91 protein-coding genes, 1 tRNA gene and 1 riboswitch (1 of these 93 only partly in view) are annotated in these 95,276 nt (G+C 71.5%); of the genes, 42 read left to right on the forward strand and 50 right to left on the reverse strand.

Annotated elements, in window-relative coordinates:
- From ABT008_RS19320 to ABT008_RS19335, 4 genes are all read left to right on the forward strand, one after another.
- Window positions 1-332 carry the 3' portion of a protein kinase family protein gene (locus tag ABT008_RS19320; protein WP_350697589.1) on the forward strand. 643 nt of this gene lie to the left of the window's left edge, so 332 of the gene's 975 nt are visible here — the last part of the coding sequence; the start codon falls outside the window, past its left edge; the stop codon is at window positions 330-332.
- 10 nt (window positions 333-342) lie between these two features.
- Window positions 343-1,302, forward strand: a complete 960-nt coding sequence (locus tag ABT008_RS19325; protein ID WP_350697590.1) for a hypothetical protein — start codon at window positions 343-345, stop codon at window positions 1,300-1,302.
- Window positions 1,303-1,463: 161 nt separating this feature from the next.
- Window positions 1,464-2,732 (forward strand): adenylosuccinate synthetase, encoded by a 1,269-nt coding sequence (locus ABT008_RS19330; protein ID WP_350697680.1) that lies wholly within the window; start codon window positions 1,464-1,466, stop codon window positions 2,730-2,732.
- A 25-nt stretch (window positions 2,733-2,757) separates the two neighbouring features.
- A complete protein-coding gene (locus tag ABT008_RS19335) occupies window positions 2,758-3,387 on the forward strand; it encodes a DedA family protein (RefSeq protein ID WP_350697591.1) in 630 nt (209 codons plus the stop codon).
- 45 nt (window positions 3,388-3,432) lie between these two features.
- Here ABT008_RS19335 and ABT008_RS19340 read toward each other — a convergent pair whose 3' ends face one another.
- Window positions 3,433-4,071 carry a TetR/AcrR family transcriptional regulator gene (locus tag ABT008_RS19340; protein ID WP_350697592.1) on the reverse strand — a complete coding sequence of 213 codons (639 nt, stop codon included), beginning with the start codon at window positions 4,069-4,071 and terminating at the stop codon, window positions 3,433-3,435.
- 66 nt (window positions 4,072-4,137) lie between these two features.
- On the opposite strand from ABT008_RS19340, the gene ABT008_RS19345 reads away from it, so the two are divergent.
- The 3 genes from ABT008_RS19345 to ABT008_RS19355 all read left to right on the forward strand — a co-directional run bounded on the left by ABT008_RS19345 (window position 4,138) and on the right by ABT008_RS19355 (window position 7,043).
- Window positions 4,138-4,590 carry an SCP2 sterol-binding domain-containing protein gene (locus ABT008_RS19345; RefSeq protein WP_350697593.1) on the forward strand — a complete coding sequence of 151 codons (453 nt, stop codon included), beginning with the start codon at window positions 4,138-4,140 and terminating at the stop codon, window positions 4,588-4,590.
- Between the two features lies 1 nt (window position 4,591).
- Window positions 4,592-5,806 carry an acyl-CoA dehydrogenase family protein gene (locus ABT008_RS19350; RefSeq protein ID WP_350697594.1) on the forward strand — a complete coding sequence of 405 codons (1,215 nt, stop codon included), beginning with the start codon at window positions 4,592-4,594 and terminating at the stop codon, window positions 5,804-5,806.
- 91 nt (window positions 5,807-5,897) lie between these two features.
- Complete coding sequence (locus ABT008_RS19355) at window positions 5,898-7,043, forward strand: serine hydrolase domain-containing protein (RefSeq protein ID WP_350697595.1); 1,146 nt, start codon at window positions 5,898-5,900, stop codon at window positions 7,041-7,043.
- An 84-nt stretch (window positions 7,044-7,127) separates the two neighbouring features.
- Here ABT008_RS19355 and ABT008_RS19360 read toward each other — a convergent pair whose 3' ends face one another.
- The 8 genes from ABT008_RS19360 to ABT008_RS19395 all read right to left on the reverse strand — a co-directional run bounded on the left by ABT008_RS19360 (window position 7,128) and on the right by ABT008_RS19395 (window position 20,492).
- Window positions 7,128-12,203 (reverse strand): DNA repair ATPase, encoded by a 5,076-nt coding sequence (locus ABT008_RS19360; RefSeq protein ID WP_350697596.1) that lies wholly within the window; start codon window positions 12,201-12,203, stop codon window positions 7,128-7,130.
- Window positions 12,196-14,217, reverse strand: coding sequence for a flotillin family protein (locus tag ABT008_RS19365; RefSeq protein ID WP_350697597.1), 2,022 nt, complete (start codon window positions 14,215-14,217; stop codon window positions 12,196-12,198). The genes ABT008_RS19360 and ABT008_RS19365 overlap by 8 nt, the downstream gene beginning before the upstream one ends.
- Before the next feature lie 175 nt (window positions 14,218-14,392).
- Window positions 14,393-15,025, reverse strand: a complete 633-nt coding sequence (locus tag ABT008_RS19370) for a hypothetical protein (protein ID WP_350697598.1) — start codon at window positions 15,023-15,025, stop codon at window positions 14,393-14,395.
- A 120-nt stretch (window positions 15,026-15,145) separates the two neighbouring features.
- Window positions 15,146-15,745, reverse strand: coding sequence for a hypothetical protein (locus ABT008_RS19375; RefSeq protein WP_350697599.1), 600 nt, complete (start codon window positions 15,743-15,745; stop codon window positions 15,146-15,148).
- The gene (locus tag ABT008_RS19380; RefSeq protein WP_350697600.1) at window positions 15,742-16,353 is read right to left on the reverse strand and encodes an RNA polymerase sigma factor; all 612 of its coding nucleotides are present in this window, start codon (window positions 16,351-16,353) and stop codon (window positions 15,742-15,744) included. The genes ABT008_RS19375 and ABT008_RS19380 overlap by 4 nt, the downstream gene beginning before the upstream one ends.
- Window positions 16,354-16,727: 374 nt before the next feature.
- Window positions 16,728-17,978, reverse strand: coding sequence for a phosphoribosylamine--glycine ligase (gene purD / locus ABT008_RS19385; RefSeq protein WP_350697601.1), 1,251 nt, complete (start codon window positions 17,976-17,978; stop codon window positions 16,728-16,730).
- Window positions 17,979-18,115: 137 nt separating this feature from the next.
- Window positions 18,116-19,024: a type IV toxin-antitoxin system AbiEi family antitoxin domain-containing protein gene (locus ABT008_RS19390; protein ID WP_350697602.1), complete on the reverse strand. Its 909-nt coding sequence runs from the start codon at window positions 19,022-19,024 to the stop codon at window positions 18,116-18,118.
- A gap of 178 nt (window positions 19,025-19,202) precedes the next feature.
- A complete protein-coding gene (locus ABT008_RS19395) occupies window positions 19,203-20,492 on the reverse strand; it encodes an adenylosuccinate synthase (protein ID WP_350697603.1) in 1,290 nt (429 codons plus the stop codon).
- A 124-nt stretch (window positions 20,493-20,616) separates the two neighbouring features.
- Between ABT008_RS19395 and ABT008_RS19400 the strand changes: the two genes are divergently transcribed.
- Together ABT008_RS19400 and ABT008_RS19405 are read left to right on the forward strand one after the other, a co-directional pair.
- A complete protein-coding gene (locus tag ABT008_RS19400) occupies window positions 20,617-21,615 on the forward strand; it encodes a diacylglycerol kinase family protein (RefSeq protein ID WP_350697604.1) in 999 nt (332 codons plus the stop codon).
- A 412-nt stretch (window positions 21,616-22,027) separates the two neighbouring features.
- The gene (locus tag ABT008_RS19405) at window positions 22,028-24,049 is read left to right on the forward strand and encodes a MinD/ParA family ATP-binding protein (protein ID WP_502890463.1); all 2,022 of its coding nucleotides are present in this window, start codon (window positions 22,028-22,030) and stop codon (window positions 24,047-24,049) included.
- A 98-nt stretch (window positions 24,050-24,147) separates the two neighbouring features.
- Here the strand turns inward: ABT008_RS19405 and ABT008_RS19410 are convergent, their stop codons facing one another.
- Window positions 24,148-24,576 (reverse strand): DUF3151 domain-containing protein, encoded by a 429-nt coding sequence (locus ABT008_RS19410; RefSeq protein ID WP_350697605.1) that lies wholly within the window; start codon window positions 24,574-24,576, stop codon window positions 24,148-24,150.
- A gap of 252 nt (window positions 24,577-24,828) precedes the next feature.
- Between ABT008_RS19410 and ABT008_RS19415 the strand changes: the two genes are divergently transcribed.
- Window positions 24,829-26,085, forward strand: coding sequence for an LOG family protein (locus ABT008_RS19415; protein WP_350697606.1), 1,257 nt, complete (start codon window positions 24,829-24,831; stop codon window positions 26,083-26,085).
- Window positions 26,086-26,229: 144 nt separating this feature from the next.
- Here ABT008_RS19415 and fbaA read toward each other — a convergent pair whose 3' ends face one another.
- Both fbaA and ABT008_RS19425 read right to left on the reverse strand, forming a co-directional pair.
- Window positions 26,230-27,255, reverse strand: coding sequence for a class II fructose-bisphosphate aldolase (gene fbaA / locus ABT008_RS19420; protein WP_350697607.1), 1,026 nt, complete (start codon window positions 27,253-27,255; stop codon window positions 26,230-26,232).
- 224 nt (window positions 27,256-27,479) lie between these two features.
- Window positions 27,480-27,863, reverse strand: coding sequence for a phage holin family protein (locus ABT008_RS19425; RefSeq protein ID WP_350697608.1), 384 nt, complete (start codon window positions 27,861-27,863; stop codon window positions 27,480-27,482).
- A gap of 169 nt (window positions 27,864-28,032) precedes the next feature.
- On the opposite strand from ABT008_RS19425, the gene ABT008_RS19430 reads away from it, so the two are divergent.
- The 4 genes from ABT008_RS19430 (at window position 28,033) to ABT008_RS19445 (ending at window position 33,579) form a co-directional block, all read left to right on the forward strand.
- Window positions 28,033-28,245, forward strand: a complete 213-nt coding sequence (locus ABT008_RS19430) for a hypothetical protein (RefSeq protein WP_350697609.1) — start codon at window positions 28,033-28,035, stop codon at window positions 28,243-28,245.
- A gap of 278 nt (window positions 28,246-28,523) precedes the next feature.
- A complete protein-coding gene (locus ABT008_RS19435) occupies window positions 28,524-29,948 on the forward strand; it encodes a 3' terminal RNA ribose 2'-O-methyltransferase Hen1 (protein ID WP_350697682.1) in 1,425 nt (474 codons plus the stop codon).
- Between the two features lie 76 nt (window positions 29,949-30,024).
- Window positions 30,025-32,550 carry a polynucleotide kinase-phosphatase gene (locus tag ABT008_RS19440; RefSeq protein ID WP_350697610.1) on the forward strand — a complete coding sequence of 842 codons (2,526 nt, stop codon included), beginning with the start codon at window positions 30,025-30,027 and terminating at the stop codon, window positions 32,548-32,550.
- A 96-nt stretch (window positions 32,551-32,646) separates the two neighbouring features.
- A complete protein-coding gene (locus ABT008_RS19445; RefSeq protein ID WP_350697611.1) occupies window positions 32,647-33,579 on the forward strand; it encodes a DUF368 domain-containing protein in 933 nt (310 codons plus the stop codon).
- A gap of 51 nt (window positions 33,580-33,630) precedes the next feature.
- On the opposite strand, the gene ABT008_RS19450 is transcribed toward ABT008_RS19445, so the two are convergent.
- From ABT008_RS19450 to clpB, 9 genes are all read right to left on the reverse strand, one after another.
- Entirely contained in the window at window positions 33,631-34,008 is a 378-nt protein-coding gene (locus ABT008_RS19450; protein ID WP_007454255.1) for an ArsR/SmtB family transcription factor, read from the reverse strand.
- 57 nt (window positions 34,009-34,065) lie between these two features.
- The gene (locus ABT008_RS19455; RefSeq protein ID WP_350697612.1) at window positions 34,066-34,596 is read right to left on the reverse strand and encodes an orotate phosphoribosyltransferase; all 531 of its coding nucleotides are present in this window, start codon (window positions 34,594-34,596) and stop codon (window positions 34,066-34,068) included.
- 169 nt (window positions 34,597-34,765) lie between these two features.
- The gene (locus ABT008_RS19460; protein WP_350697683.1) at window positions 34,766-35,575 is read right to left on the reverse strand and encodes an SDR family NAD(P)-dependent oxidoreductase; all 810 of its coding nucleotides are present in this window, start codon (window positions 35,573-35,575) and stop codon (window positions 34,766-34,768) included.
- Between the two features lie 8 nt (window positions 35,576-35,583).
- On the reverse strand, window positions 35,584-36,198 hold the full coding sequence (locus tag ABT008_RS19465) for a hypothetical protein (RefSeq protein ID WP_350697613.1): 615 nt from the start codon (window positions 36,196-36,198) through the stop codon (window positions 35,584-35,586).
- A 77-nt stretch (window positions 36,199-36,275) separates the two neighbouring features.
- Window positions 36,276-37,061, reverse strand: a complete 786-nt coding sequence (locus ABT008_RS19470; RefSeq protein WP_350697614.1) for a hypothetical protein — start codon at window positions 37,059-37,061, stop codon at window positions 36,276-36,278.
- Between the two features lie 160 nt (window positions 37,062-37,221).
- On the reverse strand, window positions 37,222-37,821 hold the full coding sequence (locus tag ABT008_RS19475; protein WP_350697615.1) for a DUF4178 domain-containing protein: 600 nt from the start codon (window positions 37,819-37,821) through the stop codon (window positions 37,222-37,224).
- A gap of 71 nt (window positions 37,822-37,892) precedes the next feature.
- On the reverse strand, window positions 37,893-39,047 hold the full coding sequence (locus ABT008_RS19480) for a hypothetical protein (RefSeq protein ID WP_350697616.1): 1,155 nt from the start codon (window positions 39,045-39,047) through the stop codon (window positions 37,893-37,895).
- Between the two features lie 69 nt (window positions 39,048-39,116).
- On the reverse strand, window positions 39,117-39,497 hold the full coding sequence (locus ABT008_RS19485) for a hypothetical protein (RefSeq protein WP_350697617.1): 381 nt from the start codon (window positions 39,495-39,497) through the stop codon (window positions 39,117-39,119).
- A 78-nt stretch (window positions 39,498-39,575) separates the two neighbouring features.
- Window positions 39,576-42,167, reverse strand: coding sequence for an ATP-dependent chaperone ClpB (gene clpB, locus ABT008_RS19490; protein ID WP_350697618.1), 2,592 nt, complete (start codon window positions 42,165-42,167; stop codon window positions 39,576-39,578).
- A 166-nt stretch (window positions 42,168-42,333) separates the two neighbouring features.
- Here clpB and ABT008_RS19495 point away from each other — a divergent pair, with 166 nt between their 5' ends.
- Complete coding sequence (locus tag ABT008_RS19495) at window positions 42,334-42,633, forward strand: Fic family protein (protein WP_350697619.1); 300 nt, start codon at window positions 42,334-42,336, stop codon at window positions 42,631-42,633.
- A gap of 58 nt (window positions 42,634-42,691) precedes the next feature.
- Here ABT008_RS19495 and ABT008_RS19500 read toward each other — a convergent pair whose 3' ends face one another.
- A complete protein-coding gene (locus tag ABT008_RS19500) occupies window positions 42,692-42,943 on the reverse strand; it encodes a hypothetical protein (protein WP_350697620.1) in 252 nt (83 codons plus the stop codon).
- On the reverse strand, window positions 42,940-43,275 hold the full coding sequence (locus ABT008_RS19505) for a DivIVA domain-containing protein (RefSeq protein WP_350697621.1): 336 nt from the start codon (window positions 43,273-43,275) through the stop codon (window positions 42,940-42,942). The genes ABT008_RS19500 and ABT008_RS19505 overlap by 4 nt, the downstream gene beginning before the upstream one ends.
- A gap of 304 nt (window positions 43,276-43,579) precedes the next feature.
- Between ABT008_RS19505 and ABT008_RS19510 the strand changes: the two genes are divergently transcribed.
- Together ABT008_RS19510 and ABT008_RS19515 are read left to right on the forward strand one after the other, a co-directional pair.
- On the forward strand, window positions 43,580-43,798 hold the full coding sequence (locus ABT008_RS19510) for a winged helix-turn-helix domain-containing protein (RefSeq protein WP_350697622.1): 219 nt from the start codon (window positions 43,580-43,582) through the stop codon (window positions 43,796-43,798).
- Between the two features lie 53 nt (window positions 43,799-43,851).
- Window positions 43,852-44,076 (forward strand): winged helix-turn-helix domain-containing protein, encoded by a 225-nt coding sequence (locus ABT008_RS19515; protein ID WP_350697623.1) that lies wholly within the window; start codon window positions 43,852-43,854, stop codon window positions 44,074-44,076.
- 24 nt (window positions 44,077-44,100) lie between these two features.
- Here the strand turns inward: ABT008_RS19515 and ABT008_RS19520 are convergent, their stop codons facing one another.
- Window positions 44,101-45,222 (reverse strand): hypothetical protein, encoded by a 1,122-nt coding sequence (locus ABT008_RS19520; RefSeq protein WP_350697624.1) that lies wholly within the window; start codon window positions 45,220-45,222, stop codon window positions 44,101-44,103.
- Window positions 45,223-45,253: 31 nt separating this feature from the next.
- Here ABT008_RS19520 and ABT008_RS19525 point away from each other — a divergent pair, with 31 nt between their 5' ends.
- From ABT008_RS19525 to ABT008_RS19535, 3 genes are all read left to right on the forward strand, one after another.
- Entirely contained in the window at window positions 45,254-45,406 is a 153-nt protein-coding gene (locus ABT008_RS19525) for a hypothetical protein (protein WP_350697625.1), read from the forward strand.
- A 7-nt stretch (window positions 45,407-45,413) separates the two neighbouring features.
- Window positions 45,414-46,622, forward strand: coding sequence for a cation:proton antiporter (locus ABT008_RS19530; RefSeq protein ID WP_350697626.1), 1,209 nt, complete (start codon window positions 45,414-45,416; stop codon window positions 46,620-46,622).
- Between the two features lie 187 nt (window positions 46,623-46,809).
- Entirely contained in the window at window positions 46,810-47,238 is a 429-nt protein-coding gene (locus ABT008_RS19535; protein WP_350697627.1) for a hypothetical protein, read from the forward strand.
- Window positions 47,239-47,484: 246 nt separating this feature from the next.
- Here ABT008_RS19535 and ABT008_RS19540 read toward each other — a convergent pair whose 3' ends face one another.
- From ABT008_RS19540 to dnaK, 5 genes are all read right to left on the reverse strand, one after another.
- Window positions 47,485-47,757, reverse strand: coding sequence for a hypothetical protein (locus ABT008_RS19540; protein WP_350697628.1), 273 nt, complete (start codon window positions 47,755-47,757; stop codon window positions 47,485-47,487).
- A 181-nt stretch (window positions 47,758-47,938) separates the two neighbouring features.
- On the reverse strand, window positions 47,939-48,376 hold the full coding sequence (locus ABT008_RS19545; protein ID WP_350697629.1) for a heat shock protein transcriptional repressor HspR: 438 nt from the start codon (window positions 48,374-48,376) through the stop codon (window positions 47,939-47,941).
- Between the two features lie 28 nt (window positions 48,377-48,404).
- Window positions 48,405-49,583, reverse strand: coding sequence for a molecular chaperone DnaJ (dnaJ, locus tag ABT008_RS19550; RefSeq protein ID WP_350697630.1), 1,179 nt, complete (start codon window positions 49,581-49,583; stop codon window positions 48,405-48,407).
- Between the two features lie 85 nt (window positions 49,584-49,668).
- Entirely contained in the window at window positions 49,669-50,430 is a 762-nt protein-coding gene (gene grpE / locus ABT008_RS19555) for a nucleotide exchange factor GrpE (protein WP_350697631.1), read from the reverse strand.
- 48 nt (window positions 50,431-50,478) lie between these two features.
- Complete coding sequence (gene dnaK / locus ABT008_RS19560; protein WP_350697632.1) at window positions 50,479-52,374, reverse strand: molecular chaperone DnaK; 1,896 nt, start codon at window positions 52,372-52,374, stop codon at window positions 50,479-50,481.
- A 219-nt stretch (window positions 52,375-52,593) separates the two neighbouring features.
- Here dnaK and ABT008_RS19565 point away from each other — a divergent pair, with 219 nt between their 5' ends.
- The 3 genes from ABT008_RS19565 to ABT008_RS19575 all read left to right on the forward strand — a co-directional run bounded on the left by ABT008_RS19565 (window position 52,594) and on the right by ABT008_RS19575 (window position 57,391).
- The gene (locus ABT008_RS19565) at window positions 52,594-54,414 is read left to right on the forward strand and encodes a GTPase domain-containing protein (RefSeq protein ID WP_350697633.1); all 1,821 of its coding nucleotides are present in this window, start codon (window positions 52,594-52,596) and stop codon (window positions 54,412-54,414) included.
- Between the two features lie 5 nt (window positions 54,415-54,419).
- A complete protein-coding gene (locus tag ABT008_RS19570) occupies window positions 54,420-56,099 on the forward strand; it encodes a GTPase (RefSeq protein ID WP_350697634.1) in 1,680 nt (559 codons plus the stop codon).
- A gap of 71 nt (window positions 56,100-56,170) precedes the next feature.
- Entirely contained in the window at window positions 56,171-57,391 is a 1,221-nt protein-coding gene (locus ABT008_RS19575) for a hypothetical protein (protein ID WP_350697635.1), read from the forward strand.
- A gap of 5 nt (window positions 57,392-57,396) precedes the next feature.
- Here ABT008_RS19575 and ABT008_RS19580 read toward each other — a convergent pair whose 3' ends face one another.
- Together ABT008_RS19580 and ABT008_RS19585 are read right to left on the reverse strand one after the other, a co-directional pair.
- Window positions 57,397-58,329, reverse strand: coding sequence for an NAD(+)/NADH kinase (locus tag ABT008_RS19580; protein WP_350697636.1), 933 nt, complete (start codon window positions 58,327-58,329; stop codon window positions 57,397-57,399).
- Window positions 58,326-59,387 carry an SPFH domain-containing protein gene (locus tag ABT008_RS19585; protein WP_350697637.1) on the reverse strand — a complete coding sequence of 354 codons (1,062 nt, stop codon included), beginning with the start codon at window positions 59,385-59,387 and terminating at the stop codon, window positions 58,326-58,328. Before ABT008_RS19585 ends, ABT008_RS19580 begins: the two co-directional genes overlap by 4 nt.
- Before the next feature lie 74 nt (window positions 59,388-59,461).
- Here ABT008_RS19585 and ABT008_RS19590 point away from each other — a divergent pair, with 74 nt between their 5' ends.
- From ABT008_RS19590 to ABT008_RS19625, 8 genes are all read left to right on the forward strand, one after another.
- Complete coding sequence (locus ABT008_RS19590) at window positions 59,462-60,166, forward strand: NUDIX hydrolase (protein ID WP_350697638.1); 705 nt, start codon at window positions 59,462-59,464, stop codon at window positions 60,164-60,166.
- An 85-nt stretch (window positions 60,167-60,251) separates the two neighbouring features.
- Complete coding sequence (locus ABT008_RS19595; RefSeq protein WP_350697639.1) at window positions 60,252-60,983, forward strand: hypothetical protein; 732 nt, start codon at window positions 60,252-60,254, stop codon at window positions 60,981-60,983.
- A 638-nt stretch (window positions 60,984-61,621) separates the two neighbouring features.
- Window positions 61,622-62,797 carry a pyruvate dehydrogenase (acetyl-transferring) E1 component subunit alpha gene (gene pdhA / locus ABT008_RS19600; RefSeq protein ID WP_350697640.1) on the forward strand — a complete coding sequence of 392 codons (1,176 nt, stop codon included), beginning with the start codon at window positions 61,622-61,624 and terminating at the stop codon, window positions 62,795-62,797.
- Entirely contained in the window at window positions 62,797-63,786 is a 990-nt protein-coding gene (locus tag ABT008_RS19605; protein ID WP_350697641.1) for an alpha-ketoacid dehydrogenase subunit beta, read from the forward strand. Before pdhA ends, ABT008_RS19605 begins: the two co-directional genes overlap by 1 nt.
- A gap of 5 nt (window positions 63,787-63,791) precedes the next feature.
- Window positions 63,792-65,243 (forward strand): dihydrolipoamide acetyltransferase family protein, encoded by a 1,452-nt coding sequence (locus ABT008_RS19610; protein ID WP_350697684.1) that lies wholly within the window; start codon window positions 63,792-63,794, stop codon window positions 65,241-65,243.
- Window positions 65,244-65,454: 211 nt separating this feature from the next.
- Window positions 65,455-65,592 carry a hypothetical protein gene (locus tag ABT008_RS19615; RefSeq protein ID WP_162854370.1) on the forward strand — a complete coding sequence of 46 codons (138 nt, stop codon included), beginning with the start codon at window positions 65,455-65,457 and terminating at the stop codon, window positions 65,590-65,592.
- 341 nt (window positions 65,593-65,933) lie between these two features.
- Complete coding sequence (locus tag ABT008_RS19620) at window positions 65,934-68,612, forward strand: hypothetical protein (protein WP_350697642.1); 2,679 nt, start codon at window positions 65,934-65,936, stop codon at window positions 68,610-68,612.
- Window positions 68,613-68,717: 105 nt separating this feature from the next.
- Window positions 68,718-70,553, forward strand: coding sequence for an NHL domain-containing thioredoxin family protein (locus tag ABT008_RS19625; RefSeq protein ID WP_350697643.1), 1,836 nt, complete (start codon window positions 68,718-68,720; stop codon window positions 70,551-70,553).
- A 74-nt stretch (window positions 70,554-70,627) separates the two neighbouring features.
- On the opposite strand, the gene ABT008_RS19630 is transcribed toward ABT008_RS19625, so the two are convergent.
- The 3 genes from ABT008_RS19630 to ABT008_RS30485 are packed head-to-tail and all read right to left on the reverse strand — an operon-like array spanning window position 70,628 to window position 73,066.
- Complete coding sequence (locus ABT008_RS19630; protein ID WP_350697644.1) at window positions 70,628-71,377, reverse strand: LamB/YcsF family protein; 750 nt, start codon at window positions 71,375-71,377, stop codon at window positions 70,628-70,630.
- A complete protein-coding gene (locus ABT008_RS19635) occupies window positions 71,361-72,254 on the reverse strand; it encodes a 5-oxoprolinase subunit C family protein (protein ID WP_350697645.1) in 894 nt (297 codons plus the stop codon). The genes ABT008_RS19630 and ABT008_RS19635 overlap by 17 nt, the downstream gene beginning before the upstream one ends.
- Window positions 72,251-73,066, reverse strand: coding sequence for a 5-oxoprolinase subunit B family protein (locus ABT008_RS30485; protein WP_502890464.1), 816 nt, complete (start codon window positions 73,064-73,066; stop codon window positions 72,251-72,253). The genes ABT008_RS19635 and ABT008_RS30485 overlap by 4 nt, the downstream gene beginning before the upstream one ends.
- A 469-nt stretch (window positions 73,067-73,535) precedes the next feature.
- On the opposite strand from ABT008_RS30485, the gene trhA reads away from it, so the two are divergent.
- The gene (trhA, locus tag ABT008_RS19650) at window positions 73,536-74,213 is read left to right on the forward strand and encodes a PAQR family membrane homeostasis protein TrhA (RefSeq protein ID WP_350697646.1); all 678 of its coding nucleotides are present in this window, start codon (window positions 73,536-73,538) and stop codon (window positions 74,211-74,213) included.
- A 121-nt stretch (window positions 74,214-74,334) separates the two neighbouring features.
- Here trhA and ABT008_RS19655 read toward each other — a convergent pair whose 3' ends face one another.
- The gene (locus ABT008_RS19655) at window positions 74,335-74,619 is read right to left on the reverse strand and encodes a DUF6458 family protein (RefSeq protein WP_131051719.1); all 285 of its coding nucleotides are present in this window, start codon (window positions 74,617-74,619) and stop codon (window positions 74,335-74,337) included.
- Window positions 74,620-74,733: 114 nt separating this feature from the next.
- Here ABT008_RS19655 and ABT008_RS19660 point away from each other — a divergent pair, with 114 nt between their 5' ends.
- On the forward strand, window positions 74,734-75,273 hold the full coding sequence (locus tag ABT008_RS19660; protein ID WP_350697647.1) for a SixA phosphatase family protein: 540 nt from the start codon (window positions 74,734-74,736) through the stop codon (window positions 75,271-75,273).
- Between the two features lie 220 nt (window positions 75,274-75,493).
- Here ABT008_RS19660 and ABT008_RS19665 read toward each other — a convergent pair whose 3' ends face one another.
- From ABT008_RS19665 to ABT008_RS19680, 4 genes are all read right to left on the reverse strand, one after another.
- Window positions 75,494-75,763 (reverse strand): DUF6458 family protein, encoded by a 270-nt coding sequence (locus tag ABT008_RS19665; protein ID WP_221086904.1) that lies wholly within the window; start codon window positions 75,761-75,763, stop codon window positions 75,494-75,496.
- 547 nt (window positions 75,764-76,310) lie between these two features.
- Complete coding sequence (locus tag ABT008_RS19670) at window positions 76,311-78,167, reverse strand: acyl-CoA dehydrogenase (protein WP_350697648.1); 1,857 nt, start codon at window positions 78,165-78,167, stop codon at window positions 76,311-76,313.
- Between the two features lie 162 nt (window positions 78,168-78,329).
- Window positions 78,330-79,457, reverse strand: coding sequence for a PP2C family protein-serine/threonine phosphatase (locus ABT008_RS19675; protein ID WP_350697649.1), 1,128 nt, complete (start codon window positions 79,455-79,457; stop codon window positions 78,330-78,332).
- Window positions 79,458-79,555: 98 nt separating this feature from the next.
- The gene (locus ABT008_RS19680; RefSeq protein ID WP_350697650.1) at window positions 79,556-80,209 is read right to left on the reverse strand and encodes a septal ring lytic transglycosylase RlpA family protein; all 654 of its coding nucleotides are present in this window, start codon (window positions 80,207-80,209) and stop codon (window positions 79,556-79,558) included.
- A 274-nt stretch (window positions 80,210-80,483) separates the two neighbouring features.
- Here ABT008_RS19680 and ABT008_RS19685 point away from each other — a divergent pair, with 274 nt between their 5' ends.
- Window positions 80,484-81,029, forward strand: a complete 546-nt coding sequence (locus ABT008_RS19685) for a phosphoribosyltransferase family protein (RefSeq protein WP_350697651.1) — start codon at window positions 80,484-80,486, stop codon at window positions 81,027-81,029.
- A 173-nt stretch (window positions 81,030-81,202) separates the two neighbouring features.
- On the opposite strand, the gene ABT008_RS19690 is transcribed toward ABT008_RS19685, so the two are convergent.
- The gene (locus ABT008_RS19690; RefSeq protein ID WP_117228054.1) at window positions 81,203-81,718 is read right to left on the reverse strand and encodes an alpha/beta hydrolase; all 516 of its coding nucleotides are present in this window, start codon (window positions 81,716-81,718) and stop codon (window positions 81,203-81,205) included.
- 105 nt (window positions 81,719-81,823) lie between these two features.
- Between ABT008_RS19690 and ABT008_RS19695 the strand changes: the two genes are divergently transcribed.
- Window positions 81,824-82,243 carry an ASCH domain-containing protein gene (locus ABT008_RS19695; protein WP_350697652.1) on the forward strand — a complete coding sequence of 140 codons (420 nt, stop codon included), beginning with the start codon at window positions 81,824-81,826 and terminating at the stop codon, window positions 82,241-82,243.
- 6 nt (window positions 82,244-82,249) lie between these two features.
- Here ABT008_RS19695 and ABT008_RS19700 read toward each other — a convergent pair whose 3' ends face one another.
- From ABT008_RS19700 to ABT008_RS19710, 3 genes are all read right to left on the reverse strand, one after another.
- Window positions 82,250-83,128 carry an LLM class flavin-dependent oxidoreductase gene (locus ABT008_RS19700; RefSeq protein WP_350697653.1) on the reverse strand — a complete coding sequence of 293 codons (879 nt, stop codon included), beginning with the start codon at window positions 83,126-83,128 and terminating at the stop codon, window positions 82,250-82,252.
- 58 nt (window positions 83,129-83,186) lie between these two features.
- A complete protein-coding gene (locus ABT008_RS19705) occupies window positions 83,187-83,750 on the reverse strand; it encodes a dienelactone hydrolase family protein (RefSeq protein WP_350697654.1) in 564 nt (187 codons plus the stop codon).
- Between the two features lie 157 nt (window positions 83,751-83,907).
- Entirely contained in the window at window positions 83,908-84,225 is a 318-nt protein-coding gene (locus ABT008_RS19710; protein ID WP_350697655.1) for an antibiotic biosynthesis monooxygenase family protein, read from the reverse strand.
- A 272-nt stretch (window positions 84,226-84,497) separates the two neighbouring features.
- Between ABT008_RS19710 and ABT008_RS19715 the strand changes: the two genes are divergently transcribed.
- The 3 genes from ABT008_RS19715 (at window position 84,498) to ABT008_RS19725 (ending at window position 85,492) form a co-directional block, all read left to right on the forward strand.
- On the forward strand, window positions 84,498-84,695 hold the full coding sequence (locus ABT008_RS19715) for a hypothetical protein (protein ID WP_117227978.1): 198 nt from the start codon (window positions 84,498-84,500) through the stop codon (window positions 84,693-84,695).
- Window positions 84,692-85,096 carry a type II toxin-antitoxin system VapC family toxin gene (locus ABT008_RS19720; protein ID WP_350697656.1) on the forward strand — a complete coding sequence of 135 codons (405 nt, stop codon included), beginning with the start codon at window positions 84,692-84,694 and terminating at the stop codon, window positions 85,094-85,096. The genes ABT008_RS19715 and ABT008_RS19720 overlap by 4 nt, the downstream gene beginning before the upstream one ends.
- A 201-nt stretch (window positions 85,097-85,297) precedes the next feature.
- Window positions 85,298-85,492 carry a hypothetical protein gene (locus ABT008_RS19725; protein ID WP_350697657.1) on the forward strand — a complete coding sequence of 65 codons (195 nt, stop codon included), beginning with the start codon at window positions 85,298-85,300 and terminating at the stop codon, window positions 85,490-85,492.
- Between the two features lie 55 nt (window positions 85,493-85,547).
- On the opposite strand, the gene ABT008_RS19730 is transcribed toward ABT008_RS19725, so the two are convergent.
- Complete coding sequence (locus ABT008_RS19730; RefSeq protein ID WP_350697658.1) at window positions 85,548-85,688, reverse strand: hypothetical protein; 141 nt, start codon at window positions 85,686-85,688, stop codon at window positions 85,548-85,550.
- 576 nt (window positions 85,689-86,264) lie between these two features.
- On the opposite strand from ABT008_RS19730, the gene ABT008_RS19735 reads away from it, so the two are divergent.
- Window positions 86,265-87,563, forward strand: a complete 1,299-nt coding sequence (locus tag ABT008_RS19735) for a hypothetical protein (RefSeq protein ID WP_350697659.1) — start codon at window positions 86,265-86,267, stop codon at window positions 87,561-87,563.
- A 138-nt stretch (window positions 87,564-87,701) separates the two neighbouring features.
- Here ABT008_RS19735 and ABT008_RS19740 read toward each other — a convergent pair whose 3' ends face one another.
- Both ABT008_RS19740 and ABT008_RS19745 read right to left on the reverse strand, forming a co-directional pair.
- Window positions 87,702-88,397: an HAD family hydrolase gene (locus ABT008_RS19740; RefSeq protein WP_350697660.1), complete on the reverse strand. Its 696-nt coding sequence runs from the start codon at window positions 88,395-88,397 to the stop codon at window positions 87,702-87,704.
- On the reverse strand, window positions 88,394-89,260 hold the full coding sequence (locus ABT008_RS19745; protein ID WP_350697685.1) for a GntR family transcriptional regulator: 867 nt from the start codon (window positions 89,258-89,260) through the stop codon (window positions 88,394-88,396). The genes ABT008_RS19740 and ABT008_RS19745 overlap by 4 nt, the downstream gene beginning before the upstream one ends.
- 227 nt (window positions 89,261-89,487) lie before the next feature.
- Between ABT008_RS19745 and ABT008_RS19750 the strand changes: the two genes are divergently transcribed.
- On the forward strand, window positions 89,488-89,952 hold the full coding sequence (locus ABT008_RS19750) for a hypothetical protein (protein WP_350697661.1): 465 nt from the start codon (window positions 89,488-89,490) through the stop codon (window positions 89,950-89,952).
- 43 nt (window positions 89,953-89,995) lie between these two features.
- Here the strand turns inward: ABT008_RS19750 and ABT008_RS19755 are convergent.
- Window positions 89,996-90,069: transfer RNA gene (locus ABT008_RS19755), tRNA-Gly, on the reverse strand.
- A 213-nt stretch (window positions 90,070-90,282) separates the two neighbouring features.
- Between ABT008_RS19755 and ABT008_RS19760 the strand changes: the two genes are divergently transcribed.
- A complete protein-coding gene (locus tag ABT008_RS19760) occupies window positions 90,283-91,284 on the forward strand; it encodes a zinc metalloprotease (protein ID WP_350697662.1) in 1,002 nt (333 codons plus the stop codon).
- Between the two features lie 67 nt (window positions 91,285-91,351).
- Here ABT008_RS19760 and ABT008_RS19765 read toward each other — a convergent pair whose 3' ends face one another.
- Window positions 91,352-91,885: a pyridoxamine 5'-phosphate oxidase family protein gene (locus ABT008_RS19765; protein ID WP_350697663.1), complete on the reverse strand. Its 534-nt coding sequence runs from the start codon at window positions 91,883-91,885 to the stop codon at window positions 91,352-91,354.
- 79 nt (window positions 91,886-91,964) lie between these two features.
- Between ABT008_RS19765 and dcd the strand changes: the two genes are divergently transcribed.
- On the forward strand, window positions 91,965-92,543 hold the full coding sequence (gene dcd / locus ABT008_RS19770; protein ID WP_350697664.1) for a dCTP deaminase: 579 nt from the start codon (window positions 91,965-91,967) through the stop codon (window positions 92,541-92,543).
- Between the two features lie 51 nt (window positions 92,544-92,594).
- Here the strand turns inward: dcd and ABT008_RS19775 are convergent, their stop codons facing one another.
- Window positions 92,595-93,635 carry an NlpC/P60 family protein gene (locus ABT008_RS19775; protein ID WP_350697665.1) on the reverse strand — a complete coding sequence of 347 codons (1,041 nt, stop codon included), beginning with the start codon at window positions 93,633-93,635 and terminating at the stop codon, window positions 92,595-92,597.
- A 12-nt stretch (window positions 93,636-93,647) separates the two neighbouring features.
- Window positions 93,648-93,784, reverse strand: a riboswitch (cyclic di-AMP (ydaO/yuaA leader).
- A gap of 179 nt (window positions 93,785-93,963) precedes the next feature.
- Window positions 93,964-94,977, reverse strand: coding sequence for a C40 family peptidase (locus ABT008_RS19780; RefSeq protein ID WP_502890460.1), 1,014 nt, complete (start codon window positions 94,975-94,977; stop codon window positions 93,964-93,966).
- Window positions 94,978-95,276 lie beyond the last annotated feature (299 nt).

The raw sequence follows: 95,276 nt of genomic DNA on the forward strand, positions 1-95,276 counted from the left end.
ACGGCGTGGTGCTGGTCGACTGGTGCTTCGCCACCGAGCCCGGCGGCGTCGTGCCCGCGCTGGTCCCCGACCACCAGGAGTGGTATCCGGCCGAGGTCACCGCGCGTCGACCGTGCGGGCCGGGCACCGACATCGACATGGCCACCCGGTGCATGACCTGGCTGATGGGCCACCACGCCCCGGACGAACTGCTCGCCTTCGCAGCGGGCTGTCGGCAGCGGTCGCTGTCGAACCGCCCCGACGACGCCTGGCGACTGCTCGGCGAATTCGACGAGGTGCTGCACCGGCTCTACGGGCCGCGCACCTTCCGACCCTTCACCCTCAACCCCTAAGGAGGCTGCCATGGGCAGCGGAATGTGGTCCACCGACGTGTACACCGCCGCCGACCGGTACCGCCGGGCCACCGGCAAGAGCGCGTTCTCGTACAGCGACAGCGGCGCCAAGGTGGTGCACCCGCAACTGGACCCGCGCGGCGCGACGCGGGAGAGCCGCGACTCGGCCGAGCACCCGCGGTCGACCCCGGTCACGGTGCTGTTCGACGTGACCGGCTCGATGGGGCACGTGCCCCGCACCCTCCAGGCCAAGCTGCCGCAACTGCTGGGGCTGCTGCTGCGCCAGGGGTACGCCCGCGACCCGCAGATCATGTTCGGCGCGATCGGCGACGCCACCTGCGACCGGGTGCCGTTGCAGGTCGGCCAGTTCGAGTCCGACAACCGGATGGACGAGGACCTCGGGCGGATCGTGCTGGAGGGCGGCGGTGGCGGCCAGATGAAGGAGTCCTACGAGCTGGCGCTCTACTACATGGCCCGACGGACGGTCACCGACAGCTGGGAGAAGCGGGGCCGACGCGGCTACCTCTTCATCATCGGCGACGAGCTGGCGTACCCGGCGGTCAAGGCCGCCGAGGTGGCCCGCCTGATCGGCGACGACCCGCGCGAGGACGTGCCGGTGCGGCAGATCGTCGACGAGGTGACGCGCCGCTGGGACACGTACTACCTGCTCCCGGCCGGCAGCCACTACTCGGGCAACCGCAAGGTGCTCGACTTCTGGCGCGGCCTGCTCGGCCAGAACGCCCTAGAGTTGGACGACCTCGACGCGGTCTGCGAGACGATCGCGCTCACCGTCGGCCTCGGTGAGCAGGCCATCGACCTCGACACCGGCCTGCGGGACCTGGACCGCACCGGCTCGACGGCCACCCGCACGGTGTCGAAGGCGCTGGCCCGGCTGAACGGGGCACGGCGCGCCGAGGTGGCCGATCTGCCGGCCACCCGGACCACCGGCGGCGGGGTCGTCCGGCTGTGAACGAACTGGTGACCGCTGCGCGCCCGGGTGTCCCGGCACCCGGGCGCGACCCGGCGGGGGGTGTCCCGGGCCCCAGGCGCGACCCGGCGGGCAATGCGGCGGGCGGCCCGGCGTGCGGTGCGGCGGGCGGCCCGGTCGGCGGGTCGGGTCCGGAGCACGCGATCGTGGTCGACCTCGGGTACGGCGACGCCGGCAAGGGCACGGTGGTCGACTGGCTCTGCGCCACCCGGCCGGTGCACACCGTGGTCCGGTTCAACGGGGGTGCGCAGGCGGCGCACAACGTCGTCCGGCCCGACGGCCGGCACCACACGTTCGCGCAGTTCGGGGCCGGCACCTTCCACCCCGGCGTACGCACCCACCTGTCCCGGCACGTCGTGGTGGACCCGTTGGCGCTCGCCGCCGAGGCCGACCACCTCGCCGCCGTCGGGGTGCCCGACGCGTTCGACCGGTTGACCGTGGACGGGGCGGCGCTGCTCGCCACCCCGTACCACCGGGCCGCCAACCGGGCCCGGGAGACGGCCCGGGGAGCCGACCGGCACGGTTCCTGCGGGCAGGGGGTGGGCGAGACCGTCGCGTACGGGCTCGCCTACCCCGACGAGGCACCCCGGGTCGCGGACTGCCGCAGCCCGGAGGTGCTGCGCCGCCGCTTGACCGCACTCCGGGACCGGCTCACCGCCGAACTCGGCCCGCTGGACGCCCCACCGGTCGCGGACTGCCTGCCGGCCTACCAGGCGTTCGCCGAGCGGGTGGCGATCGTCGACGGCTCCTGGCTGGCCGGGGCGCTGCGGGCCGGCCCGTGCGTGTTCGAGGGCGCCCAGGGGGTGCTGCTGGACGAGTGGCACGGCTTCCACCCGTACACCACGTGGAGCACCACCACCTTCGCCAACGCCGAGGCCCTGCTGGCCGAGGCCGGGCTGGGCGGTTCGGCGCTGCGGATCGGGGTACTGCGTACCGTCACCACCCGGCACGGTCCCGGGCCGCTGGTCACCGAGGACCCGTCGCTGCCGCTGGCCGACCCGCACAACCCGACGAACCCCTGGCAGGGCCGCTTCCGGTTCGGCCACTTCGACGCCGTCGCGCACGCGTACGCCCTGGCGGTCGCGGGCGGGGTGGACGGCCTGGCGCTGACCCACCTGGACCTCGCCGAACGCGGGCTCGACCTGCGATTCTGTCGCCGCTACGACGGCCTGGACCGGCTGGTCCCGGGCCCGGCCGGCGACCTCGACCGGCAGGCCGCCCTCACCGCCCGCCTGCTGCGGGCGCGCCCGCACTACGACGACGTCGCTGCGGCCGACTGGCCTGAGGCGGTCGGCGAGGCGCTGGGCGCTCCGGTGCTCCTCACCTCGCACGGCCCCACCTCCGACGAGAAGGAGGTTCGTAAGGAAGGGCACCTTATTAACGCCTGGTGTAGAGGAAGGGCCCCTTCTTAACAGCCCGTGCCCTGAGCATGGAGGCATGGAGGCCGCGCTCGACCTGCTCCGGCAGACACTCACCTCACCCTGGGTGTATCTGCTGATCTTCGGGCTCACCGCGGTCGACGCGTTCTTCCCGCTGGTGCCCTCGGAGGCGGCGGTCATCAGCGTCACCGTGCTCGCCACCGGTGGACAGCCGAACCTGGCGCTGATCGTCGTGGTGGCCACGCTCGGCGCGACCGCCGGCGACCACATCTCGTACGGGATCGGACGCGGCGGCGGATCGCGCCGGCTGGACGACTCACCGGTGGACAGCCGGCGCCGGGCCGGATCGGAGTGGGCCCGGCGGGCGGTCGACCTGCGTGGCGGCGTCATCCTCATCGCCGCCCGTTACGTCCCCGGCGGGCGGACGGCGGTCACCCTGGCCATGGGCGCCGTCCGCTATCCGCTGCGCAGGTTCCTCCTCTTCGACCTGATCGGCTGCGGCTCGTGGGCGCTGTACGGCGTCCTGCTCGGCATCTTCGGCGGGCTCGCCTTCGAAGAGCACCCGCTGCACGGCATCCTGGCCGGCATCGGGCTCTCGATCTCGGTGACGCTGCTGGTCGAGTTGATCCGCTGGCTCCGGCACCGGGCGCACCGGCGGGCTACGAGCGGTGCCGAGCCCGGTTGTTAGCAGGGGACCCCTGCTCTACCGCAGGCGTTAGCAGGGGGCCCTTCCTTACACCTCGGGCGGGTGCCAGCTCGCGCCGTGCAGGAGTTGCCCGGCCCCCAGCCAGGCGGCGTTCATCATCCGGGTCGCGGTCTTCTCCGGGTCGGCCTCGGGGTGGTCGGCGAGCCAGTCGCCCAGCGACTCGGTCGCCCCGACCAGCGCGTACGCGACCACTTCCAACTCGGTCTCGGCAGCCGTACGTCCCTCGGCGCGCAGTGCGTGGTCCAACATTCCGGCGACCACCTCGACCATCCTGGCCCGCATCTGGGCCAGTTCCCGAGCGAACGGCTGCTCGGCGCGGGCCTGCCGATAGAGCACCGACCAGCCGTCGCGGTGTGCGCCGACGAAGCCGAAGAACGCCCGCAGGCCACGCCAGAGTCGCTCGTCGGCGGGCAGGTCGGGGACGGCCGCCCCGGCGATGGCCTCCATCATCCGGGTGCCCTCGCGGTGTAGGCAGGCGACGAAGAGTTCCTCCTTGGTGCCCAGGTACGCGTACACCATGGGTTTGGAGATGCTCGCGTCCTCGGCGATCTCGTCCATGCTGGCGCCGTGGTAGCCGCGCCGGGAGAAGACCCGCACGGCGGCGTCGAGCATCTGCTGCTCGCGTACGGCCCGGGGGAGGCGCTTGAAGGCGGGTGTCGCGGACACCTTGCGAGCATACCTACCGGTGCGTAGGGTTACGCCTGAGTAACCACTGTTCGAGAGGTGCGTTCCATGACTGACTTCGACCCGGCCGCCTTCGCCAACATGGGCCCGAAGGAGTTCGCCCAGCTCGTCAAGAGCACCCCGGATAGCAAGCTCGCCGAGATCATGTCGGGTGAACTGCGCGGCAAGATCCTCGGCGAGGTCTTCGGGCGGATGCCCCAGATCTTCCGCGCGGATCGGGCCGGTTCCACCAACGCGGTGATCCACTGGAACATCACCGGCGCCCCCGACGGCGGCACCGACACGTACGAGGTGGTCGTCGCCGACGGCACCTGCACTGTCAACGAGACCCCGCAGCACGAGCCGCGGCTGGCCCTGACGCTCGGCCCGGTCGAGTTCCTGAAGATCGTCTCGGGCGGCGCCAACCCGGTCATGATGTTCATGACCGGCAAGCTCAAGGCAAAGGGTGACCTGGGGCTGGCCGCCAACATCGCCAACCTCTTCGACATCCCCAAGGCCTGAGATGGTCGAATTCTCGCTCGACCTGAACGAGGAACAGCGGGATCTGCGCGACTGGGTGCACGGCTTCGCCAGCGAGGTCGTGCGCCCGGCCGCCGCCGAGTGGGACGCCCGGGAGGAGACTCCCTGGCCGATCATCGGCGAGGCGGCCAAGGTCGGCCTGTACGGCTTCGAGTTCCTCGCCACCTGCTGGGCCGACCCCACCGGGCTCTCCCTGCCGATCGCCAGCGAGGAGTTGTTCTGGGGCGACGCCGGAATCGGGCTGAGCATCTTCGGCACCTCGCTCGCGGTCGCCGCCATCTACGGCAGCGGCACGCCCGACCAGCTCGTCGAGTGGGTGCCGCAGTGCTTCGGTGACGTCGACTCACCGGCGGTCGCCGCGTTCTGCTCGTCCGAGCCGGAGGCCGGTTCGGACGTCTCCGCGATGCGTACCCGGGCCGAGTACGACGAGGCGACCGACGAGTGGGTGCTGCGCGGCCAGAAGGCGTACGCCACCAACGGTGGGATCGCCGCCGTGCACGTGGTCACCGCCTCGGTCGACCCCGAGCTGGGCTCGCGAGGTCAGGCCGCATTCGTCGTACCCCCTGGCACCGCCGGCCTCTCCGCCACCCGCAAGCTGCGCAAACTCGGCCTGCGGGCGTCGCACACGGCGGACGTCTTCCTCGACGACGTCCGGGTGCCCGGACGGTGCCTGCTCGGCGGCCGGGAGGCGCTTCAGGAGCGACTGGCCCGGGCCCGGTCCGGGCAGCGCGCCTCCGGCCAGGCCGCGATGCGGACGTTCGAGCTGTCCCGACCCACCGTCGGCGCCCAGGCGCTCGGCGTGGCCCGGGCCGCCTACGAGTACGCCCTGGACTACGCCCGGGACCGGGTCCAGTTCGGCCGCCCGATCATCACCAACCAGGCGGTCGCCTTCGCGCTCGCCGACATGAAGACGGAGATCGACGCCGCCCGGCTGCTGGTCTGGCGGGCCTCCTGGATGGGCCGCAACAACCGGCCGTTCACTGCGGGCGAGGGGTCGATGTCCAAGCTCAAGGCGGGTGAGGTGGCCGTGTCGGTCACCGAGAAGGCGGTCCAGTTACTCGGCGGGGCCGGCTTCCTCCGTGACCACCCGGTCGAGCGGTGGTATCGGGACGCCAAGATCTACACCATTTTCGAGGGCACCTCCGAGATCCAGCGCCTGGTCATCTCCCGGGCGATCTCCGGGATGCAGATCCGCTGACGGCCGACACGGACCCTAAGGGACTGTCCTCAGGGGAGCTTCGGGCCGATCCCGGATATCCTCCGCCCCACCGGCTCGGCAGGCTCGCTCCATGAAACTCACCAGACGCAGTCTCGTCGCCGGAGTCACCGTCGGCGCGCTGCTGGCCGGTGCCCTGGCGGCACCCGCCGGCGCCGCCCACCGCGACTGCCCGGCCGGCACCCTCGATCCCACGAGCCTGATCACGGCCGTCGGCGAGCTCCCCGACGCCGAACTCACCACCACCAGCGCCCAACTGCGGGTCACCACGCCGACCGGCTGCTTCAAGGGCACCTTCGGCGTACGCGATCTGCGCTCCTCTGCTCCGGTACCGGCGGACGCCCGGATCCGGATCGGCAGCGTCACCAAGGTCTTCACCGCCGTCGTGGTCTACCAACTGGTGGCGGAGGGCCAGTTGCGCCTCGACGAGCCGGTACGCCCGTACCTGCCGGACCTGATCCCGGCCGACTGGCCGACGGTGACCGTGCGGCAGTTGCTCGCCCACACCAGCGGCCTGCCCAGCCCGGTCCTGCCCGACGGACTGGACTGGCAGATCGAGCACCGCTTCGACCGCTGGACGCCTGAGCAGATCGTCCGCACGGCACTGACGAACCCGACCGAGTACGCCCCCGGCACGGCCCAGCGCTACACCAACATGGGTTACGTCGTCGCCGGCATCCTGATCGAACGGGTGACCGGCAGGTCGTACGCGGAGCAGATGCGGCAACGGATCTTCCGGCCGCTCGGCATGCGTGACACGTACGCCCCGGGCGTCGCCACCGGGATCCGTGGCCCGCACGTACGGGGCTACCAGCAGGTGAGCCGCGACGGGCGCACGGAACTCGTGGACGCGACGCGCTGGAGTCAGACCTTCACGCCCGCCTCGGGCGACCTGATCTCGACCGTCGCCGACCTGGACCGGTTCGCCGCCGCCCTGTTCGGTGGCCGGCTGCTCGCCCCCGCGCAGCAACGTGAGCTGTTCACCCACCCGTGGGCGGGTGCGGGGTACAGCAACGGTGGCCTCTCCTCGATCCGCCTTCCCGACGGCCGGGTGTTCTGGGGCAAGTCCGGCGCCCGGTACGGCTACCAGGCGGCCGTCGGCGCCCTGGACGACGGTGGCGTGCGGTTCGTGTTCGGCGCCAGCCCGACCGACGCCAAGTCCGAGGGGCAGTCGGCGCTCGTCCAGCGGGTGTTGGGCGCCGCCCTGGCGCTCGCCTGAGCGCAGCCGCAACCCTGAATGTTAGGAGGGGTCCCCTGCTATACCGGAGGCGTTAGCAGGGGACCCTTCCTTACACATCAGGCCTCAGCGCTCGCTGGCACGACCTATCGCGGCGGTGACTCCGCTGACCCGGTCGGCGAGCAGGCCGAGCGCGCCCACCGCGCGATCGACCGGATCGTCGCCGCCCCCGCCCAGGGCCTTCGAGCGCTGGAAGGCGTCCTTCACCTCGACCCACCGGGCGGCCTGCTCGGGAGTGAGCCGGCCGCGCAGCTCGGCGAGCTTGAGCAGGTTCGCCTCCGCACCCGCTGCGAGCGTCTGCGCCTCGCCCAGGTAGTGGTCGTCGATCACCGCCTCCAGCTCCTCGTCGGTGAGCACCGGCACGATCCGCTCGGCGAGCTTGTTCATGTTCCGGTACGAGCCCTGTAGCTGGAACTGCGGCTCGGTGCGGGCGTCGTCGGACTGGGCCGCCGAGGCGATGTACGCCTGGTTGTTGGCCAGCACCACCTGCTGCACCCGCAGCATCTTGCGCAGCACCGAGACCATCTGTTCCAACTCCACCGGCTGGTACGGGTGGGAGAGCTGGTCGGCGCGGACCGAGTCGTCCCCGCGTGCCATCCGGACCAGCAGTTCCAGGTCGCCCCGGTCCCTCCCGGAAAGCGGCGCCAGCACCGCGTTGGCGGTGAGCGCGTTCTCGATGTAGCTGAGCGCGAACGCCTCCTCCCGCCCGGAGAGCACGTCACCGAGGTTCCACACGTCGGCCCGGTTGGCCAGCATGTCCGGAATCCGGAACCGCTTCCCCGACTCGGTGTACGGGTTACCGGCCATGCAGACCGCGAACCGCTTGCCGCGCAGGTCGTACGTGCGGGTGCGGCCCTCCCAGACGCCCTCCATCCGGCGCTGCCCGTCACAGAGCGAGATGAACTTCTGCAACAGCTCCGGGTTGGTGTGCTGGATGTCGTCCAGATAGAGCAGCACGTTGTTGCCCAGCTCCAGCGCGAAGGAGATCTTCTCGACCTCCTGTCGGGCGGTGGCGTCGGGTGCCTCGGCCGGGTCCAGCGAGGTGACCTTGGTGCCCAGGGCCGGCCCGTTGACCTTGACGAAGACGAGTCCGAGCCGGCTGGCCACGTACTCCATCAGGGTCGTCTTGCCGTACCCGGGCGGTGAGATCAGCAGCAACAGGCCGGACTGGTCGACCCGCTTGCCGTCCCCGGTGGCACCGAGCTGCCGGGCCAGGTTGTCGCCGATCAGCGGCAGGTAGACCTCGTCGAGCAGCCGGTTGCGGACGAAGGCGTTCATCACCTTCGGCCGGTACTCCTCCAGCCGCAGGCGGTCCCGCTCGGCGTCCACCAGCGCGTTGCGTCGCCGCTGGTAGTCCCGATATGCGGGGACCAGGTCGGTGCGGAACGTCCGGGTCCGGGCCAGCATCTCGTCCAGCCGTACGTCGAGCGTGGAGCCCTCGATGCGCGGGTGCGCGCCGAGCAGCCCGCCGACCGACTCGGTCATCGTCGCGGTGCTGTCCTGCCGGGCCGGTTCGGCACCGCACAGCTCGACGGCGACCGCCTCCGGCAGGTCGTACCCGGAGAGGTTGCCGTCGTCGGTGGCCAGGAACGCGGTCAGCCACGCCTCCACCAACTGGTGACGGCCGGCGAGGTCGTCACCGAGGGCCCGCAGGTCGTCGTCGAACTCGCGGGACGAGCGCGACTGCGGGCCGCCGAGTGCCCGGCGGAACCGGTCCAGCAGTGCGCGGGCCCCACCGCCGGTGACGAACCGCACCGGCGGCGAGGACAACTCCTCGAACAGGTACTCGCCGGCCACCGCCGTCCCACCGGGCGGCACCGGAAGTCCGGCGGACCGCAGGAACGTCTCGGCCGCCTCGGCGAGCTGTGCGCCGAGCCGGTCGGCGGCGTCCTCGCCCTCGGGGCGGCCGAACCGCTGCCGGGCGCGGGCCAGCGAGGCGGCCCGGGCGGTCCAGGCGGACCGGGTCGGCTCGTCGGTGCCGTACCGCCAGAACACCTGCGCGGCGGCCCGGTCGGCCGGCGGGTAGCGCAGCAGCCCTGCACCGGCGTGCAGGCGCAGCAAAACCCGCAGGATCTCGGCGGCGTCGTGGTCGTGCACGCCCCGCTCGTACCCCTCGTCGTAGCGGGTCTCGGCGATCCGCCGCACCAGGTCCCGCAGCCCGTTGGCGTCCACCGCCGCGCTGTGCAGCGCGTCCAGGGTGAGCCCGTCGCGGCCCGCCTCGGCGGCGGCCAGGATCGCGGTGGCCAGGTACTCGGCCCGGTACACCTGCGCCGACTCGGAGACCAGCAGTTGGTCCCAGAACCGCCGGGTCTGCTGGAACTCCTCGTCACGCACCGGTGCGCGGTAGTCGGTGCCGGTCACCGCCACCACCATGCGGCCCTCGGCCGGCACCACCGCCACGTCCACCGGTTGGGTGTTCACCGCGAAGCGGTGCCGGCCCAGCCGGATCGTCTCGCCGCCGTCGGCGTACAGGTCGAGGCGGTCGCGCAGACCGCGTCCGGACTCCTGGCGAGCGGCCCGGATCCGGCCGTCGAGCTCCTCGGCCCGCACCGCGTCGCCGAGGGTACGCAGCTCCTCCACCACCGAGCGGAGCTTGCCCACCATCGGGTCGGCCGCGAAGTAGGTGTTGATCTCGTCGAGCGAACCGAGCGTGCCGGCCCGCCGCTGCACGCTGACCAGGATCCGCTCGGCCGACCCGACCAGCCGGTCGGCCCGCCGGGACCGCTCGTCCAGCAACGCCTGCTTGCGTGCCGAGAACGCCTCGTAGATGTCGGTACGCCGGGTCGACAGCTCGGTGAGGAAGTCGTCGAACTCCCCGAACCGGGACTCCAGCTCCTCCACCCGCAGCAGCAGCCGGCCGAGTTGCTCGTCGCAGCGTTCGGCGGTGTCCGCCGCCGCCAGCGCCCCGGTGACCGCCTGCCCGAGCAGGGCGAACTCGGCGGCGAAACCGGCCCGGCCCTCGACCGCGGCCAGCTCCTGGCGCCGCTTGTCGAGCACCGCCCGGGCCCGGTTGACCGCGCCCAGGACCTCGCCGACCCGGCCCAGGATGCCGGTCCGCACGGTCGCGTCGGCGATGTCCAGCCCGCCCACCACGTCGGTGATGGTCTGGAGACCGTCGGTACGGGCGGCCAGCTCGTCGCGGACGGTGCCGGCCTCGGCCACCGTGCCGATCTCGGCGGCCCGCGCGGCGAGTCGGTCCACCTCCTGCTGGTAACCGGTGAACGCCTCGTCGCGACGGAGGAACTCCACCGCGCGCCGGCCGGCCACCGACAGTTCCTCGTCCAGCCGGGCGGCCAGCTCGTCGATCCGGTCGTGGTCGACGTACCGCAGTTCGCGCAGCGACTCCAGGTGTCCGCGCGCCCGACGCAACCCACCGAGCTGGGTGACCCAGTCGTCGGCGGTCAGCGGTGCCTCGCCCCGGGCCCGGCGGGCCAGCGAGGCGATCTGCTCGGCGCTCTCGTCCAGCTCCGCGCGGGCCTGCTCGGTGAGCGTACGGACCTTCTCGTGCTCCTCCAGCACGGAGCTGGCGGTACGCCGCAAGCCGCTCAGCGGGGTGGCCAGGTCACCCAGCTCGTCCTCGCCGAGCCAGTGGTAGTGGTCGGTGATCCGGGCACAGGCCGCGATCAGCGCCTCGTACACCCCGGCGGTGGCGCTGCCCTGCACCATCCGCGCCGCCGAGAGGCAGTCCGAGATGCCGCGTACCAGGTCGGCGTTGCCGATCCGCTCCAGCGGACCGGTGCCGGCCGGCTGCGCCGCCGCGTACGCGTCGGAGACGTACGGCGTCTGCCAGATCTGCATCGGGTGGACCCGGGTCGGCTCCTCGGAGACGGCCCGGAACACCACGAGCGTGCCGTCGTCGAACAGGGAGAAGCCGTGGCACGGGATCGGCGCGGCCACCTCCTTGCGGATCGCGTTGTACGGCAGCAGCAGCGAGCGGCCCTCGGCCCGGGCGTGGAAGACGTAGAGCACGTCCTCACCGTTCGGCGACCGCACCGCCCGCTCGAACTCCAGGTCGGCGACCTCGGTGTCGAAGGTCCGGGTGACGCCGGTGGCCAGGTGGTAGCCGCCCGGGAAGATGATGCCGTGGTCCTCGGGCAGCCGCTGGCAGGCCACCCCGATGCCGTCGAGGCGGACCACCTCCCGGCTGAGCGTGTTGAAGACCAGGTGCCGCCACTGCGTCTCCTTGTACGGCAGGATCCGCAGCAGGATCAGCGGCCCCACCCGCGCCCACTGCACGTCGGCGTCGGCCAGGCTCTGCAACGGCTCGTCCACCGGCTCGCTGTAGATGCCCTCGCCGTCTTCGGTGTTGTTCTCCACCTTGACGGTCAGCGTGCCGCCCACCGTCTCGACGAAGATCTCGCCGTCGATGTCGATGTGCGGGTGCCGGCCGAGGACGTGGTCCTGCCGGGTCGTCTCGATCCACTCGAAGTCGTGGCTCGGCGGGAAGACGTGGTCCCGCTCCCCCCGGCTGTCCAGGTACTCCGGGATGCCGTCCACGCCGACCTGCCAGCGCAGCACCCGGATGTCCTCGGTACGCGGCCCGGTCTGGAACACCGCCAGCAGCCGGGCGTCGACCCGGCGCAGTTGCAGCAGGCGCGCCTGCCGGTAGTAGCGGTACAGCTCGCTGAAGTCCCGGACGAACTGCGGGTGACGCAGCAGGCCGGGTAGCTCGTCCTGACCGGCCTCGTCGAACCGGAAGGCGACCTCCTCCGATTCTCCCTCGCGCTGTTCGCGGGTGAATCGGTGCAGCGAGAAGACGTCGTCGACGGTCGTCTCCGGCTTCAGGCCGATGAAGACGTTGTAGCCGAACAGCATCAGCCCGCCGACCGGGACGATGTCCCGGGGCACGCAGTTGTGCTCGGTACGGATCCGCTCGGTGCTCAGCAGCCGCAGCTCGGTGCTGCCGAAGACCTCCAAGCGGCGGGCGTTGAGCGACTCGGCCCGCCGGGCCAGCTCGGCGGCCTGTCCGGCGAGGCGCTTGCGCAGCACCTCGTAGCTGCCGTCGTCCAACCCGGGCCGGGTACCGCCGTCCGACACGACCTCGGCCGGATCGGGTCCGTCGCCGGACCGGCCCGCCGGGGCCGGCCCGGCGGCACCGGGCATACGCCCGGTGGTCGCCGGACCGGCGGTCGGCTCACTCACCGGCGGACTGCCGCGAACCGGTCAGGGCGGCGACCGGGGTGTCCGCCACACCCAGGCGCTGCGCGGCCTTCAGCAGTTCCTGGAGCTTGCCCTTGTCGGCGCCGCCGGAGCGCATCTGCTGCGCCAGGAACGCCGAGAGCGTGAGGTTCTGCACGTCGGCGGTGTTCAGCGAACCGATCATCCGGGTCAGGTCGTCGGTGAAGCTGGCGCTGCCGTCCAGCCACGGCTGGGTGAGGTTCTTCGCCACGTCCGAGTGGGCCACGAAGCTGTCCACGCTCTTGCCGAACGAGATCGAGCTGAGCAGCCGGTCGAAGAAGACGCTGTCCCCACCGACGATGTCGATGTTCGCCTTCTCCAACCCGGTGGCCACCAGCGTGGCCTGCGCCTCGGCGACCTGCCGCTGGGTGTCCAGCCCGGCGAGCCGGACCTCCTTCTCCAGCTCCAGACGCAGCCGGTACTCCTCGTGCTCGCGGGTCGCGTCGTCCAGCGCGGCCATCGCGGCGGCCTTCTCGGTGAGACCCTCGGCCTCGCCCTTCAGCTTCTCGCGCACCGCCTCGGCGGCGGCCACCGCCTTCTCGCGCTCCACGGCGGCCTCGGCCCGACCGACCTTCTCGATCGCCTCGGCGCTGCGCTCCTGCACCTGCACCTCGGCCAGGCCGGCGGCTGCCGACTCGGCCTGGATGCCCTCGGCCAGCCGGATCTTCGCCCGGGTGTCCAGCTCCGCTGCCTGCTGCCGGGCCTCGGCCAGCACCAGTTCCTCGCGGGCCTTGTGCTTCGCCGCCGCCTCGGCGGCCTCCGCCGCCTTGATGTCCTTGACCAGGCTCTCCTGCGCCTCGGCCTCGGCCTGGATGACCAGCGCCTGGCGGGTCCGCTCGGCCTCCTCGACCACGCGCAGCCGCTTGATGTTCTCTTCCTGCTCGGCCACGGTCTTCTCCACCGCGATCCGCTCCCGGACGACCTCGGCGATGGCCCGCTTCTCGGCCTCCACCTCCTTGTCCTTGGCGATCGTGCTCAGCTCGGTCTCCCGCTCCCGGCCGATCACCTCCAGCATGCGGTCCTTCTCGATCCGCTCGGTCTCGATGGCGATGACCCGCTCGCGGTTCTTCTCCGCGACCGCGATCTCCCGAGCCCGGTTCTCGTGCTGGATGCCCAACTGCTCGTCGGTGCGGATGTTCGCCGTCTCGGCCCGCAGCCGCTCCTCGGCGCGTACCCGGGTGGTCTCGGCCTGCTCGCGGGCCCGCACGGTCTCGATCTCGCGCTGCTGCTTGGCCTCGGCGTCGGCCTGCCGCCGCTCCAGTTCGAGGATCGCCTCCTTGGCGTCCACGTTCTGGCGGGTGATCTCCTTCTCCTCGCTGCGCCGGAACTCGTTGGTCCGGACGTGCTCCTGCGTGGTCAGCTCGGTGATCTTCCGGATGCCCTGCGCGTCGAGGATGTTCTTCGGGTCGAGCTGCGACATCGGCGTCTGCTCGAGGAAGTCGATCGCCGCGTCCTCCAGGCTGTAGCCGTTGAGGTCGGTGCCGATGACCCGGATGATCTGGTCGCGGAACTCGTCACGCTTGGTGTAGAGGTCGACGAAGTCGAGCTGCTTGCCGACCGTCTTCAGCGCCTCGGAGAACTTCGCGTTGAACAGCTCCTGGAGGGTCTCCCGGTCGCTGGCCCGCGCGGTGCCGATCGCCTGCGCCACCTTGATGACGTCCTCGTTCGTCTTGTTCACGCGAACGAAGAAGGTGATCCGGATGTCGGCCCGGATGTTGTCGCGGCAGATCAGACCCTCGTTACCGGTCCGTTCGATGTCGATCGTCTTGACCGAGATGTCCATGACCTCGGCCTTGTGCAGTACGGGCATCACCACCGCGCCGGTGAAGGTCACGTCGACCCGCCGGATCTTGGAGATGATCAGTGCCTTGCCCTGCTCGACCTTGCGGAACAGCCGACTGACCATGAACACCACGCCGAGCGCGACGAGCAGGACGACGGCGAGGAGTACACCGATTCCGGTGGTGATCACTTCCATGATTGGGCGCGCGGACGGCGGCAGCCGGCGGCGGGGCCGGGGCGGGACGCCGCGCATCCTCCTTTCGAGGGATGTCAGGGGCAGCATGGCGGACGGGCCGGACGAAGGGGGTTCGCACCGGCCGCCTCGGATGAGGTCGGGGTGATCCGCGCGGAAGCGGACTCACCAGGGGCGATTACTCGGGGGCATGTCTCAGGGGGTCGAAGGTGGGCCCGGCGGGCATCACCCAGAAGAACTCACCCTCGGTGTCGTAGTCGTAGATCAACGCGGAACTGCCGGCCGTCATCTTCTCGTCGCCCGGCTGCCGGACCTGCACCACCGCCGACGAGCCGTCCGCCGCCGTCACCTCGGCCTGACCGAAGTCGGCGGTGACCGTACCGGTCCGCACCACGCAGAGGCGGCCGACGAAGGTGTTCCGGCTGGCGTCCGAGTCGGTCGGGAAGAGACGTCCCAACGGCACCGCGATCAGCCGGGTCACCGCGTACGCGCAGAACGCCGCGGCCAGCAGCACGCCGACCGAGACCGCGATCCGGGTGCCGGCGCCGAGCCCGATGCCGTCGAGCAGCGCGGTACCGGCCAGGCTGACGAACCAGGCCACCGCGACGAGCAGGGAGAAGATGATCGCACTGGGTACGCCACCGAGCCCGAGCCCGGCGAGGAACGTACCGGGTCCGCCGTCGACGTCCAGGTCGTCGCCCAGATCCAGCACCCCGGTCAGCACCAGCAGCCAGTAGCCGACGACGACCACGAGCAGGAAGCTGAACAGCACGGTGGGGAAACTGAGTGCCGTGGCCAGAAAGCCGGTCACCTTGTCCTCCTCCCCGCACCCGGCGGCCCGACCAGGCCACCGGCACGATGATCGTGACACGGGATGTCAACCGCACGGTCAGGGCCGATCGGCCGGTCCACCCGGTCTGACCGGCCAAGATCAGCCCAGGTTGGCCTCGACGAGCGCATCCAGCGTCGCCGCACGGACCTGCGGCGTGTCCCCGGTCACGGAGACGAACAGGGTACGCCCGTCGGGAAGCCACGCCGACAGGTACGCCGTCGAGGTCGCCACGTCGTCCGTGGCCAACACCTGCGCCACAGTCGCCACGGTCACCTCGCGGGGCACCCCGGGCAGTCCCAGCGCCGCCTCGAAGTCGAAGACCGCGACCACCCGGATCACCGGGCCGGCACCCTCGTACGCCACCCGGTCGCCGCTCGGCACCGCCTGCGGGCGGGCCATCCGCAGCACCGCCTCGGCAGGGTCGGCCGGTCGCAGATAGGCCGGCAGGCCACGCAGTTCGGGCACGGCGGGGCCGGCGGGTGCCGCGACCTGCGGCGCGGGTGCCGGTCGGCCGGCGGTCACCACGGTGAAGACCCCCAAGCCGACCACCGTGCACAAGGCCAGCGCCACGGCGACGGCCTGGAGACGGCGACGACGACGCAGGCGGGCCCGCACCGCCGGCAGCGGATCCGGACCGGACGGGTACCGGTCGGGCTCGTCGTCCCAGACCTCGCGGAGCGCGTCCCGGACGTCGGTCATCCCGCCACCTTCCGACCGGCTTCGGCACGGACGCTCGACAGACCCGGGCGGATCGCGTCGAGCGCCCGGTGCCGCAGCGACCGGACGGTCGCCGGGCGTCGCCCGATCGCCTCGGCAATCGCCGCGTCGTCCAGATCGTCGAGGTACGCCATGACGAGCACCGCCCGTTGCGCGGGCGGCAACCCCGCCAGCAGTCGACGCAGCAGGTCGCCGTCCTCGACGCCGTCGCCGGACCAGCCGTCCTCGACGCCGTCGCCGGACCAGCCGTCGTCGACGCGATCGGACCCATGCCCGGTGACGCGACCGAGACCGACCTCGGTGCTGCTGCCGGTCCCACCGTCGGCGGCCAGCGGTGACGCTGCCGGGGTGAGCCGGATGCGGCGGACCAGCGTCCGGAGCCGACCGATGTGCAGTCGGATCATCGTGATCTTGGCGTATTCGAACGGGTTGCCGTCGGCGAACACGCGATGCCACACCCCGGCCACCCGGACGTAGGTCTCCTGGAGGAGATCCTCCGCCTGGTCCGGGTCGGCGGCGACCGCACGTGCGTACCGGCGCAACGCCGGAGTGGACCGGCGAACGAACGTCTCGAACTCGTCGGCTTCCATCCCACCTCCCTCGCCACTAAACACGCTGCGGGGAGGTCGTTGCGTTGCGGCCCGTCGACCAGAACCGCCGACCGTTCGGCCACCGACGTCCGGCGCGGCGGCTCGCCCGACGGCACCATCAGGGCGGCCGGACAGCCGACCGACCGGTCGGGCCGCCAGTCCGGTCGAAGCCGCCGAGCCCAGCCGACGCCACCGGACTGGGCGAGGCCGCCGGACAGGGCGAGGCCGCCGAGCCCGATCGACACACCGCCGGACCCGTCGACACCGCCGAGCCCGGCCGACGCCGCCGGACTGGGCGACGCCGCCAGGGCCGGTCGACACACCGCCGGGCCGGTCGACACACCGCCGGAGCTGCCGGGGCCGGTTCGGTGGGATCAGGCGGGGAGCGTGATCCTGCCGTCGATCGCGGACGACGCGATGTCACCACGGTGGTGCGACCCGGCGAGCGTGATGCCGCGTACCAGTTGGTAGGCGGCGTCGCGCGCGGCGGCCAGGTCGGGGCCGGTGGCCGTACCGCAGAGGACGCGGCCGCCGGCGGAGAGCAGGGCACCGTCGGCGGCCCGGCGGGCGGTGCCGGCGTGGATGACGCCCGGGCGGTCCGCGCCGGTGATCACGTCACCGGTACGCGGCGGGGCCGGGTAACCCTCGGCGGCCACCACGACGGTGACCGCCGCGCCGTCGTGCCAGCGCAGCGGCGGGTGCTCGGCCAGCATGCCGGTGGCGGCGGCGTGCAGCAGACCGGCCAGTGGCGTCTCCAGCAGGGCGAGCACCACCTGGGTCTCCGGGTCACCGAAGCGGGCGTTGAACTCGATCACCCGGGGACCGTCGGCGGTGATCGCCAGCCCGACGTAGAGCAGGCCGGCGAAGGGCTTGCCCCGACGCCGCATCTCGGCCAGCGTGGGGTGCACGACGTCGCGCATCACGTCGTCGACCAGGTCGGACGGCGCCCAGGGCAGCGGCGCATAGGCACCCATGCCGCCGGTGTTCGGGCCGGTGTCACCGTCACCGACCCGCTTGAAGTCCTGCGCGGGCAGCAGCGGCACCGCGGCCTCGCCGTCGGTCACCACGAACAGCGAGACCTCCGGCCCGGCCAGGTACTCCTCGACGACCACCCGACCGCACTCGGCGGCGTGCCGCAGCGCGGCGTCGCGGTCCTCGGTCACCACCACGCCCTTGCCGGCGGCGAGCCCGTCGTTCTTCACCACGTACGGCGGCCCGAACTCGTCCAGGGCAGCGGCCGTACCCGCCTCGCCGGTGCAGGTGTGGGCGCGGGCCGTGGGCACCCCGGCGGCCGTCATCACGTCCTTGGCGAACGTCTTGGAGCCCTCCAACTGCGCCGCCTCGGCCGACGGACCGAACACCGCGATGCCCTTGGCCCGCAGCGCGTCGGCGACTCCGGCGACCAGCGGCGCCTCCGGCCCGATCACGACCAGGTCGGCAGCCACCTCGACCGCCAGCCCCGCCACGGATTCGGGATCCGTCGCCACGACCTCCCGCAGCTCGGCCACGCCTGCGATCCCGGGATTCCCCGGTGCCGCGATCACCTGCTCGACGGTCGGATCCTCGGCGAGCCGCAGCGCAAGCGCGTGCTCCCGTCCACCACTACCCAGCAACAGAACACGCACAGCCGGCATCCTACCCACCGCCCCCGCCGCCCCTGTTGATCAAGAAGTTCGCGTCTCAATTTCGGCGTCTCGACGCTCAAACTTCTTGATCAACCGGGTGGCGAGGGTGGGGTGGGGGTGGGGGTGGGCAGCCGGGGTTAGTGGGGGGTGCGGAGGGCTTGTTTGACGGTTTGCGGGATGTAGTCGGGGTGGAGGGTGTCGGACCAGGTGAAACGGAGGATGCGCCAGCCGGCGTTGACCAGGCGGTTCTGTCGCATCCGGTCCGCGTAGATCGCCTGTGGTCCGTCGTGCGGCACTCTGCCGTCCGCCTCGGCGATCAGGCGGGCCCGGCGCCAGCCCAGGTCACCGACGCCCAGGAGCCAGTCGTCCTCGTCTCGAACCTCGACCTGGAGTACGTCCGGCGGGACACCGCCGTCGACGCACCGCAGCCGGGCACGCGTCTCCAGCGGCGACTGGGCCCGGCCGTCCGTCTCGGTGAGGTGCCGCCGGGCGGCGACAGCACCGCGCCGTCCGGCGATCAGAGCGGGGATCGACGCCAGGTCCGCCTCGGTGAGCAGCCGCCGGTTGAGCGCCGAGTCCAGGACGCAGACGGCGGGGTACCGGTCCGCGCGCAGGATGACGTCGGCGACGGTACGCACAGCGGTGGTGACCGGCACACCGGCCAGCACGTCGACATCGTCCGGACCCAACGTCAACTGGTGTACGACGAGTTCCGGATCGGTACGCCGCTGCGGGCGCGGGCACTGCACCGGCACCGAGACGTGGATCTCGGACGCGGCACGCAGCCCGGCGATCCCGTGCAACTCGGCGGCGGTCCCCATTACGGCCACCGCCCCCGGCCCCAGACTGTCCACCGCCGCCCGGATCCGGGCCCGTCGTAGCGCCAACGGGTCAGATTCGGGGGACGGTGCGAAGCGCCCTCGGGCCAGCCTGACCCACCGCCCCGACCGGACCAGATGGCGGATCTGCCCCCGGGTGAACCCCGCCGACAGCGCCTGTTCCACCGTCACCACACCGCTTCGCGCCCCGAATCCCGTCTCCCCCATCCCCCCACCCCACCGCCCACACCCCCCACTCCTCCACCCCTGTGGATAACCCGCCGCCCTCTGTGGACAACCTCCGCCGCCAGCGGGGTTGATCAAGGGATTTGGGTCACGCGGGGCCCCTCACCGCGACCAAAACTTCTTGATCAACACGGAGAGGGGTGGGTGGGGTGGGGAGCGGTTAGGGGAGGAGGGGGTGGCGGGTTACGTTTTCCTCGCGGCCGGGGCCTACGCCTACGACGCTGACGCGGGTGTTGCAGAGCTGCTCGATGCGGGCGATGTAGCGCCGGGCGTTCTCGGGGAGGTCGTCCTCGGTCCGCGCCTTGGTGATGTCCTCCCACCAGCCGTCGTGCTCTTCGTAGATCGGCGTGGCGTGGTGGAAGTCGGTCTGGGTCATCGGCATGTCGTCGACGCGCTTGCCGTTGATCTCGTAGCCGACGCAGATCGGCACGGTGGCCAGGCCGGTGAGCACGTCCAGCTTCGTGACGACCAGGTCGGTGACGCCGTTGAGGCGGCAGGCGTACCGGGCCACCACCGCGTCGAACCAGCCGCAGCGGCGCTCCCGGCCGGTGGTGGTGCCGTACTCGTGGCCGACCTTGCGCAGGTGCGCGCCGTTGTCGTCGAACAGCTCGGTCGGGAACGGACCCGAACCGACCCGGGTGGTGTACGCCTTGCTCACCGCGATCACCTTCGTGATCGCGGTCGGCGGGATGCCCGCACCCACGCACGCGCCGCCGGCCGTCGGGTTCGACGAGGTGACGAAGGGGTACGTGCCGTGGTCCATGTCGAGCATGGTGGCCTGGGCGCCTTCGAGGAGTACGGTGTCGCCACGGTCCAGGGCGTCCCAGAGCATCGAGCGGGTCTCCGCGATGTACGGCCGCAGCCGCTCCGCGTACTCCAGGTACTCCTCGATGGTGGCGTCGACGTCCCCCGCCTTGCGGTTGTAGACCTTGAACAGCACCTGGTTCTTCTCGCGCAGCGCGAGTTCCAGCTTCTTGCGGAAGATGCCCGGGTCGAGCAGGTCCTGCACCCGGATGCCCATCCGGGCGACCTTGTCGCCGTACGCGGGGCCGATGCCCCGGCCGGTGGTGCCGATGCGGGAGCTGCCGAGGTAGCGCTCGACCACCCGGTCCAGCGCCCGGTGGTGCGGCATGATCAGGTGCGCGTCGCCGGAGATGCGCAGCCGGGAGACGTCCACGCCGCGCTCGGCGAGCCCGTCGATCTCGGTCAGCAGCACCTTGGGGTCGACCACCACGCCGTTGCCGATGACGATCACGGCGTTCGGGGAGAGTGCGCCCGAGGGCATGAGGTGCAGCGCGTACTTCTGGCCGTCAGGGGTGATCACGGTGTGCCCGGCGTTGTTGCCGCCGGAGTAGCGCACGACGTAGTCGACCCGCTCACCCAGTTGGTCGGTAACCTTGCCCTTGCCCTCGTCACCCCACTGAGCGCCGATGAGCACGATCGCTGGCATCTCTTCGCCTCCAGAAGGCTCGGGTGCCAGATGGCGACCGGTCAGCGAGCCCGGGGTGTCAGGTTAACAAGTAGTGACGGCACGACCGGCAGGGGTCGCGCCGAGAGGCAGGAGGGGCCTACCCGTGTACGACGTGGTGCTGCTCACCCTCGGCTCGGAGCGGGACGCTCCCGGGGCCGGGTGTGGCAGCGGCGGAGCCTGTTGTGGCGGAGCGCCCGAGGCTGCCCCGGACCGCCCGGAACGCTGCGAGACTCCGCGCGTACCGGTGCTGGCCTGCGCGGACGCACTGACCGCCCGAGGCGCGCGAGTCGAGACGGTGACCGCCCGCTCGGACGCGGAGATCGACGAGGTGCTGGCCCGACTGGACGCGCCGCCGCGTCCGGACGGGCTCACCTGGCCCGACCCGGACTCCAAGATCCGTCTCGTGGTGGCAGTCGCCGGTGACGCACAGTTGCGGGCCGTGATACGCCGGTTGGTCCGGCGGTACGCCCCACCGCCGAGTCGTCGTCCGGCCGACCTGGCCGACGGCCGGACCGTGCCGGACCTGCCGCCGGTCGGCGTACTCCCGCTGGATCCGGCCCGCAGCACGACGCACCGGGACCTCGCCGCGCAGCTCGGCCTCCCCCGTGATCCGGCGGCGGTGGCCGCCGCCGTGCTCGACGGCACGCCCCGCCGACTGGACCTGCTGCGCAACGACGGCGGCTCGGTGACGCTGGACGGGGCGCTGCTCGGTGCCGCCGCCGAGGACGGACGCCCGTTGCACTGGCGTGGTCGGGTGGAGGTGGACGACGCGGTGCTCTCCCACGGCGACGACCCGCTGCTGGCCTGCGCGATCGGCAACGCCGCCGGGTACGCCCGGCTCGACGACGTCACCCTGCTCGCCGCGCCCGACCCCACGGACGGGCTGGTCGAGGTGGCGGTGGCGGTCCCGGTGGTGACCCGGTCGCGGCTGGGTCGCCGACGGGTACGCCTGGAGGTGCGCCGGGCCCGGGGCCGGGCGGTGTCCGTGTTGCCCCGGGACGAGGGTGCGCTGCCGTATCTGGACGACGGCGTGGAGGGGCAGTTGACCCGTAAGCGGTCCTGGTGGACCGAGTCGGGTGCCTGGGCGGTCTGGGCCGTCTGACCCCACCCCGCGTCGGCGGCCGAGGTCGGCCGGTGGGCCTATCCTCGGCAGAGGGAATGGGGGAGGAACCGTGGTGGACGAGAACGCCGACCGGGCGCACGTGCCCGGCCAGCAAGGGGCACCGGAACGGGACATCGAACCACTCTGGCCGCCGGATCAGGTCGAGGGCTTCGGCACGCCCGCATGGGCGACCCCGCCGACGCCGCCCACCGCGCCGTCCGCTCCTGACCGGTCGGCCTACCCGGTGCCGCCGACCGCCGGTCAGCCGGGTCATCCGTCATCGACCGGCCAGCCGGGCGGCCCGCCCTCGCCCGCCGACTACCCGTCGCTGACCGCCGGTGTCGGCGGCGAGGCGGGGACGACGGGTCCCGGATGGGCGCCCGCGCCGCCGCCCGTCGGTGGCCAGCCGAGTGTGCCGCCGCCCGTCGGCGGACAGCCGAGTGTGCCGCCGCCCGTGGCCAGCGGGCAGGCGAGTGTGCCACCGCCCGTGGTCGGCGGACGGGCGAGTGTGCCGCCGCCCACCGGCTGGGCACCCGCGCCGACGCCGCAGCCGGAGCACGGCCGGGTCGACCTGGACCTGCCGTTCACTCTCGACCGGCCGACCTCGCTCGCGCCTCCGCGCGACGACACGCCCGGCAACGCTGGTGCGGCGGCCGTTCCCGGCCCGCGTCCCGCCACCGACTCCGACCCGGCCGCCGCCGGTGGGCCGGACCCGGACGGCGGACCCGAGGCGGCGACGGCGGAGACCTCGGCGAGCGGTGGCGACCACCTCGACGGCGACGGCGACGGCCCGCCGCCGGTTCGGCCGTCGACGAAGTCGCCCTGGGCGCAACCACCGCAGCGCCCCACCGCAGGCTCGCCGGAGGGCAGCGACCCGTCCGGGACCGTTGACCGTGCGCCACGTCCCGGTTGGGCCACCGGCGTGCAGCCGCTCCCGCCGGTGCCGTCGGCAGCCGGGCCCGGTCGGCCGGTGCCGCCGCAGGCCGGGACGTACCCCGTGCCGGCACCGCAGCACGGCACCCCGGTGCCGCCGCCGCACCGTGACTCGATCCCGATGCCGCATGTCGGCCCGCTCCCCGAGCACCAGGGCGCGGCGGTGCCGCCCGTGCCGCAGCACGGCGTGCCCATGCCGCCGCCCCAGCCCGGCATGTTCCCGCCCCAGCCCGGAGCAGTGCCGCCCCAGCCCGGTGCAGTGCCGCCCCAGCCCGGAGCAGTGCCACCGCAGGCTGGTTCGCTGCCGCCCCAGCCTGGCGCGGTCCCGCCACAGCCGGACGGCTCGGCGTACCCGCCTCCGCACCAGCCGGACGGCCCGGGGTACCCGGCGCCGCACCAGGCGGACTCTCCGCCCGGCCCGTTCCCGCCGCAGCCGGCCTGGAACCCGGCGCCCTGGCAGCAGGGCGCGCCACCGCCGACGGCGGCACCCCCGGCACCGCAACTGCCCCACCCGGCCGCGAACCCGACGCCCGTCGGCTACCCGGATCCGGCCTGGAACCCGGCCGAGCCGGGCGTCCCGCCCACCGCCGAGGACTTCGCCCGACGGCGGCAGGTCCGTCCCGCCGACCCGGTCGCCACGATGGGCGTACGGGCGGTGGTGAACCGCACCGGCCTGGTGAAACTGCCGCCCGGCCGGCAGGAACTGGAACTCAAGCGGGACATCGAGACGGTCCGCCGCAACTTCGGCGGACTCCGGCAGGTGACCGTGGTCAACCCGAAGGGTGGGGCGGGCAAGACCGTCGCCATCCTGCTGCTCGCGATGACGTTCGGTCAGAAGCGCGGCGGGTACGTGCTGGCCTGGGACAACAACGAGACCCAGGGCACCCTCGGCATGCGTGCCCAGCAGGACTTCCACTCGCGTACGGTGCGGGACCTGCTACGCGACCTGGGGCAGTTCCACGGAGCGCACGGGCGGGTCGGTGACCTGTCGCAGTACGTCCGTTCGCAGGGCGAGGGGATGTTCGACGTCCTCGCCTCCGACGAGTCGGCCACCGGCGGCGAGATGCTCACCGCCTCGGCCTTCGGCGAGATCCGAGAGGTGGTCAGCCGGTTCTACAAGCTGATCTTCGTGGATACCGGCAACAACGTACGGGCGCAGAACTGGCAGGCCGCGATGGACGCGACCGACCAACTGGTGGTCACCATGTCGGCCCGTAACGACTCGGCCGAGACCGCCGCCCGGATGCTCGACCACCTGGAGCAGAGCGGTCGGCAACGGCTGGTCCGGCAGGCGGTCACAGTGGTCTCCATGCCGCCGTCCCGCAAGGAGATCGACCTGCCCGCGATCCAGGAGCACTTCGCCGCGCGTACCCGGGGCGTGCTGCTGGCTCCGTACGAGCGGCTCATCGACACCGGCGAGCCGATCCGGTACGCCCAGCTCTCGTCGGCGACCCGGGACGCCTGGCTCAAGATCGCCGCCTCGGTCGCCGAGGGGCTCTAGACCGCTCCAGACCCCGGCCGCGCAGTCTCGGCGGTGGGCGTCACGTCGAACCGCCGGCCCACGGAGCACCTGCTCCGAGCCGGCGGCTCGGCGGACGGTCAGTTACTGGCCAGCGCGTCGGCGGCAGCCGGGTCACAGTCGCGGAGGAACTGGGCACAACGGGCGGCCTCGTCCGCCTCACCGATCGCGTCGGCGGCGCGGGACAGCACATAGAGGCAGCGCAGGAAGCCCCGGTTCGGCTCGTGCGACCAGGGCACCGGCCCGTGCCCCTTCCAGCCGCTGCGGCGCAACTGGTCGAGTCCCCGGTGGTAACCGGTGCGGGCGTACGCGTACGCGGCGACGACCTGGCCCTCGGCGAGAGCGCGGGCGGCCAACGCGGCCCAGGCGGCGCTGTGCGTCGGGAACCGGGCGGCCACCGCGGCCAACGCCTCGTCGCCGCCGTCCTGCTCGGCCGTGGCCAGCGTGGAGTCGGCCTCGTCGTGTGCGGGCAGGAGCGTGGCCGGGGGCTCCGGCAAGAGGTTCTGCATCGTCCCATTCAACCCGCTTCCGTCCAGGGCCCGCGAGGGGGTCCGGCGAGCCGACTGGCTGAACGGCCGAGAGGTCCGTCACGCCTGCGGCCCATGCCGCCGCCGGGTCCTTTCCACTACAACTAAAAGTCCGGAGCCTCCCCAGGAACCGGAGTTGCGGGAGCTCGGCCAGGCCGCCGGGCTCCCGCCCCCTTTTCTCACCGGATCGGGGCCAGCTCGGGCACGGTTGCGGCAACCGGGCAGGATGGCCGGGTGCCGACCCCACCCCCTGCGGACGTCATCGAGCCGCACACCTGGTTGAACGAGATCCAGACCCGGGCCGAACTCGATCGGCGGCTCGCCGACGGAACCCTGGTCGGGCTGACCGTCCAGGGGCTCCGGCTGGACCTGGACCCGGTCCCCGACCTGCGCGACATCGAGGTCGCCGGAACCCTCTTCGTCGGCTGCCGCTTCGCCTCCCGGCAGGTCGGCGCCGATCTGGTCCGACGGGGCGCGAACGTGGTGCCGCCCTTCTCCGGCCTGCCGTACCCGACCCAGCCGCCGCACCTCTACACCCCCGAGGAACTGGCCGCCGGCTTCACCGAGGGCGGCTTCGAGGCGATGTACGACAGCCGCGTGTACGCGCACTTCCGGGCGCACGGCGGGGCGCTGCCCGACGTACGCGAGGCGCTCGGCCAGCGGCTGCACGACCACGGCGTGGACAACGCGCTGGCCGACGCCACCCGGGCCTGGCTGACCACGCACGGGCCGCAGTCCGTGGTCGGGGTGATGGGCGGGCACGCGGTACGCCGGGGCAGCGCGCCGTACCGGACGGCCGCAGTCCTGGGCTGGGAGCTGGCGCGGGCCCACCGCCTGGTGGTGACCGGCGGCGGCCCGGGTGTGATGGAGGCCGCCAACCTGGGCGCGTACCTGTCGACCCGACCGGCCGAGGACCTGACCGCCGCCATCGACCTGCTCGCCACCGCACCAGACTTCACCGACCACGACCGCTACACGGCGGCGGCGCTGCGGGTCCGGGAGTTGTTCGGTCGCTCGGTCACGCCACCGGAGGACGGCGCGGAGCCGGCCGTCGCGTACCGGGCCGACTCGGCCGCGCTGACCACCGGCGACCTGGACTGGGCCAACTGTGGCGGGCTGGCCGTGCCGACCTGGCTCTACGGCCACGAACCGGCGAACCTGTTCGCCGGCCGGATCGCCAAGTACTTCTCGAACGCCATCCGCGAGGACACCATCCTGCGGCTGGCCCGGGGCGGGATCGTCTTCGCGCCCGGTCGGGCAGGCACCGTGCAGGAGGTGTTCCAGGCGGCCACCAAGACCTACTACGGCACGGACGGGGCCAGCGGGGCGTACGTGTTCCTGGACCGCGAGTACTGGACGACCGAACTGCCGGTGGAGTCGCTGCTGAGGCCGCTGCTGGCCACGTCACCCTTCGGCGACCTGTCCGGCACCGTGCACCTCACCGACGACGTGCACGAGGCGGTCCGCCTGCTCCTGCGCTCGTCGTCCTGAGCGACCTCCTGTGGTGAAAGGAGGGGACCCCTGCTATACACCAGGCGTTAGTAGGGGTCCCCTCCTTACACGCGAAGCCCAGAAACACGACGGCGGCCGGCTCCGTGGGAGGAACCGGCCGCCGTCGGCGGCGACGTCAGGACGTCACTTGGTCATCGTGGTGCCGGTCGAGCGCAGGTGCTCGCAGGCCTCCGCGACCCGGGCGGCCATGCCGGCCTCGGCGGCCTTGCCCCACACCCGGGGGTCGTACAGCTTCTTGTTGCCGACCTCGCCGTCGACCTTGAGTACGCCGTCGTAGTTGCGGAACATGTGGTCCGCCACCGGACGGGAGAAGGTGTACTGGGTGTCGGTGTCGATGTTCATCTTCACCACGCCGTAGTCCAGCGACTCGCGGATCTCGGAGAGCAGCGATCCGGATCCACCGTGGAAGACCAGGCTGAGCGGCTTGTCCTTGCCGTACTTGGCACCGACGGCGTCCTGGATCTGCTTCAGCACCTCGGGCCGCAGCTTGACGTTGCCCGGCTTGTAGACACCGTGCACGTTGCCGAAGGTCAGGGCGGCCATGTAGCGGCCCTTCTCACCCAGGCCGAGCGCCTCGACCATGGCGAGACCGTCCTCGACCGTGGTGTAGAGCTTGTCGTTGATCGCGTTCTCGACGCCGTCCTCTTCACCGCCGACGACGCCGACCTCGATCTCCAGGACGATCTTGCCCTTGGCGGCCTCGGCGAGAAGCTGCTCGGCGATCTCCAGGTTCTCCGCGACCGGCACGGCCGAGCCGTCCCACATGTGCGACTGGAAGAGCGGCTCCTGGCCGTTCTTGACCCGCTCCTGCGAGATGGCCATGAGCGGCCGGACGAACTTGTCCAGCTTGTCCTTCGGGCAGTGGTCGGTGTGCAGCGCGATGTTGACCGGGTACTTCTTGGCCACCTCGTGCGCGTACGCGGCGAACGCCACCGCGCCGGTGACCATGTCCTTCACCGACGGGCCGGAGAGGTACTCGGCGCCACCGGTGGAGACCTGGATGATGCCGTCGCTCTCCGCGTCGGCGAAGCCCTTGAGCGCCGCGTTGAGCGTCTGCGACGACGTCACGTTGATCGCCGGGTACGCGTACCGGCCGGCCTTGGCGCGGTCCAGCATCTCGGCGTAAGCCTCGGGGGAAGCGATGGGCATGTCGAACGCTCCTTACTTGCCGCTGACGGCCGTGCGGCCGCCGCTCTTCTTGCGCCGGCCGATCGGCCGCCTGTCGACGGTCGGCCGGGCAGCCGCGCGAAACTCCGTTGGCGGTCGGCCGGATGGCCGCCTGATCTCCATTGGTGCGCCGGACCGCGCTGTCCTACGCGGGAAGTATCCCGTAGCTGGACCGGCCCGGCACAACCGGCCCGGTGCCGGGCGACTCACCGACGGTCCGCGCGGTCCGGCACCACGACACTGATCAGCCAGGTGGCCACCGCCATCACGATGGCTCCCCAGAAGGCGGGCCAGAAGCCGTCCACGTGGAACGGCAGGCGGAGGGTGCCGGCGATCCAGTCCGTCAGCAGGAACAACAGCGCGTTGACCACCAGCGCGAACAGGCCCAGGGTCAACAGATAGAAGACGCAGCCCACCACCTTGATCAACGGCTTGAGCACCGCGTTGACCACGCCGAAGATCAGCGCCACGATCAGCAGGGTGAACACGGTGTCGTAGCCGGTCCGCCCGGTCACCTCGACCCCGGGCACGATCAGAGTGGTGATCCACAGCGCGACGGCGGTCGTCACCAGCCGGATGAGGAAGCCCACGGGACCATCCTGGCACCGGGGCGAGCCGCCGGTGGGGCGATTCGCCCGACTGGGCCGCACCTCCGGCGTACCCTTCGCCCCGCCGGGTGGCGTGCCGGTTCCCAGCGCGACACCGGCACAGCCCGTACCGTGGAGCGGGTACCGTCCACCGACATCCCGGAGGCACCGAATGGGCCAGCCCGGCGAGGACTTCGCCCCCGGCGACCACCTCAGCGCTGACGAACGCGACCTGGAGGCCGAGCCGGCCGACGCGGTCGAGCAGGCCACGGTGGTCAACCCCGCAGAGGTCGAGGACGAACCGCACCGCGGCCTGGAGGTCGACGACTGGGACGCCATGGAGCAGGCCCGGGTAGTAGCCCCCGACGAAGACGACTACCGCTGACCCTCCCGCACCTCCCCTCCCCCGAGACTTCCCGCTGAGCAGCAGCCCACCCTGCAAGCTCCCACCGAGCAGCAGCCCGCCTGCAAGCTCCCACTGAGCAGCACGCCCCCCTCTCGTCCTCCGACGGCGCGTGCGCACGTCAGGTTTCCGGGGAGCCCCACCTGCGCAGGGATCAAGCCTGACCGCCCGGAGCGGGTGGGGCTCCCCGGAAACCCCCACCGCAACCACCCCCAAAAACCAAACAGCGCAAGATCGACGAACCTGGCACGATGAACCGCGTGCTGCTCACCCTGACCACCACGCACCACCCCGCGACCGACCTGGGGCACCTGCTGGTCAAGCACCCCGACCGGACGCACGCCTTCGACGTGCCCGTCGGCACCGCGCACGTCTTCTATCCCGAGGCCGACGAGCGGCGCTGCACCGCCGCGCTGCTGCTCGACGTCGACCCGGCGAAGCTGGCCGCGCAGGGTCGGGGTCGGGGTCGGCACTCGGCCACCGCGCCGGAGACCTTCACCCTCGGGCGGTACGTCAACGACCGGCAGTACGCCGCGTCCAGCCTGCTCGCCTCGGCGCTGTCGCGGGTGTTCCGGTCGGCGCTGCGCGGCGAGTCGCGGGACCGCCCGGAGTTGGCGGGTACGGCCATCCCGCTGGAGGTACGGGTGCCGGTGCTGCGCTGCCGGGGCGGTGCCGACGTGGCCGTACGCCTCTTCTCTCCACTCGGGTGGGCCGTCACCGCGACCGCCGTCCCGCTCGACGAGGAGTTCCCGGAGTGGGGCGACAGCCGGTACGTCGATCTGACCCTCACCGGCACGCTGCGGGTGGCCGACGCGCTCAACCACCTGTACGTCCTGCTGCCCGTGCTGGACGACGCGAAGCACTACTGGGTGGCCCCGGACGAGGTCGACAAGCTGCTGCGGGCGGGTGCGGGCTGGCTCGGTGAGCACCCGGAGCGGGCGCTGATCGTCCGCCGCTATCTGGCGCACCAGCGGGCGCTGGCCGGTGCGGCGTTGGAGCGGCTGGCCGCCCTGCGGCCCGCCGACGAGCCGGCGGTGGAGGACGACGCGGATGACGTGTCTGCCCACCGGGCCGGAAACCGGGCGTCGTTGGCCGCGCGACGCCGGACGGCGGTGCACGCGGCGCTGGTGGAGTCCGGGGCGCATCGGGTGCTGGACCTGGGCTGCGGCGGCGGCGCGTTGCTGGCCACGCTGATCGGGGACCGCCGGTTCACCGAGATCGTCGGCACCGACGTCTCCGCCCAGGCGCTCGCGTCGGCCGTCCGGCGGCTGCGGCTGGACCGGCTGCCGGAGCGTCAGCGTGACCGGGTGGCGTTGCGGCAGTCCGCGTTGACCTACCGGGACGACCGGCTGCGCGGGTACGACGCGGCGGTGCTGATGGAGGTGGTCGAGCACGTCGATCCGCCTCGGTTGCCGGCGCTGGAGGACAGCGTGTTCGGGTACGCCCGACCGGCGACGGTCGTGGTGACCACGCCGAACGTCGAGCACAACGTGCGGTACGAGGGGTTGCCGCCGGGTGCCTTCCGGCATCCCGACCACCGCTTCGAGTGGTCCCGCGCCGAGTTCGCCGACTGGGTACGCCGGATCTGCGCGACGTACGGCTACACGGCTGCCTCGTCCGGTGTCGGCGACGACGACCCGGAGGTGGGCGCACCCACTCAACTCGCCGTGTTCACCCGGATCTGACTGTTAATAAGGGGCCCTTGCTCTACCGGAGGCGTTAATAAGGTGCCCTTCCTTACTCCAATGAGCAGGAGTGGTGATGAGCGTCCTGGACATTCCCGAGCTGGCCCTGGTGGCGCTCGTCGGAGTCTCGGGCTCCGGCAAGTCGACGTTCGCCGGTCGGCACTTCGCGCCCAGCCAGGTGCTCTCCTCCGACGCGTTCCGGGCGATGGTCGCCGACGACGAGAACGACCAGTCGGCCTCCGCCGACGCCTTCGACGCGCTGCACTACGTGGCCGCCAAGCGACTGCGCGCCGGCCGGCTCACCGTGGTCGACGCCACCAACCTTCAGCCGCACGCCCGGGCCGCCCTGGTCCGGGTCGCCCGGGAACACGACGTGCTGCCGGTCGCGATCGTGCTCGACGTGCCGGAGGCGCTGGCCTGGGAGCGTACCGAGGCGCGCAGCGACCGCACCTTCGGTCGGCAGGTGCTCGCCCGGATGTCCCGCGACCTGCGTCGCGGCTACGGCCAGTTGGCCCGGGAGGGCTTCCGCAAGGTGCACGTCCTGCGCGGGACCGACGAGATCGACCGCGCCGAGATCCGGTACGAGCGGATGTTCAACGACCGGCGCGAGCTGACCGGGCCGTTCGACATCGTCGGTGACGTGCACGGCTGTCGGGCCGAACTGGAGACGCTGCTGCTCCGGCTGGGCTGGCGACTGCACCACGACGAGGCGGGCCGCGCGGTGGACGCGACCCACCCGTCGGGGCGTACCGCCGTGTTCGTCGGTGACCTGGTGGACCGCGGCCCGGACTCGCCCGGGGTACTCCGTCTGGTGATGGGGATGGTCGCGGCCGGGCACGCGCTCTGCGTACCCGGCAACCACGAGCAGAAGCTGCTGCGCAAGCTGCGCGGGCGCAACGTGAAGGTGGCGCACGGCCTGGCCGAGACGCTGGACCAGTTGGCGGCCGAGCCGGCCGAGTTCACCGCCGAGGTGGCCACCTTCGTCGACGGGCTGGTCAGCCACTACCTGCTCGACGGCGGCCGGCTGGTGGTCGCGCACGCCGGGCTCAAGGAGGAGTACCAGGGCCGGGCCTCCGGCCGGGTACGCGCCTTCGCGCTGTACGGCGAGACGACCGGCGAGACCGACGAGTACGGCCTGCCGGTGCGCTACCCGTGGGCCCGCGAGTACCGGGGTGCGGCCACCGTCGTCTACGGCCACACCCCCACGCCCGAGCCGGAGTGGATCAACAACACCATCTGCATCGACACCGGGTGCGTCTTCGGAGGGCGGCTGACCGCGCTGCGCTACCCGGAGCGCGAGCTGGTCTCGGTGCCGGCAGAACGCGAGTGGTACGCCCCGGTGCGCCCGCTCGTCGCCGCCCCGTCCCGCCCGGACGCGGTGCTGGAGCTGACCGACGTGACCGGGCGGCGGCACGTGGAGCACACGTACGGCTCGTTGACGGTGCCGGCGGAGAACGCCGCGGCCGCGTTGGAGGTGATGAGCCGCTTCGCGGTCGACCCGCGCTGGCTGGCCTGGTTGCCGCCGACCATGGCACCGTGCTCGACGTCCCGCGTCGACGGCTACCTGGAACACCCGACGGAGGCGTTCGCCGACTACCGGGCGGCCGGGGTGGACCGGGTGGTCTGCGAGGAGAAGCACATGGGCTCCCGCGCGGTGGTGCTGGTCTGCCGGGAGCCGGACGGCGGCCCGTTCGGGCCGGGCGGCGGGATCGTCCACACCCGCACCGGACGGCCGTTCTTCGGCGGTCCGCTGGACACCGAACTGCTCGACCGGGTCCGCGCAGCGGTGACCGCCGCCGGGCTGTGGGCGGAGTTGGAGACCGACTGGCTGTTGCTCGACTGTGAGCTGCTGCCCTGGTCGGCCAAGGCCGGTGGCCTGATCCGGGAGCAGTACGCCGGGGTGGGTGCCGCCGGCCGGGCCGCCCTGCCGGCGACACTGGCCGCGGTGGACGCCGCCGCCGCGCGTGGGCTGGACGTGACCGCGCTGCGCGACCGGACCGCCCGTCGCCTGGACGACGTGCTCGCCTACACGTCCGCCTACCGGGCGTACGTGGGGCCGACCGACGGACTGCGCGGGGTGACGCTGGCCCCGTTCGCGGTGCTGGCCGGTGGTTCTGCCGGGTACGCCGACCGCGACCACGGCTGGCACCTGGCCCAGGCCGACCGACTCTGCGCGGCGGACCCGGAGTTCTTCACCCCGACCCGACGCCAGGTGGTCGACCTCGGCGACGCGGACGCGGTGCAGGCCGCGACCCGCTGGTGGCTGGAGCTGACCGAGGCCGGTGGCGAGGGCATGGTGGTCAAGCCGTACGCCGGTCCGGCGGCCCGCAGCGAGCGGGGCTCGCTGCTCCAGCCGGGCATCAAGTGCCGGGGACGGGAGTACCTGCGGATCATCTACGGTCCCGGCTACACCGAGCCGGCGGAGTTGGCCGCGCTGCGCAAGCGGTCCCTGGGACGCAAACGCGGGATGGCGCTGCGGGAGCACGGGCTCGGACTGGCCGCGTTGGACGCGTTGGTCGACGGCGCTCCGCTGTGGCGTCGGCACGAGTTGGTGTTCGCGATCCTGGCGTGCGAGTCCGAGCCGGTGGACCCCCGCCTCTGACGCCACCAGGGCGCCGCTCGCGGCCCCGGTAACCTGGGCGGCCGTGGCGGGCGCCACCCAGGCGACCGGGCGAGCGAGGCAGGAGACCGATTCTTAATGGCATTGGGCGAACGGGTAGGCCATGTCCTGCGCGGTGGGGCCATCGGCGTGGCGGAGGCCGTGCCGGGGGTCAGCGGTGGCACCATCGCGCTGGTCACCGGGGTGTACGAACGGCTGATCGTGTCCGCCGGCCACGTGGTGAACGCCGTCCGGTACGCAGCGTCGGACGTACCTCGGGGGCGTGGCTGGACGCGGGCGGGACACCAGATGCGGCAGGCCCACTGGGACGTGGTGATCCCGTTGATGATCGGGATGGTGCCCGGCCTGCTGCTCGCCGCGAAGCTGCTGGAGCCGTTACTGACCGGCTACCCCGAACACACCCGTGGCCTCTTCCTCGGCCTGGTGCTCGCCTCGGTGCTGGTGCCGGTCTCGATGGTCGGCAAGCCGTGGCGGCGGCGCGAGGTGGTCGGCCTGGTGATCGCCGCGGCGGCCGCGTTCGCGCTCACCGGCCTGCCACAGGCCACCCTCGAACCACGCCCGATGATCCTGCTGATCGCGGCGGCGGTGGCGGTCTGCGCGCTGGTGATGCCCGGCGTCTCCGGATCGTTCCTGCTGCTGACCGTCGGTCTCTACGAACCGACCATCGCCGCCCTCAACGACCGAGACTGGGGCTACCTCGCGATCTTCGCCACCGGCATGGTCATCGGCCTGTCGCTCTTCGTCAAGCTGCTCCAGTGGCTGCTGGACAAGCATCGCCGGATGACTCTGGCGGTGATGTCCGGCGCGCTAATCGGCAGCCTGCGCTCGCTGTGGCCATGGCAGTCCGAGGACCGGACCCTGCAGGCGCCCGGCGACGGCATCCTGGCCATCACCGCGCTGTTCCTGCTGGGCTTCGCCGTGGTCCTGGCCATGGTGATCGCCGAGCGGCGCCGGGTGAACCGGGCCGCCCAGGCGCTCACCGAGGCGTACGAGCCGACGCAGGTGCGCTGACGTCCACCGCTTGGTGGCTGCCCGGCTGGGCGGCCACCAAGCGGTTTCGGTTCAGCGAGCCTTCTTGGTGGCCCGCTTCCGCGGCGGAGTCAGCAGGTCGGCGATCGTCGCGATCGCGCTCGGGACCAGCCGGTAGTAGGCCCACACACCGCGCTTCTCCCGCTCCAGCAAGCCGGCCTCGGTGAGGATACGCAGGTGGTGGCTGACGGTCGGCTGGGAGAGTCCGAGCGGTGCGGTCAAGTCGCACACGCACGCCTCACCCTCGGGCGCCGACTGGATCAGGCTGAGCAGCCGCAGCCGGGCGGGGTCGGCAAGGGCCTTGAGGACCCCTGCCAGCCGCTCGGCGTCGGCGCGTTCGATCGGCTCGCCGGCAAGCGGCGAGATCTGAGGCATAGTCATTTCGGCCAACGCAGTTCCCACGTATTCCATCCTTCCACCAGCAGCATCGATCCGGCTGCATATCAGCAGATCCGAATCGGCAGACTTTTACGCCACAAGGCCGAGGTCAGCCAACGTATAGGCCGCCCGATAGGGCAGTCCGGCGGCTCGCACCGCGTCGCCGGCGCCACGATCAACGATAACCGCCACCCCCACCACGTCGGCCCCGGCCTCGCGAAGGGCCTCGACGGCGGTCATCACACTTCCGCCGGTGGTGGAGGTGTCCTCCACCGCCAGCACCCGACGTCCGGACACGTCGGGACCTTCGATTCGGCGTTGCAACCCGTGCGCCTTGCCCGCTTTCCGCACCACGAACGCGTCCAACGGACGGCCGGTCGCGTGCAGCATCGACATGGCGATCGGGTCGGCGCCCAATGTCAGGCCACCGACTGCGTCGTACGACCAGTCGGCGGTCAACTCTCGCATCACCCGACCGACCAAAGGGGCCGCCCGGTTATGGAGCGTGATGCGACGCAGATCGACGTACCAGTCGGCCTCCTGCCCGGAGGAGAGCACTACCCGACCGTGGACCACAGCCAGGTCGGAGATGAATTTACGCAGGTCGTCGTGGTCCCCCATGGCGATAGAGGGTACTGCGCAAGTCTGTGTGCCGGGTGGACGGGCCACCCGGGGCAACCCTTCCGGGGGACAGATGAGTGGCGATGTCCGACTACGCTACGTCGATCGGCGGTTCGGATCGGGTGATGTCGCGCTCGCCGCCGCCGTACCGGTCGACGACGTGCGGCGGTCAACCGCGATCGCGGCCGATGCGCCCACGGGTGTCCCGGGCGACCCGGTCCAGCAATCCGCGTGGGGCGTGCCGCAGACCGGCTACGGCAAGTTTGTATTTCCACGATGGAACGCTGACCAACTTGCCTTTTCGCAGGTCACGCAAGGCTTCCGCGACCACGTCGGGCGCGCTGAGCCACAACCACTCGGGAGTTTTCGACATGTCGATGCCGGCTCGCTGGTGGAATTCGGTCCGCGTGTAGCCGGGACAGAGCGCCATCACGCGTACGCCGAAGGGGCGGGCGGACTGGCCGACGGACTCGCTGAAGTTCGTGACCCACGCCTTGCTGGCGGAGTACGTCGATCCCGGCATGATCGCACCGAAACCAGCGACGGAAGAGACATTAATCACTGCCCCATCCCGTCGTTCGGTCATCGTACGCAGCGCAGCGAGTGTCAATCGCATCACCGCGTGCACGTTGAGCCGGAGCAGTCGGGTCTCGTCCTCAAGGCTCGACCTGAGGAACGGCTTGTTCAGACTGATCCCCGCGTTGTTGACCAGAAGCCCCACCGGCGGGGCGGCGGCGAGCCGTCGCTCCACCTCGGCACAGCCGTCGTCGGTGGACAGGTCGGCCGGCACGGTCTCGGTCTCGACGCCGTACCGGCCGGTCAGCTCGGCGGCCTGCGCGGCGAGTCGCTCAGCGTCCCGGGCGACCAGCACCAGGTGCCATCCGTCGGAAGCGAGCCGATCGGCGAAGGCCGCCCCGATCCCCGCCGTCGCCCCGGTGACCAACGCCCACCGCTTGCTGCTCGACTGGTCGGGCGTCACTGGTCTGCTCACCTCGGCGGGTACGGGTACGACGGTGGCTGGGGGTGGTGCGGGGGCACCGGGCGGCGACGGAACCAGGCGTGGGCGGACGGCATCGCCAGCAGTACGGCTACCACAAGGTAACCGAGCACCTGCGCGACCGAAAGAGTCGTGGTGATCGGAATCCACCACGACGGGTAGGCGTCCGCCACCAGGGCGACGAGTTCGGCGGCGGCCTGGTCGTCGCCGAAGTCCAGGGGGGTGGCGCGTTGGACCAGGAGGGTTCCGATGCCGCAGCAACCGAGGAGCATCCCGAGCCCGGCGACCACCCAGGTGGAGACCCGGGCGGCGGGCCGACCGCCGATCAGGCCCACCGCGAGACCGGCGAGGAGCAGAGCCGCGAGCACGCTCAGCACGGCGGCCCCGACCACCACCCCCCGCAGCAGGGTCACCATCGCGTCGACCTGGGCGGAGTCGGCCGACGTACCCACGGCCGCCGCGCGGAACCGGGACCCGGTGCCGCCGACGATGCTCAGGCCGGCCACGGCGTACCCGAGCGCACCCACCGCCATCACCGCCAGCACCACCACGGCCGTCACGACCACGGCCGGCCGACGCGGCGGCGCCTGTTCGGGGTACGACACGACAAGTCCCTCCGGTAGGTGTTCGGGTTGCAACCTACTCGGAGGGACCGTCGCAGTCGTGCCTAACTCACCGGCGGTCAGTTCGGCCGGTCGGTCGGCGGCTGATCGCCGGGGTGTCCCGGACCGCCGGCCTGCGGAGGCTGCGCACCAGGGCCACCGGCGGGCGGCTGACCGGGAGTGGGCGGGTAGCCCGGCTCGGCCGACTGCGGCGAGGCACCCGGGTAGCCGGGCGCCTGCGGGTAACCGGGCTGGCTCGGGTAGTTGCCGCCGGGCATCGGGGGCTCCCACTGCTGGGTCGGCTTGCGGAAGAACTCGTTCGCCTTCGGCAGCGCCAGCAGGATCAGCGCGGCCAGCAGCGCGAGCAGGCTGATCACACCGAGCAGGAGACTGACCGGGGTGACCCAGCCGGGCAGCGCCTCCTCCAGCCGGCGCTGGACCTCGTCAGCGCTCGGCATGTCGCCGGTGGTTTCGCCACCGGGCATGCTCATGCCGCCGGCCAGCCCACTGAGCAGGCTGAAACCGGTGCAGCAGAGCATGATGCCGCCGACGACCCAGGTGGCGATCCGGGCACCGTTCTTTCCGCGCAGGTTCAGCAGGCCGAGGCCGAACAACGCGAGCGCCACGACGAGCAGGAAGATGGCGGTGGCGACGCCGAAGACGACGGCGACGTCGGCGAGGTTCTCCGCTCCTTCGACACTCGTGCCGCGGTACGCCTCGTCCATCACGTCACGGACCGTGCCGATCGTGGCCAGCGTGACGACCACACTGATCAGTTGGCAGATCGCGAAGAGCAACAGCAAGTAGGTGGATATCGTCACCACACCCGGCCGCTGCCGGACCGGGGTGTTCTGCGGGTCGACCATCTTTCTCCCTCCGTGGAACGCGACTCACCGTATCGGCTGCTGGCCAACCCGGCACGGCACGACGCCGTCTGGGCGGGCGCGTCGGCTCAGGAGCGGTGTACCCAGATCCGTCCTCGGTGATGTCGTCGTAGGTCGCTGTCGAGCTGAACCGGATCTGCTCTCACGAGCCGCGCCCCTGCGGGTACACGGTCACGTCGCCCGGATCCAACCGGTGGCCGAGGGCGACCTCCCAGCCCGACTCGCCGTACGCCTCGAAGGTGAGCCGCGCTCCGCCCGGTGCCCGATAGTCGTGGTAGCGCACGGTCCCGCTCGGGGCGAGTCCGGTCACACCGGTCGCGGTGTACCGGGCCTGGCCGGACTCGTGCCAGACGTACCGTCGCCCGGCGGCGTCGACCGCCGGGGCTCCGACGGTCCGCACCCTCCCCGGCTGGGGTTCCCAGAGCACCAGCTCGAACTCCGGGTTCTCGGCCACCGACAGCCGGTACCGCCCGCTGTCGTCGTCGAGCAGGTGCTCGGCCCAGCTCCACTCGCCCTCGACCAACCGGATCGATCCGCGCACCGCGTACGACAGGTCACCGATCTCGACGATGTCGCCGACCCCGATGCGACGCGGATCGGTCCTCGGCCCGCTGGTGGCACGCCGGCCGGGCTCGGCCGTCGGCCGACGCCGGCCCCGCCGCCGGGCCACGACCGCGACGACGGCCAGCGCGGCCAGCAGACACCCGAGCGCGATCACCAGGTACGCCGTCACGTCGTCCACCCGTCACCTCCCCAGGTACGTCGGTGACGACGGTAGCCGTGACCGGCGCGGGTGGAGTCGTCGCCGGCCGACTATCGCCCGTTCCCGCCCGAATCCGGAGCCGATCGGTCGCCCCGGTCACCGTCGCCCGGGTCAGCGGCGCCCGGGTCAGCGGCCGAGGGTGCGGCCTGCTCACCCGACGGCGCAGGTTGTCCGTCCGACAACGCGGCCTGCTCGCCTGCCGGTGCGGACTGACCGGGCTGACCGGGCTGACCGGGCGGCGACGGGTAGCCCGGCGGGACCGGATGGCCAGTGGGCACGGGATAGCCCGGCGGGACCGGATAGCCCGGAGGCACGGGAAAGCCGGGAGGCACGGGAAAGCCCGGGGGCACCGGATAGCCGGGGGGCACGACGTAGCCGGTCGGGACGGGACCGCCGAACGGCGCGGGCTGGCCGGGCGGGACCGGGAAGCCGGGCGGCATCGGATAACCAGGTGCGGGATAGCCGGGTACGGGATAGCCGGGTGCGGGATAGGGCGTCGGGAGAGGGTAGGTGGCGAGGTAGGCGTTCGGGATGTCGCCTCCGGCGGTCAGTGGCACGGCCGCCTCGGGCTTCGGCACGAACCAACGGTTGGCCGGCGGAATCGCCAACAGCAGCACGACCACCACGGTGAGGGCCAGCACCGTCAGCACACCGAGACCGGCCAGCGGGAAGAACACCATCTCGAAGGTGCGCGGCTCGCCGTACAGCACCTCGAAGAACTCCGACTCCTGCCAGAACTCGTCGTCCGGCGGTGGGGCCTCCCCGACATCGACCGCCCCGCTGGCGGCGAACGCGATGAACGGGACGAAGAAGAAGCCGGCGCACGCCTGGAAGAAGCAGAGCAGCAGCTCGGCACCGCTGGCCGCGAAGACCATGACCCGGGCGACGTTGCTGCCCCGGCGGACGCCGACTGCGGTCAGCGCCATCCAGAGCCCCAGGGCCAGGGCGGGGATGCCGAAGACCAGCGACATGGTCACGCTGCTGACCCGCTCGGCGCGTACCTCGTCGGGGTCGGCGTTCGGCACCTGGCGTGCCGCCCGGTCGATCGCGGCGTCCCACTGGAACGCCTCGACGACGATCAGCGCGACGAGTCCGAAGAGGATCAGCGCGATGGTGAGCTGCAACCAGAAGGCCGCGGTGACGGTCCCGGGGCGGGGCGGGCGAGGCGGAGGTACGGCGGCCGGATCTTCGGCGGTCGCAGTCATGGCACGGAGCGTAGGAGGACCGGACAAGATTCGGCAGCACCGATCGGACGGAGCCGACCGGCCGTCAGATCATGAATCGTCGAGTCGTCGGGCGGCGTACTCGCCGACCGTGGTGCGGTCCAGCACGCAACCGACGGCGGTGTCCACCTCCGCCGGGTCGGAACGCAGCCTGGTCCAGGCCGTCCGGCCGGCCGCCGGGTCGAGCTGTTCCAGCAGCGTGGCGGCGTACACCCGGGCCGCCGGGGAGCCGGTGGTGAGCAGGCGGTCGAGCTGCCCGCGTACCTCGTCGGGGTGATCCGCCGCGATCGCCGCGACGCGCTGGTAGGCCTCGGTCTCCGGCAGCGTCGCGCCCGCGATCCCGACCCCGCCGAACGCGACGCGGTCGGCGGCGGCGAGCGCCGTGACGGCAGCGGTCAGCTCCGGGTCCTTCTTGCGCCCGATCCCGAACATGTCTCCATCCTCACCCGGCCGGCCCGCCGCCGCCCGCTGAGACGGGGCGGCGGCGGGGTCCGGCGTCGTGGGTACGGGTCAGGCGGCGCTCACCGACAGGCCGTCCTTGGCGTCGGCGAGCTCCACCCGCACCGTGTCGCCGTCGCGGATCTGGCCGGCGAGCAGCGCCTTTGCTAGCTGGTCGCCGATCGCCGACTGGACCAGTCGACGCAGCGGCCGGGCACCGTAGATCGGGTCGTACCCGTGCTCGGCGAGCCAGCTCCGCGCGGCGTCGGTGACGTCCAGCGAGAGCCGACGGTCGGCCAGTCGCTTGCGCAGGCGGGCCAACTGGATGTCCACGATGGAGCGCAGGTCGTCGCCCTGGAGCGCGGCGAAGACCACGATGTCATCGAGCCGGTTGAGGAACTCCGGCTTGAAGTGCGACCGGACCACCGCGAGGACGCCCTCCCGGCGCTGCTCCTCGGCGAGGGTCAGATCGCTGATCACCGCCGAACCGAGGTTCGAGGTGAGGATCAGGATCGCGTTGCGGAAGTCGACGGTACGACCCTGGCCGTCGGTGAGCCGACCGTCGTCGAGCACCTGGAGCAGGATGTCGAAGACGTCCGGGTGGGCCTTCTCCACCTCGTCGAGCAGGATCACCGAGTACGGCCGGCGGCGCACCGCCTCGGTGAGCTGGCCGCCCTCCTCGTAGCCGACGTAGCCGGGCGGAGCGCCGACCAGACGGGCCACCGAGTGCTTCTCGCCGTACTCGCTCATGTCGATGCGGACCATCGCCCGCTCGTCGTCGAAGAGGAACTCGGCGAGCGCCTTGGCCAGCTCGGTCTTGCCCACACCCGTCGGGCCGAGGAAGAGGAAGCTGCCGGTCGGGCGGTCCGGGTCGGCGACACCGGCACGGGCCCGGCGTACCGCGTCGGAGACCGCGCCGACCGCCTCGGCCTGGCCGACGACGCGCTCGCGCAGCGAATCCTCCATCCGGAGCAGCTTGGCGGTCTCCCCCTCCAGCAGTCGACCGGCGGGGATGCCGGTCCAGGAGGCGACGACCGCGGCGATGTCGTCCGCGCCGACCTCCTCCTTGAGCATCGCGCCTGCGGACTGCAACCGGGCGAGTTCCTCCTCGGCCTTCGTCAGCTCGGCCTGAAGGGAAGGGATGCGCCCGTAACGCAGCTCGGCGGCGCGTTCCAGCTCGCCGTCACGCTCGGCCCGCTCGGCTTCGCCACCCAACCGCTCCAACTCCTCCTTGGCGGTGGAGAGCTTGGTGATGTGACTCTTCTCCAGGTGCCACCGCTCGGAGAGCGCGGTGAGCTGCTCGCGCTTGTCGGCCAGCTCCTTGCGCAGCCGTTCCAGGCGCTCGGCGGAGGCGGCGTCCGGCTCCTTGGCCAGCGCCATCTCCTCGATCTCCAGCCGGCGGACCGCCCGCTCGATCTCGTCCACCTCGACCGGCCGGGAGTCGATCTCCATCCGGAGCCGGGACGCGGACTCGTCGACCAGGTCGATCGCCTTGTCCGGCAGGAAGCGGTCGGTGATGTACCGGTCGGAGAGCGCGGCGGCGGCGACCAGGGCGGCGTCGGTGATGCGTACACCGTGGTGGACCTCGTAGCGCTCCTTGAGCCCACGCAGGATGCCGATGGTGTCCTCGACGGTGGGCTCACCGACCAGCACCGGCTGGAAGCGCCGCTCCAGGGCCGGGTCCTTCTCGATGTGCTCGCGGTACTCGTCCAGCGTGGTCGCGCCGACCATGCGCAGCTCGCCCCGGGCCAGCATCGGCTTGAGCATGTTGCCGGCGTCCATCGAGCCCTCGCCCTTGCCCGCGCCGACCACCGTGTGCAGCTCGTCGAGGAACGTGATGACCTGCCCGTCGGAGTTCTTGATCTCCTCCAGGACGGACTTGAGGCGCTCCTCGAACTGGCCCCGGTACTGCGCACCGGCGACCATCGCGCCGAGGTCGAGCGAGACGAGCTTCTTGTCGCGCAGCGACTCGGGTACGTCACCGGCGACGATCCGCTGGGCCAGGCCCTCGACGATGGCGGTCTTGCCGACACCGGGCTCGCCGATCAGCACCGGGTTGTTCTTGGTACGCCGGGACAGCACCTGGATCACCCGACGGATCTCGGAGTCCCGCCCGATCACCGGGTCGATCTTGCCGTCCCGCGCGCTGGCGGTCAGGTCGACGCCGTACTTGGCCAGCGCCTGGTAGGTCTGCTCCGGGTCGGCGGTGGTGACCCGACGGTCGCCGCCGCGCACCGTCGGGAACGCCGCGACCAGCGTCTCCTCGGTCGCACCGGCGGACTTGAGCGCACCGGAGACGGCACCGCCGACGCGGGCCAGCCCGGCCAGCAGATGCTCGGTGGAGGTGTACTCGTCGCCGAGCGGCCGGGCGATCTGCTCGGCGGCCCCGATGGCGTTGACGAACTCGCGGGCCAGGGTGGGCTCCGCGATGCTGGACCCTCGCGCGGCGGGCAGCGCGTCGACCGCTCGCTGGGCGGCCCGGCGCAGCTCGGCGGGGTCGGCCCCGACGGCGCGCAGCAGACCGGCAGCGGTCGAACCCTCGGTGTCCAGCAGCGACAGCAGCAGGTGCCACGGCTCCACGGTGGCGTGCCCGCGCTGGTTGGCCAGGGCGACGGCACCGGTGATGGTCTCGCGGCTCTTGGTGGTGAGGCGTTCGGTGTTCATGGGCTCCCCTGGATCGGTGTGTCCACTGGTACCGACAGAACCAGAGTTGAGCCTATTCCGCTCAACCCTGAGGGTGTGACATCCGCCACTCCACCCCATTCGCGAGCCCTGCGGAACTACCCAAAGAAACTACTAATCTGCATATCGGGTCAGAACTTTATGTAGTTTGCCGGGCCTCCTCAGCCAGTTGGCCGACCGGGCACGTGTCGCCAGCATCACCGCCTCGTCCGCCATCGAGGGTGTCGTGGTCCCCGACGGCGCACGGGCCGACCGCATCCTCGCCGGCCGTGTCACCAACCTCCGCACTCGCAGCGAGCAGGAACTCGCCGGCTACCGGGACGCCCAGGACTACCTGTTCCAACGGTCGTGGCAGCCACTGAACTCGGGACTTCTGCTGCACCTGCACAGGCTGCTGTTCGCGCACACCCCCGCAGAGGAAGGCCAGTTCAAACGCCTGGCGTCCTGAACCTCCGCCGCTGGTCAACGCGCGTGCCGGGCCCTGTCGAGCTGAACCGTCTGTGCTGTCAACGCGGCAGTCGGGTCGTGCAGGGGCTCCGATGGTCCGTGTGCAGGACGCAGCGCCGCCCACCATCGAGCGGACGGTCGCAGAAGACCCAGTGCCGGACGTGCTGCTCGTCCTCGGCGGAGACGGTGATGCCGCCCAGTTCGATCGGCGCGACGAATCGCAGTGCGCGCCCGGCCACCCGGGCGAGGATTCTGGCACGGTTCAGGTCGGCGGCGGCGACCGGCAAGTGGATCACAAACCGCCCGGTCACGACAGGTGCTTCGCACGAGCCAACTGCGACTGCCAGTCGCGCAGCGCCAGCCGGAACCGATCGGCCTCGCCCCGGCTGTCGGCCAGCGCCGCGTACAGCGCATCCAGGTCGTTCGCGACCCGGTCGAGGAACGCGGCGACCTCGGCCGGGTCCGCACCGTGTCGGCGCATCGTGAAGGTGCGGGTTCGCACCTGCCCCGACCGCAACGGAAGGTACGCGTCCGAGCGGTGGGTACCGCCCCTCGGTCGACTCGTCGGTACTCCGACGCCGACCCGATGCGTCGGCGGACGTCCGGCTCGGCGGCGCAGGAACGGTCGCAGCAGCATCAGCATGTGAACCCGCCTCTCCACGGCACCCGAGATTTGGATGGGCGGCCCGGCCCGGCACCGTCGATCGACCGGACCGCCCCGCCCCACCACCGCAGCCCGGTTCGGCAGTACGACAGCAGGGCCCGCGAGTAGGCCGAGGCGGGCCACGGGGATACCCGCCTCGGCCAGATGAGCGCCCCAGTGCCATCCGGAAGCGTTCACAGGGAACCTGCAATTGGTACCAGTTGTAGGTCAACGACCAACCTCCGATTGCTTGAGATTGGTGGTCCCCGCGTGATCGAATGGGCATGCCATCCGGGGAGTGTGTATGCCCAAGCAGCAGTACCAGGTGCTCGCAGACGAACTGCGGAGCAAGATCGAATCAGGTGAGTGGCCGCCCGGCACGAAGCTGCCGAGCAGAGCCCAGCTCTGCAAGGAGTACGGTGTCTCGGACACCGTGGTCGGCAAGGCCATGATGATCCTGCGCGCGACTGGACTCACCGAGACGCTGGAGGGTGTCGGCGTGTTCGTAGCCGGCAAACAGTAGGTCCTGGGGCGGGATGCCCTTGGAGGGATCGGTGCCTACCAGGAGTTGTTGCCATGCCCCGAGTTTCCGATCGCCAGCGCATCGCACAGGACATCCGAGACAAGATCCGCTCTGGGGACTATTCGCCCGGAGCCAAGTTGCCGTCCCTGCGCGAGATGACCGCGCACTACGGGGTCTCGGCAGAACCAGTGCGGTCCGCCCTCTTGATTTTGCAGGCCGAGGGCCTGATCGAAGGTCACCAGGGCAAGGGCACGTACGTCCGAAAGCCATCCGAGTAGGACCCGAGCGTTTCCTGAAGCGGGTCACTCCGTCTCGATGGTCACCGCAGTCCAGACCTGGTCGCCGATGAAACCCGTGCCGAGCAGGACGCCCTCGGGCCCTCTGGCGAAGGCCGTGCCGTCGGGCAGCATCCGCAGGTGATGTTCGTCGGTCAGCGGCCAGGGCAGATCGACGTACTGGCCGCCGACCAACGCGCCCGCACCTCGCGGACTGAGCACCGCCACGACTCCGGGGGCCAGCGGGACGGCCTGCCCCGTCTCCGGGTGCCCCTTGTCAGCCACCTTCTCCCAGGCGGCACCGTACTGCCGCCATACCGCCGGAAACCCGATGCGATCGGGACGCTCGCCGACCAGCCACAGCTCACTCTGTACGCGCACCACTCGGAGCACACCCACCGCGCCGTCGAACTCCACCGGGGTCGGCCGCCAACTCCGTCCCTCGTCGAGGGAGATCGCCGCGTACGGTCGGCCGTCGTCGGCTCCGGCTGCCACCACCGGACCACGGTGCTCCCCGTCCGGACCCGAGATCTGCCAGTCGCTTTCCACTACCGACTGCACCACGGGCAGCTTCGGCTGGGCACGTAGTGGGCGGAGGGTGCGCCCCGTCCAGCGGCCCACCTTTCCCGAGCTCTCGTCGCGCTGGAAGCGGCCCTGGGCCGCCTGCCACTCCCGGGGCGGAGCCTCGCCCGGAGTGTGCCGGAAGGTGTCCCCGCGATCGGTGGACGTCCACCACCCCACCTGCGGTGCGTACAGGGCCAGGATCCCTTCGGCGGTGTAGAGCTGCTGGACGTCGCCGTCCCGCTGCTGGGTGGTGTCCGACTGCGGGTGGCGCAGTTGCTGCCAGGACCGGCCGCCGTCGCGGGTCGACCAGAGCAGCGCCGGGCAGTCCCGACCGGGCGTCTGGTCGTCGCACGAGGCGAAGAGGGCGTATCCGTTCTCGGCGTTCACGAACTCGATGAACGGCTGGGCGTACCGCTGCGGAACGGCCAGGCGAGTGGTGCGAGTCTCCGCGACGGGCGCCGGAACGGCGGTGACCTGCGAGGGTTCGGGGGCCGGGGCGCTGCGCCGGATGTCCCCGATCGAGCATCCCGCCAGCAGCGTGAACAGCGGGAGAACCGCCAGGCAACGAGTTCGTCGGGCGGTCATGCGGCCTCCGTCGCGAGAGTAGCCTGAGCCCGTGCGAGCACGCGTCGAGCAGACCGCTCAACCGAGCACCGGCGTACGCCACGACATGATGACGGAATTCGGCCGCCCGCTGGGGGCACCCTCCCGCCGCTGGGACGTCCTCGGCGCGTCCCGGTCGTCCGCCGTGCGCTCACCGGTCGGCTGAGCCTCGGATGCACGACTTCACCAACCTGCTCATCCAGGTCGGCGCGTTGCTGTTCCTGCTCGGGCTGCTCGGCCGGCTCGGCCGGCGGATCGGGCTCTCGCCGATTCCGCTGTACCTGCTGGCCGGTCTGGTCCTCGGCCACGGCGGCGTGCTGGAGCTGCACGCCAGCGAGGACTTCTTCGCGATCGGCGCGGAGATCGGCGTAATCCTGCTGCTGCTGATGCTCGGCCTGGAGTACTCGGCCGACGAGCTGGTCGGCAACCTGCGGTCGGCCGCACCGGCAGGGGTGCTCGACGCGGTGCTCAACGCGCTGCCGGGTGCGGCGTTCGCGCTGCTGCTCGGCTGGGGCTGGGTGGCCGCGGTGGTGCTCGGCGGGATCACCTGGATCTCGTCCTCCGGGGTGATCGCCAAGATCCTGTCGGACCTGGGTCGGCTCGGTAACCGGGAGACGCCGGTGGTCCTGTCGGTGCTGGTGGTCGAGGACCTCGCGATGGCGTTCTACCTGCCATTGGTGACCGCGCTGCTGGCCGGGGTCGGGCTGGTCAAGGGTGGGGTCGCACTCGGCGTCGCGGTGCTGACGGTGGTCGTCGTGCTGGTGGTGGCGCTCCGCTACGGCGATCTCGTCTCCCGGGCCATGTCCGCCGACCACCCCGAGTCGCTGCTGCTGGGTGTGCTCGGCCTGACCCTGCTGGTCGCCGGGGTCGCCGCGAAGCTCCAGGTGTCGGCGGCGGTCGGTGCCTTCCTGGTCGGCATCGCACTCTCCGGGCCGGTGGCCCACCACGCCACCGAGCTGCTGACGCCGTTGCGCGACCTGTTCGCCGCCGTCTTCTTCGTATTCTTCGGGCTCGCCACCGACCCTCGGCACATTCCGCCGGTGCTGCTGCCCGCAGTACTGCTCGCCCTGGTCACCATCGCCACCAAGACGCTGACCGGCTACCTGGCCGCGAGGCGGGTCGGCGTCACCGAGCCGGGACGCTGGCGGGCCGGGTTGACCCTGGTGCCCCGAGGGGAGTTCTCCATCGTCATCGCCGGCCTCGCGGTGAGCGCCGGCACCGTGTCGCCGAAACTGGCCGCCCTGGCCGCCACGTACGTATTGATCACGGTGGTGACCGGGCCGGTGCTGGCCCGACTGCCCGACGCCGCCGGGTTCAAGCGCTGGTCGCGGCGGCGGGCGGCGATGCAGCAAGCCGGAGCGGCAACGCCGGATCGACCATGACCGGTAACGACCTACTGACTGAAAGTGATCGCAGGTCGTCCGGGCCACCCCGGCCAGGCAACCGATGCCGAATTGCTTTCCGTAGGGGCTACCCGTACTCACGGGTACCGCGTTACCGTTTCGCCCCAGCAGCCGGGGTTCGCGGGGGGCGGACGCCCCGGCGCCGACGCGAGCGGAAGGTTGGCCGGTGAGCGTGCAGGAATCAACGTTCCACGGCTTCGCCAACCCCGTCGACCCGAGTCCGGCGGAGTTGCGATCGTGGGCGTACCAGCCCGACTCGGTGCCGTTGACGTCCATGCCACCCGACTGGGACCTGCTGGTCTCCGGCGACCGGCTGGTGATGACGCTGTTCGACCTGGCGATGGACGCGCACTGCCCGGCCCGCCGGTTCGCGCTGCACTGCCTCTACATCTATGCCGCCGACGGGATCCGGACGAACTTCCGGGCACACCCGAAGCGACGCTTCCGCAAGCTGGTCGACCAGGCCGAGCGCAACGGCGACGAGATGATGCGCACTTGGGCGCACAACAGCCGGGTCCTGCTGTCGCGGCCGGAGCTGTTCGTGTATCGCGAGTGGTGTGAAGGTGGGTTGGTTCGCGAGGGTCGGCGGCTTTAGTGGTTGCTGTGGGGGGTGTGGCCCTACCGTGCCCGGCTCCGGGCGGTCAGGCTTGATCCCTGCGCCGGGCACGGTAGGGCCACACCCGGCGAGCGGAGAGACTGCCGCCGACACCCGCTGGGGGTGGACGTCTGTTGGGCGAGACCTTGGCGTGCCTGGGCAGCCGGGGGCGTGACTTGGGGGGTGTCGACGGGCCGGGAACCCCCGTGGCTCCCGGCCCGTACGTCTGTGGCCCCTCTTCGGTCTTCAGCGGGGTGGGCCGCCGTGTTCTCGGCGGTGCTGGTCGGTCCGTACCCGGCCGGCGCCGTGACCGGCTCGGCCCTGGCCTGGACCGGCGGACCGGCTGCCCGACTGGGTAGGGCCGGTGGATCGGCCGCCCTGGCCGCTGAACCGACCGCTGCGGACCTGGTCGGCGAACCGCCCCTTGGTGATCCGGTCGAAACGCCGTTGGACGTTCTCGGCCAACCTGTCGAATCGGCGTTCCGCCTGTTCGGCCACCTTCTTCGCCGCGTCCGTCATGGCTCCCCCCGCCAGCACCCAAGTCCGAATTGAGTTATTTGGGCCTGATTTTCAGGGTAACGGAGCCAGGTTGGGGACGGGGTGGATTCGGCCGGGTCCTGGCCGCGAACACGATCCCGCCCCGGCGCAGACACGATTCGGCCCCGGCGCGGTTGTCACCGCACCGGGGCCGGATCGATCGTCAGCGGCCGGGGCTGCGTCGGGGACGCCAGACCACCAGGGCCGTGGAGGTCTGGTTGGTCGGCACCAGGTCACGACCCGGGAAGCGGGCCAGCGACTCCAGCTCGGCGATCCGGCGGTACGCGGCCTCCAGCTCGGCCTCCAGGTGGGCGACCCGCTGCTGTGCCTGCTCGAACAGCCGCTCCAAGCCGATGATCCGCTTGATCCCGGCCAGGTTGACGCCGTCGTCCTGGCTGAGCCGCTGCACCTCGCGCAGCAGGACCACGTCCCGCACGCTGTAGCGGCGACCGCCACCGGCCGCCCGGCCGGCCTGCACCAGGCCCAGCCGGTCGTACTGTCGCAACGTCTGCGGGTGCATCCCCGCCATCCGCGCCGCGACCGAGATCATCAGCACCTTGGCCTCGTAGGTGGGGTCATCCGAACCGACGAACCCGTCCATCCCGTTCACCTCCGCACCGCTTCACCGATCATCCGCTCCGACGCACCCGCGCGTCGAGATGTTCCCGCGCCGCCGGCGGGGTCTGCTCGGCGAACGTCTCCAGGGCCGCGCGTGCCTCGTCGGAGACCCGGGCCGGCACCACCACGTCGAGCGTGACGAGCAGGTCCCCGGTCTGGCCGTCCCGACGGCTGACCCCCTTGCCCCGGGCCCGCAGGATCCGGCCACTCGGCGTACCCGCCGGCACCCGCAGGGTCACCGCGCCGTCGAGCGTCGGCACCCGCAGGTCGGTGCCGAGCACCGCCTCGGTGAAGGTGATCGGCACGGTCAGCGTGAGGTCGTCACCGGAGCGCCCGAACAGCTCGTCCGGCCGCACCTTGACGTGCACGAACAGGTCTCCCGCCGGGCCGCCGCGCTCGCCCGGCTCGCCCCGGCCCGCCAGCCGGATCCGCTGCCCGTCGGCCACTCCGGCGGGGAAACGGACGTTGAGCGTACGGGCCTTGGTGACGCCGCCCGTGCCCTGGCACTCCGGGCACTTCTCGTCGACCACGGTCCCGGCGCCCTGACAGTTGCGGCAGGGCTCGGCGAGGCTGAACGCACCCTGGTTGCGGTGGTTCACCCCGGCACCGTGGCAGACCTGGCAGGTCCTCGGCACGGTGCCCGGCTTCGCACCGTTGCCGTGGCAGGTGTCGCAGACCCCCGGTGCCCGCAACGTCAGCGGCAGGGTCACCCCCCGGACCGCGTCGTCGAAGTCGAGCGCCACCTCGGTCTCGATGTCGCGTCCCCGGGCCGGGCCGGTGGCGCCTCCGCCACCCGCGCCGCCCGAGAAGATCGAGCTGAACAGGTCCGAGATGCCGCCACCGGCGAACCGGCCACCGCCGGCCGACTGCGCGTTGCCGAACAGGTCGGAGACGTCGAACGGCATGCCGCCGGGCTGGCCTCCCGGGCGGGCACCGCGCCGGAACGCGCCCGAGCCGAACAACGAGCGCATCTCGTCGTACTCGCGGCGTTTGGCGTCGTCACCGAGCACCGCGTACGCCTCGGAGACCGACTTGAAGCGCTCCTCGGCCTTGGGGTCACCGGGGTTGTGGTCCGGGTGCGACTCGCGGGCGAGCTTGCGGTACACCTTCTTGATCTCGTCAGCGGAGGCGGTCTTCGCCACGCCCAGGACCGCGTAGTAGTCCTTCTCGATCCAGTCCTTGGAACTCAACCGTCCACCTCCTCCCCACCTCCGGCTCCGGGCCGTCCCGCCCGCCGGAGTTCGGCGGGTGGGACGGCCCGGTCACCGTCGTGCACTATTCCGGGTCGGCGACCGCGACCATCGCGGGCCGCAACAGCCGCTCACCGATCTGGTAGCCCCGACGCATCACCTGCACGCAGGTGGGCTCGGTGACGTCGGCCGAGGTCTGGTGCGCCACGGCCTCGTGCAGCGTCGGGTCGAACGGGTCGCCCTGCTCGCCGAACGGGGTCAGCCCGAACTTGCCCAGCGCGGTGGTGAGTTGCTCGGCCACCGAACCGAACGGACCGACCAGGTCGCCGTGTTCCCGGGCCCGGTCCAGGTCGTCCAGGATCGGCAGCAGCGCGGCCAGCACCGAGCCGGTCGCCTGCTCGGTGACCAGGCCACGGTCCCGCTCGACCCGCTTGCGGTAGTTGGCGTACTCGGCGGTCACCCGTTGCAGGTCCCGAGTGCGCTCCTCCAGGTCGGCGCGGAGCGCCTCCACCTCGGCACCGAGCCCACGACCGGCCGCCTCGGACGGCTCCCCGACCGGCTTGGCCGGGGAGTCCACCACCGGCGGGCCCTCGGTGGTCGGTTCGCTCAGCGCCTCGGCCTCGACCTCGATCGCGTCGACCACGACCTCGGCGTCCTCGACCAGCCCCTCGGCAGGTACGTCGGAGCCGGCGTCGGCCGCCGTCCCCTCCGGCTCGCGGGTCTGGCTGATCTTGCGGTTGTTGCGGATGACGACGCGCGGCGTCTCACCGGCGGCCGGCTCGGACGCCGAGCCACCCGGCACCGACCCGGTGTCGCCCGGGTCAGCGGCTCGTGGCTTCTCCGTCATACGACTACCTCATCCCTTTGCCCGTGCAGATCGCCTCGACCAGGACCGTCACTTCTTGTCCTCGTCCACGATCTCCGCGTCGACCACGTCGTCCGCGCCGGGCCGCGCACCGCCGGCCGGACCGCCGGTGGCACCGGCACCAGCCGCACCAGCACCAGTGGCACCAGCACCGGCCGCGCCGCCCGCCTCGCCGCCCGGAGCCTGCTCGGCCTGCTGCGCGTAGAGCAGCGAGCCCGCCTCCTGGGAGACCTGCGCCAGCCGCTCGTGCGCCGACTTGATCTTATCGATGTCGCTGCCGCCGAGCGCGCCGCGCAGCTCACCGAGCGCCTCGTTCAGCTTGTCGCGGTTCTCCGCGGGCAGCTTGTCGCCGTTCTCGGCGAGGAACTTCTCGGTCTGCCACTGGAGGGCCTCGGCGACGTTGCGGCTCTCGGCCTCGTCGCGACGACGCTTGTCCTCCTCGGCGTGCTCCTCGGCGTCCCGGCGCATCCGCTCGATGTCATCCTTCGGCAGCGAGGAGCCGCCGGTGATGGTCATCTTCTGCTCCTTGCCGGTGCCCAGGTCCTTGGCGTGCACGTTGACGATGCCGTTGGCGTCGATGTCGAAGGTGACCTCGATCTGCGGCACGCCACGCGGGGCCGGCGGGAGACCGGTCAGCTCGAAGGTGCCGAGCTTCTTGTTGTACGCGGCGATCTCGCGCTCACCCTGGAAGACCTGGATCAGCACCGACGGCTGGTTGTCGTCGGCGGTGGTGAACACCTCGGACCGCTTGGTCGGGATGGTGGTGTTGCGCTCGATCAGCTTGGTGAAGATGCCGCCCTTGGTCTCGATGCCCAGGCTCAGCGGGGTCACGTCGAGCAGCAGGACGTCCTTGACCTCGCCCTTGAGCACACCGGCCTGGAGGGCGGCGCCGACGGCGACGACCTCGTCCGGGTTGACGCCCTTGTTCGGGTCGCGGCCGGTGAGCTGCTTGACCAGCTCGGTCACGGCCGGCATCCGGGTCGAGCCACCGACCAGGATCACGTGCTCGACGTCCGAGACCTTGATCCCGGCGTCCTTGACCGCCTGCTCGAACGGGCCCTTGCAGCGGTCCAGCAGGTCCTGCGTCATCCGCTGGAACTCGGCGCGGCTGAGCGTCACGTCCAGGTGCAGCGGGCCGGCGGAGCCGGCGGTGATGTACGGCAGGTTGATGTTGCTGGTGGTGGCGGCGGACAGCTCGATCTTGGCCTTCTCGGCGGCCTCCTTGAGCCGCTGCATCGCCATCTTGTCCTGCGACAGGTCGATGCCGTGCTCGCCCCGGAAGGTCTTCACCAGGTGGTCGATGATGCGCTGGTCCCAGTCGTCACCGCCGAGCAGGTTGTCACCGCTGGTCGACTTGACCTCGATGACGCCCTCGGCCAGCTCCAGCAGCGACACGTCGAAGGTGCCGCCACCGAGGTCGAAGACCAGGACGGTCTGCTCCTTGGAGCCCTTGTCCAGGCCGTACGCCAGGGCGGCCGCGGTCGGCTCGTTCACGATCCGCAGCACGTTGAAGCCGGCGATCTCGCCGGCTTCCTTCGTGGCCTGACGCTGGCCGTCGTTGAAGTACGCCGGGACGGTGATCACCGCGTCGGTGATCTGCTCGCCCAGGTACGCCTCGGCGTCCCGCTTGAGCTTCATCAGCGTCCGGGCCGAGATCTCCTGCGGGGTGTACTTCTTGCCGTCGATGTCGACGGACCAGTTGGTGCCGATCTCCCGCTTGACCGAGCGGATCGTCCGGTCCGGGTTCGTCACCGCCTGGCGCTTGGCCACCTCGCCGACGAGCACCTCGCCGTTGCGGGCGAACGCGACGATCGACGGGGTCGTCCGCGAGCCCTCGGCATTGGCGATGACGGTGGGCTCACCGCCCTCCAGGACGCTGACGCAGGAGTTCGTCGTGCCGAGGTCGATACCGACCGCACGTGCCATCTTCGCTTCCTCGCTTCGTAACGTTGTGCAGGTGACGGGCCCCCCGTCGCCCTGACCGGCGGTGTCGCCCACAGCGACCCCACCTCAAGTTGAGTGAACTTGACTCAATAGTGCCACGCCTCCCGGAATCGTCAAGTCAGGGTTGAGTCGGGTTGGCGCAAGTCACCGTTCGATACCGACTGGTTGTCTTACCTTGTGTCGGTCGGGCACGCTTTAGCGGTGACGACGAACGGCGATTCCGCCTCACCTTTCGGCACGCCCGCCGTCGCAGCCCGCACCGGCTCCACCGGCGGGGAGGACCGGCCCGCGGCATTCGGGGACGACGCCCTGCCCGACGCGCTGACCAGCCTGCGGGCCGCGATCGGAGCGGCGCGTTTCCCGCTGGTCCTGCCCTCGGCGGAGCCCGCCGGCCGGACCGCCGCCGCTCTCGCCGACCAGCTCGACGACTACCTGATACCCCGGCTCTCCCGCCTCGACGCGCCGCTGCTCGTGGTGGTCGGCGGGTCCACCGGCGCCGGCAAATCGACCCTGGTGAACAGCCTGGTCCAGGCGCGGGTCAGCGCCGCCGGGGTGCTGCGGCCGACCACCCGCTCCCCGGTCCTGGTCTGCAATCCGGCCGACTCGCCCTGGTTCCGTCGCGGGGAACTGCTGCCCGGCCTGACCCGCACCAACCAGCCCAGCGACGACCCCCGCTCGCTGCATCTGGTCACCGCCCCGGCCCTGGCCCCCGGGCTGGCGTTCCTGGACGCCCCCGACATCGACTCGGTGGTCGACGCCAACCGCGCGTTGGCCAACCAACTGCTCGCCGCCGCCGACCTCTGGCTCTTCGTCACCACCGCCGCCCGGTACGCCGACGCCGTGCCCTGGGAGCTGCTGCACGGGGCGCGGGCGCGGGGCGCGGTCATCGCGCTGGTGCTCGACCGGGTGCCCGCCGAGGCCACCGACGAGGTCGCCGCCCATCTCGCCGAGATGCTGGCCGAGCAGGACCTCGGCGCGGCACCGTTGTTCGTCCTGCCGGAGACCTGGGTCGACGGCCAGGGGCTGCTGCCGGACCGGGTCACCGCGCCGCTGGCGGACTGGTTCGCCCGGCTGGCCGCCGACGCGGACGCGCGCGCGGCGGTGGTCCGGCAGACGCTGGGCGGCGCACTGGCCGCGCTGGCGCCGTCGGTCGAGAGTCTGGCCGTCGCCGCCGACGAGCAGGTGACCGCCGCCGACGCCCTCGACGAACGGGTGCTGGCCGCCTACCGGGCCGCGAACCGGATGGTCGAGCAGGGCCTGCGCGACGGGCGGCTGCTCCGCGGCGAGGTGCTGGCCCGGTGGCAGGAGTTCATCGGCACCAGCGACTTCTTCCGCAGCCTGGAGGCGCGGATCGGGCGGCTCCGCGACCGCCTCACGGCGACGTTCAGCCGACGCCCGGCCCCCGCCGTCGAGTTGCGCGACGCCATCGAGTCCCAGTTGACGACGTTGCTGCGGGGCGTGGCGGCCGAGGCGGCCGAGCACGCGTACACCGGGTGGAAGGCGCATCCGGCGGGTGCCGCACTGCTCACCCCGGATCTGGCGCACCACTCGGCCGACCTGCCCGAGCGGGCCGAGCGGCTGGTCCGGAACTGGCAACGCGGGGTGCTGGACCTGGTTCGGGCCGAGGGCGGTGACCGGCGCTTCGTGGCCCGCACGGCGGCGTACGCGGTCAACGCCACCGGGTTGGCCGTCATGATCGCGGTGTTCGCCTCGACGGCGTTCATCCCGACCGGCCTGGAGGTCGCCACCGGGGCCGGCACCACCGTCGCCGGCCAGGCCGTACTTCAGGCGATCTTCGGTGACCAGGCCGTGCGGACGCTGGCCGCGAAGGCTCGGGAGGACCTGCTGGACCGGGTACGCGCGCTGCTCGACGAGGAGGCCGCCCGGTATCTGGACCGGACCGACCAGGCCCGGCCGGCGGCCCGGCACGCGACGGCGCTGCGCGAGGCGGCCACCCAGGTGGAGGCGGCCCGGACGCGCAGCGGTTTCGCCACGGACGATCGCAGTGGGGCGGCGGCGTGATGGGCATGGGGGGACGCCTCCGCGAGGCGTTGCGGATCAGCGACGGACGGGTGGACGCGGACCAGTTGGCCGCCCGGTTGGAGGCGGTGCACCGCTTCCTCGGCCTCGTCGACGGATACCTTCCCGACACCCCGCTGAGCCCGGCGCGCACCCTGGTGGAACGGGCCGGCACCCGGTTGTCGCTCTCCCGCGACCACACCGTCGTCGCGCTGGCCGGTGCCACCGGCAGCGGCAAGTCGAGCCTGTTCAACGCGATGGCCGGCAGGAACCTGTCGCAGGTCGGGGTACGCCGCCCCACCACCGGCGTGACCCACGCCTGCGTGTGGGGCCCGCTCGACGGCGGCACCCGGTTGCTCGACTGGCTCGGCGTGCTGCCCAAGCACCGGTTCGTCCGGGAGAGCCTGCTCGACGGCGACGACGAGTCCACCCTGCACGGGCTGATCCTGCTCGACCTGCCGGACTTCGACTCGGTGCAGCACGCGCACCGCCTGGAGGTGGACCGGCTGCTCGGCCTGGTCGACCTGGTGATCTGGGTGGTCGACCCGGAGAAGTACGCCGACCGGGTGGTGCACGCCGCCTACCTGCGCGAGTTCCAGCGGCACCGGGACGTCACCCTGGTCGTGCTCAACCAGGCCGACCGGTTGCCCCCGACCGAGGTGCCCCGGGTGCTGGCCGACCTGCGCCGATTGCTCGACGCGGACGGGCTGGACGGCGTGCCGCTGCTGGCCACCACGATCGTCGACCCGAGCGGCCACGAGGTGCTGCGGACGGAACTGGAACGCACGGTCGCCGAGCGGCAGGCGGCACTGCGTCGCCTCACCGGCGACCTGGACGCGGTCGTGGACACGTTGGACGGGATGGTCGGGGCACCCCGGTCGGCCCTCGCCGCCGACGATCCCGCCGTGGCCAAGCTGGACCGGGCGTTGAGCGCGGTTGCCGGGGTGCCGACCGTGCTCAGTGCGGTCGAGCAGGCGTACCGGCACCGGGCCGCGTCGAGCACCGGCTGGCCGCTGGTGCGGTGCTGGCGGCGGCTGCGCCCCGATCCGCTGCGCCGGCTGCACCTGACCGGTGCACAGCCCGCCGGGGACGACCCCGAGCAGGCCCTGGCCGCCGCGACGTCCGTACCCGAGCCCGGTGCGGCCGACAAGTCGGCGCTGGCCCTGGCGCTGCGTACGGTGGCGGAGCGGGCCGGTGAGGGATTGCCGAGCGCCTGGCCGGCGGCGGTGAGCGCGGCGGCCCGCTCGCGCCTCGCCGACCTGCCGGACGCGCTGGACCGCGCACTCGCCGACACCGACCTGGGCCTGAACCGCCCCCGCACCTGGTGGCGTCTGGTCGGCGGGTTGCAGTGGGTGGTGACCGTCGCGGCGGTGGCCGGACTGGCCTGGCTGTTCCTCGGCTACGCGCTGCGGATCCTGGGCCTGCCCGAGCTGGAGCATCCGATGGTCGGCGAGGTGCCGGTGCCGACGCTGCTGCTGCTCGGCGGATTGCTGTCCGGGCTGCTGCTGGCCGCCCTGACCCGGCCGATCAGCCGGTGGGCGGCCCGTCGGGCACGCCGCCGCGCCGAGACCCGGCTGACCAGGGCGATGGGCCAGGTCGGCGAGGAGTACGTGCTGTCACCGGTGCGAGCCGTGATCGCCGCGCATGCCGACGCGCGGACCGTGCTGGAGGTCGCCCGGCACCGCTGAGCCTCGGTCAGGGCCACGCCGGTCGGTTGGCTCGGCACGTGACTGCGTGACCGGCGGCGTAGTGTCGGGTCATGGCCACGCCACAGACCCCCTACGACGCGGTGCTGCACGCCGCTCGCGACGTGACCAAGCTCGATACGGCGCTGGACGCGGAGATGCTCGGCGCGGCACTGCTGGGCAGCGTCTACGAGGTGGCGGAGACCGACCGGGAGACGGCGATCCGCGAGTTCGTGGGCGGGTTCCTCGCCGCCACCTCGCGACGGCGGACCGCCGCGGCGACCACCGTCCGCGCGGTCTTCGCCGCCCTGGTCCCGGACGCCACCGGCGCTGACCGGGTACGCCCCGGCGCCACCGCACCGGCCTGGTCCGGGCAGCTCGGCAAGGTGCACCTCACCGGCGCCTGGGCGTACGGCGACGTGTACGGCGACCAGACCTCCTACCTGGCCACCTTCGCCTACGACGACGCCACCGGCGGGCCGGAGCACGCGCTGGTGGCCCTGGTCGACCACAACATCGGCATCACCAAGGACGTCTTCGTCGGCGGGCCGGCCGCCCGGATCCTCGACCAGGTCCGGCAGCTCTGCACCGACGACGAACTGACCTGGTTCCGGGAGGAGGACCCGACCCGGATGCGTGACGAGGTGGGCCGTCACCTGGCGGTGACCGACCGCCTGGGGCAGTTGCCGGGCGCGGGCTCGCTCGCCACCGACCGCGCCCTGGTCGGGGCCCGGCTGGCGCTGCTACCGGCCACACCGTCGGCATCGGACCGGCCGGACGACGAACCGCTCACGGAGACCGAGCGGTCCGACCTGATCCGACGTTTCCTGGCCTCGCCGGAGGCGGCGCGGGCCGGGCTGGACAGCATCGACGGCGGGGATCTCGCTTCCCTGCACTTCTGCCTGGGCCTGCTGCTCGACCACGCGGCCACCTTCCCGGACACCGACCCGCTGCGGTGGAGCCCCACCGTGGCCGGGCTGTTCCTGCTCGACTGGGTGCACCGGCGGGCCGTACTGGACATGGACGACGCGGCGATGCTGCCCCGGGTGTTGCGCGCCTTCACCACGTACGCGGCCCGCAAGCGGGGACTGCCGGCGTCGGCGGTGTCCGCGACGGACACCGCGATCGAGGAGATGGTGCCGGAGTTCGTCCGGCTCTACGCCACCGGTGAGCGGCGCAGCCCGGCGACCGCCGCCGTCGCCCAGTTGATGGCCGACGGCGTCGACCCGGACGACCCGGCCGCCCTGGACGCCTGGATCGAGGCCAACCGGCACCGCCTCGCCGACGACGGCTGACCGCGTCACGGCTCGACCAGGGTGAGTCGGCGGGGTGCGACGTCGACGGTGAGGCGCTGCCCCCAGTCGAGCGTGAGCCGGTCGGCCTCCAGCCCGTCGGCGAAGACCACCAGGCCGTCGGACTCGGCGGTCAACTCCAGCCGGTCGCCGTCGTCGAGGCGGCCGGCGGTGAGGCTCACCCCGGTCACCGGGGACGGCCACGCCTCCCGGACGAACCAGCACAGGGCCGCCTCCTCCGGGGCGGGCGGGCGCGGCGCACCCGGACGGTCCCGCGCGATGGACGCACACCAGCCGGTCGCCCCCGTACCGCTGCCCACCACCACGCCGGAGGAGGAGTGCCGTTCCCGACGCTCCCGCCCGTCCACCGGCACCGAGAGCAGATAGCGGGCGGACTGGTGGGAGGCGTGGCCGACGTACACCTCGTTGAGGCCGAGGAGTTCCTGCCCGTCGTCCAGGGCGGCGCGGACCATCGCCCGGGACCGGGTCGTCGCGCGCTGCGCCGCCACCGCCGGCAGCAGCGCGGTCAGCCCGTCCGCCCGGTGCCGGACCAGCACCCCGGCGTTGCGGCCCGGCTCCGGGTCGACGCCGATCACCGGCTGCCCGGTCAGGTACTTCGCCACGTTCGCGACCAGACCGTCCGGCCCGACGGCCACCACGACGTCCTCCGGCGCGAACAGGAAGCGCGGCAGGTCGTCGCGGTCCACCGCGCCGCGCCGCCAGTCCGCCGGCACGGCGGCGCCGACGGTGGTCAGCGCCGCCGCCAGTGCCTCGTGCCGGTCGATCACCTCGGTCAGCGACCGTCCCCGGGCGGCCAGGTACCACTCGGCGGCGGCCCGGGTGCCGTGCCGGGCCAGCAGCTCGTCCAGCTCGCTGCGCCGGCTGACCACCACCACGCGGGGGGCCAGCCCCGACCCGGCCCACCCGTCGGGGGCGCTCATCGGCCCGGGGCCAGCCGGCCGAGCAGGTCGGTCAGCATGTCCGGCGTGACGGTGAGCTGGCCGATCTGCGGCAACTGACCGGCGAGTTCCCGGACGGTCAGGGCCCGCAGCACCTCCGGCGGCAGCTCCGCGTACGCGGCCAGGCGGGCCGCCTCCGCCTCGGCCTCGGCGTGCCCGACGGCGCGTACGCCCTCGGCCTTCGCGGCGGCCAGCATCCGGTCCTTCTCGGCCTCGGCGGCGGCGAGCACCCGGGCCCGGTCGGCGGCAGCGGCGTCGGCCACCTTGTCCCGCTCGGCCCGACCCTGGGCGGCGGCCAGTTCGGCGGCGGCCTCCAGCTCGGCGCGGCGGTGGGTGTTCGCCCCGTGCTGCTCGACGAGCTGCTGCTCGCGCCGGGCCAGCTCGATCTTGTTCTGGAGCTCGTTCTCGGCGATCGCGCGCTCCTGCTCGACGGCCTGCGCCCGACGGGCGTACGTGGCCCGGTCGGCCTGGACCTGCACCGCCTCCCGGGTGGGGGTCTGCAGGGCGCGTTCCAGCTCCGGCTCGGGCCGGATCGCCACCACCCGGGCGCTGACCACGGCCACCCCGATGTCGGCCAGCCGGGCCTCGGTGGCCAGCGCGTCGGAGACCGCCTCGCGGACCGGCGCGACGGTGGTCAGCGCCTCGGCTAGCGGCACCCGGGCGAGCAGGTCGAGGGCGGGTTGCTGGGCCAGCTCGGCCAGCAGGGTGGCCACCTGGTCCAGCGGGCGGGCCCGGGCCTTGCCGGTGCGCGGGTCGACCGAGAAGTCGAGCCGACCGGCGGCCAGCGCCGGGTCGGCGACGCGGTAGGTGACGGTGGCCTGCACGGTGATGTCGGCGAAGTCGCCGGTGCGGGCGTGGAAGAGCAGCGGCAGCTCGCGGTCGTCCACCGGCACCTCGCTGAGCACGGCGCGCAGTGGGCGATACCAGAACGACTGGCCCACTCCCTCGCGACGGATCCGGCCGCCCACGTGCAGGCGCACCCAACTGGTCGGAGTGCCACGCAGGTGGCGCAGGAACAGTCGCCTCGTCACGTCGGCCATGACTCTCGCCTCCCTTTGTCGTCCCCATGACGATAAAGGGTCTGCTACTTTGTCGTCAAGGTGGTGATAAAGAGATGACCGAGTACCCGCCGTTCGCGGTGACCGTCGACCTGGTCGTGCTGACCGTGCGCGCGGAGCAGCTCTGCGTCCTGCTGGTCCGGCGCGGCATCGAGCCGTACCTGGACAGGTGGGCGCTGCCCGGCGGGTTCGTCGGGATCGACGAGGACCTGGCCGACGCCGCCACCCGGGAGTTGGCCGAGGAGACCGGCCTGGCCGAGCCGGCCGGGCACCTGGAGCAACTCGGCACGTACGGCCGTCCCGACCGGGACCCGCGCGGCCGGGTCGTCACCGTGGCCTGGCTGGCACTCCTGCCCGACCAGGCCAACCCGGTGGCCGGTACGGACGCCGCCTCGGCCGACTGGTTCCCGCTGGCGCGACTGGTCCCCGGTCAGCTCGCCTTCGACCACGAGCGGATCCTGGCCGACGGGCTGGAACGGGCCCGGGCCAAGCTGGAGTACACCCCGTTGGCCGCCGCGTTCTGCCCGCCCGAGTTCACGGTGGCCCAGCTCCGGGCGGTCTACGAGACGGTCTGGGGGACCTCCCTCGACCCGCGCAACTTCCATCGCAAGGTGACCGGCACGCCGGGCTTCCTGGACCCGGTCGGCCGCTCCACCGAGGGCGAACGGGGTCGACCGGCACAACTGTTCCGGCGCGGCCCGGCCGCGATCCTGCACCCACCGATGCTGCGGCCCGACCCGCCACGCCCGAGCGAGGGCTGAAGCCCCGGACCCTCAGCGCTGCGCCGGCTTGTGCGCGCGTGGCTTCGGCCGTTCAGGCGGCCCTCAGCGCTCGGACGCGGGCCCGGTGGACTCCGACGCACACCCCCGCTTGCGCAGCCGGAACCGGGCGCGCGACCGGGCACTGCCGTTGCCGTCGGACGGCGGCAGCACCGGCCCGGGCAGGAGGCTGGACGGCGGGTCGGCCGGATCGGCCGGGGTGGTCGGGCCGCCCGACGGCGGGTCACCCGTCTCCGTCGGTCCGTCCGAGGCGGTCGGATCGGTCGAGGCGGTCGGGCCGGTGGACTCCGACGGGTCCGGCGTGGTGCCCGGGTCGGTGGAGATGCTCGGGTCGACCGACGCCGTCGGGGAGGAGGGCGGATCGGTCGGCGAGGGCGACGCGGTCGGCGGCGACGGACTCGGCGAGGGGGTGGGCCTCGGCGTACGGCTCGGCGTCGGTATGGGCGCCGGGGCCGGTGTGGTGGCGGGCGGCCGGGGCGCGGGCAGCGGGGCCGGCGGCTCCGGGCGGTGGACCGGCGGCGGCGCGTACGGCAGGGCGGCCGGCATCGGACGCCGCTCCGGCCCGGGGTCGGTGGGCGGCGCGGCCGGGCCGACCGACGGCAGCGCGGGCGCCACGGTCGTCGGGATACCGCCGGGCGGCGGCGGGATCACCACTGGGCCGACCGAGGGCGTCGGGATGAACGGCGGCGTACTGCTGCCCGGCAGGGCGGTGCTGCCGACCGTCGCCGACCCGGTGCTGATCGCGGCCAGCACCGGCATCGAGGCCGTACCGGCGAGCAGCGCCACGGTCAGCAGGTAGCCCCGCGACGGCGTGGCGGTACGCGCGGCACGGTGGGCGCCCACCACCCGGCGATAGCCGCCGGGTGCCCGGTGCCGGCCGAGGAACGGCCCCCCGGGACCCTCACCTGGTTCGGACACCACGCACTCCTCGTCGTCGACCCTGGCCGGGGCCGTCGACGCGGCCCCGGCGGACCGCCTGAGCTGGTTCGGGGGCCCGCCCGATCAGCGTGGTTCAGTGACTCTGCGTCGGCCAACCCCACACCGCGTGTCGACACGCTTATCTGGCCGAATGGTGGCAAACCATCACCGGATCGGTCGCGCGTCGCACGACCCGGCACTCCGGTATTTCAGGTAACGAACCGGGCCCAACCTGGGACGCGGGGCAGGTGGAGTGTGGGGCGGCTCACCTCTGATGCGAATATGGAGTCACGACGGCAGCGCAGCCGGGACCTCCGCGCACCCACGCGGTAGGCGCGACTGGGCGTCGGCGCTCCCGAACCGGGTTCAGCCAAGAATCCGGCTCACGCCGCGCGGCAACCCCCACCGGGGCTATGCGTGGCCGCCAGGAACCGATCCCGGCACCAGCCGGGGCGGGCGCACGAGTCGCGCGGCCGGGTGACCCCCCGGTGCCGACGCAGACACGACAGGGAGAGACGGATGGCAAAGGGCGACCCCGGGGCCGGCCCCCGCGGCCGGCGAGCCGCACCCCGATCCAGGAAAGCCGCGACCGGCGACCCGGAACTCGTACAACTGCTCACCCCCGAGGGTGTGCGCGTCGACAGCGTGACCGGCCCGGACGGCGTCGAGTACCGCGTCGACTTCACCGACGAGGAGTACCGCGGCCTCTATCGCGACCTCGTGCTGGTGCGGAAGCTGGACGCCGAGGCGACCGCCCTGCAACGGCAGGGCGAGCTGGGCATCTGGGCGAGCCTGCTCGGCCAGGAGGCGGCCCAGGTCGGTTCCGGCCGGGCGCTGCGGACCCAGGACATGGCGTTCCCCACCTACCGCGAGCACGGCGTGCTCTATTGCCGGGGCATCGACCCGATCATGCCGCTGGGCCTGTTCCGCGGGGTCGACCAGGGCGGTTGGGACCCGAACGAGTTCAAGTTCAACATGTACACGATCGTCATCGGGGCGCAGACCCTGCACGCGACCGGGTACGCCATGGGCGTCGCGATGGACGGCAAGACCGGCACCGACGACGGCGAGGCGGTCATCGCGTACTTCGGTGACGGCGCCACCAGCCAGGGCGACGTCAACGAGTCGTTCGTCTGGGCCGGCGTGTTCAACGCCCCGCTGGTGTTCTTCTGCCAGAACAACCAGTACGCCATCTCCGAGCCGCTGGAGCGGCAGACCCGCATCCCCCTGTACCGCCGCGCCGCCGGCTTCGGCTTCCCCGGCATCCGGGTGGACGGCAACGACGTGCTGGCCACGTACGCGGTGACCCGGCACGCGCTGGACAACGCCCGGCACGGGCAGGGCCCGAGCCTGATCGAGGCGTACACGTACCGGATGGGGGCGCACACCACCTCCGACGACCCGACCCGCTACCGGATCGCCAGCGAGGTGGAGGCCTGGCAGGCCAAGGACCCGATCGCCCGGGTGAAGGCGTTCCTGGAGCGCGAGAAGGTCGCCGACGCCGGCTTCTTCACCGAGGTCGACGAGCAGGCCCGCCGCGAGGCCGTGGACCTGCGGGAGCGGGTGCTGGCCATGCCGAACCCGGAGCCCACCACGCTCTTCGACCACGTCTACCCCAACGGGTCGCCGCTGCTGGACGAGCAGCGAGCGGAGTTCAGCCGGTACCTGGAGTCGTTCGAGGGGAGCGCGCACTGATGGCCACGGAGACGCTCACCCTCGGCAAGGCCCTCAACACCGGTCTGCGCCGCGCCCTGGAGAACGACCCGAAGGTCGTCATCATGGGCGAGGACGTCGGCAAGCTCGGCGGCGTCTTCCGGATCACCGACGGGTTGCAGAAGGACTTCGGCGACCAGCGGGTGATCGACACCCCGCTCGCCGAGTCGGGCATCATCGGCACCGCGGTCGGTCTGGCCATCCGCGGCTACCGCCCGGTCTGCGAGATCCAGTTCGACGGCTTCGTCTACCCCGCGTACGACCAGATCGTGTCGCAGGTGGCGAAGATGCACTACCGCTCGCGCGGCAAGCTGAACATCCCGATGGTGATCCGGATCCCGTTCGGCGGCGGCATCGGCGCGGTGGAGCACCACTCGGAGTCGCCCGAGGCGTACTTCGCGCACACCGCCGGGCTGAAGGTCGTCTCCTGCGCCAGCCCGCAGGACGCGTACGTGATGATCCAGCAGGCGGTCGCCTCGGACGATCCGATCGTGTTCCTGGAGCCGAAGCGGCGCTACTGGGAGAAGGGGCAGGTCGACCTGGACGCCCCGCTGTCCGAGGCGTACCCGCTGCACTCGGCGCGGGTGGTGCGGGCCGGCAGCGACGTCACCCTGCTCGCGTACGGCCCGATGGTCCGGACCTGCCTGGACGCGGCGACCGCCGCCGCCGAGGACGGCCGCGACCTGGAGGTCATCGACCTGCGCACGCTCTCCCCGCTGGACCTCGGCGTGGTCTACGAGTCGGTGCGGCGCACCGGCCGGGCGGTGGTGGTGCACGAGGCACCGTCCAACGTGGGTCTCGGCGCGGAGGTCGCGGCCCGGATCACCGAGGAGTGCTTCTACTCGCTGGAATCCCCGGTGCTCCGGGTGACCGGCTTCGACACCCCCTACCCGGCCGCCCGGCTGGAGGAGGAGTTCCTGCCCGACCTCGACCGGGTGCTCGACGCCGTCGACCGCACCTTCGGCTGGTGAGCGGCATGTCCCGGATCAAGGAGTTCAACCTGCCCGACCTGGGCGAGGGCCTGACCGAGGGCGAGATCCTCGGCTGGCTGGTCAAGGTGGGCGACACCATCGAGCTGAACCAGCCGATCGTCGAGGTGGAGACCGCCAAGGCGGCGGTGGAGATCCCGGCGAAGTGGGCCGGTCAGGTGCACGCGATCTTCCACCCGGAGGGCACCACGGTCGAGGTCGGTACGCCGATCATCGCGATCGACACCGACCCGGGCGCCGGGCCGATCGAGTCCTCGACGACCGGCGCGCCCGCCGGCGACCTGCCCACTCCCTCGGCGGCCTCGTTGGCCGCCGTCGAGGTGGCGCCGGCCGAGGGTGCGGTGGAGCCGGGCCTGATCGGCGGCCCGGCACCGGGTGGCCGGACCGCTGTCCTGGTCGGCTACGGCCCACGGACCACCACGGCCAAGCGCCGGCCCCGCAAGGGCGCCGTCCCGGCCCAGGCCACCGCCGCCCCGGTCGCGCCCGCCCCGGTCACGCCCGCTGCGGCTCCGGTCGTGCCGGCCCCGGCGGTCAACGGCAACGGTCGGCTGGCGGGCGCAGTGCTGGCCAAGCCGCCGGTGCGCAAGCTCGCCAAGGATCTCGGCGTGGACCTGAGCACGCTGACCGGGTCCGGGCCGTCGGGTTCGATCACCCGGGAGGACGTGCAGCGGGCGGCGACCCCGGCGGCGGAGCCGCTCGCGGTCACCGCCTCGGGTCCGGCGGCGGCGAGCTTCGGCGCCGACCGCGAGCAGCGCATCCCGGTCAAGGGGGTACGCAAGCTCACCGCCGAGAACATGTCCCGGTCCGCTTTCACCGCCCCGCACGTCACGGAGTTCCTGACCGTGGACGTGACCCGGGCGATGAAGGCGCTGGACCGGCTGCGCGGACGGCGGGAGTGGCGGGACGTACGCGTCTCGCCGTTGCTGTTGGTCGCCAAGGCGGTGCTGCTGGCGGTCAAGCGTCACCCGATGGTCAACTCGACGTGGGCCGGTGACGAGATCGTCGTCAAGGAGTACGTCAACCTCGGCATCGCGGCGGCCACCGAGCGGGGCCTGATCGTGCCGAACGTCAAGGACGCCGGTCGACTCACGCTGCGCGAGCTGGCCGACGCGTTGACCGACCTGGTGCAGACCGCCAAGGCCGGGAAGACCTCGCCGGCCGACATGTCCGGCGGCACCCTGACCATCACCAACGTCGGAGTGTTCGGGGTGGACACCGGCACGCCGATCCTGCCGCCGGGCGAGTCGGCGATCCTGGCCTTCGGCGCGGTCCGGGAGATGCCCTGGGTGCACAAGGGCAAGGTCAAGCCGCGCCTGGTCGCCACGCTCGGCCTCTCCTTCGACCACCGCATCATCGACGGTGAGTTGGGCTCGAAGTTCCTGCGCGACATCGGCGACTTCCTCGCCGACCCGGAGGCGGCGCTGCTCGCCTGGACCTGATCGGCTCCACGACGGCCGGTGTGCACGGGTGAACGCCCGGCACACCGGCCGTTGCCGTTGGTTGACGAAACACTCTTCACAGAAGGCAGTCGACCTAAGATTCGTAGGCTGGTGGCTCAGCTCACCTAATAATCGCTGGATGTTCCGCCCTGCTTGCGGTTCAATAGAGACATCGAGGGGCCGACAACCGAATAGCAGGAGGAGAACCCCCATGAGCATGATCGAGCGAATCCGTAGCCGCCGCGACGCCAGCCGCCGCGCCCGCGCCATCGAGCGGGCCCTGCGCTCCGCCAACTCGCCGGCGGTCCGTGACGAGATCCTCGTCATCGCCCAGCGTCACATGCACTGACGCCACACGACGTTAATCACCTCCTCCAGATCGACGCCCCGCCCGGGCACCCCGGGCGGGGCGTCGGCGTTCCACCGGCCATTGACACCGGGATACCGCCCCGCCGCAGCGCCCGGTACGGTGGGGCACGGTCGTCGTCCACGGCCGAGAGTGGTCGAGGCGATAGAAGCACCTCGACACCGATCGGCGACGGACGGTGACGACGGACGCTCCCCGGGAGCCCATCGGCGGCCACCGGGATACGGTGCGGGGAGCCGGCACGGCCGGTACGCCGGCACCGCCGGCTGCCCTGCCGAGACCATCGGCGACGGCGGCCGACATGTGATGGAGGAGGCGTACACATGACGTCCGAGGGCCCGCACCGCCCCGGCCAGGAGCCGGACGAGGTGCCGCCGGGCGGCGGACCGGTGCCATACGGCGACCGATCGGCTCAGCCGGACGGCGGGTACACCGCAACCGCCCCCGACCTCGGCTGGGCTCCCCCACCGCCCGCGCGACCCGACGCACCCGCACCCTCCTGGGCGAACCAGCAGGGTGCCCAGTGGGGCAGCGCGCAGGCGACCCGACAGGCGGACGCCCCGCCCCCCGGCAACTGGGACCAGTCTCCTGCGCAGCAGTGGCCGGGCCAGGCCGACCAGGCCCCGCCGGCCTGGGCGACGCCCGCCGCGCAGTCCACTCCGGACCAGCCCGCCTGGGCCACCGGCGGACAGCAGAACCCTGCCTGGGGCACCCCCACCACATCGGACGCTCCACAGCAGCCGGAGTGGACGCCCCACCAGCCCACGTCCGGGCAGCCCGACTGGGCCACCGCGCAACCGACCTCCGGCCAGCCGACCTCCGGACCGACCAACGGCTGGGGTGGCGGCCAGCAGCCGGAGTGGGCGACCGCACCACGAGACGACGATCACACCCCCGGCTGGGCCGCCACGGCGTCCCCGCCCGAGCCGGCCCAGCCCGAGTGGGCGCCGGCCGACCCGCCGGCACCGGTACGCGCCGAGCCGCCGGCACGGGCCACCGCGCAGGTGCCGCCGCCCCACCCGGCACCGCACCAGCCCGGCGTCGACGAGCCGGGCCGACCCGGCGCGTGGCAGCCCGAGCAGCAGGACCAGCCCGCCTGGGCCACCGGCCAGCAGCGCGAGCCCGCCCCCGGCTGGCCCGGCGACCAGCAGGCCGAGAGCTGGCAGCAGAGCGGTGACCGCCCGCCGCAGCCCGACTGGGCCACCCCGCAGCCGGACGCACCGGCCGACTGGGCGAGCGCCCGTGCGGCGGCCGAGGAGCGGCCGCAGTGGTCGACGCCGTCCCCGGAGCAGTCCGCCCCGGCGTGGGCCCCGTCCGAGCCCGCCACCGGATCGGCCCGACCCGCCGACGCCGGTCCGCCCCCGACCTGGGCGCCCGGCGGAGAGCCGCTGCCCTCGCGTACCGCCGCCGACCGGCCCGGTCTGACCGACGTGGAGCCGTGGGCGCCCGGTGAGGCGTGGGGCAGCAGCGGCGCTGCGGACTCCGGTCGGACCGACGTCGACCCTGCGGCGGGTCGGTCCGGGGACACCCCGATCTACCAGCCCGCGCCGGCCCCCGGCATCTCGCCGAGCAACAAGGTGCCGTTGCCGCCGCAGGAGCAGCGGGTGCCCGGTGCCAGCCTGGCCGCCGTGCCGCCCGCCGACTACGGCCAACCGCCGGCGTACGGCACCGACCAGTCCGGACCCGGCGACCAGCCGGGCGGCGGCATGGCCTGGGGACAGCCCGAGCCACGGCACGACGACCCGCAGGCCTCGGCCGCTCCGGTCATCCCCGCGCCCCGCACCAGCCCCGAGGCCGGCCGGGCCGTCCCGCCGACGGCCGCCGCCGGTGGGGTCTCCGCGAGCGCGTCGGTGCCGCTGGCCAGCCGGGTGACGCCGCCCGCCGACCACTCGGCACACCCCGCCGGGCCGCCCGCTGCGCAGTCGCGGGTGTACGGCCGCCCCGCCCGCCCCGAGTCCGGCGAGTCGACTCCGGAGCGGGACGAGTCGCCGGTACCCCGGTTCGACCAGAGCCCGGACCCCCACTTCACCGACCGCGAGCCGCCGGCCGGCGGGCCGGGCGTCTACTCCGGGTCGGCTGCTCCCGGCTCCCCGGTGGCACCACCGGCCTTCCCGGCCGGGATGCCTTCCTTCGCTGACTCGCCGCCGACCAACCGCCCGGTCAACGGCACCAAGCCGCACCCGGAGCCGGAGCGTCCCGCCGACCCGTTCGGCGGCCCGCCCGGCGGTGACGGCTTCGGCGGCCCGCCGGGTGGCGACGGCTTCGGTGGCCCGCCCGGCGGCGACCGCTTCGGCGGGCACCCCGGTGGCGACCCGTTCGGCGGTCCGGGTGCCGCCCCCTCCTTCGGTGGCGCACCCGGTGACCGCTTCGGCGGCCCCGGCAACGACCCCTTCGGCGCTCCGCCCAGCAACGACCCCTTTGGCGCTCCGCCCGGCGGTGACCGCTTCGGGGCTCCGGGCGGCGAGTCCTTCGGTGGTCCGTCCGAGCGTCCGGGCGGCACCTACGGTGCCAAGCGTCCCGAGCCGGGCGCCGACCACACTGCGGCGTTCCCGCCGCCGGGGCAGTCGCCGCCGGCGTGGGGCGCGAACACCGGCACCGGCTCCGGGCCGTCCGATCCGGAGCAGGGTCGCTTCGACTCCTTCAAGCCGGTGGCCGAACCGGCTCCGGAGACCCCGGCGCCGAAGGTCCGCAACGGTCGGGTCCTCGCCGCGGTGCTGGTCGCCGCAGTGCTCATCCTGGCCATCCCGCTCGGTCTGCTGCTGCTCCTCGGCAAGATCGGTGGATCGAACGAGGCAGGTGCCTTCGACCCGGCGGTCGGCTCCTGCGTCAAGCGGTCCGGCAACAGCGCGGTGTCCGCCAACTGTGACGAGACCGACGCCTTCACCGTGGTGTCCAAGGTCGAGACCCGGGAGAGCTGCCCCGACCCGGCGATGCCGCTGGTGGAGCTCCGGGGCGTCTCGTCGAACCCGTTCCTCTGCCTGAAGCCGGCGACCGAGAGCTGATCACGTCACACCGAGGGCGGGGCACGGTGACCGTGTCCCGCCCTCGGTGTTCGTACCCGCAGCGCACGGGCACCGAGGTCCGGCCGGTAGGGCACGATGGGGTGCATGAGTGCACGCGTACGAGCACCCGAGCTCCGGGGTCGGGCCTGGTTGAACACCGGTGGCAAGGACCTGCGTCTGGCGGATCTGCGGGGTCGCATCACCGTCCTGGACTTCTGGACCTTCTGCTGCATCAACTGCCTGCACGTGCTGGACGAGCTGCGGCCGCTCGAAGAGAAGTACGCCGACGTCCTCGTGGTGATCGGCGTGCACTCACCCAAGTTCGAGCACGAGAAGGACCCGGACGCCCTGGCCGCCGCCGTCGAGCGGTACGGCGTGCACCACCCGGTGCTCGACGACCCCGAGCTGGACATGTGGCAGCAGTACGCGGCCCGTGCCTGGCCGACCCTCGCCGTGGTCGACCCGGAGGGGTACGTGGTGGCCACGATGGCCGGTGAGGGTCACGCCGAAGGGCTGGCCCGACTGATCGACGAGCTGATCGCCACCCACGAGGCCAAGGGCACCCTGCGGCGGGGCGACGGCCCGTACGTGCCGCCGGCCGAGCCACGGACGACACTGCGCTTCCCCGGCAAGGCGGTGGCCCTGCCCGACGGCGGCCTGCTGGTGTCGGACTCGGCCCGGCACCGGGTGGTCGAGCTGGCCGACGACGGCGAGACGGTGGTCCGCACCATCGGCACCGGCAGCCGGGGCCGGGGCGACGGACCGGCCGAGGCCGCCACCTTCTCCGAGCCGCAGGGCCTGTGCCTGCTGCCCGAGCACGTCGCCGAGGTCGCCGGTTACGACCTGGTGGTCGCCGACACCGTCAACCACCTGCTGCGCGGCGTACGACTGGCCACCGGCGAGGTGGTCACCGTGGCCGGCACCGGCCGTCAGTGGCGTTCCACGGTCGACGACCACGCGCACGACGCGCTCTCGATCGACCTCTCCTCCCCCTGGGACCTCGCCTGGTACGACGACCGCATCGTCATCGCGATGGCCGGCATCCACCAGCTCTGGTGGTTCGACCCGATCAAGCGCACCGCCGGGATGTACGCCGGCACCACCGTGGAGGCGCTGCGGGACGGGCCGCTGGACGAGGCGTGGCTGGCCCAGCCGTCCGGGCTCTCGGTCTCCGCCGACGGCACCCGCCTCTGGGTGGCCGACAGCGAGACCAGCGCCGTCCGGTACGTCGAGAACGGCGTCCTGCGTACCGCCGTGGGTCAGGGGTTGTTCGACTTCGGTCACGTGGACGGCCCGGCGGCGCAGGCGCTGCTCCAGCACCCGCTCGGCGTCTGCGCGCTGCCCGACGGGTCGGTGCTGATCGCCGACACCTACAACGGCGCGGTCCGCCGCTACGACCCCGCGACCGAGCGGGTCTCCACGGTGGCCACCGAACTCGGCGAACCAAGCGACCTCGTGCTCACGCCCGACGGCGCGGTACTGGTGGTGGAGTCGTCCGCGCACCGGATCACCCGGTTGGCCCCGGGTGCGCTCTCGGCGGCCGGCGCGGACACCGTCGACGGCCCACGGCACCGCACCGAACGCAAGCCGACCGACCTGGCCGCCGGGGAGGTCGTACTGGACGTCGTCTTCACTCCGGCGCCGGGGCAGAAGCTGGACGAGACGTACGGCCCGTCGACCCGCCTGGTGGTCTCCGCGTCGCCGCCGGAGCTGCTGATGGAGGGAGCAGGCACCGGCACCGACCTGTCCCGCCGTCTGGTGATCGACGGTGCGGTGACCGACGGCGTGCTCCAGGTGACCGCCCAGGCGGCCACCTGTGACGCGGACGTCGAGCACGCGGCGTGCCACCTGACCCGGCAGGACTGGGGCGTGCCGGTGCGGGTGGTCCCCGACGGTGACACCCGCCTCCCGCTGGTGCTGCGCGGCATGGACGCCGGCTGATTGGTGTAAGGAAGGGCCCCCTGTTAACGCCTGCGGTATAGCAGGGGACCCCTCCTAACATCGCTCAACATCACTCAGCTGAACGCGGTCGGCGTCACTCCGGCGTCGATCAGGGCGGCGCGGACGAGTTCTGCGGCGGCCACCGCGCCGGGGCTGTCGCCGTGCAGGCAGATCGACTCGACGACACACGGGATCACGCTCCCGTCGACGGCCGTCACCGCCCGCTCGGTGGCCATCCGCACCGCCCGGTTCGCCACCTCCTGAGGGTCGCTGACCAGCGCGTCGGGCGAGGTACGCGGCACCAGCCGACCGTTGGGCAGATAGTTGCGGTCGGCGAACCCCTCGGACACCACGCGCATGCCGGCACCCTGGGCGAGCTGGGCCAGCACCGAACCGGGCGGGCAGAGCAGCGGCAGGTCCCGGTCGAAGTCGTCGACCGCCGCGACGATCGCCGCCGCCGGCATCTCCTCGCACGCCGCCGCGTGATAGAGCGCCCCGTGCGGCTTGAGGTAGCGGACCCGGGTGCGGTACGCCCGGCAGAACGCATTGAGCGCGCCGAGCTGATAGAGCACCTCGTCCCGCAGCTCGGCGAACTCGTACGCAATGGCCCGCCGACCGAAACCGGCGAGGTCCCGGTAGCCGACCTGCGCACCGATAGCCACCCCCCGCTGCGCCGCAGTGGCACAGACCCGACGCATCGTGGGCGCGTCCCCGGCGTGGAAGCCGCAGGCGACGTTGGCGGAGGTGATCAAATCAAGCAGGGCCTCGTCGTCGCCGAGCGGCCAGATACCGAATCCCTCACCGAGGTCAGCGTTCAGGTCCATGAAATCTGACCGTAGTGCCTGGACGGGCCTGAGCGAGCGGGGTCACGTCGTCCACCACCGCGATGACCGGATAGCCGCCGGTGGTGGGATGGTCGGCGAGGAAGACCAGCGGTTGGCCGTCCGCCGGCACCTGCACCGCGCCAAGAATGATGCCCTCGCTGGGCAGCTCACCGGCCACCGCGCGGGGCAGCGGCGCGCCGGACAGTCGCGCACCGACCCGGTTGCTCAACGGACTCACCTGGTACGCCGTGCCGAGCAACCGGTCCAGCGCGGCCGGGGTGAACCAGTCCTGCCGAGGGCCGAGCCGCACCGTCAGGTGCAGCTCCGCCGGGAACGGCAGCGGCACGGTGAGGTCGACCGGCGCGGGCGGACCGGGCACGACACCCAGCGGCAGCAGATCGCCGTCGCGCAGCGCTGCCGGTCCGAGCCCGGCGAGCGTGTCGGTGGACCGGCTGCCCAGCACCGGGTCCACCGCGATGCCCCCGGCCACCGCCAACCAGCAGCGCAGACCCCGTCGGGCGGGACCTATCCGGAGCACCGTCCCGCTCGGCACGGCCAGCGGGCGACCGGTGTCGCCGGGCCGCGTACCGATCCACACGTCGGCCTCGGCGCCCACCACCGCGACCGTGGCGGCCCGGTTCATCCGCAGGTCACAGCCGGTCAGGGTAATCTCCAGTCCGGCCGCCGACTCCGCATTGCCGACCAGGCGGTTGGCCAGCCGCAACGCCGCCGGGTCGAGCGCACCGGCACGCGGCACCCCTAGATGCGCCCAGCCGACGCGTCCCTGGTCCTGCACCGTGGTCAACGCCCCAGCCCGCAGCACCTCGACGGTCGCCGCCTCGGCGCGCTGCGGACCACGGGCCGTTCCGCCGGTCACGCCGGCACCAGCCGGACGCGAGTACCGGGCGTGAGCAGCGCGGGCGGCTCCGCCGTCACGTCGAACAGGGTCAGCCCGGTCCGTCCGACCAGCAGCCAGCCGCCGGGCGAGGCGGTCGGATAGATCCCGGCGTACGGCCCGGCCAGCCCGACCGAACCGGCCGGCACCCGGGGGCGGGGGGTGGCCAGCCGGGGCACCGCCAGTTCGGCGGGCAACCCGGTCAGGTACCCGAAGCCGGGCGCGAAGCCGCAGAACGCCACCCGGAACTCGGTGTCCCGCAGCCGACGCACCACCGCCGGTACGTCCACCCGCCACAGTTCGGCAACGCGCGGCAGATCCTCGCCGTCGAAGCTGACCGGCACCTCGACCAGCCCACCGACACCACCCCACCCCGCCCCTTCCCTTGTCCCGGCCCCTGTCCCGGCCCCCACCGAGGATCCCAACGCCGCAGCCTCCGTCGCGGCCTCATGCTCCATCGCGGCCTCATGCTCCATCGCGGGCTCACCGCGTCGATCATGAAGTTGTGGTCGAGAATTTGTCTCGCTGTGTGGCTCTTTGTCGCAGCCACAATCCCATGATCGACGGGGTGAAGTGGCGCAGTCCGCGCTGGGCTCGGGGTTGGGGTCGGGCGCGAGCGCGGGGTCGGGCGCGAGTTGGAGGGTGGGGGTCCAGTCGGCTATGCGGGTGGCGGTTGCCTCCAGGTCCGGTACGCCGTCGAGCAGGACGGTCGTGGCGGCCGGGACGATCTCGTCGGCGACCAGGTCACCCTTCTCGCGGCGACGCCACAGCTCGGCTCGCCACGCCTCGACCAGCCCGGCGACCGTCCTGCCACCGCTCGGAGAGCCGCCCGCCGGGGAGCCTTCCGCCGAAGAACCGCCCCTCGGGGAACCGCCCGTCGGAGAGCCGCCCGTCGGAGAGCCGCCCGTCGGAGAGCCGCCCGTCGGGGAACCGCCCGTCGGAGAGCCGTCGTTCAAAAGGCCCTCCCTCGGGAAACCGTCCGCCGGAGAACCCTCCCTCGGAGAGCCGCCGGTCAGGGAACCACCGGAAGGCAAGCCGCCGGTCGGGGGACCGTTGCCGGCATCGCTGCTCGGGGCGGCGGCCACGCCAGGTTCGGGGGTCGGCGGTGGGGTTAGGTCGAGCAGGAGGGCGTGCGCGCCGACCGGTCTGATCCGCATGTCGCTATCCTGGCCGACGGTCGCCCACCGGCGCGTCGACTGCTGGTCGGACGGCGTGACGCGTTGCACTACCCGAAGGTAACCTACGGTGTCGTAACCTGATTCCGTGACCACCTCAGCACGGCCCCGGCTCAAGCCAGCCGACATCGGGAAACCCCGGATGCGCGGCTGGCTGCACACGTACGCGTTCTTCGTCGCACTGATCTGCGGCATCGTGCTCTGCTCGATCGCCGCCGCCCGCCCCGGCTGGACACCCCTGATCAGCACCGCCGTCTACAGCCTCACCATCTGCGGCCTCTTCGGTACCAGCGCGCTCTATCACCGTCGAGTGTGGTCGACACGCGGGTACCAGGTGATGCGCCGCATGGACCACTCGATGATCTTCTTGTTCATCGCCGGTACGTACACACCGTTCTGCGTCCTGTTGCTGGAGACCCGCGCCGCCGTAATCATGCTCTCGGTGGTCTGGGGCGGGGCCCTGGGCGGGGTGGCGCTGAAACTGATCTGGCCGCACGCGTCACGGTGGCTCTCCGCTCCGCTCTATTTGGCACTCGGCTGGGTGTCCGTGGGAATGCTGCCGGACATCCTGCGCCACGGCGGGGTCACCGCCCTGGTGCTGCTGGCCGTGGGCGGTGGCATCTACACCGTCGGCGCGGTCTTCTACGCGCTGCGCCGGCCGAACCCGTGGCCCACGGTCTTCGGTCATCACGAGTTCTTCCACGCCTGCACACTGGTCGCGGCGATCTGCCACCACATCGCGATCTACTTCGCGCTGTTCGCCTGAGCGGACGCGGGCGGTACGACGGCGCAGTTGGTACGACGGACGCAGACAGCAGAGCGGCCGCGGGTGACACGACAACGGGGTGGCGGATCGTTCCCGCCACCCCGGTTGCGTCTCGGAGGGGTCAGACCATCGGGTCGGGTCGGCGCACCTCGCGGTACTCCTGCACCACCCGGTTGTCCTGCACGGGAACGGCGCGCTCGGCGACCACCCGCTCCTCGCGCACCGGAGCGACGACCGGACGACGCCGCGAGTTCCAGAAATAGAGGGTGACGAGCAGCCCGGCCACACCGGCGAGCATCAGCACCCAGCCGACGACGCTCAGGTTGAGCCAGCCGAGGTCCGCCTCCACGGCGAACGCGAAGATCGCGCCCAGCGCGATCAGGAAGATACTGCCACCGATGCCCATGTTGTCGTCTCCTTGGCTCGAAGCTGCATTCCACTCCGCCGCGGCCATGGATGAGGTTGCGGCATCGAGGGACATACCCCGGCACGGAGATCGCCAATCGGGCAAGCTGGTGGCATGACGGACGCCTCGGGACAGCCACGCTCGCTCGTGCTGCTACGGCATGCCAAGGCCGAACAGCCCACGGCGGACGGCCCGGACATCGTGCGGCCGCTGAGTGCGCGAGGACGTGCCGACGCGGCGGCCGCAGGCTTCTGGCTCGCCCGGCACGGGCTGCTGCCGGAGTTGGTGATCTGCTCCGCCGCGCTGCGGACGCGGCAGACCTGGCACCACGTCGAGATGGGCATGACCGGCTCGCCGCCGGAGGGTGGACCGGCCGGGCCGTACCCGATCGTCCGCTACGAACCGGACGCGTACGAGGCACACCCGGAGGACCTGCTGACGTTGCTGCGCCGGGTCGAGCCGGCTATCGGCACGGTCCTGCTGATCGCCCACAACCCCGGCATCTCGCTGCTGTCCGAGTCGCTCGATCCGCAGGGTGCCGACCCGGACGGGCTACGCACCAGTGACCTGGTGCGGCACCGGCCCACGATGCCCTGGGCGGAGCTGGGACGCGGTACGGCCCCGATCGACGTCCGACACACCGCACGCGGCTGACCGGGCCGGGGCGACACCGGCCCCATCACTACCGAGGTGCCGCCGACGGTCCGGATCAGCGCGGCGACACCGCCTTGGACCAGATCGGGCACAGCGACACCGCCCCGGGCCGGATCGGGCACAACGACACCACCCCGGGCCGAACCAGCGCGGCGACACCGACCCGGAGCAGATCAGCGCGGCGACGTCGACGGTGGCGGCGCGGTCGGCGGCGGACGGATCAGCTCGGCGGCGCGGTCGGCGGTGGCGGATCGGGAGGCGGCGGCATCATCGCGGTCGGATGGGAGAGCCGGTTCTCCTCCACGATCAGGGTCCGGGCCCGCTTGCGGCGGTCCTGCCAGAACCAGAGCGTGGTGAGCAGTACGGTCAGCCCGGCCAGGATGAAGACCCAGCCGACCGCCCGCAGGTCGACCCACCAAACGTTGGCCCTGATGGCGAACGTCAGGATCGCGCCGATCGCGATCAGGAAGATTCCACTACCAATGCCCATGTGCGCGGCACTCCCCCGTGCGGTTGCTCTGGGCGTACTCGGACTGGTCAGCGACGGTTACCCGTCCGCCGCAGGGTTACCCGCGCCGCCGACCGGCGAACACGACCCGGCACACGGCGCGGTGGTCCCGGACGCGAGGCCCGTCCCGAAGCTTCCGTTGTGCGAGGTGGGTGGAGTTGTTGTCGCCAGAGCGACAACAACTCCACCCACCTCCCCGGCGAGCCCACCGAAACCCATGCCGTCTACCGAACATATGAGGCTTTTATCCGCTATGACCAAGGCATCGGCTCGGGACACCTGGACCTGACACCGCGAAGGCCCCAGGCCCGCGACGTGCCGAGGAAAGGGGAGCGCCGCAGGAACGGGAGCGCCGCAGGAACGAGAGCGCCGCAGGAACGAGAGCGCCGCAGGAACGAGAGCGCCGCAGGAACGAGAGCGCCGCAGGAACGAGAGCGCCGCAGGAACGAGAGCAGCCGGTGGGGCATGTGCCCCACCGGCTGTCCCGTTGCTGCGGCTTCGCGTCACCGCACGGTGCCGACCCGACGGATCAGAACGCCTCCTCCGGGATGTCCATGATGTCCAGGTCGGTGCCCTCGACGATGCGCCGGTCCGCGCCGATGCGGGGCAGCACCTCGCGGGCGAAGAACCGGGCGGCGGCCACCTTGCCGGTGTAGAACGCCTTGTCGGTCGCGGAGACCTCGCCGGCCAGCGCCTTCAGCGCCACGTCCGCCTGCTTCTGCAGCAGCCAGCCGACCACCACGTCGCCGAGCGCCAGCAGGAACCGGCGGCTGCTCAGCCCCACCTTGTAGAGGGACCGGGCGTCGCCGCCCTGCGCCTCGCCCAGCCAGTCGGTCATCACACCGAGCATGCTCTGGATCTCGGCGAGGGCCTTGCCGAGCGCCTGCCGCTCCTCCTTGAGCTGACCGTTGCCGGCCTCGGTGGTGATGAACTCCTGGATCTCCCCGGCGACCGCCATCAGCGCCTTGCCGTTGTCCCGGACGATCTTCCGGAAGATCAGGTCGAGGCTCTGGATCGCGGTGGTGCCCTCGTACAGGGTGTCGATCTTGGCGTCCCGGACGTACTGCTCCAGCGGGTAGTCCTGGAGGAAGCCGGAGCCACCGAAGGTCTGCAACGACTCGTGCCCGAGCATCTCGTACGCCCGCTCCGAGCCGACGCCCTTGACCAGCGGCAGCAGCAGGTCGTTGACCCGCTTCGCCAGCGTGGTGGCCTTCTCGTCACCGGCCGCCTCGGCGAGGGCGATCTTGTCCTGCCAGGACGCGGTGTAGAGCACCAGGGCGCGCAGACCCTCGGCGTACGACTTCTGCAGCAGCAGCGACCGGCGGACGTCCGGGTGGTGGGTGATGGTGACGCGGGGAGCGCTCTTGTCGGCCTGCTGGACCAGGTCGGCGCCCTGCACCCGGTTCTTGGCGTACTCCAGGGCGTTCAGGTAGCCGGTGGAGAGGGTGGCGATCGCCTTGGTGCCGACCAGCATCCGGGCGTACTCGATGATCATGAACATCTGCCGGATGCCGTCGTGCTTCTCGCCCAGCAGCCAGCCCTTGGCCGGTACGCCGTGCTCGCCGAAGGTCAGCTCGCAGGTGTTGGAGACCTTCAGGCCCATCTTGTGCTCGACGTTGGTGGCGAAGACGCCGTTGCGCTCGCCCAGCTCGCCGCTGTCCTCGTCGAAGAAATAGTTCGGGACCACGAACAGCGACAGGCCCTTGGTGCCGGGGCCACCCACGCCCTCCACGCCGACCGGACGGGCCAGGACGTAGTGGACGATGTTGTCGCTCAGGTCGTGCTCACCGGAGGTGATGAAGCGCTTGACGCCCTCGATGTGCCACGAGCCGTCCGGCTGGGGGATGGCCCGCGCGCGACCGGCGCCCACGTCCGAGCCGGCGTCCGGCTCGGTGAGCACCATCGTGGAGCCCCACTGACGGTCGATGAAGAGCTTGGCCCACTTCTTCTGCTGCTCGGTGCCCTCGACGTGCAGCACGTGCGCGAAGGACGGGCCGGAGGCGTACATCCAGACCGGGGCGTTCGAGCCGAGCACCAGCTCGGCGAGCGCCCACCACAGCGCCCGGGGGGCGTTGGTGCCGCCCAGCTCCGGGGGGAGGTCCAGGCGCCAGAACTCGGAGTCCATGAACGCCTGGTACGACTTCTTGAACGACTCCGGCAGCGGCGCGGTGTGGCTGGCCGGGTCGAAGACCGGCGGGTTGCGGTCACCGTCGGTGTAGCTGGCGGCAAGGTCTTCGCGGGCCAGGCGGTCCATCTCGGCGAGGAAGCTCCGCGCCGTGTCGACGTCGAGCTCGGAGTACGGCTCCTGGCCGAACGACCGGTCCGCCCCGAACACCTCGAACAGGTTGAACTCGAGGTCCCGAAGGTTGCTCTTGTAGTGGGTCATGTCGCTGGCCCCGCTTCCGGACAGGTGTTACCGATCAGTAACCCCAGACTCTATTACCGACGGGTAGGCAGCGACAACCCACATACCGAAGTGACAGGGATTACACACTTGCCGTTCAGGTTCCGGCCAGCCGCCACCGACCGATCTCCGGGTCAGCTCGGGTCAGCCCTCGGCCGCCCCGACCTCCCAGCTCGGCACCGCCGCAGTCGCCCCACCCGGCGAGCCCGTGTACTCCATCAGGACCAGCGCGATGTCGTCGTCCAGCCGGCCGTGCACCCACTCCACCAGGGCGGTCTCCAGCGAGGCCAGGCCGTCGCCCACCGTGCCGTGCCCGAGCAGCCGCCACGCCCGGTCGGCGGTCGGGAAGAACTCACCGTCCCGGCGGGCCTCGCCGAGCCCGTCGGTGAACAGCAGCAGGCGGTCACCCGGCTCCAACCGTTCCACCCGGGGGCGGACCACCGGCATGAAGCCCAGCGGCGGTGCCGGCGCGGGCGGTTCGAGCGGAATCACCGCGCCCCGGCGCAGCAGCAGCGGCGCGGGATGTCCACAGTTGACGATGGTGAGCGTGCCGCCCCGCTCCTCCACCAGCGCGGCGGTGACGAAGTCCTCGTCGCCCACGCTGCGGGCCACCGCCCGGTCCAGGTCCGCGACCACCCCGCGCAGGTCCGACCGCTCGTACGCCACATGCCGGTAGGAGCCCAGCACGATGCTGGCCAGCCGGACCGCCTCCAGGCCCTTGCCGCGTACGTCACCGATGATCATGCGTACGCCGTACGGGGTGTCGATCGCCTCGTAGAGGTCCCCGCCGATCTCCGCCTTGGCCGTGGAGGAGATGTACCGTCCGGCCACCGACAGCGTGCCCACCCGGGGACCGAGCGGACGCAGCACCGCCTGCTGGGCCACCGCGGCGAGCTTGGACAACTCGGCGATCTGCTCGGCCTGTCGTTGACGTACCGCCGCCACCGCCGCCGCGATCCCGGTGCCCAGCGCGATGCCCGCCACCGCGACGGCGGTGGAGAGCGAGACGTTCTCCTCGGCCAACGCGAACGAGGCGCCGAGCACGGAGGCGGCGGCACCGACACCGAGCACGATCCGCCAGGACGCCAGCGCGGCGGCCAGGAACGGAGCGGCCACCATCAGCGCGATGTAGTTCGCCGCCCGGCCGTCGGCCAGCTCCACGGCGGAGACGAGCGCGAGCAGGACAAGGGCCGCGCCGAGGCCGGCGCGGGATCCGGGACTCAGCCGGCCACGGCCCGGCTGGAGGAGTTGCGTACGTACACCCGACAGCATGCCCGATGGACGTGAACGAAAAAATGAACCTGACCCGTCGGACGAGAATGATCTGGCCGCGAGGATCATCCCGCGCGCCGATCGCCGCCCGGACGTGCTCAGCCCAGCACCTCGTAGCGCACCTGGATGTGACCGAGGTCGTGCGAGGCGATCTCGCCGAACGCGGCACGGGACAGGTCCAGGCAGCGCCCCTCGATGAACGGTCCACGGTCGTTGATGCGTACGGTGATCGACTTGCCGTTGGCGGGGTTGGTCACGCGGACCCGGGTGTCGAACGGCAGGGTCTTGTGCGCGGCGGTCATCGCCTCCGGGTTGAACGCCTCCCCGTTGGCGGTCACCTGGCCCTGCCAATAGAAGGAGGCGCCGCACGAGCCGGTGTCCACCACCGGGCGGGCGGTCGTCTTCGTGGCCGTCGGCTTCGGCGTCGGGCTGGCCGTACGCGTCTTGCTCCGCGACGGCGCCTGCGTGGTCCGGACCGGCGTCGGGCTCGCCGTGGCGCTCGGCGAGGCGCTGGCGCTCGGGCTCGGGCTCGGGCTGGCGCTCGGCGACGCGCTCGGCGAGCCGGTCGCCGGGTCGGTGGCGTCCGGGATGGTCGGCAGGTCGATCGCGGTCGGGCGGGCTGGCTCCGAGTCACCGGCCAGGCGCACTGCACCGACCGTCCCGCCGACGGCGAGCGCTACGGCCAGCACCGCCGTGGCCGTCAACCCGGCCGGCGAGGTGATCCTGCGGGTACGGGAGTGCCTACCAGTCACCGGCCCGGTCCTTTCCTTGGCAGATCAAATCGGGTCGGACCATAACGAGAGAAGCACATCCGACGTCAACGTGATCATGATGGTATGACCGTAAATGCGGCGATACGTGAAGCCGATCATCCGATCCAAGGTGGGCCAGCCGGCCCCCGCAGCCGTGAGCTGCCGCTGGCCCCCGCCCGTGGAGCTGTCGTCGGCCCGCCCGCGATGGGCCGACACCGGCGCCGCCACGGGCTCTCGCTGCCTGCGCAGGAGTGGCGTGCCGCAGGATGAGGGAATGTCCGCCGAGTTGAGAGCCCGCCTGGTCGAGCTGTTCCGCTGGATCGACCCCGGTCCCGGGGCAAGCCACCTGGTCAGCGACGTCTCTGGCTGGTGGCGCGATCCCGACGTACTCGCCGCTCTCGGTCCTGCGCTCGTCGCACCGTTCCGGGCCGCCCGGCCCACCGTGGTCGTCTCCCCGGCCGTCACCGGCTTCCTGCTCGGCCCGCTGGCCGCCACCGCCCTCGGCGTCGGGTTCGTGGCGGCACACAAGCCCGGCGACGGCCGACTGCCCGCCGGGCCGCTGACCTGGGCGCAGAGCCCGCCCGACTTCCGGGGCCGGCAGGTCGACCTGGCCGTACGCGACCGACACCTGGGCCCCGGCGACCGGGTGCTGGTGGTGGACGACTGGGTAGCGACGGCCGCCCAGGTTCGCGCGCTCTACGACATCTGCGCTGCCCGGGGTGCCGAGGCACTCGGCACCTGCGCGGTGGTGGTCGACTGCGAACCGGCGCTGAGCGCCGAACTCCGCATAAGCGGCTTGCTCACCAGCGCCGACTTGTGAAAGGAAGGGCACCTTATTAACGCCTCGTGCATAGCAGGGGTCTCCTGCTAACAACCGAACCCCGCAGCGCCGCCGCCGGGAACCCGCCGCCGCCGAACACCAGCCGCCGAACACCCGCCATCGCGGAGCACCAGCCGCCCGCCGGAAAACGGCACCCGGCCGAACCGAGCGGGTCAGCGGACGAAGTCCTCCACCACCGTGCAGACCTTGCCGAGCACCTCGGCGGACCGGGCCAACGGCCCCGGCACCATCAGCGCGTGGTCGGCGGCCGTGATCTCCAGTACGTGCGGGGTCAACCGGCGAGCGATCCCACCGTCCCAGGACGAGTCGGCCGTACCCCCCACCAGCAGAAACGGCGCGGTCGACCGGCGCAGCGCGTCGACCACCTCGCCCCGGTGCAGCAGCGGCGTCAGCCAGACGGCGGGCAGCCGCCGCTCGACGGCCAGCGGCGCGGCCAGCGAGCCGAGCGACTTGCCGACCAGCAGGTCGGTGCGCTCGGTCAACGTCGGCGCGACCTCGTCGCAGACCCACCGGCCGATGGTGTTCGGGTCGAAGTCCTCCGGCACCTGCCAGGCGATGCCGTGCAGCCCGAAACCGAGCCGACGCAGCGCCTCGCCCAGATAGAGGAAGAGCGGATACCGGGTGTCGTAGCCGCGTCCGGGAATGAGCACCGCGCGTCGGTCCGCCATCGACATCTCCTCGTTCGTCGGGCATCGACCGTACCGCTCCCACGCGGACTCTCCACCCGTCGAGAACCCACCGGAACCCGTCGCCCCGGCCGGTAACCTCGCGTCATGTGGCCACGCGTCGGCGGACTACGCACCCTCGCCCTCGGCACGCCCGGCGAGCTTCGCGCGAGGCTCAACACCCTGGTCCTGGCCGGGGTGAAGACCGCCACCGCCGGCTTGCTCACCGAGTACGCCGAGGAGCGCGAAGACCTGGAGCATGTCGGCGAACGACTGGTCGTGGTCGACGACCAGGACTCCCTGGTGGCCGTGGTCCAGGTGACCGGTGTGGAGGTGACTCGCTTCGCCGAGGTGACCTGGGACTTCGCCCGCTCCGAGGGAGAGGGCGACCGCTCGATCGAGGAGTGGCGGGCCGGGCACGCCGCCTACTGGGCCCGGCTCGGCACGCCGGTCACCGACGACACCGAGATCGTCTGCGTACGCTTCCGGCTGGTGGGCCGAGGCGACGAAGGCGCGTACGGGACGTAGGGCGCCTCAGCCGCGCAGCTCGGGCAGCAGCCGGGTGGCCACGTCGACAAGTACCGCCTCGTCGCCCGCGTACCAACTGCTCTCCCGGGGCCAGTGCGTGATCACGTCGGTGAAACCCAACTCCGCCGCGCGGCCCACCTGGTCGGCGAAGAACTGCGCGCTGCCCAACGAGAAGGCCGGTGCCGAGTCCAGCGAGAGGTAGCGGCCCAGGCTGGCCGGGTCACGCCCGTCGGCGGCGAGCCGGGCGTCCATCCGGGCCACCAGCTCGGCCACCCCGTCCCACCACTCGCCCAGGTCGTCGACGTCCGGGCCGGTGGTCACCCAGCCCTGCCCGAACCGACTGACCAGCCGCATCGACCGGGGACCGTTGGCGGCCATCACGAACGGCACCCGGGGCTCCTGTACGCAGCCCGGGTTGTTCCGCGCGTCCACCGCCGCGAACCAGTCGCCCCGCCAGGTCGTACCGTCGGTGCGCAGGATCGCGTCGAGCAACTCGGCGAACTCGGCGAACCGCTCCACCCGCTGTCGCGGCGGCAGCGTCTCGCCACCGAGCACCGCCGAGTCGAAGCCGATGCCGCCCGCGCCGAGCCCGAGCAGCACCCGCCCGTCGGATACGTCGTCGAGCGAGGTCACCTGCCGGGCGAAGGCCGCCGGATGCCGGAAGTTCGGGGACGCGACGAGCGTGCCGAGCCGGATCCGCGAGGTCACCGTCGCGGCGGCGGTCAGCGTACCCATCGAGTCGAACCACGGGCCGTCCACCAGATCCCGCCAGCCCAGGTGGTCGTACGTCCAGGCGTGGTCGAAGCCCCACTCCTCCGCCTGCTGCCACCGGTGGCGCGCCACCGACCACCGCTGGTCGGGCAGGATCACGATGCCGAATCTCATGATCGCCAGAGTACGGCGACCAGCCTGCGGCCTCAGCCGAGCCGGCCTGCCTGAGGGCTCAGCCCAGCCGGTCGAGGAAGTCCAGCGTGCGACCGATCAGCAGCTCGGCGGCGGACTCGTCGTAGTCGACGCTGCCCGCATCGGCGAAGAGGTGCCCGGCACCGGGGTAGAGATACAGCTCCGCGCCGTCGATCTCGTCCGCCATCGCCCGCATCGCCGGCACCTCGGCCCACTCGTCGTCGGCCATCGCGTGCATCTGCACCGGCGTACCGTCCGGCCACGGGCCGAAGTTCTCCGGCGGCACCACGCCGTAGAGCAGCAGCGCGCCCAGGGCACCCGGCCGGGTCTGGGCGAGCGACTGCGCCGGCAGGTTCCCGAGCGAGCAGCCCGCGTAGACGATCCGTTCAGGCAGCCCCTCGGCCGCCGCCGTCCCGCGCCGGATGATCTCCCCGAACCCGATCGACTCGGCGTGCGCGACCCCCTCGTCGACCGTGCCGAAGGTGGCACCGTCATACAGGTCAGGGGTGTGCACGGTGTGCCCGGCGGCCCGCCACCGGTCGGCCAGCGCCAGGAACCCCGGCGTCTGCCCCTGCGCATGGTGGAACAGCAGAATCTCGACCATGCGACCACCGTACGACCGCCGTCCGACATGAGCCGGGAGCGGCCACCACCTCGTCCCGGTGACACAGCCGCCAGATCTCGCCATCAGTCATGGACGGCAGCGTAGAAGTCCGCCACATCCCATGATCGTCACTGCTTTCCCGGCACGGCGTCGCGCATCAGGCCTCGGTCTCCACATAGTTCGCCAGGTCCGCCTCGATTCCGGCCGCCGTGAAGAAGGCAGCCGGTTCGAACCCCTCCGCGCGATGCACCGCCTGCACGGCAGCACGGGCCGAGGGCAGATCGTCCGCAGACGACCACCGCACAATGGTGACTGCGTTGAAGCGACCCGGGCCGGAGTGCTGTTCCAGCAGGGCATCGTCGAGGAATCCCGGCTGATCCCGCAGGATCGCGTGAGTTCGCCGTACGTGTCGCCAGAACTCCGCGCGCGCGGGTTCCGGGACGTCGAACTTGTCCACTCGGTAGACGACGGTCATGCCGCCCTCCTTCGTGCCGAAGATCGGTCAGACCGAGGCTAAAACCTCAACCCGACTTGAGATCAACAGTTCGTAGCGACAACCCTCACCGCGATGAAATGCTCGCGCTGGTGCCGACTCCTAGTTCTTCCACCCGGACATGCCGGACGAGGCGGCCTCGCTTGCGGGCCGCCTTGCCGTGTCGCTGGCTCTCCGTGCGTTTGAGTGAGGGTGGTGTCGGTGCTGACCGTGCGACAATGAGTGGCGGTGTGTGGTGGAGGAGGTGAGTCGTGATGTCGAGCAATGCGGAGCGGATGCCCGAGTGGCCGACTGCTGAGCATGTGCCGGTGGAGGAGTTGGCCCGTCGTCAGGGTGTGCGGCCGGTCGCCTCCGTCGACGACCTGGCTCGGCCGGACCTGTTCGAGTCCGACGACGAGTTGGACGAATTCCTGGCCGACCTGTACGCCTCTCGGCGGGCCAGCGCGGCGTGAGCCCGGTCGTCCTGGACACCGACGTGGCGTCGGCGATCCTGAGGGGTCGGCTGCATGACCGGCTTCGTGCCCGGTTAGCGGGTAAGACCCTGTGCATCACGTTCGTCACGCTCGGGGAGTTGACCAAGTGGACCGCGCTGCGGAGCTGGGGGCCGCGCAAGCTGGCCGACCTGGCACAGTGGCGATCCGGGGTGGTGGTGCTGCCCTTCGATGAGTCGGTGGCGACGACCTGGGGGCATCTCCAGGCGCGGGCGCAGCATCGGGGGCGTCCCCGCCCGACGAATGACTCCTGGATCGCGGCCTGCTGCTTGGTCGACCGGCTGCCGTTGGCGACCTTCAACAGCAAGGACTACGCCGACTTCGCCGAGTACGACGGGCTACGCCTGTTCGACGTCTCGTAGCTCCACCGCTCCTGGCCTGACGTGGCCGAACTGCACTGGCTGGTCCTGCCGTCAACTGGCCGGACCGCTTACCCGGTGGGAAGCCGCGAAGCGGCGCAGTAATCGATCGACCCGACCTCAGCGGCGGCCGGCCACCCCGCGATCGTGCCTCCGCCTCCGTGAGTACAGATCAGGACAGCGCTGCGGGCGAGCGTCCGCCGGATGAACCCTGCTGGGAGACGCGCCTCCACCGTCCGCATCATCGGCAACGTCGCACTGGTCGCCGGACTGCTGGTCTCGGTCATCACGCTGTCGAGCGACCCCGGGTCGGCTGAGCCACACGTCCTGGCGGGTCTCCTCGTTGCCATAGGGATCGGGCTGCGCATCGAAGCCGCGATCAGGGACTTCCGTGCATGACCACCTGGACCCGAAGTGCCCGCCGCCCCGGGCCTATGGCCTATTGATAGCCGGGCTACCCGTCCTCGAACGGCTCGTCGTGCCACCGGAACCCGGCCTCGTCGTCCTCGATACTCAACAGGAACTCGGCCACCTGGCGGCCGTCAGGACGGGTCATAGTGAGGGCGGTCCCGATCTCGTCGTCGATCCGGATCATGGCCTCTTCGTCGTCTGCGTCGAGGGCGGCGTTCCGGGCGTCGAAGATCGGGCGTAGCGGCTCGAATCCCGGCAGTGGGCGGAACCTGCCGTACGTCCACGGAATTCGCGACTCTGCTCGTCGATCTCGCCGACCAGCTCGCCCCGGCGGTACAAGCTGCCACACCCTGCCCGCGTCCACAGCACAGCGTAGGCCGCGCCGCTACGGTCAGCTCCGGTGCGGTGTGGGTGACCAAGGAAGGCCGAGGGCAAGCCGGCGTATCCGGCGCGGCAGCCGATCGCCAGAAGCCTGACGGCGGGGCACATGCACCGCTAGGGCAGGTCTTCCGACTCGCGGGCTTCGGAGAGAGTCAGGTTCGCGCCCTTACCGGCAAAATAGGAATAAGCTTCATTTTATCGGAACGATCGTGCGCTTCAGCGAGCGGGTTGAGCCTGACGATGCGGGCCGCAAGCGGGGCTGCTCGCACCGCCATTGCCGACCCCTGAAGCAGACGGGAATTCAGGCTGCGGATTATAGGCAGACAGCGCAAGACTGCTTCCGTTGACACCCATGCCCTCCGCATGGCCTAATTGGCACATGGCACCTATTGACCGAGTAGTCGAGCCTAAGCACTGGCTATATGAGTGGATCGATGAGTTTGATGTAAACCCGGACAATGTTAGCTCAGTCTTTAAGTCAGCAGCAGCAGTAGCGCGCCTGACTGAACTGGCCGGATCAGTGATGGTACGCGACAGCATTTCTGTCGACCCGTCGAGAGATTCCGTGGTCGTTGGCAGAACTCTGGATCTTCACAGCGAGTACACATGCGGCCTATTCAGCTGCATGAAGAACAGGATCGAACGCACCTTCCTGAGCACGTGGCACTACTTCGATTCAGTTGTGGTCGCGGGTCCATCAGAGAAACAACTAGTGCACAATATCATGACCACAAAGAAGGCGGATCGCGAAAGGAAGTTTATAAATCCTTTGCGTCATAACATTGCCCTCTTCCTCTATCTACGGCAAATCGGAGCCTCGGATCACATCATCTTCCGCCCTAAGTACTACCCAATCTGCACGAGTTGCTACGAGAGCGAATCTGAGCGGCGGGGAATTCTAGCCGTTACTGATGAGGCTGCGCGTTCTCGTGTTCTATCCACCCTTAGAGCTGAAGCTCAATTGGACATGTCTCTCCGGTGGCCCCGAGTCTGGGGGGTAGAAATTTCCCACAACTCGCTGCCTGAAAGTATGGTGTTTTACGTTGAGTCACGTAAGAAGCCAACGCGCCAAGAAGCCTTGACTCAGTTCTTTCACCGTGGCACTCACGCGCTCCTCGAAGATGTTGAGCAAGCAGAGCAGTTGCAACTTCCGCTTCTTCAGGAGGTTCGCGCCTCCTTCTTCGGCAGCTCAACCACCGAAGCCGCCACTGAAGATTCTGTCGCTCTACAAATAGAGCTACCATTTCTGCAAGGCGTATCAGCATCCGATCTATTGAAGCTAATGCAGGACGAGCGGCCAAGCTTTGACCGGTTTCAGGCTACGATACGAAAAGCCGTTCGGGAAAAAGTTGAAAAGGCAGGCGACAAAAGTCCCGTAGAAATTAGCAGACAGATCGAGAAGGATCTCATCCGACCCGGACTGGCCGAGATTGACGTATCACTTACATCAGCAAGGAAAGCTTTAGCGAAGAAGTCTGGAACCGCTATCGGCGTCGGTTCCGCTCTCGTGACGGTAGGCGTTCTGACCGCCATTCCACTAGTAATAGCGGCTGGAGTTAGTGCAATCGCAAGTCCGATTCTTGACGCCAAGAAATACCTTGATGATCGCGCGACACTTGAATCGAAGGATATTTACTTTCTTTGGCAGATGCAGCGGCACGCAAAACCAATCCACTGATCATGCGCCATTACGGGTCCCTCATCTGCCATTCCTTAGACTCAAGGAAGGGTCTCGCCTGGAGGGTCAGCCCAGGCTCGACGACGCGACTGGCGTCGCGCTAATGATCGATGGCCGCTAGCAGGGACTTATCGAAGATCAGATGACGGGTCGTTCGATTAGCGCTCCGGCTATCGGACCCATACCGGTGACCACGACATCCGCCCCGGCGGCTCGGAACGCCTCAGCCTTCCAAGGCCTGTTCGCGTAACCGATCACCCGCACTGCGGCGTCCCGCGCTCCCTCGATATCCGACAGCGAATCACCGACGAGTACGCATCGGTTCGGTGTCTTGCCGAGGGCACGCACGGCTTGCACAATCGGTTCCGGGTTGGGCTTCATGCGGGCTGGCTCGGCGTACGCTCGGCCGACTACCGGCGACACGTAGGCGGCCAGCCGGTGCGCCGCCAGGTAGGCGCTCACCGCGCTGGCCGAGTTGTTGCTGACCACCGCCACCGGCATCCCGGCCTGACGCGCCCCAACGATGACTTCCCGGCCGTACGGCGTGGGTTCGGCAGTGTCGACGGCGCGGCGTTCGGCTGCACAGAGTGCGTCTTCTATCGCTCGCATTACGCCCTGGTCGCCGGTAGCGGCGGTGCGGCGTAGCACTTCAAGCGGGTCTGGTTCGCTGACAAGGTCCGGTGGTACGTCGACCCCGAGCCGCCGCAGTACGTCAACCAGCTCGGCGGCAACCTTCGGTGCCGGGTATCCGGCGAAGATGCTACATAACGGGCCGTCGAAGTCGAGTAGCAGTGCGTCAACGTCGCCGAGCAGTCGGCCGAGGTCGGCGTTCATGCGTCGTACCGGTCAGCGATGGTCGACCACACCGAGTCGAACCACTGGCGAGACGCCTCCACGAACTGTGTGCCGTGTGAGGTGTCGTCGTCAGTGACGGCGTAGTGGAACAGGGGCACGTCCTTGCCCATCAGGTCGTAGATGGCCATCGACTCGCCCTTGATCGACACGGTGCGTTCGGTGACGGGATAGAAGCCGTAGAAGACTTCTTCGTTGTTGAGGATGTAGACCTTGAACTGCGGGGATGCCCGTTGTAGCCGCACCTCGACGGTGGCCGACCGGATCAGGCCGAGGTCGCCCAGCTCGGTCACCTGATCGATGATCGCGTCTACTGCTCGGCGGGTGATTCGCTCAGCGCGTTCGCGTACCGCTGGGTCGTCGGTCTGTGCATCGGCCCGCGTGGGCAGTGCCATCGGTGTGGTCATGTCGGAGATCAGGATGCGCACGGCGATTGTCTCGGGCGCGAGTCGACCGACGCGCATCCTGTCGAGGGTCTCGGCGAGCGCGTCGCGCAGTGTCTCGCCGGAGAATCCTGCGAAGTCGATGGTGACGTGGGGCCGCTCGAGCGCGGCTTCGACGTGCGGGCGTAGTTCGACGGCCCGCTGCGTCTGCGCTCGGACGAACACACCGCTGCCCTGACGGGACACGATCAGCCGCTCGGCCCGGAGGAGGTCCAAGGCTCGCTTGACCGTCTCCCGGGCCACGCCGTAGCGGGCGGCCAGTTCGGGTTGCGACGGCAGCCTGTCGCCCGGCGCAAGTCGACGCGTGAGGATGGCAGCCCGCAGCTTGTTGGCGATCTGCTGGGACGCCTGTTTCGGGTCGTCGGGATCAAGCTGACCGAGGAAGTCAGGGCTCTCGCTCACCACAACACCCTAACGCTGGCTAGCCAGGCCAGGAAAGTTTACCGCAGGGCCTTGACTTGGCTAGTCAAGCAAATCTACGGTCGATTCAGGTCCTCAATGCTTGCCCAGCTTCACCTATGGATCGACGCGCGACCGCCCTTACGAGGACTGCGGACGCGCAAAGCAAAGGCCCCGACGGGATTGCGGCCCGCCGAGGCCAGACGCATCGCCCTCGTGAAAGGAACACGATGCTTCTTCAGCCTATCGACGAAGCCGCCACCAGACGCACCCCGGCGCAGGTCACCCTCGCTCCCGGCCACATCGCGGCACCGGTCATCCCTTTATCGCTGACAGCAGCACGCCTGAGCCGCCTGTCGAACGGTCAACTCGCTGTCGCCATCCACGTCGCCGGCATCCCGACGGACGTGACCACCATGTCGATCGGCGAGATCCGGGCACTCGCGATGACCGGCATCCGTCGCCTCGGCCGGACGGAGGTCCGCCGCATTAACGACGAGACACGAGCAGCGAACACCTCCTATTGCGCGAAGATCCGCCGCGACGCCTCGGCCGACGTCCGCGCCGAACTGGCCACCATCAACCGGATCTGGGGCTCACGCAGACGGGAGCAACGCGCCGTCGACCTCGCCTATCGACTGCTCTGCGCCCTGACACGCAACGGGCACAGCAAGCCCGAAAAGCGGTCGGCATGAATGAAGCCCAGGTCGGGAGCGCATCCTGACCTGGGCTTCACGCTGGAGCGGGTGACGGGAATCGAACCCGCACTGTCAGCTTGGGAAGCTGATGTTCTGCCATTGAACTACACCCGCAAGCGGCACCACTGTACCTGAGCCACCGCCCCGGTGCACCCAGCCACCCCCGCCGACCACCCCGCCCGGCCCGCCTCCGCACGCTCCGCAAGAAGTTGCATGCCGGCAACACATAGCCATTCTCAAATCTGTCTATGCGTTGTAACGTCTGGCCCACGTTTCCCGCACGGCGCGACACAACCCCCGGTCGCGTCGCCAGAAAGAGGTGGGCTTATGGGACTCCGTCCCGTCCTGCTGAACCGGCGGATCGCCGGCATCGCATCGACGTCGCTGGCGGTGGCGCTCGGTGTGGCCACGGTCGGTCTGCTGCCGGCGGCCACCACGGCCGCCACTCCGACGGCTGCCGCCGTCTCCGCCGACGAGGTGTGTGAGGACCCGACGGGCACCGCGGCCCGGGTCCGGGGCGACGCGGTCGTCAAGCACGACCCGAACGAGTTGACCATGGCGCAACTGCACCAGCGGGAGTCGGAGTTCGCCGACCTGTTGCAGGAGCGGGCCAAGCGGGTCGGTCAGCGTACGCTCAGCGCCCAGGCCGCCGCGGCCTCGGTCACCATCCCGGTGGTGGTGCACGTGATCCGCAAGGACACCACCCGGGCCGGCGGGAACATCCCCGACTCGATGATCCAGTCGCAGATCAGCGTGCTGAACCAGTCGTTCGCCGGTGCGACGGGCGGTGCCGCCACCGCCTTCGCGTTCCAGTTGCAGAGCATCAACCGGGTCACCAACACGTCGTGGTACCCGATCCGGCAGGGTTCCACGGCCGAGCGGCAGATGAAGACCCAACTCCGCCAGGGCACCAAGGGCACGCTCAACATCTATCTCGGTGAGCTGAGCGGGGGTCTGCTCGGCTGGGCGACCTTCCCGCAGACCACGCTGAGCGTGATGGACGGCGTGGTCGTGCTCAGCGAGTCGTTGCCGGGTGGCACCGCCACCAACTACAACCAGGGTGACACCGGCACCCACGAGGTCGGCCACTGGCTGAACCTGTACCACACGTTCCAGGGCGGCTGCTCGGGCAGCGGCGACCAGGTCTCGGACACTCCGGCGGAGGCGTCGGCGGCCTACCAGTGCCCGACCGGTCGGGACACCTGCTCCAGCACGGGCCTGGACCCGATCACCAACTTCATGGACTACACGTACGACACCTGCATGTACCAGTTCACCCCTGGCCAGGCGACCCGGATGATCAACGCCTGGAACACCTACCGCGCGTAGCGCGGGAGTCGTCGGCGCGTACCTCCGGTGCCGGTCCCGTCGTCAGGCGGGGCCGGCACCGGCGTGCTCAGGCGGCACGGACATGTCGGGCCGCGCGGGTCCGGTGGGGCGTCGGCCGGGCAGCCTGCGGGGTGGCGCCGGCCGGGTCGAGCCAGACCTGCACGGCCGGCTGACCGACCAGCCCGGCGGTGGCCGCGCGCTCGTGCCGGGTGAGCATCGCCACGTCGACGGTGAACTCGAACAGGCGCCAGTCGGCGTGCGGGGCGGCGCGGGCCGCGAGCGCCAACCGGGCCACGGTGGCGTCGTCGGTGACGGGTCGGGCGCGACCGGCGACGTACGCCTCGTCGTCGCTCTCCTCCGCCGGGAACGAGTGCAGCGCGTAGCGCCCGTCGCGTTCCAGGTCGCGCCGCTTCGGCGAGTCGATCACGAAGCAGAACAGACCGTCGTCGGTGATCACCGGGGAGACCGGGTGCACCCGGGGCCCGCCGTCGGCGCGGACCGTGGCCAGGTAGCCGAAGCCCGGGCCGTACTGCTGCATGAGAAGGCGGATCCCGTCGGCGAGTCGAGGCTCGTCAGCGGTGAATTCGGACCAGGATGCCATGCCGACATCCTATCGAACATACGTTCTAAGCAGGTAGTCCGACACGCAGGTCACGCATACCGACAGCTAAGGTGTGGCGATGCTGCTCTCCGACCGTGACCTGGTCTCCGAGATCAAGGCCGGCACCCTGGCGCTGGAGCCCTTCGAGCCCACCCTGGTGCAGCCGTCCAGCATCGACGTCCGCCTGGACAAGCTGTTCCGGGTGTTCAACAACCACCTCTACACACACATCGACCCGGCCACCCAGCAGGACGATCTGACCTCGCCGGTGGAGGTGCCCGACGGCGAGCCGTTCGTGCTGCACCCGGGCGAGTTCGTGCTCGCCTCCACGCTTGAGGTGATCTCGCTCGGCGACCAGCTCGCCGGCCGGCTCGAAGGCAAGTCCAGCCTCGGTCGCCTCGGCCTGCTGACGCACTCCACCGCCGGTTTCATCGACCCCGGCTTCTCCGGTCACGTGACGCTTGAGCTGTCCAACGTGGCCAACCTGCCGATCATGCTCTGGCCCGGCATGAAGATCGGCCAGCTCTGCATCTTCCGGCTCTCCTCGCCCGCCGAGCACCCGTACGGCTCGCTCGTCTACGGCTCGCGCTACCAGGGGCAGCGCGGCCCGACGCCGAGCCGCGCCTGGCAGAACTGGCGTACCTGGCCGACCCGCTGACGACCGGCGGGCCCGCGCCGCCGTGGAGCGGGCCCGCGATCACCCGGCGACTCAGCCGGGCCGACCGAAACTGTGGATCGGACTGGTGTCCATCCGCTTCATCGCGATCGGCTTGCCGGCACGGGAGGCGTGCACCACCCAGCCGCCACCGACGTACATCCCGACGTGGTGCAGGTCGCGGTAGTAGAAGACCAGATCACCCGGGCGCAGGTCGCCGCGACCGACCGAGGCCGTGACCTGCCGCTGCCGCGCCGCGTTGTGCGGCAGCGCCACTCCGGCCCGCGCCCACGCGGCCAGCATCAACCCCGAGCAGTCGTACGCGTGCGGCCCCTCGGCGCCCCACGAGTACGGCTTACCGATCTGGGCGCACGCGAAGGTGACCGCCTCACCGGCCGGGCCACCCGGGTAGGTGGCCGGACAGGGCGCCGGCCGCAACGGACCACCACCCCCGTCGTCGTACGCGCGCAGCCGCAACCGTTGCAGCCGCTCGATCTCGGTGTCGATCTGCCGCCGCTTCGCGGCCAGGTCGGCCTCGGTGCGGGTCAGCTCGGCGGTGGTGCGGTCCAGTCCGGCTCGGGCGGCGGCGAGTTCGTCACGCAGTTCGCGCGCCTGGCGTACGTCCTCCTGCTGGAAGCGGGCGTACCGGTCGAGCAGGCCGAGCTGGGCGACGACCTCGCTCGGCGACCGGCTGCCCAGCAGCGTGTTCACGGCGCGGACCGGCTCGCCCCGGTACGCCCGCGCGGCCAGCGCGCCGACCCGCTTCATCGCCTCGTCCACCTGCTGTTGCAGTGGGGCGATGCGGGCGGTCAGGGCGTCCGCCTCCCGGCGGGTGCCGGCCAGGTCCTGTCGGGTCGCGTTGTGTCGTTCGATGACGGCTTCGAGCCGGTTCCAGTCCTCGTCGATCTGGCGCTCGATGTCGTCGACCGTGGGGTCGGCGTGGGCCGCCGTCGCGCCGCCGGTCAGCAGAACGGCGGTCGCGGCGAGTGCGGCGAGTGCGGTGGTGCAGCGGTACCAGCGGGATCGCGGCGCATCCGTCGTCGGGCCGGGCTTCGCCGACCGGTACGACGGAGGCCGCGGGGCATGGTGTGCCACCGGGCTGCGTACTCCTTCTTCCCAGACCGCCTACCGGGTTAGCTGACGGGTTCGGGCGGGAAGGGGGCGCCCTACCGCGACCATCGCGGACTCACCCCGGGAACCTGGGTCCCCGGCTCGCTCGGACAGCGACTCGGCGGTGTCGGACCGTCACCGCCCCGGGTGGGCGGTCCTGCCAGCGGCCCGACGATTGACCAGCGTAGGGACGACCAGCGTCGATACGCAACACACCCACACCGTCACTCTCGGTGCATTAATCCGACAACGAAGAAGGCCCCCGGTCGCTTGACCGAGGGCCTTTCGTCGTTCCTGCGTACGCGCTCAGGCGTCAGCCGGGTCGGCGGAAGCCGGCGACCGGCATCGTCGTGATCGGCGAGACGTTGACCGGCTTACCGGCCCGTGGTGAGTGGACCATCGTGTTGTTGCCCAGATAGAGCCCGACGTGACTCACGTCGCTGCGGAAGAACACCAGGTCACCAGGGCGGGCCTCGGCCCGGGAGATGACCTTGCCCTCGCGCCACTGGGCGCCGGTGAAGTGGGTGAGGTGGATACCCGCCGCCTTGTACGCGTACTGGGTGAGACCGGAGCAGTCGAACGAGTTCGGCCCGGTGGCACCCCAGACGTACGGCTTGCCGACCTGCGCGCAGGCGGTCCGGATGGCCGTCCGGGCCGCGTCGCTGACCACACCGTTGATGGTCGGGCAGTTGGTGGTCTTGACCGTGGTCACCGGAAGGGACCGCTCCAGCCGCTTGATCTCGGCGTCGATCTGCTTCTTCTTCGCCGCGAGCTGCTTCTGCTTGGCCTCCTGGTCGACGATCAGCGCGTCGAGCGTGGCCTTCTGGTCGTCGTACTTCTTGCGGATCTTCATGACGCCCTCGAGCTGACGGCGCTCCTCCCAGGCCAGCCGGTCGAGGAGGGCCATCTGCTCACCGAGCTGGTCCGGCTTCGCGTTCAGCAGCACCGCGCCGAGTTCCTGCGACGGGCCGGTGATGTAGTACCGGGAGGCGAGGCCGGCGACCCGGTTCATCGCCAGCTCCGTCTCCAGCGCCAGCGGCTGGATCTTCTTCTCCAGCTTGTCGGCCTTCTCGCGGTTGACCCGCAGCTCCGAGCGCACCTTGTTGAACTGCTCGATGGTGGGTTCGAGCTGCTGCCACTGCTTGTCGATCTGGCGCTCGATCTCGTCCACCGACGGCTCGGCGTAGGCGGGCGCGGCGACCATACCGGCACCGACCGCAGCGGCGGCGACCAGGACGACCAAACGGCGAGCGACCTTGCGCAGCCCGCGCGCGGGGGTGGGGCGTCCCGGCGCATGACGATGGAGGGGCATGGTTGCCACCGGCACCGACTCCTTTGCGACCGACCACCGGGCGTCCCGCTAGCGGTAAGGGGCGAGACAGACGACCCACGGCGGTCGGTGCCCCACATTAGGGGAACGCGCGCGGCGGAATCAAGGCGACCAACGGCTCATTCACCTTTGCGCGACCGATCGCACACAAAGGGTGTCGTCCAATTCGTTACAGTTATCTACGCCAATATAAAAATCGGGACGTGGTGGCGGAACAAAAGAAGCCCACAACAACCCACGGAGGCCCGGGTAACCCCGCGCCCCCCGCCCCCACCACGCCGCCCCCGGCCCGCGCG

Source organism: Micromonospora sp. NPDC002389 (genome assembly GCF_040296095.1).
Taxonomy (GTDB): Bacteria; Actinomycetota; Actinomycetes; order Mycobacteriales; family Micromonosporaceae; genus Micromonospora.

Excerpts from the sequence above, each read along its gene's own strand:
- ABT008_RS19325 (WP_350697590.1), top strand. The coding sequence starts at position 343 with ATGGGCAGCGGAATGTGGTCCACCGACGTGTACACCGCCGCCGACCGG.
- ABT008_RS19335 (WP_350697591.1), top strand. The coding sequence starts at position 2,758 with ATGGAGGCCGCGCTCGACCTGCTCCGGCAGACACTCACCTCACCCTGG.
- ABT008_RS19345 (WP_350697593.1), top strand. The coding sequence starts at position 4,138 with ATGACTGACTTCGACCCGGCCGCCTTCGCCAACATGGGCCCGAAGGAG.
- ABT008_RS19350 (WP_350697594.1), top strand. The coding sequence starts at position 4,592 with ATGGTCGAATTCTCGCTCGACCTGAACGAGGAACAGCGGGATCTGCGC.
- ABT008_RS19355 (WP_350697595.1), top strand. The coding sequence starts at position 5,898 with ATGAAACTCACCAGACGCAGTCTCGTCGCCGGAGTCACCGTCGGCGCG.
- ABT008_RS19365 (WP_350697597.1), bottom strand. The coding sequence starts at position 14,217 with ATGGAAGTGATCACCACCGGAATCGGTGTACTCCTCGCCGTCGTCCTG.
- ABT008_RS19375 (WP_350697599.1), bottom strand. The coding sequence starts at position 15,745 with ATGACCGACGTCCGGGACGCGCTCCGCGAGGTCTGGGACGACGAGCCC.
- ABT008_RS19380 (WP_350697600.1), bottom strand. The coding sequence starts at position 16,353 with ATGGAAGCCGACGAGTTCGAGACGTTCGTTCGCCGGTCCACTCCGGCG.
- ABT008_RS19390 (WP_350697602.1), bottom strand. The coding sequence starts at position 19,024 with ATGGGGGAGACGGGATTCGGGGCGCGAAGCGGTGTGGTGACGGTGGAA.
- ABT008_RS19395 (WP_350697603.1), bottom strand. The coding sequence starts at position 20,492 with ATGCCAGCGATCGTGCTCATCGGCGCTCAGTGGGGTGACGAGGGCAAG.
- ABT008_RS19410 (WP_350697605.1), bottom strand. The coding sequence starts at position 24,576 with ATGCAGAACCTCTTGCCGGAGCCCCCGGCCACGCTCCTGCCCGCACAC.
- fbaA (WP_350697607.1), bottom strand. The coding sequence starts at position 27,255 with ATGCCCATCGCTTCCCCCGAGGCTTACGCCGAGATGCTGGACCGCGCC.
- ABT008_RS19430 (WP_350697609.1), top strand. The coding sequence starts at position 28,033 with ATGGGCCAGCCCGGCGAGGACTTCGCCCCCGGCGACCACCTCAGCGCT.
- ABT008_RS19440 (WP_350697610.1), top strand. The coding sequence starts at position 30,025 with ATGAGCGTCCTGGACATTCCCGAGCTGGCCCTGGTGGCGCTCGTCGGA.
- ABT008_RS19445 (WP_350697611.1), top strand. The coding sequence starts at position 32,647 with ATGGCATTGGGCGAACGGGTAGGCCATGTCCTGCGCGGTGGGGCCATC.
- ABT008_RS19450 (WP_007454255.1), bottom strand. The coding sequence starts at position 34,008 with ATGGAATACGTGGGAACTGCGTTGGCCGAAATGACTATGCCTCAGATC.
- ABT008_RS19455 (WP_350697612.1), bottom strand. The coding sequence starts at position 34,596 with ATGGGGGACCACGACGACCTGCGTAAATTCATCTCCGACCTGGCTGTG.
- ABT008_RS19470 (WP_350697614.1), bottom strand. The coding sequence starts at position 37,061 with ATGGTCGACCCGCAGAACACCCCGGTCCGGCAGCGGCCGGGTGTGGTG.
- ABT008_RS19480 (WP_350697616.1), bottom strand. The coding sequence starts at position 39,047 with ATGACTGCGACCGCCGAAGATCCGGCCGCCGTACCTCCGCCTCGCCCG.
- ABT008_RS19485 (WP_350697617.1), bottom strand. The coding sequence starts at position 39,497 with ATGTTCGGGATCGGGCGCAAGAAGGACCCGGAGCTGACCGCTGCCGTC.
- clpB (WP_350697618.1), bottom strand. The coding sequence starts at position 42,167 with ATGAACACCGAACGCCTCACCACCAAGAGCCGCGAGACCATCACCGGT.
- ABT008_RS19505 (WP_350697621.1), bottom strand. The coding sequence starts at position 43,275 with ATGCTGATGCTGCTGCGACCGTTCCTGCGCCGCCGAGCCGGACGTCCG.
- ABT008_RS19510 (WP_350697622.1), top strand. The coding sequence starts at position 43,580 with ATGCCCAAGCAGCAGTACCAGGTGCTCGCAGACGAACTGCGGAGCAAG.
- ABT008_RS19515 (WP_350697623.1), top strand. The coding sequence starts at position 43,852 with ATGCCCCGAGTTTCCGATCGCCAGCGCATCGCACAGGACATCCGAGAC.
- ABT008_RS19520 (WP_350697624.1), bottom strand. The coding sequence starts at position 45,222 with ATGACCGCCCGACGAACTCGTTGCCTGGCGGTTCTCCCGCTGTTCACG.
- ABT008_RS19530 (WP_350697626.1), top strand. The coding sequence starts at position 45,414 with ATGCACGACTTCACCAACCTGCTCATCCAGGTCGGCGCGTTGCTGTTC.
- ABT008_RS19540 (WP_350697628.1), bottom strand. The coding sequence starts at position 47,757 with ATGACGGACGCGGCGAAGAAGGTGGCCGAACAGGCGGAACGCCGATTC.
- ABT008_RS19545 (WP_350697629.1), bottom strand. The coding sequence starts at position 48,376 with ATGGACGGGTTCGTCGGTTCGGATGACCCCACCTACGAGGCCAAGGTG.
- grpE (WP_350697631.1), bottom strand. The coding sequence starts at position 50,430 with ATGACGGAGAAGCCACGAGCCGCTGACCCGGGCGACACCGGGTCGGTG.
- dnaK (WP_350697632.1), bottom strand. The coding sequence starts at position 52,374 with ATGGCACGTGCGGTCGGTATCGACCTCGGCACGACGAACTCCTGCGTC.
- ABT008_RS19570 (WP_350697634.1), top strand. The coding sequence starts at position 54,420 with ATGGGGGGACGCCTCCGCGAGGCGTTGCGGATCAGCGACGGACGGGTG.
- ABT008_RS19575 (WP_350697635.1), top strand. The coding sequence starts at position 56,171 with ATGGCCACGCCACAGACCCCCTACGACGCGGTGCTGCACGCCGCTCGC.
- ABT008_RS19580 (WP_350697636.1), bottom strand. The coding sequence starts at position 58,329 with ATGAGCGCCCCCGACGGGTGGGCCGGGTCGGGGCTGGCCCCCCGCGTG.
- ABT008_RS19585 (WP_350697637.1), bottom strand. The coding sequence starts at position 59,387 with ATGGCCGACGTGACGAGGCGACTGTTCCTGCGCCACCTGCGTGGCACT.
- ABT008_RS19590 (WP_350697638.1), top strand. The coding sequence starts at position 59,462 with ATGACCGAGTACCCGCCGTTCGCGGTGACCGTCGACCTGGTCGTGCTG.
- pdhA (WP_350697640.1), top strand. The coding sequence starts at position 61,622 with ATGGCAAAGGGCGACCCCGGGGCCGGCCCCCGCGGCCGGCGAGCCGCA.
- ABT008_RS19605 (WP_350697641.1), top strand. The coding sequence starts at position 62,797 with ATGGCCACGGAGACGCTCACCCTCGGCAAGGCCCTCAACACCGGTCTG.
- ABT008_RS19610 (WP_350697684.1), top strand. The coding sequence starts at position 63,792 with ATGTCCCGGATCAAGGAGTTCAACCTGCCCGACCTGGGCGAGGGCCTG.
- ABT008_RS19615 (WP_162854370.1), top strand. The coding sequence starts at position 65,455 with ATGAGCATGATCGAGCGAATCCGTAGCCGCCGCGACGCCAGCCGCCGC.
- ABT008_RS19620 (WP_350697642.1), top strand. The coding sequence starts at position 65,934 with ATGACGTCCGAGGGCCCGCACCGCCCCGGCCAGGAGCCGGACGAGGTG.
- ABT008_RS19625 (WP_350697643.1), top strand. The coding sequence starts at position 68,718 with ATGAGTGCACGCGTACGAGCACCCGAGCTCCGGGGTCGGGCCTGGTTG.
- ABT008_RS19630 (WP_350697644.1), bottom strand. The coding sequence starts at position 71,377 with ATGGACCTGAACGCTGACCTCGGTGAGGGATTCGGTATCTGGCCGCTC.
- ABT008_RS19655 (WP_131051719.1), bottom strand. The coding sequence starts at position 74,619 with ATGGGCATCGGTGGCAGTATCTTCCTGATCGCGCTGGGCGCGATCTTC.
- ABT008_RS19660 (WP_350697647.1), top strand. The coding sequence starts at position 74,734 with ATGACGGACGCCTCGGGACAGCCACGCTCGCTCGTGCTGCTACGGCAT.
- ABT008_RS19665 (WP_221086904.1), bottom strand. The coding sequence starts at position 75,763 with ATGGGCATTGGTAGTGGAATCTTCCTGATCGCGATCGGCGCGATCCTG.
- ABT008_RS19670 (WP_350697648.1), bottom strand. The coding sequence starts at position 78,167 with ATGACCCACTACAAGAGCAACCTTCGGGACCTCGAGTTCAACCTGTTC.
- ABT008_RS19675 (WP_350697649.1), bottom strand. The coding sequence starts at position 79,457 with ATGCTGTCGGGTGTACGTACGCAACTCCTCCAGCCGGGCCGTGGCCGG.
- ABT008_RS19685 (WP_350697651.1), top strand. The coding sequence starts at position 80,484 with ATGTCCGCCGAGTTGAGAGCCCGCCTGGTCGAGCTGTTCCGCTGGATC.
- ABT008_RS19690 (WP_117228054.1), bottom strand. The coding sequence starts at position 81,718 with ATGGCGGACCGACGCGCGGTGCTCATTCCCGGACGCGGCTACGACACC.
- ABT008_RS19695 (WP_350697652.1), top strand. The coding sequence starts at position 81,824 with ATGTGGCCACGCGTCGGCGGACTACGCACCCTCGCCCTCGGCACGCCC.
- ABT008_RS19700 (WP_350697653.1), bottom strand. The coding sequence starts at position 83,128 with ATGAGATTCGGCATCGTGATCCTGCCCGACCAGCGGTGGTCGGTGGCG.
- ABT008_RS19705 (WP_350697654.1), bottom strand. The coding sequence starts at position 83,750 with ATGGTCGAGATTCTGCTGTTCCACCATGCGCAGGGGCAGACGCCGGGG.
- ABT008_RS19710 (WP_350697655.1), bottom strand. The coding sequence starts at position 84,225 with ATGACCGTCGTCTACCGAGTGGACAAGTTCGACGTCCCGGAACCCGCG.
- ABT008_RS19715 (WP_117227978.1), top strand. The coding sequence starts at position 84,498 with ATGTCGAGCAATGCGGAGCGGATGCCCGAGTGGCCGACTGCTGAGCAT.
- ABT008_RS19725 (WP_350697657.1), top strand. The coding sequence starts at position 85,298 with ATGAACCCTGCTGGGAGACGCGCCTCCACCGTCCGCATCATCGGCAAC.
- ABT008_RS19730 (WP_350697658.1), bottom strand. The coding sequence starts at position 85,688 with ATGATCCGGATCGACGACGAGATCGGGACCGCCCTCACTATGACCCGT.
- ABT008_RS19735 (WP_350697659.1), top strand. The coding sequence starts at position 86,265 with ATGGCACCTATTGACCGAGTAGTCGAGCCTAAGCACTGGCTATATGAG.
- ABT008_RS19740 (WP_350697660.1), bottom strand. The coding sequence starts at position 88,397 with ATGAACGCCGACCTCGGCCGACTGCTCGGCGACGTTGACGCACTGCTA.
- ABT008_RS19750 (WP_350697661.1), top strand. The coding sequence starts at position 89,488 with ATGCTTCTTCAGCCTATCGACGAAGCCGCCACCAGACGCACCCCGGCG.
- ABT008_RS19760 (WP_350697662.1), top strand. The coding sequence starts at position 90,283 with ATGGGACTCCGTCCCGTCCTGCTGAACCGGCGGATCGCCGGCATCGCA.
- ABT008_RS19765 (WP_350697663.1), bottom strand. The coding sequence starts at position 91,885 with ATGGCATCCTGGTCCGAATTCACCGCTGACGAGCCTCGACTCGCCGAC.
- dcd (WP_350697664.1), top strand. The coding sequence starts at position 91,965 with ATGCTGCTCTCCGACCGTGACCTGGTCTCCGAGATCAAGGCCGGCACC.